The sequence below is a fragment of the Mycobacterium intracellulare ATCC 13950 genome, from assembly GCF_000277125.1.
Lineage (GTDB): Bacteria > Actinomycetota > Actinomycetes > Mycobacteriales > Mycobacteriaceae > Mycobacterium > Mycobacterium intracellulare.
Genome location: NC_016946.1, coordinates 4,225,775 through 4,339,403, shown reverse-complemented (window position 1 = coordinate 4,339,403; position 113,629 = coordinate 4,225,775). Strand labels below are relative to the sequence as shown.

Here is a 113,629-nt window from a genome sequence, read left to right as displayed (position 1 = left end):
GGTTTATCCGGTCGACTCGCGCAGCCTGCGCTTGATGCGCGCGAGCATCGCCGACAGGCCGCGCAATCGCAGCGGGCTGATCAGCGCGGCCAACCCGAGGTCGTCGTAGAAATCCTCGGGCACCGCCAGGATTTCGGCGGCCGGCTGCTCGTCCAGGCCGGTGGCCAGGATCGACGCGAAACCCCGGGTGGTCGGCGATTCGGCGGGCGCGCTGAAGTGCAACCGCACCCGGTTCGGGTCGCTGGCGTCGACGTGCAGAAACAGCGGCGTCTGGCACTCGGGCACCGGCTCCATGGCCCGCTCTTCGAGCTCGGGCGGCAGGTCCGGCAGCTCGTCGGCGAATTCCAGCAGCAGCTTCAGCTTGTCCTGGCCCTCGACCTCGGCGAAGTCGGAGACCACCTCGGCCAGCGGCGCGGGCATGCTCATGACGAACCCATCAAACGGAGACGGGCCCCGGTGCCGGTCCCGGTTCGGGGCCCGCGACGATCGGGGTGCGCACGGTGTTGCCCCACTCGGTCCACGACCCGTCGTAGTTGCGCACGCCGGGCTTGCCCAGCAGGTGCGTCAGGACGAACCACGTGTGGCTGGACCGTTCGCCGATGCGGCAGTACACGACGGTCTTGTCGTCGGGCTCGAGGAAGCCATAGAGCTCCTCGAGTTCCTCGCGGCTGCGGAAGCGGCCGCTCTCGTCGACCGCCTTGGCCCACGGGATCGACCGGGCGGTGGGGATGTGGCCGCCGCGCAGCACGCCCTCCTCGGGGTACTCGGGCATGTGCGTGCGTTTGCCGGTGTACTCGTCGGGCGAGCGCACGTCGATCAGCGGCTGGCTGCCGAGGATCCCCAGCACGTCGTCCTTGAAGGCGCGGATGGGCTCGTCGTTGCGCGTGACGACGGGGTAGCCGGTGGACGTCTTGGTGGGGACGTCCAGCGTGGTCTCCCGGCGTTCGGCCAGCCACAGGTCGCGGCCGCCGTTGAGTAGGCGCACGTCCGGGTGGCCGAACAACGTGAACACCCACAGCGCATAGGCGGCCCACCAGTTGCTCTTGTCGCCGTAGATCACCACGGTGTCGTCGCGGGCGATGCCCTTGCGGTCCATCAACTCCGCGAACTGCGCACCGTCGATGTAGTCGCGGACCCGCGGGTCGTTGAGATCGGTGTGCCAGTCGACTTTCACCGCACCGGGGATGTGGCCCACGTCATAGAGCAGCACGTCCTCGTCGGACTCGACGATCACCAGGCCGGGGGTGCCCAGGTGGGCCGACAGCCAGTCGGCCGTGACCAGTCGCTCGGGGTGGGCGTAGTTCGACAGTGTCGGGCTTGGATCGGGGGGTAATGCCACGCTGCCGAGCCTACTCATCCCGGGATTTCGTCACCAACGTCGACTAGTTGCCGCGGTTGGAGCGGGATTCGGCCCCACAATTCGGCGCTCGGGGTCAATTGCCGGCCCACAGCGCGGCCACCGACAGCCCGGCCCGCCCCAGCAGGCGCCGCAGCAGCGGCAGGCTCACGCCGATCACGTTCGACGGGTCGCCGTCGATGCCGTCGACGAACCAGCCGCCCAGCCCGTCGAGGGTGAAGCCGCCAGCCACGTGCCACGGTTCGCCGCCGGCCACGTAGGCGCGCAGATCGGTCTCCGTCGGTTCGGCGAAATAGACTGTGGTGCAAGCGGATTCGACCTCGCAATGGGTGATCGCGCCGTCGGACATCCGCAGCAGGCAGTGCCCGGTGTGCAGCCCGCCGGAGCGCCCGCCCATGCGGCGCCACTGGCTCGCCGCGGCGTCGGCCGACCCGGGCTTGCCGCACAGCCGGCCGTCGAGGGAAAGCATCGAATCACAGCCAAGGACAACGCAATCGGCCGCGACGGCGCCGTCCAGCCCGCCGGCGACCTGTTCGGCCTTGGCCCGGGCCAGGGCGCACACCACGTCGGGCGGCTCCGCGCCGGGTCCCAGCGCGGCCGCGACCGCGTCCTCGTCGACGCCGGACACCACGACCAGCGGGTCGACGCCGGCCTGACGCAACACCTTGAGCCGGCCGGCCGAGGCCGACGCCAGCACCAGGCGGGTCAATGCCTCATGTGGGTCATTTGCTGGAACGTGAGCCGCTGGTAGTTCGACATCGCGAACCGCAGCCGGTCGACCGGCAGACCCCAGCGGGTCTCCTCGGGCTGTTCGGGCTCGGGCGCACCGCCGACGCTGCCCAGCACCGCGACCAGCGCGGCCACCTCCTCGACGGTGGGTTCGCCCTTGAGGATCTGGATGTGCGGCTCGTGCGCCTCGGGCGCGGCTTCGGTTGCCGCAGAACCGTTTTCGTCACTCACAGCGGCCGAATTGTTCGTCTCGTTCCCGTCGCTCACTCGACTCACAGCGGAATGTTCCCGTGCTTCTTGGGGGGCAGGTGGGCGATCTTGCGTTCCAGCAGGCGCAGCGCCGTGCCAATGTAGCCGCGGGTGTGCGAGGGCGGGATCACCGCGTCGACGTATCCGCGCTCGGCGGCGACGTACGGGTTGACCAGGGTGTCCTCGTACTCCTGCTGCAGCTGCAGGCGCAGCGCGTCGACGTCCTTGCCCTCCTTGGCCGCCTCGGAAAGCTGCTTGCGGTAGACGAATCCGACGGCGCCGGAGGCCCCCATCACGGCGATCTGCGCCGACGGCCAGGCGATATTGACGTCGCAGCCCATGTCCTTGGAGCCCATGACGCAGTAGGCGCCGCCGTAGGCCTTGCGGGTGATGACGGTGATCTTGGGGACGGTGGCCTCGCCGTAGGCGTACAGCAGCTTGGCGCCGCGCCGGATGATGCCGTTGTACTCCTGGCCGGTGCCCGGCAAAAAGCCCGGCACGTCGACCAGCATGATGATCGGGATGTTGAAGCAGTCGCAGGTCCGCACGAAGCGGGCCGCCTTCTCCGAGGCGTTGATGTCCAGGCAGCCGGCGAACTGCGTCGGCTGGTTGGCCACGATCCCGACCGGGCGGCCGTCGATGCGGCCGAACCCGACGACGATGTTCTGCGCGTAACCCCCCTGGACTTCCAGGAATTCGTCGTCGTCGAGGATGCGGGTGATCACCTCGTGCATGTCGTAGGGCTGGTTGGGCGAGTCCGGGATCAGCGTGTCCAGCTCGAGGTCCTCCTCGGTGAGGTTGTCCTCGATGGCGCCGGGCGGGTGCGGCTCGGCGTAGCGGGGCGGGTCGGTCGCGTTGTTGGGCGGCAGGTAGCTCAGCAGGTCGCGGACCCAGTCGAAGGCGTCCTGCTCACCGGAGGCGACGTAGTGCAGGGTGCCCGACTTGGCCATGTGGGTGTGGGCGCCGCCCAGCTCCTCCATGGTGACGTCCTCGCCGGTCACGGTCTTGATGACGTCGGGCCCGGTGATGAACATCTGGCTGGTCTGGTCGACCATGACCACGAAGTCGGTCAGCGCGGGGGAGTAGACGTGCCCACCGGCGGCGGCCCCCATGATCAGCGAGATCTGCGGGATGACGCCGGAGGCCAGGATGTTGTTGCGGAAGATGCGGCTGTAGAGGCCGAGCGAGACGACGCCCTCCTGGATGCGCGCCCCCGCGCCGTCGTTGATGCCGATCAGCGGGCGCCCGGTCTTGATCGCCAGCTCCTGGACCTTGACGATCTTCTCGCCGTACACCTCGCCGAGGCTGCCGCCGAACACCGTGGCGTCCTGGCTGAAGATGCACACGTCGCGGCCGTCGATGGTGCCGTAGCCGGTGATCACGCCGTCGCCGAGCGGGCGGTTGTTCTCCAGGCCGAAGTTCTTGCTCCGGTGCCGGGCCAGCGCGTCGAGCTCGACGAACGAGTCCTCGTCGAGCAGGGCGAGGATGCGCTCGCGGGCGGTCAGCTTGCCCTTGGCGTGCACCTTCTCGACGGCCTCTTCACCCACCGGGTGCAGCGACTCCTCGCGGCGCTTGTGCAGTTCGGCCAGCTTGCCCGCGGTGGTGTGGATGTCGATGGTGTGTTCGGCAGCGGGTTCCGCGGTGTGGTCGGTAACGCTCGTCATGGGAGTCGAGCTTAGCGTGGCTGGTAGCCCGTCCGTTTCATGGGCTTTAAAGGGGTTTGAAGGGCTTTGACGGTAACCTCCGCTGATGAACGCCGATCCGGCGCGCATGTCGCAACTGGGTTCCGATTCCGCCTCTGTGCTGCGGATCATCTCCCACTTCGACCGGCTCCACGAGTCGGCGGCCGACGCCGACACCGTGGTGCGCTGCGCGGCGTTGCTGGCCGAGTGCCCGATCGGCGCGCGGTGGGCGTCGGGCACCGTGATTCGTTACGACGCGACGGGCGGCCTGGAACCGGGCGGGGATGTGCCGCCGCCGGCACCGGCGGACGAGCCGAGCGTGTGGCTGGAGCGCGACGGTCCCGGGCACGCCCTCGATCCGGTGCTGCTCGATCGGTTGGCCCACACGCTGCGCGCGGTGCCGGCGCGCGCCGGGGCGTCGGGCGAGTTGCACATCGGGGACCCGGCGCTGCTCGAAGTCGTGCTGTCCGGCAAGGAGCGCCGGGAGGATCGGGTGCGGGCGGTCCGCCTGCTCGGGCTGGACGAGAAGCGCAACATCTGCGTGCTGGCGGTGTCGGCGCACTCGCCGCCCGAGGCGCTGCGGATCATCGCCCGCCAGCTTCCGGGCTCGTCGGTGCGCTCGACCGCCATCGGGAACGCGACGGCCGTGCTGTGCCAGGGGCCCATCGACACCCGGGCGCTCTCCGACGGGCTGGAGGGCGCGATCACCACCGCGTTCCCGGGACGGCGCACCGAGGGGGCGAACCGGGGTCCCTGGGTCGGCATCGGTGCCAGCGTCGAAGCGCTGGCCGCGGCCACCTCCTGGCAGCAGGCGCTGGGCGCGCTGCGCTTCGCGTCGTCGACCGGTTACGGCAGGCGCGCCGTGGCCTACGAGCGGCTCAGCGCGCTGGAGCTGTTGGCCGACATCCCCCTGGAACGGGTGCGTCGGCAACGAGATGTGTTGCGGATCGACGAGATTGCCGCGACACCTACGGGTGCGCTCGACGTCGACACCGTGGAGGCCTTCCTCGTATTCGGGTCGCTGCGGCGCACGGCCGCCGAACTGCATCTGCATCACAGCACCGTCGCGGCGCGGCTCGCGCATGTGGGGTCGCAGATGGGGTGGGATCTCAACGATCCGATGGACCGGTTCATCGCCACGCTGGTGCTCATGATCCGGCGGATCGCGCTGTCCTCGACCGAACTCGACGAACCGGAACAGGCCTGACCGACGAGCGTCGGGCGGATCGGCGAATACGGGCGACGGCTGGCGGATGACCGCGGGCCGGCGGATTCGTGATGATGACCGCATGGCGATCATCGACCCCAACCGGACCTGGGAACCGCTGGAGAGGCGGTTGGCCGAAACCACCAACGAGCGGCACCGGGCGGTGCTGAGCGTGGTGATCGAACATATGAAGGCCGAGGCCGCACCGGATTTGGAGCGGTTGATGGCGACGCTGAGCCCCGATCCCGCCTACCACTTTTGGCACGGGGCCCAGGATGTGGGCGCGAAAACCACCGACGGGGTGCGCAGCTACTACGTCGACTTCCTGGCGACCCGCACCAACATTCTCGAGTTCGAGGTGCAGCGGCTCGTCGTCGACGACGACTGCCTGGTGACCGAGGGTCTGCTCAAGCAGCTCTACCCGGCGGCGGAGCTGACGCGCATCCTCGGGATGCCGGTCGACGACCCCGACGGGGATTACCTGGTGGTGTTCCGGCAGCTGCTGCTGTGGCCAATCGACAAGAGCGGCAAGATCATTGGTGAGGACTCCTACAACCCCGGTGTGGTCAGCGTGACCAAGCTGTCCCGCGACGAGCTGCCGCAGGAGTACCTGGACCTCGTGCACGCGTCGGCCTGAGATGGCCGCCGACATCGCGACGATGCTCCTCGATCGCCTCGGTGACGAACACGTCGGGCTGCGCACCCGCGACCGCGACTGGACGTGGGACGAGGTGGTCCGCGAATCCGCCGCGCGCGCCGCGCTGGCCCGATCGATGCGCAGTGACGGCCCGTTTCACATCGGGGTGCTGCTGGACAACCTGCCCGACTTCGTCTTCTGGCTCGGCGGCGCGGCGCTGGCGGGGGCGACCGTGGTGGGCATCAACCCGACCCGCGGCGCCGCCGAGCTGGCCGAAGAGATCCGGCACACCGATTGCCAGATGATCGTCACCGACGCCGCGGGCACGGAGCGACTGCGCGGGCTCGGCCTGGAACTGGCGGCGGACCGTTTTCTGCAGGTCGACGACCCCGGCTACCGCGAGCGCGTGGACGCCCACCGCGGCCAACCCGACGTCGCGGCCGGGGTCGGCCCGGAGTCGTTGTTCCTGCTGCTGTTCACCTCGGGGACGACGGGCGCGTCGAAGGCGGTCAAATGCAGCCAGGGGCGGCTGGCCTTAATCGCGCACACGGCCACCGAGAAGTTCGGGCATGTCCGCGACGACGTCGACTACTGCTGCATGCCGCTGTTCCACGGCAACGCGATCATGGCGCTGTGGGCGCCGGCGCTGGCCAACGGCGCCACGGTGTGCCTGACGCCGGTGTTCTCGGCGTCCCGGTTCCTGCCCGACGTGCGCTACTTCGGCGCGACGTTCTTCACCTACGTGGGCAAGGCGCTCGCCTATCTGATGGCCACACCCGAGCGGCCCGACGACGCCGACAACGCGCTGGTCCGCGGCTTCGGCACCGAGGCGTCACCGGACGACCAGGCGCAGTTCCGGCGCCGCTTCGGCGCGGAGCTGCTGGAGGGCTACGGCTCGAGCGAGGGTGGCGGCGCCGTCGCGCACGCCCCGGACGCACCGCCGGGGGCGCTGGGCCGGCCGGCCCACCCCGGTGTCGCGGTGGTCGATCCGCAGACGCTGACCGACTGCCCGCCCGCGCTCCTCGACGAGCACAGCCGGGTGCTCAACCCCGACGAGGCCGTGGGCGAAATCGTCGACAAGGCCGGCACCCGGACGTTCGAGGGCTACTACAAAAACGACGACGCCGACGCCGAGCGGATCCGCAACGGCTGGTATTGGACCGGCGACCTCGGGTACCGGGACGAGGCGGGGTTCCTTTACTTCGCCGGCCGCCGCGGCGACTGGATCCGGGTCGACGGCGAGAACACGTCCGCGCTGAGCATCGAGCGTGTGCTGCGCCGGCACCCGGACGTGGTGGCGGCCGGGGTCTACGCGGTGCCCGATCCGCGCTCGGGCGATCAGGTGATGGCGGCCCTCGAGGTGGCCGATCCCGAGAGTTTCGACGCCGCCGGGTTCGCCGCCTACCTGTCCGCCCAGCAAGATTTGGGCAGCAAGGGCGCTCCCCGGTTCCTGAGGCTGTCGACGAGCCTGCCCGTCACCGGCTCCAACAAGGTGCTCAAGCGCGTGCTGCAACGACAGCGCTGGCATACCGACGACCCGGTGTATCGGTGGGCCGGGCGGGGAGCGTCCGCGTACCACCGGATGAGCGCCGACGAAAAGCGCTCGCTCGACGCGGAATTCGCGTCGCACGGCCGGCAGCGCTACCTGTGAGCGCGGCGAGGTAGTCTCCGCTGATGGACGCCCGCCTCTTGGGACCCGCGGACTGGACGGCCGAATGCGACGTACTGGTCGCGGGATCGGGCGGCGGCGGCGTGACCGGCGCGTACACCGCGGCGCGCGAAGGCCTCGACGTGCTCCTGGTCGAGGCCACCGCGAAATTCGGTGGCACCACGGCGTATTCCGGCGGGGGCGGCGTGTGGTTCCCGTGCAATCCGGTGCTGCTGCGCGCCGGCACCGACGACACCATCGAGGACGCGCTCACCTACTACCGCGCCGTGGTCGGCGATCGCACCCCGCGCGAGCTGCAGGAAACCTACGTCCGCGGCGGCGCGCCGCTGATCGAGTACCTGGAGGCCGACCCGAACCTGAAGTTCGTGCCGCTGCCGTGGCCCGACTACTACGGCAAGGCGCCCAAGGCGCGCCTCGACGGCCAGCGCCACATCGCGGCCAAGCCGCTGGCGGTGGCCGCCGCCCCCGAGTTCCGCGACGCGATCCGCGGGCCGCTGGACACCGACCGGCTCGGCGCCGAACCGCCGTCGGACTACTACGTCGGGGGCCGCGCGCTGATCGCCCGCTTCCTCAAGGCCATCGGCGAGTACCCGGGCGCGTCGCTGCAGCGCGACACCGCGCTGGTCGACCTCGTGGTAGACGACGGCCGGGTCACCGGCGCGATCGTCGAGACCGGCGGGCAGCGCCGCGCCGTCCGCACCCGCCGGGGCGTGCTGCTGGCTGCCGGCGGCTTCGAGGGCAACGACGAGCTGCGGCGGAAGTACGGGGTGCCGGGCAGCGCGCGAGACACCATGGGGGGCCCGGGAAGTCGTGGTCTGGCGCTGCAGGCCGGCATCGCCGCGGGCGCGGACACCGACCTGCTGGACCAGGCCTGGTGGTCGCCGGGCATGACCCATCCCGACGGCCGGTCCGCCTTCGCGCTGTGGTTCACCGGCGGCATCTTTGTCAACCAGGACGGCGACCGATTCGTCAACGAGTCCCGGGCCTACGACCGGGCCGGCCGCGAGATCATCGCGCAACTGCAGGACGGCTCAATCACGTTGCCGTACTGGATGATCTACGACGACTCCGAGGGCGAGGTGCCGCCGGTCAAGGCGGCCAACGTCTCCATCGTCGAGACCGAGAAGTACGTCGCCGCCGGCCTGTGGCACTCCGCGGACACCCTCGAGGAGCTGGCCGCCAAGATCGGGGTGCCGGGCGAGCGGCTGGCGGCAACGGTGAAGCGGTTCAACGGTTTTGCCGCCTCCGGCGTCGACGAGGACTTCGGCCGCGGCGACGAGGCGTTCGATCGCGCGTTCTCGGCGGGCGCCTCGCCGCTGGTGCCCATCGACTCGCCGCCCTATCACGCCGCCGCGTTCGGCATCTCGGACCTGGGCACCAAAGGCGGCCTGCGCACCGACGCCGCGGCGCGGGTGCTCGACACGTCCGGCCACCCGATTCCGGGCCTGTACGCGGCGGGCAACACCATGGCCGCTCCCAGCGGCACCGCGTATCCCGGTGGGGGCAACCCGATCGGAACCAGCATGCTGTTCAGCCACCTGGCCGTCCTGGACATGCGCGACCGTCGGTCCTGAGTTCTAGGCTGGGTCCGGTGACAGACCGAGATCAACTTCGAGCACCACTGGACGCCGCCGCGCTGCGCGCCGAGTTGATCGGCACCGGGCTGGGCTGGCGTCAACTCGACGTCGTCGAGCAGACCGGATCCACCAACGCCGACCTGCTGGCGCGGGCGGCGTCGGGCGCCGACGTCGCCGGCGCCGTGCTGATCGCCGAGCACCAGACCGCCGGCCGCGGGCGGCACGGCCGCGGCTGGTCGGCCACCCCGCGCGCCCAGATCACGATGTCGGTGGGCGTCAGCGTCGTCGACGTCCCCAGCACGGGGTGGGGCTGGCTGCCGCTGGCCACCGGGGTGGCGGTCGTCGACACCGTCGCGCCGCTGCTGGAAGGGTCCGGGGTCCGGGTGGGGCTCAAGTGGCCCAACGACGTGCTGGCCGGGCCGGGCGATTCGCCGGGCAAGCTGGCCGGGATTCTCGCCGAGGTGGCCAAGCCGGTGGTGGTTATCGGCTTGGGGCTCAACGTGACTCAGTCCGCCGAGGAGATCGACGGCCCCGGCGCGACGTCGCTGCTCGATCTCGGCGTGGCCGAACCCGACCGCACGCGGTTGGTGTCGGACCTGCTGCGGGAGCTGGGGCGGCGGATCGTGGCCTGGCGCGCCGCGCGCGGCGCCGACTGGGCGCTGGCCGCCGACTACCGGGCGCGCAGCCTGACCCTCGGCAACCGGGTGCGCGCGCACCTGCCCGGCGGCAAGCAGATCGACGGCACCGCGACCGCCATCGACGATCAGGGCCGGTTGTGCCTGGACAGTGGCGGGCAGACCGCCGTCGTCGCGGCCGGCGATGTGGTGCATTTGCGCTAGTTAGTCGCGCCGCGCGGCTAAGGTCGGCGGGCATGGGCTATCCGGACAACGTGCTGGCCGCCGGCGAGCACGTCATCGTGCATCGGCACCCGCACTGGAAGCGGTTGATCTGGCCGGTGCTGGTTCTCATCGTGGTGACCGGGCTGGCGGCGTTCGGCTCGGGATACCTCAACTCGACGCACTGGGAGCAGCTCGCCAAGAACATCATCCACGGCGTCATCTGGGGGATCTGGCTGGTGATCGTCGGGTGGCTGACGTTGTGGCCCTTCGGAAGCTGGCTGACGACCCATTTCGTGGTGACGAACCGGCGGGTGATGTTCCGGCACGGGGTGTTGACGCGCACCGGGATCGACATCCCGCTGGCCCGGATCAACAGCGTGGAATTCCGCGACCGGATCACCGAGCGAATGTTTCGCACCGGGACGCTGATCATCGAATCGGCGTCACAGGATCCGTTGGAGTTCTACGACATTCCGCGGCTGCGCGAGGTGCACGCGCTGCTGTATCACGAAGTCTTCGACACCCTCGGTTCCGAGGAATCGCCGAGCTGACCCAGGCGGCTGGCCCGATTGCGCCAGGCGCGCAGCAGGGTGACGTTTCCGCCCTCGATCTCGTCTTCGAAGATCTCGGCAATACCGCCGGCGGTGAGGGCGGATTCCAGGGCCTTGTCGGGGGTGCGGGCAAACTGGTCCGGAAATACCCAACGGCGGAACGCCCAGAAGCGGAACGCCATCTGCAGCAGGTTTCCGATGATGTAGGCCGAGATGAAGTCGGCGAGGTTTTCCACCGCCAGCGACACCGTCGGCACGCGCAGTTGCAGCACGTAGCTGGAGAACCACAGCGGCGCCATGGACAGCAGCACCCCCACGCCGCTGAACGCGAAGAACAGCAGGGCCTCGTGGTGGCGCTCGCGGCCGCCGCGGTTGCGGAAGCTCCATTCCCGGTTCAGCACGTAGGAGGCGATGACCGCCACGATCCCGGCGATCACCTTCGCGGTGACCGGTTTGGGTTCAAGAATTGTCAGCTTGAGCGTGTAGAAAATCGCCGAGTCGATGACGAACGTGGTGCCGCCGACAATGGCGAATTTGATCAGTTCGTGGTGGCGTAGCAAATAGGGCTGCAAAACCCTTGGCAGACGCGCGATCGTGGCTTCGGCGAAGGACACAACACGTCAGTGTACGGACGGACACAAATTCGACGCAAAATCGTACATAACAATTCAGTGTCAGCGCCGGTCACACGCCTTGGCGGCGGTGTGCGCGGCCGTGACACGATGATGGCCGTGCCGAGTACACGCCCCCCGGGCGCAGCCCCCCTCGAAACGCGCCCCCCGGCCGCCCGAGCCGTTCCCCGGGTCATCCCCGTGGTCGCGATGGTCGGAGGCGGTCAGCTCGCCCGGATGACCCACCAGGCGGCGATCGCCCTTGGGCAGACGCTGCGGGTGCTGGCCACCGACGCCGACGAATCGGCCGCGCTGGTCGCCCCCGACGTGGTGATCGGTTCGCACACCGATCTCGAGGACCTGCGCCGGGTGGCCGAGGGTGCCGACGTGCTGACGTTCGACCACGAGCACGTGCCGACCGAACTGCTGGACAAGCTCGTCGCCGAGGGCATCAACGTGGCGCCACCGCCGCAGGCGCTGGTGCACGCGCAGGACAAGCTCGTGATGCGGCGGCGGTTGGAGGCCCTCGGCGTGCCGGTGCCCCGCTACGCCGAGATCCGCAGCGTCGACGAACTCGACGAGTTCGCGCGGGGGATCGCCGGGCCCGTGGTGGTCAAGGCGATCCGCGGCGGTTACGACGGGCGTGGGGTGCGGATGGCCCGCGACCCGGTGCACGCCCGCGAGATCGCGGCCGCCTTCCTGGCCGACGGCGTGCCGGTGATGGCCGAGGAGCAGGTGAACCTGCGCCGCGAGCTCTCCGCGCTGGTGGCCCGGTCGCCGTTCGGGCAGGGGGCGGCGTGGCCGGTCGTCGAGACCGTGCAGCGCGACGGGATCTGCGTGCAGGTGATCGCCCCCGCGCCGGACCTGCCCGGCGACGCCTCCGCCGAGGCGCAGCGGCTGGCGTTGCGGCTCGCCGGCGAACTCGGGGTGGTCGGCGTGCTCGCGGTCGAGCTGTTCGAGACCGGTGACGGGTCGCTGCTCGTCAACGAGCTGGCGATGCGGCCGCACAACTCGGGGCACTGGACCATGGACGGGTCGCGCACCAGCCAGTTCGAGCAGCATCTGCGCGCGGTGCTCGACTACCCGCTCGGCGACACCGACGCGCTGGCGCCGGTGACCGTGATGGCCAACGTGCTGGGCGCCGCGACGCCCCCGCAGATGAGCGTCGACGAGCGGCTGCACCACCTGTTCGCGCGGATGCCCGACGCGCGGGTGCACCTGTACGGCAAGCAGGAGCGCCCCGGCCGCAAGGTCGGCCACATCAACTTCGTCGGCCTGGACCCGGCCCGCGAAAGCGTGGCGAAGCTGCGGGAACGCGCCGACCTGGCGGCACACTGGTTGTCACACGGGCAGTGGACGGACGGATGGGATCCACACGCCGGCGACGATGCGGAGCGCAGTCGATGAGGAGGAGCGGCGCAAATGACCATGACCATGAGTGAGCAGCAGGCTCGCGTCGGCGTGATCATGGGCAGCGACAGCGACTGGTCGGTGATGCAGGACGCCGCGGCGGCGCTGGCCGAGTTCGACGTGCCGGCCGAGGTCCGGGTCGTCTCGGCGCACCGCACCCCGCAGGTGATGTTCGACTACGCCCGCGACGCGGCCGGGCGCGGCATCGAGGTGATCATCGCCGGCGCCGGCGGGGCGGCGCACCTGCCCGGCATGGTCGCGTCCGCGACGCCGCTGCCGGTGATCGGCGTGCCGGTGCCGCTCGCGCGGCTCGACGGCCTGGACTCGTTGCTGTCGATCGTGCAGATGCCCGCCGGTGTCCCGGTGGCCACGGTCTCCATCGGGGGCGCCCGCAACGCCGGCCTGCTCGCCGTGCGCATCCTCGCATCGTCGGACCCGGCGCTGCGTGCCCGGATCGTCGACTTCCAGCAGCAGCTGGCCGAGACCGTGCGGGCCAAGGATGAGGCGCTGCAGCAGCGCCGGGGTAAAGTTACCGACTAGTAGCTTGGCGACGAGGCGCGCCGCGCCCGCGCAGGAGTCGGGCGGTTCGGCAGGGCGCCACACGAGAGCGTAGGAGGCTCGAGATGGCTGGATGGGCCGGAAATCCCACCTTTGATCTGTTCCAGTTGCCCGAGGAACACACCGAATTGCGGGCGGCGATCCGCGCGCTGGCGGAAAAGGAAATCGCCCCGCACGCCGCCGACGTCGACGAGAACTCGCGCTTCCCGCAGGAGGCGCTGGAGGCCCTGAACGCGTCGGGCTTCAACGCCGTGCACGTGCCCGAGGAGTACGGCGGGCAGGGCGCCGACTCGGTGGCCGCGTGCATCGTCATCGAAGAGGTCGCCCGCGTCGACGCCTCGGCGTCGCTGATTCCCGCGGTCAACAAGCTCGGCACGATGGGGCTGATCCTGCGCGGCTCCGACGAGCTGAAAAAGCAGGTGCTGCCCTCGATCGCGGACGGCTCGGCGATGGCGTCCTACGCGCTGTCCGAGCGCGAGGCCGGCAGCGACGCCGGATCGATGCGGACCCGGGCCAAGGCCGACGGGGACGACTGGATCCTCAACGGCGCCAAATGCTGGATCACCAACGGCGGCAAGTCCAGCTGGTACACGGTGATGGCGGTGACCGATCCGGACAAGGGCGCCAATGGGATTTCGTCGTTCATGGTGCACAAGGACGACGAGGGATTCAGCGTCGGGCCCAAGGAAAAGAAGCTGGGTATCAAGGGTTCGCCGACCACCGAGCTGTACTTCGAGAACTGCCGGATCCCCGGCGACCGGATCATCGGCGAGCCGGGCACCGGGTTCAAGACGGCGCTGGCGACGCTGGACCACACCCGGCCCACCATCGGCGCGCAGGCGGTCGGCATCGCCCAGGGCGCGCTGGACGCGGCCATCGCCTACACCAAGGACCGCAAGCAGTTCGGCCGCCCGGTCAGCGACAACCAGGGCGTGCAGTTCATGCTCGCCGACATGGCGATGAAGGTGGAGTCCGCCCGGCTGATGGTGTACCACGCCGCCGCCCGCGCCGAGCGCGGCGAATCGCACCTGGGCTTCATCTCGGCGGCGTCGAAGTGCCTGGCGTCCGACGTCGCGATGGAGGTCACCACGGACGCGGTGCAGCTCTTCGGCGGCGCCGGCTACACCGTCGATTTCCCCGTCGAGCGGATGATGCGTGACGCCAAGATCACCCAGATCTACGAGGGCACCAATCAGATTCAGCGCGTGGTGATGTCGCGGGCGCTGCTGCGCTGATTCGTTCCGCGGGTCCGTTGGGAAAACCCCGCCCGCACCGCATAGGATCTCCACGGCGCGTGAAGTCCAAGCCGACGGTCGGTAAACAGGCACCGGCAATCCCGTCCGACCACCGCCAACGAGCAAGGGTCTTATCGCGGCCAGGGGGTCTGCAAGTGCAGAACGTGACTTCCCACACCCGTCCACAGATGGCCGGGAATTGATTCCGGCACGTGCTCCGGTCACGCCGACGGCGAGTTGGCAATCCTTGTCGTTGCTCTTGGTCGAGGACGACCGCGCCGACGCGGTGCTCGTGGAAGACCTGATCTCCGACGCGGCCGCCGACATCCGGGTGGTGTGGGCCAAGTCGATGGCGGACGCCGAACGCGAGCTGGAATCCGCCCGCCCCGATTGCGTGCTGCTGGATCTGCACCTGCCCGACGCCAGCGGGATCGACGCGTTGGACCGCGTGGCCAAGCTGGACGCCACCGTGCCGATCGTCGTGCTGACCGGGCTCAACGACGAGTATTTCGGGGCGTCGGCAGTCGCCGCCGGCGCCCAGGACTACCTGGTCAAGGGCCGCGTCGAGCCGGAAATGCTGCGCCGCGCGCTGCTGTACGCGATCGAGCGCAAGCGCGCCGAGCTGATCGCCGCCGACCTGCACGCGACCCAGCTGCGGGCCCGGGAGAACGCGCTGCTGGAACGCGGACTGCTGCCCTCCCCGCTGCTGCTGGACGACCCGGGCGTCGACATCGTCGCCCGCTACCGCCCCAGCCGCGAAGGCGCTTTGCTCTGTGGCGACTTCTACGACGTCGTCCAGACGCCCGACCGGATCGTGCACGTCCTGATCGGCGACGTCGCCGGGCACGGCCCGCACGAGGCGGCCCTGGGCGCGGCGCTGCGGATCGCGTTTCGCACGCTCACCTTCGCCGGCGTGCACGGCGTCGACCTGATGCGCCAGCTCGAGCGGGTGCTGTATTCGGAACGCACCGGCACCGGCATCTTCGCGACCGTGCTCAGCCTCGAGATCTGCCCGGAGCGCCCGGAGGTCAGCGTCATCCGCGCCGGGCATCCGGGGATGTTGCTGCAGGGCGGCGGCGCGGTCCAGTGGGTGGAGCCGCCGGGCGGCCCGGCGCTGGGCCTGCGCGCCGACGGCTGGCCGCGCCACGAGCTGGAGGTGCCCGCCGGCCACGGCCTGCTGTTGCTGACCGACGGTCTCTACGAAGGCTATTCGGGGCAGGGGACCGAGCGGCTCGGCGAGGACGGCCTGCTCGAGCTTGCCCGCTCGCACGCCAACCGACCCGGCCCGGCATTCGTCGACGCCCTCATCGACGGCGCCCAGGAACTCGCCGAGCCGCGCGGCGGCCTCACCGACGACATCGCCGTGCTCCGCATCGAGAGGACCACCACGTGACGGCACCGGCTCCGCTTCGGCTCGCGCAGCTCACCGTGCGGGGGTGGCTGGCCCTCGTCCTGTGGATCATGGGTGCGACGGTGCTCCTCGGCGCGGTCGTCGGCGGGGTGCTACTGGACCGCACCGACCAGGTGTCGCGCCAGGTGGGCGAGGACATCCAGCCGGCGCGCGTCGCCGCGACCCATTTGCAGGCGGCCCTGCGGGACCAGGAAACGGGCGTGCGCGGTTACCTGATCACCGCCGACCGGCAGTTCCTCGCGCCGTATTACGACGGGCAACGCGCCGAACGGGCCGCCGCCGACGAGATTCGCCGGCTGGTCGGCGGGCGCGCGGAGCTGATCGCCGACCTGGAGGCGGTCGAAACCGCCGCCGCGGACTGGCGCACCAGCTACGCCGAACCCGTCATCGCGGCCGTGACCCCCAAGGTTCCCAGCGTCGTCAGCACCTCGATGGCCGACCTCGGCAAAGCCAAATTCGACCGTCTGCGAGTGCTTTTCGACACGCAGAACACGCACCTGGCCGACGCGGCGGCCAGCGCCGTCGACGAGCTCAACGACATCAACGGCTGGCGCGACTGGGTGCTGGGCGCGATGGTGCTGATCGTTTTGGGCGCGGCCGCGCTGTTGGGGTTGCTGAGTCGCGCGGCGATCACCCGGCCGATCGCGAGCCTGGCCGCGGCCTGCCGCCGGATCACCCAGGGCAACTTCGACGAAGTGATCTCGGCGCCCAAGCGGCCCAAGGACATTCGCAACATGGCCATCGACGTCGAGAATATGCGCAAGCGCATGGTCGAAGAGCTCGACGTGTCCCGTTCGGCCCAAACCCTGCTCGATGAGCAGACCGCCGAATTGCGCCGGTCCAACACCGAACTCGAGCAGTTCGCCTATGTCGCCTCGCACGATCTGCAGGAGCCGCTGCGCAAGGTGGCCTCCTTCTGTCAGCTGCTCGAGAAACGGTACGCCGACAAGCTCGACGAACGCGGCATCGAATACATCGGGTTCGCGGTCGACGGCGCCAAACGCATGCAGGCGCTGATCAACGACCTGCTCACCTTCTCCCGGGTCGGCCGGCTGGGCACCACGGAGACCGAGGTGCAGCTCGACGCGACGCTCGACGCCGGCCTGGCCAACCTGGCCGTCGCGATCGAGGAGACCGAAGCCCAGATCGTGCGCCCGACGGAGCCGCTGCCGGAGATCGTGGGGGATCCGACGCTGCTGACGATGCTGTGGCAGAACCTGATCGGCAACGCGATCAAGTTCCGGCACAAGGATCGCCCGCCCCGCGTCGTCATCGAATGCGCACCCGGCGAGGGCACCCACGACGGCGAATGGTTGTTCAGCGTGTCGGACAACGGCATCGGCATTCCGGAGGAATTCTCCGACAAGGTCTTCGTCATCTTCCAGCGGCTGCACGGCCGGGAGGTGTACGCGGGAACCGGCGTGGGTCTCGCGTTGGTCAAGAAGATCGTCGAGCACCACGGCGGCACCGTGCGGATCGACACGTCCTACACCGAGGGGACGCGATTCGAATTCACGTTGCCCATGCCCGGGCCCGTCGAGGAAGAGGACTCAGTCGCTTTGGAAGGAGCGCATCAGTGACACCCGAAGGAAGAGCGATCGACATCCTGCTGGTCGAAGACGACCCGGGGGACGAGCTGATCACGCGAGAAGCGTTCGAGCACAACAAACTCAAGAACCGGCTGCACGTCGCGCACGACGGGGAGGAGGGACTCAACTACCTGTACCGGCGCGGCGAGTTCGCCGACGCGCCGCGGCCCGACCTGATCCTGCTGGATTTGAACCTGCCCAAATACGACGGCCGCCAGCTTTTGGAGAAGATCAAGTCCGACCCCGAGCTGGCCCAGATCCCGGTCGTCGTGCTGACCACCTCCTCGGCCGAGGAGGACATCCTCAAGAGCTACAAGCTGCACGCCAACGCCTACGTCACCAAACCCGTCGATCTGGACCAGTTCATGAAGGCGGTCCGGCAGATCGACGAGTTCTTCGTTCAGGTGGTGCGGCTGCCGACCGCCTGAACGAGGCTGTGGCGCAACCGAATCGGGCTACCCGGATTCCGAGTGCCGCCGCGCGAACCAGGTGATCAGCCGCCCGAGGATGATCAGCAGGAACACGAACACGATCAGCAGGAACGCGGCGTCGTAGGACAGGTCGCGGGCCGCCTTCGACGGCAGGTTGTAGAACGTCCAGATCGGGTAGGTCAGGTAGCCCACCGGTGAGTCGGTGAGCTTGCCGGTCGGGGCCGAGTTCGACCAGCCCGCCGTGTACAGCATCGGCGCCGTCTCGCCCACCGCCAGCGCGAGCGCCACCAGCAGCCCGGTGACGATGCCGGGGATCGCCGACTTGAGCACGATCTTGCGCAGGGTCCAGCCGAGCGGCAACCCGAGCGCTTCGGCCCCCTCCCGGTAGGCCGTGGGCACCTGCGCCAGCGCGGACTCGGTGGCCTTGGCGATGTACGGAATGCTCATCGCCGAGAGCGTCAGCACCCCGGCCGCCAGGGAGAAGCCCCAGTGGAATTTCACCACCAGGGCCAGGTAGCCGACGTAGCCGAGCACGATCGACGGGATGCCGGACAGGATCTCGTAGGCGCCGCGCAGGATGGAACGCGTTCTGCCGCCGGCGAATTCGGAGAGATAGATCCCGGTCAGCACGCTGACGGTGCCCCCGACCAGCATGACGCCGACGCCGATGACCACGGTGCCGATGATGGCGTTGCGCAGCCCGCCGCCGTTGCCGCGGGTGTTCTCGGTGAGCACGCTCCATTTGAAGACCGGCAGGGCGCGCCCGACGACCTCGACCAGCATCCACAGCGTCGGCACGACCACCACCGCCAGGCAGCACACGCAGCCGATCCAGAACAGCGCGTTGACGATCTTGCGTCGGGTACCGACCATGTCAGACACCCCGTCCCACCGGCAGCGCCGTGCCCGACACCCGGCGCACCATCGCGCGGGCCGCGACGTTCGTGAGCAACGTGATCACCATCAACACCAGGGACACCTCGGCGAGGGTCTTCACGGCGAAGTCGGTGAAGTCCGTCATCGCCGAATCCAGCTGCGACACAACGGTGGCCGCGATGGTGGTCATCGTCGCGTAGATGTTGGCGGGTATCGCGCCCAACACCGCACCCGACACCATGGCGACGGCCATCGTCTCTCCCAACGCGCGGCCGAGCCCGAGCACCACCGCTCCGACGATGCCGCTCGACACCCACGGCAGGGTGACCCGCCGCGCGCACTCCCAGTCGGTCATCCCCAGCGCGACCGCGCCCTCGCGGGGCAGCACCGGCACCTGGCGGATCAGGTCGCGGGTGGTGCTGGCGATGATGGGAATGACCATCACCGCGAGCACCAGCCCGGACACCAACAGGCCCTCCCCGTTGCCGGTGTTGCCGCGCAAGTAGCTGAGCACCGGCACGTCGGGCGCGTTGCGGGCGATCACCGGGGCCACGTAGTGGGCGATGAACGGCCCGAATGTCATTGCGCCCCAAAGGCCGACGATGACGCTGGGGATTCCGGCGAGCAATTCGAGCACCATCCCGATGGCCGACGCGAGACGCTTCGGCAACCGCTCCACGATCACCAGCGCCGCCCCGATCGACACCGGCACCGCGATGACCAGGGCGATCGCCGAGGTCGCCAGGGTGCCCACGATCAGCGGCAGCGCCCCGTAGTAGGCGCCGACGGGATGGCGGACGCCGCGGGTGACGACGGCGTCGCCGTAGGTGTTGCCGGGGTTCCACTCGGTGGCGGTGAAAAAGTGCAGCCCGTTGACCCTGATCGCGGGCAGCGCCTCGAGAAGCAGGGTCGCGAGGACGAACACGAGCGCGAGCAGCGGAACCACCGCGCCCGCCGCACCCAGGGAACGGATGGCCAGGCCCGGGCGGCGCGCGCCGCGGATCCGCGCCCGCGCGCCGCCCATCGCGATGTCGGTCACCAAACCCCTACTGGCCGCTGATCTTGGCGATCTGGGCGTCCGACAGCTTCGCCACGTCGGCCGGCAGCGGCTGGAAGTGCACCTTGTCCAGGAACGAGGCGTTGTTGCCGTCGCTGATCGCCCAGTGCAGGAAGGCCTGCAGGGTCTGGGCGGTGGCGGCGTCCTTCTGACCGCTGTTGACGATGGCGTACTCGTAGTTGACGATCGGATAGCCGTCCGGCGCCGGGCCGTTGATCAGCGAGATCGCTTGGTTCGCCGGGGTTTTCGAGGCGAATCCGGCGGCCGCGGCCTGAATGCTCTTGGCGTCGGGCAGCAGGTACTTGTCGGAGGCGTTGGCCAGCTGCGCCTCGCCGAGCCCCTTGCCCTGCGCTTGGTCGAGGAAGCTGATGCCGATGTAGGCCACGCAGCCCGGGGTGTCCGCGCAGCCGGTCACCATGCCGCCGTTGCCGTTCTCCCCGAGCGCGCCGGGCACCGTCGGGAAGGCGACGGTGGTGCCGAAGCCGGGCGATTTGCCCCAGCCGTCGGGGTCCTGCTTGGACAGGTACTGGGTGAACAGGAAGGTGTCACCGGAGCCGTCGGAGCGGTGCAGCGGAACCACCGGTGTGGCAGGCAGATTCACGCCGGGGTTCAGCCCGGCGATCTGCGGGTCGTTCCAGGTCTTGACGGAGCCGTTGTACATGCCGGCCAGCACCTTGCCGTTGAGCTTGATGTGTTCGGTGACACCGGGCAGGTTGTAGTTGACCTGCTGCGCGGAAATGGCCAGCGCGATGTTCATCAGTCCCTTGTGCGCGGCCATGTCGCCCTCGGACAGGTAGGCGTCGGAGGCGCCGATCGCGACCGCCCCGGCCGCGGCCTGGGAGATCCCGGTCCCGGAGCCGGTGCCCTGGGTGGTGATCGTGACGTTCGAGTACTTGTCGTGATAGGCGGGGCCCCACAGGTTGAACAGCGGGTACAGCAGCGTGCTGCCGGTCTCCGACAACGTCACCGGCGATGACGCCGGCGTCGTCGCGACCGGGCCGCCGCCGCCCTGACTCGGCGCACCGGTCTGCGAGTTCGAACCACACGCAGCCGCGGCGAAAACCAGGGGCGCGGTCGCGGCCATCGCCAGCAACCTACTCATACGAACTTTCACGGCCTTCTCCCTTTCTCTTTCCCTTTAGGTCCCTTGCGTCCCTTTGCTTTTCTGCGTTCATCCGCCGACCTTGGCGATCTGGGCGTCCGACAGCGTCACCACCTCGGCCGGCAGCGGCTGGAAGTGAACCTTGTCCAGAAACGACGGGCCGTTGCCCTCGGTGATCGCCCAGTGCAGGAACGCCTGCAGCGTTTGGGCGGTGGCGTCGTCGCGCTGGTCCGCGTTGACGATCGCGTACTCGTAGTTGACGATCGGGTACCCATCCGTGGCGGGGCCGTTGATCAGCGAGATCGCCTGGTTCGCCGGGGTTTTCGAGGCGACGCCGGCGGCCGCGGCCTGAATGCTCTTGGCGTTGGGCAGCAGATATTTGCCGGAGGCGTTGCCCAGCTTGGCCTCGCCGAGGCCGTGCTGGTCGGCCTCGTCGAGCGAGCCGATGCTGGTGTAGGCCACACACCCCGGGTTCGCGGCGCAGCCGGTCACCATGGCGCCGTCGCCGTTCTCGCCCAGCGCTTCGGGCACGGCCGGGAAGGAGACGGTGGTGCCGAACCCGGGCGAGCGGCCCCAGCCGTCGGGGTCCTGCTTGGACAGGTACTGGGTGAACTGAAACGTGCTGCCGGACCCGTCGGAGCGGTGCAGCGGCACCACCGGGGTCGCGGGGAGCTGCAGGCCGGGGTTGATGCCGGCGATCTGCGGGTCGTTCCAGGTTTTGATCGTGCCCCGGTACATGCCGGCCAGCACCTTGCCGTTGAGCTTGAGGTGCTGATGCACCCCGGGCAGGTTGTAGTTGACCTGCTGCGCCGAGATGGCCAGCGCGATATTCATCAGCCCCTTGTGCGCGGCCATGTCGCCCGCGGACAGGTAGGCGTCGGAGGCGCCGATGACGACCGCCCCGGCGGCGGCCTGGGAGATCCCGGCGCCCGAGCCGCTGCCCTGTGTGGTGATGGTGACGTTCGGGTGCTTGGCGCGGTAGGCGGCGCCCCACTCGCTGAACAGCGGGTAGAGCAGCGTGCTGCCGGTCTCGGAGAGCTCGATCGTGGACGTCGCCGGGGCGGTGGCGACGCTGCCGGCGGCCGGCCCGGTGCTCGGCGCCCCCCGCGTGGCGTGCGCACCGCAAGCCGCGATCCCGAGGACCGGCGGCGCGATGGCCACCAGACCCAGCAGCGTACCCAGACGACTCTTCACGTCCCCGCTTCCTCTTCCCGGCGAGACCCTTTCCCGCTATTGGCTTTCCGCGACCCCGGCCGTCTGCGAGGAGCCCCGATCCGAGCCCTGTGCCGGCCGGAACGGCGCGAAGTAGCGGACGGTCTCCTCGTGCTGCGGCGACAGGAACAACTGCTTGGTCGGCCCCTCCTCGACCAGCCTGCCCTCGAAAAAGAAGGCGGTCCGGTCGCCGGTGCGGGCGGCCTGCGCGAGATCGTGGGTGACCATGATCACGGTCAGCCGGTCGGCGAGGGAGCGGATGAGTCCCTCGATCTTCTCGGTGGTGGTCGGGTCCAGCGACGAGGTGGGCTCGTCGAGCAACAGCACGTCCGGGTTGACCGCGAGCGCGCGGGCCAGGCACAACAACTGCTGCTGGCCACCGGAGAGCCGGAACGGCGAATCCCCGAGGCGATCCTTGACCGCGTCCCAGAGGCCGACCTCGGTGAGCCGGGCCTCGGCGACAGTTTTGAATTGCTTGCGCGGCGCCATTTTGTGCGCGCGCACGCCGGCCACCACGTTGTCCATGATCGACATCGGGAACGGGTTGGGACGCTGGAACAGCATGCCCACGCTGCGGCGGAACTCCATCAGGTCGCGGTCGGCGAAGATGGTGCGCCCGCCCAACAGGACGTCACCGCTGTGCCGGAATCCGGAGACCTTGTCGTTCATCCGGTTCAGGGTGCGCAGGAAGGTGGTCTTGCCCGAGCCGGTCGGCCCCAGCAGGGTGGTGACGGAACGGGCGGGGAAGTCGAGGCTGACCTGCTCGAGGACCGTTTTGGGGCCGAACCCCAAAGTGAGGTCGACGGCCCGCATGAGCTGGCCACCATCGGCGACAGGAGCCGCAACTGCGGCCGGTAACTGTTGTTCGCGACGCATTGACAACCGATGCTACGTGTTTGCGCCCGGCACGCGGTCACCGGCCATTAACCTCTTATTCTTTGTCAAGGGTTTGTATATTCGCGATTGGTTAACTTTTGTTGACGATCGAAGGAGTTTCGTGAGGTTCGCTCGATCTGGCGTCGCCCTGAGCGTGGTGGCCGCCGTCGCCCTGGCGCTGGCGGGATGCGGCGACAACAACTCGTCGTCGGGATCGAGCGGCAAGCAGGCGTCGGTGGACTGCGGCGGTAAGAAGGTCCTCAAAGACAGCGGCTCGACCGCGCAGCAAAACGCCATCGAGCAGTTCGTCTACGCCTACGTTCGGGCCTGCCCGGGTTACACGCTCGATTACGACGCCAACGGCTCCGGCGCCGGCGTGACCGAATTCCTGAACAACCAAACGGATCTCGCCGGTTCCGATGTCCCGCTGGACCCGTCCACCGGTCAAAATGACCGGGCGGCGCAGCGGTGCGGTTCGCAGGCCTGGGATCTGCCCACGGTGTTCGGACCGATCGCGGTCACCTATCACCTGACCGGGGTGAGCGGGCTGAAACTGGACGGGCCCACCGTGGCGAAGATCTTCAACGGCACCATCACCAAGTGGGACGATCCGACGCTGAAGGCGATCAACTCGGGCCTCAACCTTCCGTCGACGCCCATCACGGTCATCTTCCGCAGCGACAAATCCGGCACCACCGCCAACTTCCAGAAGTACCTCGACGGCGCGTCGGACGGCGCCTGGGGCAAGGGCGACAGCGAGGTGTTCAACGGCGGCGTCGGGCAGGGCGCCAGCGGGAACAACGGCACATCGGCGCTGCTGCAGAACACCGAGGGGTCGATCACCTACAACGAGTGGTCGTTCGCGGTGGGCAAGCAGCTGAACATGGCGTCGATCATCACGTCGGCGGGCCCGGACGCGGTGCCGATCACCAAGGACAGCGTCGAGAAGACGATCGCCGGGGCGACCTTCAAGGGGCAGGGCAACGACCTGGTGCTGGACACCTCGTCGTTCTACAAGCCGACACAGTCCGGCGCGTACCCGATCGTGCTGGCGACCTATGAAATCGTCTGTTCGAAGTATCCGGACGCGGCGACGGGCAAGGCGGTGAAGGCGTTCATGCAGGCCGCGATCGGGCCGGGCCAGGAGGGGCTGGACCAGTACGGTTCCATCCCGCTGCCCAGCTCGTTCACGGCGAAGCTGTCGGGTGCGGTCAATGCGATTTCGTGACATGGAGACTCGACGGTGAGCGATAGCGGACCGGCCTCGCGGGCCGGGTCCTGGTTCGGGCCCTATCGGCTGGTGCGCCTGCTGCGCCAGGGCGGCATGGGCGAGGTGTACGAGGCCGAGGACACCCGCAAGCACCGCATGGTGGCCCTGAAACTGATCTCACAACAGTTCTCCGGCAACTCGGAGTTCCGTGCGCGCCTGCAGCGCGAGGCCGATATCGCCGGACGGCTGACCGAACCGCATGTGGTGCCGATCCACGACTACGGCGAGATCGACGGGCGTTTCTATGTGGACATGCGCCTCGTCGACGGCGTCGATCTGGGCACGCTGTTGCGCCGGGACGGGCCGCTGGCCGCGCCGCGGGCGATCGCGATCATCAGCCAGGTCGCGGCCGCCCTGGACGCGGCGCACGCCATCGGGGTGACGCACCGCGACGTCACACCGGGCAACATCCTGATCACCGGCAGCGACTTCGCGTACCTGGCGGATTTCGGAATCGCCCGGGCCGCAACCGATCCGGGGTTGACCCAGTTCGGGACCGCGATCGGCACGTATTACTACATGGCGCCGGAACGCTTCACCGACGACACCGTCACCCACAGCGCCGACATCTATTCGCTCGCATGCGTTTTGAGTGAGTGCCTGACCGGCTCGCCGCCGTATCGGGCCGACACGATCGAACGGCTGGTCGCCGCGCACCTGACGAAGGCACCCCCGTCGCCCAGCCAACTGCGCCCCGGGGCGTTTCCGCCCGCCCTGGATCAGGTGATCGCCAAGGGCATGGCCAAACGTCCCGAGGAGCGCTATCGCACCGCGGGCGAATTCGCCGCCGCCGCGCATGACGCGCTGACCACGTCCGAGCAGCGCAAGGCGACCACAATCCTGCGCGAAGGGGAGGACGCGGTCCAGCGTGCGGAGGCGTCGGCCCAGCGCCCGGAGCGCGAGCCGCAGTCCTGGCCCGCCGCCGAGACCATGGCCGGTCCGGTGGCCCCGAGGCCCGGCGGCACCGGCTGGTCCGAGCGCTCCGGCCATCACCCCTCGCTGATCCGTCCCGCCCCAACGACGTTCGGCCACACCTACGGGTCCGGGCCGGACTTCAGGAGTCCCGCCGTGCCGATCGACAGCAAGCGAAAGCAGTGGATCATCGTCGGCGCCATCGCGCTCGTCGCCCTCGTCGCGTTCATCGTGGCGGTCGCCGGTTACCTGTCCACGCGGTCCTCGGGGCCGGCACAGGAGGCGTCCGGTCAAAGTGTGTTGCCCTTCAACGGGATTGACTTCCGCCTGTCCCCGGGCGGGGTGGCGCTGGACAGCGCCGGCGACGTCTACGTCACCAGCGAGGGCATGTACGGGCGCGTGGTGAAGCTGACGGCCGGTTCGAACGCCACGACGGTGCTGCCGTTCCACGGGCTCTACCAGCCGCAGGGTCTGGCCGTCGACGGCGCCGGCACGGTGTACGTCGCCGATTTCAACAACCGGGTGGTCAGCCTGGCCGCGGGCTCCAACGACCAGAAGGTGCTGCCGTTTTCCGGTCTGAGCTACCCCGAGGGCGTCGCGGTCGACAGCCAGGGCGCGGTGTACGTCGCCGACCGCGGCAACAGCAGGGTGGTGAAGCTGGCGGCGGGATCCAAGACCCAGACCGAGTTGCCGTTCAACGGACTGAAGAATCCCGACGGTGTCGCCGTCGACGCCGCGGGCACCGTGTACGTCGCCGACACCGACAACAACAGGATCGTCAAGCTCGACGCCAATTCGAATACCCAGGCGGAGTTGCCATTTCAGAACGTCTCCGTGCCGTGGGGCATCGCGGTGGACAACAGCGGCACCGTCTACGTCACCGAACACGACAAGAGTGACGTGCTGAAGTTCCCGGCGGGCTCGAACACGCCGACCGTCCTGCCGTTCGACGGGCTCAACACGCCCTTGGCGGTGGCGGTCGACAAGGAACGAAGCGTCTATATCGCCGACCGCGGCAACGACCGGGTGGTCAAGCTGACGCCCTGAGGCTCACGACGCGGGTTGCGGTGCGCCCAGATACTCCTCGGTGTGCTGCCCGAGGGCCGGGGGAGGGTCGGTGGCGTCAGCGTCGAAGCTGGAATAGCGTGCCGGGGTGCGGATCACCGTGACCGCGTCCTCACCCTCACCGACCGGCAGGGCGAGCTCGTTCTCCGCGAACAGCGCGGTGCCGACCACCTGCTTCCAGGTGTAGGCGTGGCAGGCCATCAGGCCGCCGTCCTGCAGCAGCCGGACCCATTCGTCGGCGGTCTTGGCGGCTAGCGCCTTCTCGAGTTCCTCGGTGAGTTCCGGATAGTTGAGCGCCCGGGCGCGCTGGTCGATGAACCGCTCGTCGTCGCGCATGTCGGGGCGGCCGATGATCTCGCACAGCTTGTCCCAGTGCTTGGGCACGTACGCGCTGATCACCAGGTATCCGTCGGCCGCCTTGAAGGCGTCCGACGGCTGGGTGGCGAACCCGACACCCTTGCGCCGCTTGGGCTTTGGCGTTGAGTCGGACGGCTTGGGTTCCGCGTTGGGCTTGTTCAGGTGGATGGTCAGCTGGCTGGCCTGCAGGCTGACCGCGACGTCGTACATGGCGACCCGCACGACGTCGGCCACGCCGTGGCGCTCGCGGTTGAGCAGCGCGGCCAGCACCGCCTGCGCCAGCACGTGTCCGCTGGCGGCGTCGACGAGCTGGAACGGGATGATCTGGGGTTTGCCGCTGGGCGTGGGCATCCCGGTGGTCATGCCGGACTCGGCGGCGACCATCAGGTCCACGCCGGGCCGGCTGCCCTCCGGGCCGTTGCCGCCGTAGGCCGAGAGGCGCGCGTAGATGAGTTTGGGGTTGCGGGATTGCAGCTCGTCGGGTCCCAGTCCCATGCGTTCCATCACCCCGGGCCGAAACCCTTCCAGCACAACGTCTGCGGTGTCGACCAGCCGCATGATCTGCTGCTTGGCCTCGTCGTCGCGCAGGTCCGCCATCACCGACTTCTTGCCGCGGTTGTGGGGGAGGAACAGGGTGGCCAGCGGCGGGCGGCCGGGCAGCACCGCGGTGATGTGGCGGGCCGCCTCGCCGACGGGCGCCTCGACCTTGATGACCTCGGCCCCCAGGTCGGCCAGCACCTGGCCGGCCATCGGCCCGGCGATGTTCTGGGTGAAGTCGAGCACCCGGAATCCGTCAAGTGGCTTGGGTGGCTTGCTGTTTGGCACTGGTGCCTGCCTTCCTCAACGCGCCGCGCTGCGCACCGCGGTGCAGTAGTAGTTCTGGGCGAATGGCGCCTCGGGGTCGGTCGATTGCAGCGGGAGCCCGGTGTTGGCCAGCAGCTGATTCAGCGGCGTGCGCACCGGCTGCCAGCCCTTCTGCTGCAGGTAGGTCGCCACGTCGTTGCGCGGCCCGGGGAAGCCCAGGTCGCCCAGCGCGATGTCGAGGCCGCCCTGCCGCCACTTTTCGCTCGCCGCGTTCAGCGCGTCCCCGCTGGTGCCCGTGTTCGCGAACACCTCGGCAACCAACTGGCTGCCGTCGGCGGACAGCTCGGTGATGTTGTCCAGCAACCGATCCTGGGCCTCCGGCGGCAGGAAGCCGATCAGCCCCTCGGCGGCCCAGGCGGCGGGTCTCCCGGCGTCGAAGCCGGCCTGGCGCAGCGCCGACGGCCAGTCGTGGCGCAGGTCGACCGGGACGTTGCGCACCTCGGCGGTCGGCTCGGCGCCGAGGTCGGCGATGGTGGCGGCCTTGAACTCGAGCACCTGCGGCTGGTCGATCTCGAACACCGTGGTGCCCGCGGGCCAGGGCAACCGGTAGGCGCGCGCATCCAGGCCGGAGGCGAGGATGACCACCTGACCGATGCCGGCCGCCCCCGCCTCGGCGAAGAACGCGTCGATGTAGCGGGTGCGGGCGGCCATCATGTCGGTCATGCGCTGCATGCCCCACGCGGCGCCGGGCTCGTCGACGTCGGCGGAATCGAGTTCGCCGGCCGCCCACCGGGTCATGAAGTCGACGCCCACCGCGCGCACCAGCGGCTCGGCGAACCGGTCGTCGATCAGGCCGTCCCGGGTGGCCCGGGCCCGTCCCGCGGCCACCATGGTGGCGGTCGCGCCCACGCTGGTCGCCAGGTCCCAGGTGTCGTCGTCGGTGCGCGCCATCGCGGAAATCCCTTCGGGTCTACTGGTTAGCCACAATAACTACCAACGCCGGGCGGCGGCCCGCGGGCCGGGCCCCGCCGTGCCGGCGGCGCGACACAGATCGATCACGGCCGGGTGTTGCGACCCCGGCCCCGCCGCGCGCTCGCTAACCTGGCCCAATGACCACATCGGCCGCCCTGACGCGGGAATGCACCGCCGCGCACGACGCCGGCTGGCGGCGCGGCGCCGCGTGGGCGCGCCGGCTGGCGTGGATCAGCCTGGCCGTGGTGCTCGTCGAGGGCGCCGTCGGGCTGTGGCAGGGACTCTCGGTCGGCTCCATCGCCCTGACCGGCTGGGCCCTCGGCGGGGCGTCGGAGGCGCTGGCCAGCGCGATGGTGGTGTGGCGGTTCAGCGGCGCGCGCACCTTTTCCCCGAGCGCCGAGCGGCGCGCACAACGCGGCGTCGCGGTGTCGTTCTGGCTCACCGCCCCGTACATCGCCGCCGAATCCATCCGCGAGCTGGTCGGCGAGCACCGCGCCGAGACGTCGGTGATCGGGATCGCGCTGACCGCCCTGGCCCTGCTGCTCATGCCGGTGCTGGGCCGGGCCAACCACCGCCTGGGCGCGCGGTTGGGCTCGGGCGCCACCGAGGCGGAGGGGATCCAGAACTACCTGTGCGGCGCCCAGGCGGCCGGGGTGCTGATCGGCCTCGCGGCGACGGCGCTGTGGTCGAGCGCCTGGTGGATCGACCCCGCCGTGGGGCTCGCGATCGCCGGTGTCGCCGTGTGGCAGGGCGTGCGCGCCTGGCGCGGCGAGCAGTGCGGCTGCTGAGCCGGGTCAGTTGCCGCTGCCGTTGCGCGGCGCATCCAACCGGTATCTGATCAGCCGGGAGCTGTTGGCCACCACCGCCACCGACGACGCGTTGTGCAGGATCGCGGCCAGCACCGGGGACAGCGCGCCGCCCGCCCCGATGATCAGCCCGGCGGCGTTGACGGCGATGGACATGCCGTAGTTCTCGCGGATGACGTCGACGGCGCGGGCCCCGAGGTCCCGCACGTCGAGCAGGCGATGCAGGTCGTCGTTGGCCAGGGCCACGTCGGCGGTCTCCACGGCGACGTCGGTTCCGGCCAGCCCCATCGCGATGCCGATGTCGGCGGCCGCGAGCGCGGGCGCGTCGTTGATGCCGTCGCCGACCATCCCGACGATGAAGCCCTCGTCCTGCAGCTCGCGCACCGCCGCGAGCTTGTCCTCCGGCATCACCTCGGCGTGCCACTCGTCGATCCCGAGTTCGCGCGCCACCACCTCGGCGATGTCCGGGTGATCCCCGGTGAGCATGACCACCCGGCGAATACCGTTGGCGCGCAGCTTCTTCAGCACGTCGGCGGCCTCCGGCCGCACCTCGTCGCGCAGGCTGATCAACCCCACCAGCGTGCCGTCGACGGCCAGCAGCAGCGGCGTCTCGGCCTGGCGGCGCAGCCTGTCCACCCATTCCGACGCCTTCTTGGACACCCTGACCTTTTCGGAGCGCAGCAGCCCGGGGCTGCCCAGCAGCAGGGTCCGGCCGTCGGCCCAGGTCCGCATGCCCAGCCCGACCAGCACCTCGCACTCCTCGTGCGGCGGGATGGTGATGTGGCGTTCCTCGGTGGAGCGGATCACCGCCTCGGCCAGCGGGTGCCGCGAGTGGATCTCCGAGCTGGCCGCGTAGGCCAGCACCTGTTCGGGCTGCCAGTCCTTGTGCAGCGCAATGATGTTGGTGACCACCGGGCGTCCGACGGTGAGCGTGCCGGTCTTGTCGAACACGATCGCGTCCACCTGGCCGGCCTGCTCGAGGTGCGAACCGCCCTTGATCAGGATGCCGCGGCGCGCGCCGTTGCCGATCGCCGCGCTGATCGCCGTCGGGGTGGCCAAACCCACCGCGCACGGGCAGGCGATCAGCAGCATCGTCATCGCCCGGCGGACGTCACCGGTGATCGCCAGCGTGATGGCCGAGACGATGAACGAGGTGGGAACGAAACGGCGGGAGAAGTTTTCGCCGACGGTCTGGATCGGCGCCCGGTCGTGCTGCGCCTCTTCGACCCGGGCGATGATGCGCCCGATGGTGGTCTGATTGCCGACCGCGCTGGCCCGCACCACCAGGCGTCCGCGCACCACCACCGAACCGGCGTGCACGTGCGCGCCGGCCACGATGCTGACCGGCAGGTTCTCCCCGGTGATCGCGGACTGGTTGACGACGGCCTCGCCGTCGACCACCTCGCCGTCGACCGGGATCGCGACGTGGTCGTGCACCACGACCTCGTCGCCGATCTGCACGGTGTCGATCGGCACCTGGACCTCGCGCGGGGTGGGGCCGTCGTCGAGCCGCAGCCACGCCGTGTCCTGGTTGCCGCGCAGCAACTCCGAGATGGCCCGACGGGTCCGTCGCAGCGTCAGATCCTGCAGGTACTCGCCGATGTTGAGCAGCCATAGCACCGTCAGCGCGACCACGTTCTCCCGCAGCACCAGGCTCGCCACGGTCGCCGCGGAGACCAGCGCGTCGGTCCCGGCCTTGCCGGAGCGCAGCGAGCGCAGCGCGCCGCGCAGGAAGGGGTAGCCGGTGAAGACGGTGACACCGGTGGCGAACAGCCGGCCGCTGGGGCCGAGCAGCGGCGGCCGCGCGAACACGTAGCGGCGCATCCCGAGCAGCGCCAGCGCCGCGCCGCCGATCACCATGCGCAGCACGTCGGCGTTGCGGATCTCGGTGGAGTGCGGCGCGCGCGCCGGGATCAGTTCGGCGGCGACGTGCGCCGCGTCGCCGATGGCCGCCAGCACCGAGGAGCGGTCGCAGCGCCGCGGCGAATACCAGACGACCACCGACCCGGTGCGCGGGTAGGCGTGCACCACGCGCACGCCCTCGCACTTGGCGACGGCCTCCTCGACCGCCACGGCGCGCCGCGAATCGGCGCGCACCCAGGCGACCGCGACCCGCATGCGTCCGGCGGCGTCGGAAATCACCTGCAGCGCGGGGTCTTTCACCCGCACCTCGTCGTCAACGTCGGGGACTAGGGCGAGGTCCATAGCGGCGATCAGTGCTCGTGGTCGTGGGGTTCTGCGATCGACGGCGTGGGCGCCTCCTCGCCGATGCGCTCGCGGGCCTCGGCCATGACGTCGGCGAGGCGCAGGCGCGCCGACTCGGCGGCCTCCTCGGCCCTGCGGGTGCCGCGCAGACCGAGCTCGGCGCCCTTCACCGCGGTCTCGTGCAGCGGCGCCTTGGCCACGGCCTTGCGCACCACCTCGTAGGCCGTCACGCCGACCAGCCCGGTGACGACCGTCCCCGCCGCCTTCGCCAAGAGCCCGTACACCGCCATTGCCGCAACCTTCCTCGTCGTCCGCGTGTTCAGCCCGTGCTCGCTCGACGTTAACATCGAAATATTGCGATATCAATATGAATCGTGCCGGGGCGGGGGCCCCCGCCTCAGAGCACCCGGGTGACCTTTTCGGACTCGATGCGGCGCGACTGCGCGTCCGGATCGGCGTTGGCCACCAGCACCAGCGAGGCGCCGACCGCCATGATCGCCAGCAGGTTGTCCACCAGCTCGGCGGGTTCGGTCCACGGCTTGCCGGACAGCACGCGGTCGCTCGACGTCAAACCCCTTGCCGCCGCGGATGTTTGACAATCCGCCAGCACCTCGTCGACCGAGCGGCCGCCCAGCGCGGGCCCCGGGCGGGGTTCGGGAACGATCTGGTCGCCGTGCACCCGCACCGCGGTGGCGTAGTCGGTCACACCGATCGGCAGGTCGGGTGCCGGGCGGCCGAACGCGTCCAGCGACAGCACCGCGACCTCGCCCCCGGCCACCGCGTCGTCGGCTTCGCCGAGGCGCTCGGTGGTGCAGAGCGCCAGGTCGGCGGGTCCCGCCAGCACCGCCTCGGCGCCGATCCACCACACCCCGAACAGCACCGCGGCCGTCTGCCAGTGCGCGGGCAGCAGGATCGCGACGCGGCTGGACGGTCCGGCCCCCAGTTCGTCGCGCAACAGGTTGCCGGTCTTGGCGGCCCAGTTGGCCAGCGTCACCCCGGACAACTCGATGCGCTCGCCGGTGGCGTCGTCGTAGTAGGTGATCCGCGGGCCGACCGGGTCGGCCCGCAACATCGGATCGAGGATGGCCCCGCTCAGCGTGCTCGGTTGCTGCACGGGTCGTTAGTTTATGCACTCCGGTTTGTCGGAGCCGGCGGTCAGGATCGGCGACGGCGGGGGGACGTTGGGGTTGGTGGCCACCGCGCCGGCGGTGGACACCCGCGCGGGCATGATCGTCTCGGTGCCCGACAGGCCCGAGCCCGGGCCGCTGTAGTCGTTGGCCAGCACCACCCGCACCGCGCCCGGCGCCAGCGAGGCGTCGGCGATCACCGGCAGCCCACCCAATTCCTTGGAGACCTCCTTGGCCCCCATGTCGTCGCTCTTGGCGGCGCGGACCTGGCTGGCCTTGACGTGCCCGCCGTCGTTGTTGCCCACCGTGCCCGTGGCAAAACCCTTGGCGCTCAACACGTCTGACACGGCCGCGGCCAGGCCGTTGATGTCGGTGTCGTTGACGACGCTGGCGGTGGTCTTCGCGGGCGTGTAGGCGATCTCCTCGGTCTTGCCCTCCTCCTGCTCGTGCAGGAGCCCATTCACCCAGTCGGCCACCTGGTGCGGGTCCACCCGCACCACGCTCTGCATGCCGTCGTCGCTCCAGCCGGCGCCGTCGAGCACCGGGATGGTGGCGAATGCGACGTTGCCGCCGGCGAGCTTCTGCATCTGCTGCACGAAATCCATCACGTCCCACCCGGCCGAGATCACCACCGAACGCTGCACGGCGGCTTCCAGGCGCCGCACGGTGGTGGGGCTGGACAGCGTCTTGCCGGAGATGACCCGGTGGGCCAGCGAGGCCATCACCACCTGCTGGCGCACCACCCGGTCCAGGTCGCCGCGCGGCAGTTCGTGGCGCTGGCGCACGAAGCTGAGGGCTTCGGGGCCGCTGAGCCGTTGCGGGCCCGCCGGGAAGTCGGCACCCGAAAGGGGTTCGAACACCGGCTCTTTGAGGCAGACGTCGACGCCGCCGAGGGCCTCGGTGATCAGCGAGAAGCCCAGCAGGCCGATCTCGGCGTAGTGGTCGACGGTGACGCCGGTCAGGTCGGCGACGGTCTTGATCAGCGCCTCGCGGCCGGCCTCGGTGCCCTGGGCGGCCGCGTCCGCCGCGGCGTCGCCGGCGCGGACCAGGCTGGCGCGCTTGGCCTCCCGGGTCTGGCCGTAGACGCCGTTGATCTTCGTCTTGCCCAGGCCGGGGGCGGCGACGTAGGAGTCGCGCGGGATCGAGATCGCGGTCGCCGACTTCCCGTTGTTGGGGATGCGGATCAGGATGATCGTGTCGGTGTTGGTGGCTTCCTCGTCGCCGGCCCGCAGCGTGTCCAGTTCCTCTTGGGACAGCGGGTTGCCGTGCGCGTCGGTGCGGCTGTCGAGGCCGACCAACAGGATGTCGATCGCGCCGTCGTCGCCGCCTTTGCCCAGCGAGGGCGCCGACATGTGAAAGATGCCGTCTTCGAAGGACCGGACATTGCTCCACGCGATCCCGGTGCCGACGACGACCGCGAGCGTCAGCACGGTGGCAATCACACGAACCACACGTCGCACAGGCATCCCACTACATTACTTGCGACACACGAGCTTCTCGGGTAGCCGATCGCGGCGTGGCCCGCGCTACCCCGCGATTTCTTGGGCCCCGCGCTTTTCTGGGCTTCGCCGGGCCATGCCAAACTCGAACCATGTCAGGCAGGATCGTGATCGCCGGCGCCGGTGGGCAGCTGGGCGGCTATTTGAGCTCGCTGGCGGCGGATCAGGGCCGGGAGGTCCTGGCGCATTCGTCGTCGCAGTGGGACATCACCGACCCCGCGGCCGCCGAACGGATCGTGCAGCGCGGTGACGTGGTGATCAACTGCGCGGCCTACACAGACGTCGATGGCGCCGAGACCGACGAGGCGGGCGCCTTCGCGGTCAACGAGGCCGGTCCCGGGCACATCGCGCGGGCCTGCGCGCGGGCCGGCGCCCAGTTGATCCACGTCTCCACCGACTACGTCTTCAACGGCGATTTCGGCGGCGCCGCACCGCGGCCGTACGAGCCCAGCGATCAGACCGCGCCGCAGGGCGTGTACGCCCGCAGCAAGGCCGCGGGGGAGCAGGCCGTCCTGGCCGCGCTGCCCGAGGCGGTCGTCGTCCGCACCGCCTGGGTCTACACCGGCGGCGCCGGCAAGGACTTCGTCGCCGTCATGCGCCGGCTGGCCGCCGGGGACGGCCCGGTGGACGTGGTCGACGACCAGATCGGCTCGCCGACCTACGTCGGCGACCTGGCCGCCGCGCTGCTGCAGATCGTCGACGACCGCGTGCCCGGCCCGATCCTGCACGCCGCCAACGAGGGCGCGGTCTCGCGGTTCGAGCAGGCCCGCGCCGTCTTCGAGGAGTGCGGCGCCGACCCGGCGCGGGTGCGTCCGGTCGGCACCGACCGCTTTCCCCGGCCGGCGCCGCGACCGGCCTACTCCGCGCTGTCGGGTGGCCAGTCCGCGGCGGCCGGGCTGCGGCCGCTGCGGCCCTGGCGCCCCGCGCTTGTCGCGGCCCTGGCCGCGGCCGATCGACCGTTACCCTCTACGCGTGACTGACGTGCTGCCGGTCGTGACGGTGACCTACTCGCCGGGCCCGCATCTGGAGCGCTTCCTGGCCTCGCTGTCGCTGGCCACGGAGCGGGAGGTGTGCGTGCTGCTGGCCGACAACGGCTCCACCGACGGCACCCCGCAGGCGGCGGTCGATCGCTATCCCAACGTGCGGCTGTTTCACACCGGAGCCAACCTCGGCTACGGCACCGCGGTGAATCGCGCCGTCGCGCAGCTGGACCGCGACGACGAGTGGGTGATCGTGGCCAACCCGGACGTGCAGTGGGGACCGGGCAGCATCGACGCCCTGCTGGACGCCGCTTCGCGCTGGCCGCGCGCCGGTGCGCTGGGCCCGCTGGTCCGCGATCCCGACGGCTCGGTGTATCCGTCGGCGCGGCACCTGCCCAGCCTGATCCGCGGCGGCATGCACGCGGTCGTCGGGCCGTTCTGGAAAACCAACCCGTGGTCGGCGGCGTACCGCCAGGAGCGGCTGGAGCCCAGCGAGCGCCCGGTGGGCTGGCTGTCGGGGTCGTGCCTGCTGGTGCGGCGGTCGGCGTTCGGCCAGATCGGCGGGTTCGACGAGCGCTACTTCATGTATATGGAGGACGTCGACCTCGGCGACCGGCTCGGCAAGGCGGGCTGGCTGTCCGTCTACGTGCCGTCGGCGGAAGTCCTGCACCACAAGGGCCACTCCACGGGCGGGGACCCGGCCAGCCACCTCGCCGCCCATCACAAGAGCACGTATATGTTTCTGGCCGACCGGCATGCCGGTTGGTTGCGCGCGCCGCTGCGCTGGGCGCTGCGCGCCTCGTTGGCGGTACGTTCCCGCCTGATGGTGCGCAGCGCGGTGCGCGCGTCGGGCCGGGCGAAACTGGTAGAAGGGCGACACTGAGGTGGGAACTCCGCAAGTCGACGTCGTGATCCTGGTCGGCGGCAAGGGCACCCGGCTGCGGCCGCTGACGCTGTCGGCGCCCAAGCCCATGCTGCCTACCGCCGGACTGCCGTTCCTCACCCATCTGCTGTCGCGGGTCGCCGCGGCGGGCATCGAGCACGTCATCTTGAGCACGTCGTATCGGGCCGGCGTCTTCGAGGCGGAGTTCGGTGACGGCTCGAAGCTGGGCCTGCAGATCGAATACGTCACCGAGGAGAGCCCGCTGGGCACCGGCGGCGGCATCGCCAACGTCGCCGGCCACCTGCGGCACGACACCGCCATGGTGTTCAACGGCGACGTGCTCTCCGGCGCCGATTTGGGCCAGATGCTCGACTTCCACCGGGCCCAGGAATCCGACGTCACCCTGCACCTGGTGCGGGTGGGCGACCCGCGGGCCTTCGGCTGCGTGAGCACCGAGGACGGCCGGGTCACCGCCTTCCTGGAGAAGACGCAGGATCCGCCGACCGACCAGATCAACGCCGGCTGCTACGTGTTCTCGCGCCGCGTGATCGACCGGATCCCGCGCGGCCGTGAGGTTTCGGTGGAGCGCGAGGTGTTCCCCGCGCTGCTTTCCGATCCCGGCGTCAAGGTCTGCGGCTACGTCGACGCCAGCTACTGGCGCGACATGGGCACCCCGGAAGACTTCGTCCGGGGATCGGCGGATCTGGTGCGCGGCATCGCGCCGTCTCCCGCCCTGCACGGCCACCGCGGCGAGCAGCTGGTGCACGACGGCGCGGCGGTGTCGCCGGGCGCGGTGCTGATCGGCGGGACCGTGGTGGGGCGCGGCGCCGAGATCGGGCCCGGCGTCCGGCTGGACGGCGCGGTGGTCTTCGACGGGGCCAAGGTCGAGGCGGGCAGCGTCATCGAGCGCTCGATCATCGGGTTCGGCGCGCGCATCGGCCCGCGGGCGCTGATCCGCGACGGGGTGATCGGCGACGGCGCCGACATCGGCGCGCGGTGCGAACTGCTGCGCGGCGCCCGGGTGTGGCCCGGTGTCTCGATTCCCGACGGCGGGATCCGCTACTCGTCCGACGTCTGAAGGCCGTTCCCGACGAGTGCCCGGCTAGCCGGGCACTCGGCTGCGAATGTGCGGCTAGCCGGGCGCTCGACGGAGCGCCCGCGACACCAGGTACGCCAGCGCGTGATCGGTGCCCTCCGGCAACTCGTCGGCGGGCCACCAGCGCAGGTCCTCCGACTCGTCGCTGATCGCGATCCGCGCGCCGGCCGGCGCGTGCGCCACGAACTGCAAATCCAGATGCCGGGTCGGCACGCCCAGCGAGCACACCACCGGGTGCACGTGCACGGCCGCCAATTCGGGCTCGATCCGCAGCCCGTCGACCCCGGACTCCTCGGTGGCCTCGCGCAACGCCGCGGCGACGATGTCGGCGTCGTCGTCGTCGCAATGGCCGCCCAGCTGCACCCACCGGCCCAGGCGGCGGTGCAACGTCAGCAGCACCCGGTCGCCGGCGTCATCGAGCACCAGCGCCGACGCGGTGACATGCCCCGGCACACACTCGCGGCGGCACGCGTCGTCGCGGGCCGCGACGAACGCCAAGACGGCGTGCCGCAACGAATCCTGGCCCGCGTCGGGGGGTTCCCAGCCGGACAGGGTCGCGATCACCGACTCCCGCAGGCTCACCGGGTGCGCCGCCGTTTCCTGCGATCGGCCAGCGATGCCCACGCCCGGCGGCAGTCCGCCACCGCCTCGGCCGGCAGTCCCAGCCCGTCGATCAGCACGCGACGGTCGACGAGGTCGAGCGCCTTGTCGATCTCGCCCGCCTTCAACAGCAGGTCCACATCGACGGCGAGGTCGGGATCGGCGTGTGCCGGCGCGGGGATGGGCAGGTGCTCGGCCTCGCGGGGTTCGAGCTCTAGCACGCCCCCGCCGTAGCTGCGGCCCATGATCTCGGCGAAGGCGAACGTCACGCTGTTGTGGAACACCGCGGCCAGCGCCGCCGGGTCGACGGGGTCCTCACCGGGCAGGCGCACCCGATGCACGGTGTCGGTGCTCACCGCGCCCACGCCGTTGACGGTCAGCCGCGGCGCCCGGTGAATCTGGCGCAGCAGGAACAGATCCGGCGCCCACAGCGACGGCGTCCGCCACCAGGGTGTGCGGATCGAGCACTTGTAGCCGCGGTGCACGCCGGCGGCTTCCCCGGCGCGGATGTGGGCGATCAACGCGGGATCGGCCGGCTCGCGTGGCGCGTTGAGCAGCCAGCCGCGGTGCCCGGCCGCGAGATCGCTTGCCCGGCAATCGGTGTCGTAGACCAGCCCGGACAGCTGGGCGCTGCGCGAGACCAGCGGGACGCAGTGCGGCCGCAAACCCAGCTCCGCCGCCTGGGCGTCGGTCAGGGTGAAGAACGCGTTGCGCCCGGTCACGATGCCGACGTCGACCTCGGCGACGGACCCGAGCGGGAGCAGGGCGCCGGAGCCCTTGAGCGCGCGCAGCAGCCGGATCGCGGCGGGGTCCAGAAAGTACTTGGTCCACTTCTCGTTTTCGTGCAGCAGCGCGGGCGCCCATCCGGCCTCGAGGTCCGCCCGCGCCAGCGCGTCGGCGTCCCGTAGGTGCACGGTCCGGATGCGGGCGGGGCCGGACCCGCCCGTGTCCCTTACGCCGCAGAACAGCACGACCTCTTGCAGGATGCCGTCGAACACCAGGCGCTGGAAGGTCAGCAGCGTGATGTCGCGGAATCGGCTCACCAGAAAGTCGCGCAGCGGCGCGGCGTAGGAGACCTGCAGCAGCTCGGCCGGCAGCACCAGGCCCACCCGCCCGCCGTCGCGCACCAGCAGTGTGGCGGCCACGACGAACGGCACCCACGCGTTGGTCAGCCTGGTCGGGCGCAGCCCCTCGCGGCGCATCAGCTCCAGGGCCGGGTCGCGGTGCTGCGACGCCCAGTTGCCGAACCGGATGTAGGGCGGATTGCCGGCGACCCCGTCCCAGCCGCCGGCGCCGGCTTCGGCGGCGCGCGCCATCCAGGTGAACAGGCTGTCGGTGTCGACGGGCGCGAACCGGCGGGCCTTGGCCGCCTCGCGCGCGATCAGCTCGACGCCGTGGGCCCGGTCGCTGAGCGCGGCCAGCTCGCGCAGGATCGCGCCGTCACCGCAGGAGGGTTCGACGATGTTGGGGCCGGCCTCGCGAACCCAGCGGGCCAAAAAGCGCGCCACCGGCGCCGGGGTGTAGTAGCCGCCGCGGACCTTGTCGGCCGAGGCCGCCGCCTTGCCCGCGAAGTTCATGGGCTTAGTATCTCGGAAAAACGACGGCTCACTTGCGGATCAGCAGGTCCCCGGGATCCGCGGCGTCGCGCGGGCCGGCGGGCTCGGCGGCGTAGCCGATGGCGATGGCGCCCAACGGCTCCCAGTCGGCGGGCAGGTCGAGTTCGGCGCGCACCAGGTCGGCGGCGAAGATCGTCGACCCGATCCAGCAGCTGCCCAGCCCGCGCACCGCCAGCGCGACCAGCAGGGCCTGCACGGCCGCCCCGACGGCCACGGTGAACATGGTGTGCTCGGCGTCGGTGCGGGCGGCGTCCGGATAGGAGTGGGCGCCGTCGGGAACCAGGATCGGGATGACGACTTCGGGCGCGTCGTAGAGGATCTGGCCGCGCGCCACCCGGCGCTCGATGGCGTCGGCGGGCCTGCCGTCGCCGGCGAGGTCGCTGCGCCACTTGTCCTTCATGCGGTCCAGCAGCCGGGCGCGGGTGCCCGGGTGCTGCAGCCAGACGAACCGCACCGGGCGGGTGTGGTGGGGGGCCGGCGCGGTGAGGGCCTCGGCGACGGCCGCCTCCACCAGATCGGCCGGGACCGGCTCGGCGCTGAACCGCCGCACCGATCGGCGCAGCAGCTGCGCCTCGCGGCGGCCCATGTCGATCGCCTCGGCCGTGCCGAGCCAGAACAGGTCTTCGGTGCCGGGCCGCAACAAGTCCCGCGCCGTCGAGCCGTCGTCGGTCACGGACAGGCCGCGCACCACCGCCACCGGCATCGCGGTCAGTTTGCCCTTGACCAGGTCGGCGGCCGCGGCGATCTCGTCGGCGATCGCGACCTCGGTGACCAGCAACTCGTTGCCGTGCTGGTCGAGCGCCCCCGAATAGCCGTGCAGCACAGCCAGTCCCGCGGCGCCCACCGCCGCGTCGGTCTGGCCGTTGCGCCAGGCGCGGCCCATGGTGTCGGTGATGACGACGGCGACCTCGACGCCGAGCCGCTCGCGCAGCGCGGCGCGCAGCGTGGCGGCGCTGGCGTCCGGGTCGACGGGCAGCAGGGCCAGCTCGTCGCGCCCGACGTTGGAGCCGTCCACGCCCGCGGCGGCCTGCACCAGCCCGATCCGGCTCTCGGTGATCAAGGTCTTGCCCTTGCGGGCCAGCACCCGAACGGCCTCGTCGTCGACCAGCTTGCGCCGCAGCCGATCGCGCTCCTCCGGGTCGCGGGGCGCCGGCACCAGCCGGCCCTCGCATTTGGACACCGCCTTGCTGGTGACCACCACGACGTCGCCGTCGCGCAGCCACGGCGCGGCCGCGGCGACGGCCGCGCCCAGATCGTCGCCCGGCCGGAATTCGGGCAGCCCGGCGACGGGCAGGATCTCGATCGCGGCGGCGGTGCCGTGCTCGCCGGGGGAGGGGGTCACGGCGCCACCCCCGCCAGCTCCAGCCCGGCGCGGACCATCGCGGCGGTCGCCTCGGGGTCGGTCATCACCAGCGGCACCGAGCGCACCGCGACGCCCTCGATGTCGGCGCCGTCGCCTTCACTCACCAGCCAGCCATCCAGGATGCCGGTGCCCCGACGCGCGCCGTAGTGGCGGCCGACGGCCTCGGCGGTGGACTCGACGCCGATCACCGACAGGCAGGCATCGGCCATGCCGCGCAACGGCTTTCCACCGATGATCGGCGAGTAGCCGACGACCGGGGCCTTGGACGCCCGCAGCGCGCCGCGAACGCCGGGGACCGCCAGGATGGCGCCGACGCTCACCACCGGATTCGACGGGGCCAGCAGGATGACGTCGGCCTCGGCGATGGCCGCTGTGGCTTCGGTTGTGGCGGCTGCTTTTTCGGCGCCGACGAACGCGAAGCTGTGGGTGGGCACCTGGGCGCGGTAGCGCACCCACCATTCCTGGAAGTGGATGGCCCGCCGGCCGCCGTCGTCGGGATCGGTTATCACCACGTGCGTCTCGCAGCGGTCGTCGGTGACGGGCAGCAGCCGCGCGCCCGGTTGCCAGCGGTCGCACAGCGCCGTGGTGATCTGTGACAGCGGGTAGCCGGCGTTGAGCATCTGGGTGCGCACCAGGTGGGTGCCCAGGTCGCGGTCGCCGAGTCCGAACCAGTCCGGCTGCACCCCGTAGCGCGCCAATTCCTCTTTGGCGTGCCAGGTTTCGTCGCGGTGCCCCCACCCTCGCTCCGGGTCGACACCTCCACCTAAGGTGTACATGCAGGTGTCCAAATCGGGGCAGACTCGCAGTCCGTGGATCCAGGCGTCATCGCCAACGTTGACGATCGCCGTCAGCTCGTGACTGCCGGCTTTCGTGTCTGGGCGCCCTTGCGTGTGAAACTGACCCAGCCCGAACAACTGTTGAATCCCCAGCAGGAAGCGGGCGCCGCCAACCCCACCGACCAGGACGGTGACCTTCACTTGAGCCTCACACAGCACGACAGTACTGCCCGACGAGCGTGCGGTGGTGGGCCCGTCGGGCCTGCCTCAAAGTCGGGGCTCCCCACGACTTGTGGGGAAGTTGTGAGCTATGTGATCAACACGCCGACGGCCCAAAGCAACAGAAACGCCGAAATTCGATCACGAGATGGTATGGAAATGCGCCGAAGTGCTTGACCCGGCAGATCAACCCGTGTCTAATCACATCAGTGTCATTTCCCGGTTGGCCGGCCGACTCCGGTGTCGCAGACCGAGATTCGATCACTTGTTCGAATTGTCTGTACATCAGAACAGTGGGAAATCAATCACTCTTTCTCAATCAAGCTGAGGAGGCGGACGACCGTATGTCTTACGAAACTTTTCGAGGCGCAATGGCGAGCACGCCGCACACCCCGATCGACTCGGCGCCGGCCCGACCCGCCCGGCCGCATTTGACCGTGGTTCCTGATGCGCCAGGCGCATTCGAGCCCGAGCCGTTGCCGGCGCCCGTCGCCGACCAGTGGCAGGACCGGGCGCTGTGCGCCCAGACCGACCCCGAGGCCTTCTTCCCGGAAAAGGGTGGTTCCACCCGCGAGGCCAAGAAGATCTGCCTGGGTTGCGAGGTGCGCCACGAGTGCCTCGAGTACGCCCTTGAGCATGACGAGCGCTTCGGGATCTGGGGCGGTCTCTCCGAACGCGAGCGCCGCCGCCTCAAGCGCGGCATCATCTAAAAGCCGCGCACCGTCGTTATTCGTCGTCGATCGTCGGATCGATGACCGATGGCTCAACGTCGAGATAGATGGCGACCTGGGCCACCAGGATTTCGTGCAGCAAGTCGCCGAGTTCGATGGTGTCCTTCGCCCGTCGCTCAATTGGCTTGCGGAACAGGACAATTCGCGCCCGCGTGGAGTTGCCGCGGATGTCGACACCGGCCGGGATCAACCGGGCCAGGGGGATCGGCCCGTCGGCGATCACCTCGGCCGGCCACTGCACGCTGTCGGGATCCTTGGCCGCGATCCGCGGAATCTCATCGACCGCCACGTCGAGGTCGGCCAGCCGGTCGTGCCAGCTCCGCTCGATGGGCTCGTAGGCCTCCAGCACCGCCATGTCGAACCGCTCGGCGCGGCTGCGCCACCCCGGCACGCTGGGGGGCAGCAGCGCCCCGCGCATCTCGCGACCCCGGCGGAACCGTCGATGGCCGGCGGGCCGGCGCGGAGCCGATCCGTCCGAAAACCGATCTCTTTGCGGGGAGCTGCGCGAATCGCCGCGGGATTCACTCATTGGGCCGATGGTAACGGTTGGACATCGGCGGCCGTCCGGTTGCGCGTGTCCGGCGCTTCGGCGGCGTTTGCGCACGATAGCCTTTCGAGCGTGAACGTTCCCCGTCGCTGTTGCCGGCCCGGGTGCCCGCACTACGCCGTGGCGACCCTAACGTTCGTCTATTCGGACTCGACGGCAGTCGTCGGCCCGCTGGCGACCGCTCGGGAACCGCACTCCTGGGATCTGTGCGTCAACCACGCCGGCCGCATCACCGCCCCCCGCGGATGGGAGCTGGTGCGCCATGCCGGCCCCCTGCCCACCCACCCCGACGAGGACGACCTGGTCGCCCTGGCCGACGCCGTCCGCGAAGGAGGTTCGGGGGATCGCGGCGCGCCGTACGGCGGCGCCCCAACGCCCGTGAACGGCTTCGCCGACCCGCACCTCCATCACGGCGGCACCCAGGCCACCGCGCCCAGCAGCAGCGTGCTCGCCCCGCCGGAGCATCGGTCCGGAAGGCGCCGCGGGCACCTGCGTGTGTTGCCCGATCCCAGCGACTAGGCGAATCCGCCCGCACCGCGGCTCGTGTTCTCTTCGGCCCGATAGGCTGACGGCCAAGAGTTCACGTCGTCAGGAGTCCCGCATGTCTCGGCCCGCCGCGACTGTCCACCGTGTCGTCAAGGCGTACGACGTGCGTGGTCTAGTCGGCGAAGAGCTCGACCAGCCGCTGGTCACCGATTTGGGCGCAGCCTTCGCCAGACTGATGCGCGCCGAGGGCGCCCGCCAAGTCGTGATCGGCCACGACATGCGCGACAGTTCGCCCACCCTGGCCGCGGCCTTCGCCGCCGGCGTCACCGGCCAGGGCCTCGACGTGGTGCGCGTCGGTCTGGCCTCCACCGATCAGCTCTACTTCGCCTCCGGGTTGCTGGACTGCCCCGGCGCGATGTTCACCGCGAGCCATAACCCCGCCGCCTACAACGGAATCAAGCTCTGCCGGGCGGGGGCCAAACCGGTCGGCGCCGAGAGCGGATTGCGCGTCATCGCCGACGACGTCATCGCCGGCGTGCAGGGTTACGACGGCCCACCCGGCACCGTCTCCGACCGCGACGTGCTGGCCGACTACGGGCAGTACCTGCGGTCCCTGGTGGACACCTCGGGGCTGCGCCCGCTGCGCGTGGCCGTCGACGCCGGCAACGGCATGGCCGGCCTGACCACCCCCGCGGTGCTCGGCCCGATCGCCTCGATCACGTTGTTGCCGTTGTACTTCGAGCTCGACGGCTCCTTCCCCAATCACGAGGCCAACCCGCTCGAGCCCGCCAACCTGGTGGACCTGCAGACGTTCGTGCGCGAGACCGGCGCCGACATCGGGCTGGCCTTCGACGGGGACGCCGACCGCTGCTTCGTGGTCGACGAACGCGGCAACCCCGTGTCGCCGTCGACGGTGACCAGCCTGGTGGCCGCGCGCGAGCTGGGCCGCGAGATCGGCGCGACGATCATCCACAACGTGATCACCTCGCGCGCGGTGCCCGAACTGGTCAGCGAGCGCGGCGGCACACCGCTGCGCTCGCGGGTGGGCCACTCCTATATCAAGGCGCTGATGGCCGACACCGGCGCGATCTTCGGCGGCGAACATTCGGCCCACTACTACTTCCGCGACTTCTGGGGCGCCGACTCCGGGATGCTGGCCGCGCTGTACGTGCTGGCGGCGCTCGGGGAGCAGGACCGCCCGCTGTCCGAGCTGACCGCGGACTACCAGCGCTACGAATCGTCCGGCGAGATCAACTTCACCGTGGCCGACGCCGCGCAGTGCACCGAGGCGGTGCTGAGATCGTTCGGCACCCGCATCCACTCCCTCGATCACGTGGACGGCGTGACGGTCGACCTGGGCGACGGCAACTGGTTCAACCTGCGCAGCTCGAACACCGAGCCGCTGCTGCGGCTCAACGTGGAGGGCCGCACCGCCGAGGACGTCGGCGCCGTGGTCGCCCAGATCAGCGCCGAAATCGCCGCGCAGACCCCGCGCGCGGAGGCCGCCCCGTGAACGCCACCCAGGCAATCGATCTCGAAGACACCGACGGCCTGCTGACCGCCGACCGCGACGGCCTGCTGCGGGCGGCGTCGTCGGCCGGCGCGCAGGTGCGTGCGATCGCCACCGCGGTCGAGGAGGGCGCGCTGGACCCGCTGAGCGCCGAGGACCGTCCGCGCAGCGTGATCTGGGTGTCGGGCCGCGGCACCGCGGAGACCGCCGGGGCGATCCTGGCCGCGACGTTGAATTCGGTGGCGTCCCAGCCGTTCACGCTGGCCGGCGAGGCGCCCCCGTGGGTGGGGCCGCTCGACGTGCTGATCGTCGCGGGCGACGACCCCGGCGACCCCGCGCTGGTCGCCGCCGCCGCGACCGGGGTGCGCCGTGGCGCGCGGGTCGTGGTGGCCGCGCCCTACGAGGGTCCGTTGCGCGACGCCACGGCCGGGCACGCGGCGGTGCTGGCGCCCCGGCTGGGGGTTCCCGACGAATTCGGGCTGTGCCGGTATCTGGCCGCCGGGCTCGCGGTGGTGCACGCCGTCGACCCACGGCCCAGCGTGGACCTGGCGTTGCTCGCCGACGAGCTCGACGCCGAGGCGCTGCGCAACAGCGCCGCCCGCGAGCTGTTCACCAATCCGGCGAAGCTGCTGGCCGCGCGCATCGCCGACCGCCAGATCGCGCTGGCCGGCGACGGCGCCGCGACGCTGGCCCTGGCCCGGCACGGCAGCTCGGTGCTGCTGCGGATCGCGAACCAGGTCACCCCGGCCACCGGGCTGGCGGACGCGGTGGTCGCCCTGCGCGCCGCGGCCTCGTCCGGTTTCGGGGGCGCCATCGCCGATCCGGACGCCGCCCTGTTCCACGACGAGGAGATCGACGGGCCGCTGCCGCCGCGGCTGCGGGTGCTGGCGATCATCCTGGCGGCCGAGCAGACCGTGGTGGCCGCCCGGACGGCCGGGCTCGACGACGTGTACCTGCTCGCCGCCGAGGATGTGCCCGACGGTCCCGGCGGCTCGGCCGGCTCCGGTGTTTCGCCTGCGCTGGGGGGTCCCGGTCGCGTCGAGCAGCAGCTGGCAGTATTAGCCGTCCGGCTGGAGATGGCCGCGGTTTACATGCGACTGGTGCGGGGATAAATAGAACAGTGGAACTGCTTCGCGGGGCCTTGAGAACGTACGCGTGGGGTTCGCGTACCGCGATCGCCGAGTTCACCGAACGTCCGGTGCCGGCGGCGCATCCGGAGGCCGAGCTCTGGTTCGGCGCCCACCCGGGCGACCCGGCCTGGCTGGAAACCGACAACGGTGAGATCACGTTGCTCGAGGCGCTCGACGCCGACCCCGAGGGCCAGCTCGGCCCCGGGTCGCGGGCCCGCTTCGGGGACGTGCTGCCGTTCCTCGTCAAGGTGCTGGCCGCCGACGAGCCGCTGTCGCTGCAGGCGCACCCGAGCGCCGCGCAGGCGGCCGAGGGCTACCTGCGCGAGGAGCGGGTCGGCATCCCGCTGACCTCGCCGGTGCGCAACTATCGGGACACCTCGCACAAGCCGGAGCTGCTGGTGGCGCTGCACCCGTTCGAGGCGCTCGCGGGCTTCCGCCAGGTGTCGCGCACCGTCGAGCTGCTGCGGGCCCTGGCGGTCTCCGACCTCGACCCCTTCATCGATCTGCTGAACGACCAGTCCGACGCCGACGGCCTGCGCGCGCTGTTCACCACGTGGATCACCGCCCCGCAGCCCGACATCGACGTGCTGGTGCCCGCCGTGCTGGACGGCGCGATCGCGTACCTCAGTTCGGGGGCAACCGAATTCGCGGCCGAGGCCAAGACGGTGCTCGAGCTCGGCGAGCGCTATCCCGGCGACGCCGGCGTGCTGGCGGCGTTGCTGCTCAACCGCGTCAGCCTGGGCCCGGGTGAGGCCATCTTCGTGTCGGCCGGCAACCTGCACACCTACCTGCGGGGTTTCGCGGTGGAGGTGATGGCCAACTCCGACAACGTGTTACGGGGTGGGCTGACCCCCAAGCACGTCGACGTGCCCGAGCTGCTGCGGGTCCTGGACTTCGCGCCCACCACCGAGGAGCAGTTGCGGCCGCACATCCGCCGCGAGGGCTTCGGGCTGATCTATGAGACGCCGACCGACGAGTTCGCCGTCGCGCTGCTGGACCTCGAAGACGAGTACGTCGGCCACGAGGTGGATGCGACGTGCAGCCACGACGGCCCGCAGATCCTGTTGTGCATCCAGGGTTCCACGACGGTGCACGGCAAGTCCGGCTCGCTGACGCTCAAGCGGGGGATGGCCGCGTGGGTGGCGGCCGACGACGCCCCGATCCGGCTGGTCGCGCACGAGCCGAGCAAGCTGTTCAGGGCGACGGTAGGGCTGTAGCGGCTAGGACTGATGGTGGCGACCCGCAGCGCCCGGCTGGTGCCGAGCGCGGCGACCCGCTTCGCCCGGCTCCGCCGCGCTTGCGGTCGCCACGCGCCGCTGCCTGACCGCCTGACGACGCTCGCCTAACCACAGGCGCGCGTTGTGCGCGATGGCGCGGCCGATGATCCGCGGCGGCGGCACCATGTAGAGGCTGTCCAGCAGGGAGAACCGGCGCAAAAACCATTCCGCCAGAACGGGTTCGGTTTCGGCGGCGCCGAGGAATTGGTCGAACAGCGCGCCGGAGGGCCGCCACCACCAGGGAATCGGCCCCTTCGTGCCGGCGTGGTGGAAGGTGATGTCGCCGATGGCGTTCATCATCCACACTGGGAAGGTGCTCCTGGCGGTGGCGCGGTGCAGCGTCGCGGCGAGTTGATCGTCGGGGCCTTGCAGCGCGCGGCGCAGATGGCCGGCCTGCAGGGAGGTCATCGTCATGCCCTGGCCGAAGGTGGGATTGAAGCTGGCCACCGCGTCGCCGAAGGCGATGATGCCGCCGGGGAAGCGCTCCAGTTTGTCGTAGCGGCGCCACCGGCTGGCCGGGAACGCGTGGAAGGCCGGATCGCCTAGCGGCTCGGCCTGTGCCAGCGCCACGCTGAAGCGGCCCGGAAGCAGCTGCCCGGCCAGACCCAGCATTTCGGGAAACGTTCTCGGCGGTTTGACGTCGGCCACGCCGAACGTGGTCAGGACCCAGGTGCCGTCCTCGTAGCACAGCATGCCCAGCCCCAGGGACCGGTCGTGGGAGGCGCCGGCGACGACGACCTTCTCCGCGATCAGCCCGTCGGGAATGCGGAACTGCTGGGTGGCGTAGTTGATGCCGATGTCGACGGCCTGTTCGACGGGGCGCGCAAAACCCCACTGCGCCAACCACACCGGCAGCCGGGTGCCCCGCCCCGCCGCGTCGACGACGAGGTCCGCGCCGACGAATTCCGGCTCCCCGCCGTCGGGATCGGCCGGATCCACCAGCGCACCGGTCACCCGTTGTCGCGCGGGGTCGAACCGCGGTTCGGCCACCGAGCGCCGCACGATGGTGACGTTGTCGAGGTCGTGAACCCGTTTGCGCAACTGCCATTCCAGGTGCGGCCGGCTCGGCACGTAGGCGGTGAATTCGTCGCGCAGGGTTTGCCCCGTGCCCAGGACGTGGCCCGCGGCTCCGAGGTGGATGCAGTCGGGCCGGTTCTTCAGCTTGGGCACGCCCGCGGCCACCATGTCGTCGAGCAGGCCGGGAAAGAGGTTCTCGAATTCGATCGCGCCGCGCGCCATCAACATGTGCAGGTGCCGGTCCTGGGGGACCGTCGCCCGGTTCGCCGGGAAGGCCGGCAACTCGTCGCGCTCGTAGACGGTGACCCGCGAATACGCGTCCGACAGCACCCGCGCGGCGCACAGCCCGGCGATGCTCCCCCCGATGACCAGCGCGTGGTCCCGCGCGTCTGCTTTGCTGTCCGGCATCTGGGGGGAGTACCCAGTACTGTGTCGGACCAATGGCTCCCAGCGTTGGGAAAGGGCGGTTGCATGGCCAATCGGTGGCGCACGAAGTCGGTGGAACAGTCGATCGCCGACACCGACGAGCCGGACACCAAGTTGCGCAAGGACCTGACCATGTGGGACCTGGTCGTCTTCGGCGTCGCGGTGGTGATCGGCGCCGGCATCTTCACGGTCACCGCGTCGACGACCGGCGACATCACCGGGCCGTCCATCTGGCTGTCGTTCGTGATCGCGGCGGGCACCTGCGCGCTCGCGGCGCTGTGTTACGCCGAGTTCGCCTCGACGCTGCCGGTGGCCGGTAGCGCCTACACCTTCTCGTATGCGACCTTCGGGGAGTTCTTGGCCTGGATCATCGGCTGGAACCTGCTGCTGGAATTGGCGATCGGCGCCGCCGTGGTGGCCAAGGGCTGGTCGAGCTACCTGGGCACCGTGTTCGGGTTCGCCGGTGGCACAGCCGAATTCGGATCGGCCCAGGTCGACTGGGGCGCGCTGGTGATCGTCGCGGGGGTGGCGACGCTGATCGCGTTGGGCACCAAGCTGTCGTCGAGGTTCTCCGCGGTGGTCACCGGCATCAAGGTGTCGGTCGTGCTGTTCGTCGTGGTGGTCGGGGTCTTCTACATCAAGCGCGCCAACTATTCGCCGTTCGTTCCCAAACCGGAGGCCAGCAGCGAGGCCAAGGGCATCGACCAATCGGTTCTGTCGTTGTTGACGGGGGCGCACAGCAGCCACTACGGCTGGTACGGCGTGTTGGCGGGGGCGTCCATCGTCTTCTTCGCGTTCATCGGATTCGACATCGTGGCCACCATGGCCGAGGAGACCAAGCATCCGCAGCGCGACGTTCCCCGCGGGATCCTGGCGTCGCTGGGCATCGTGACCCTGCTCTACGTCGCGGTCGCGGTCGTGCTGTCGGGCATGGTGTCCTACACGCAGCTCAAGACGGTCCCGGGCCGCGGGCAGGCCAACCTGGCGACCGCCTTCACCGCGAACGGCATTCACTGGGCCAGCAAGATCATCTCGATCGGCGCGCTCGCGGGACTGACCACCGTGGTGATGGTGCTGATGCTCGGCCAGTGCCGGGTGCTGTTCGCGATGGCGCGCGACGGGCTGTTGCCGCGCTCGCTGGCCAAGACCGGTTCGCGGGGCACCCCGGTGCGGATCACCGTGCTGGTCGCCCTGGTGGTGGCCGTGACCGCGTCGGTGTTCCCCATTACCAAGCTCGAGGAGATGGTCAACGTGGGCACGCTGTTCGCGTTCGTCCTGGTCTCCGCCGGCGTGATCGTGCTGCGCCGGACCCGGCCGGACTTAGAGCGCGGCTTCAAGGCGCCGTGGGTGCCGCTGCTTCCGATCGCCTCGATCGCGGCCTGCGTGTGGCTGATGCTCAACCTCACCGCGCTCACCTGGGTCCGGTTCGGGGTCTGGCTGGTGGTCGGCACGGCGATCTACGTCGGCTACGGATACCGGCATTCGGTGCAGGGCGAGCGGGAGGCGGTGGCACCCGAGCCCAGCGACTCGCTCGAGGCGGACCCGAACAGCCCGGTGCCGTAGCGGCTGCTGGTTTACAAAATCATGGTGTTTGTCTAGACAGGAGACGCAAACGCCGGTATTGTCCAATCTCAACGTGGTGTGACTCACAAGGAGGTTGGGCAGATGACCACACTCGAACCGCAGGTAGAACAGCCAGCCGGCGCGCCCGCGTGGCGGGACAAGAAGCGCCGACTCTGGCTGATGGGGCTGATCGCGCCGACGGCGTTGTTCGTGATGCTGCCGCTCGTCTGGGCGCTGAACCGGGTCGGCTGGCACGCCGCCGCGCAGGCGCCGCTGTGGATCGGGCCCATCCTGCTCTACGTCCTGCTGCCGATCCTGGACCTGCGTTTCGGGCCCGACGGGCAGAACCCGCCCGACGAGGTGATGGAGCGCCTCGAGAACGACAGGTACTACCGCTACTGCACCTACGCGTTTCTGCCGTTCCAGTACCTCAGCGTGGTCTTCGGCGCCTACCTGTTCACCGCGTCGAACCTGAGCTGGCTCGGCTTCGACGGGCCGCTGGGCTGGGCGGGCAAGCTCGGCGTGGCGCTGTCGGTCGGGGTGCTGGGCGGCGTCGGCATCAACACCGCCCACGAGATGGGCCACAAGAAGGATTCGCTGGAGCGCTGGCTGTCCAAGATCACGCTGGCGCAGACCTGCTACGGCCACTTCTACATCGAGCACAACCGCGGCCACCACGTGCGGGTCGCCACCCCGGAGGATCCCGCGTCGTCGCGCTTCGGGGAAACCTTCTGGGAGTTCTTGCCGCGCAGCGTCTTCGGGAGCCTGCGCTCGTCGCTGCGGCTGGAGGCCCAGCGGATTCGCCGGCTGGGCAAGAATCCCTGGAACCCGCTGACGTACCCGTCCAACGACGTGCTCAACGCCTGGGCCATGGCGGTGGTGCTGTGGGGGATCCTGATCGCGGTCTTCGGGCCGGCGCTGATCCCGTTCGTGATCGTCCAGGCGGTCTTCGGCTTCAGCCTGCTCGAGGCGGTCAACTACCTCGAGCACTACGGCCTTCTGCGGCAACAGAATTCGAGCGGCCGCTACGAGCGGTGCACCCCCGCGCACAGCTGGAACTCCGACCACGTGGTGACCAACCTGTTCCTGTATCACCTGCAGCGACACAGCGATCACCACGCCAACCCGACGCGGCGCTACCAGACGCTGCGCAGCCTGGACGGCTCGCCCAACCTGCCCAGCGGGTACGCGTCGATGATCTCGCTCACGTACTTCCCGCCGCTGTGGCGCAAGGTCATGGACCACCGGGTGCTGGCGCACTACGACGGTGACATCACCCGGGTCAACATCCAGCCGCGGCTCCGCGAGAAGCTGCTCGCGCGCTACGGGGCCCAGGAGGCCCGCGCATGACCGCCTACCGCTGCCCCGGCTGCGACTACATCTACGACGAGGCGAAAGGCGCTCCGCGGGAAGGCTTTCCGCCGGGCACGCCCTTCAGCGACATTCCCGACGACTGGTGCTGCCCCGATTGCGCGGTGCGCGAGAAGGTCGATTTCGAAACTAGCCCGATAGGAGTGAACCGATGAGCGAGGACTACAAGCTTTTCGTCTGCGTCCAATGCGGATTCGAGTACGACGAGGCCAAGGGGTGGCCGGAGGACGGCATCGCGCCCGGAACCCGGTGGGTCGACATCCCGGAGGACTGGAGCTGCCCGGATTGCGGCGCGGCCAAAACCGACTTCGAGATGGTGGAGATCGCCCGTTCGTGATTCCTTCGGCCGCCACCGCCAGTAGCGAAAGAGCCGATTTCGGCTCGCGAGCCACTATTGTCGCGCCTGTGAAGCGGATGCCGTACGCCGAGGCGTCGCGCGCCCTGCTGCGTGATTCGGTGCTCGACGCGATGCGCGAGGAGCTGCTGACCCGGGACTGGTCGGCCATCACCCTGTCCGACGTGGCCCGCGCCGCGGGCATCAGCCGGCAGACCATCTACAACGAGTTCGGCTCGCGGCAGGGGCTGGCGCAGGGGTACGGCCTGCGCCTGGCCGATCGCCTGGTCGACGCCGTCAACGCCGCGCTGGGTGCCCACGTCGGCGACATCTATGCGGCGTTCCTGCAGGGCTTCCGCGACCTGTTCACCGAGCTGTCGGCCGATCCGCTGGTGATCTCGCTGCTGACCGGCGTCGCCAAGCCGGACCTGCTGCAGATCATCACCACCGGCAGCGCGCCCATCATCACGCGGGCCTCCGAGCGGCTGACCACCGCGCTCACGCACAGCTGGGTGGCCACCAGCGACGAGGATGCCGGTGTGCTGGCGCGCGCCATCGTGCGGCTGGCGCTGAGCTATGTGTCGATGCCGCCCGAGGCCGACCACGACGTGGCCGCCGACCTGGCGCGGCTGATGACCCCGTTCGCCGAGCGGCACGGCGTCGTCAAGGTTCCCTGAACGTTCCCTGGCCCGTGCGGCGCGCGGGCGCACGACTACAGTGGCGCAAGAACATACCTAAGCTAATTACCGCTTGGATCCGAGCGAGCCCCGAGACGGCAGGAAAAAGGAAGAGAAGCCATGACGACGACCGAAAACGCACTCACCCCCGACGTTCGAAACGGCATCGACTTCAAGGTCGCCGATTTGTCGTTGGCGGATTACGGTCGCCGGGACATCGAGCTCTCCGAGCAGGAGATGCCCGGTCTGATGTCGCTGCGCCGCGAGTACCACGACGTGCAGCCGCTCAAGGGCGCGCGCATCTCGGGTTCGCTGCACATGACCGTGCAGACCGCGGTGCTGATCGAGACCCTCGTCGCGCTGGGCGCCGAGGTGCGGTGGGCGTCCTGCAACATCTTCTCCACCCAGGACCACGCCGCCGCGGCCGTCGTCGTCGGCCCGCACGGCACCCCCGAAGAACCCAAGGGTGTGCCGGTGTACGCGTGGAAGGGCGAGACGCTCGAGGAGTACTGGTGGGCGGCCGAGCAGGTGCTGACCTGGCCCGACGAGCCGGCCAACATGATCCTGGACGACGGCGGTGACGCCACCATGCTGGTGCTGCGCGGCGCGCAGTACGAGAAGGCCGGCGTGGTGCCGCCCGACGACGAGGACGACTCGACCGAGCACCGGGTGTTCCTCAACCTGCTGCGCAAGCGCTTCGAGACCGACAAGGACAAGTGGACCAAGATCGCCGCGTCGATCAAGGGCGTCTCGGAGGAGACCACCACCGGCGTGCTGCGGCTCTACCAGTTCGCCGCCGCCGGCGACCTGGCGTTCCCGGCGATCAACGTCAACGACTCGGTCACCAAATCCAAGTTCGACAACAAGTACGGCTGCCGGCACTCGCTGATCGACGGCATCAACCGCGGCACCGACGTGCTGATCGGCGGCAAGAAGGTGCTGATCTGCGGCTACGGCGACGTCGGTAAGGGTTCGGCCGAGTCGGTGGCCGGCCAGGGCGCCCGGGTGACGGTCACCGAGATCGACCCGATCAACGCCCTGCAGGCGCTGATGGAGGGCTTCGACGTCAAGCGGGTGGAGGACGTGATCGGCGAGGCCGACATCATCATCACGACCACCGGCAACAAGGACATCATCACCCTCGAGCACATGAAGGCGATGAAGGACAAGGCCATCCTGGGCAACATCGGCCACTTCGACAACGAGATCCAGATCGCGCGGCTGGAGAAGTCCGGCGCCACCAAGACCAACATCCGCCCGCAGGTCGACCTGTGGACCTTCCCGGACACCGGCAAGTCGATCATCGTGCTCTCCGAGGGCCGGCTGCTGAACCTGGGCAACGCCACCGGCCACCCGTCGTTCGTGATGAGCAACAGCTTCTCCAACCAGGTCATCGCGCAGATCGAGCTGTGGACCAAGAACGACGAGTACGACAACGAGGTCTACCGGCTGCCCAAGCACCTCGACGAGAAGGTGGCCCGCATCCACGTCGAGGCGCTCGGTGGCAAGCTGACCAAGCTGACCAAGGAGCAGGCCGAGTACATCGGCGTCGACGTCGACGGCCCCTACAAGGCCGACCACTACCGCTACTGAGCCGGCTTGTGCCGAACGCCCGGCCAAGCGGGCGTTCGGCACCGAGTGCCCGGCCAGCCGGGCACTCGCCGAGGGACTAGGCTCGCGCCGTGCTGATCGCGATCGAAGGCGTCGACGGAGCCGGCAAGCGGACGTTAACCGAAGGGTTGCTGTCCGCTTTCGAAGCGGCCGGGCGGTCGGTGGCCACGCTGGCCTTCCCGCGATACGGGCAATCGGTGACCGCCGACATCGCGGCCGAGGCGCTGCACGGCGAGCACGGGGACCTGGCGTCCTCGGTCTACGCGATGGCGACCCTCTTCGCGCTCGACCGCGCCGCCGCGGTCCAGCAGCTCGAGCGGCTGCGCCGCGACCACGACGTGGTGATCATGGACCGTTACGTCGCCTCCAACGCGGCCTACACCGCCGCCCGCCTGCATCAGGACGCGTGCGGACCCGGGGTGGCGTGGGTGCACGGCCTCGAATACCAGCGCCTGGGTCTGCCCGCGCCCGACTGGCAGGTGCTGCTGGCGGTGCCGGCCGAACTGGCCGGGCAGCGTGCGCGCAGCCGCGCCGCATCCGATCCGGGCCGGGCGCGCGACAGCTACGAACGCGACGACGGGCTCCAGCAACGCACCGGCGACGTGTACGCGGGGCTGGCGGCCGCGGGCTGGGGCGGCCCGTGGCGGGTCGTCGACAAAGACGTCGATCCGGGCGGTTTGGCCGCCAGTTTGATGGCCAGATAGCACAGATTTGTCACGATTCGGCCGTATCGGAGAAGAAACGCCCGTGTGGCGCCCGAGTTTTGTCCCGATCTGGTGACACCATGGACTCCATGAGGCAAAGGATTTTGGTCGTCGATGACGACGCTTCGCTAGCCGAGATGCTCACCATCGTGCTTCGTGGGGAGGGTTTCGACACTGCGGTCATCGGTGACGGCACCCAGGCCCTGACTGCGGTGCGCGAACTGCGCCCCGATCTGGTGTTGTTGGACCTGATGCTGCCCGGCATGAACGGCATCGACGTGTGTCGGGTGTTGCGCGCCGATTCCGGCGTGCCGATCGTGATGCTGACCGCCAAGACCGACACCGTCGACGTGGTCCTTGGCCTCGAGTCGGGTGCCGACGACTACATCATGAAGCCGTTCAAGCCCAAGGAGCTGGTGGCCCGGGTGCGGGCGCGGCTGCGGCGCAACGACGACGAGCCCGCCGAGATGCTCTCCATCGCCGATGTCGAGATCGACGTGCCCGCGCACAAGGTCACGCGCAACGGCGAGCAGATCTCGCTGACCCCGCTGGAGTTCGACTTGCTGGTGGCGTTGGCGCGCAAACCGCGGCAGGTGTTTACTCGTGATGTGCTGCTCGAACAGGTGTGGGGCTATCGTCACCCGGCGGATACCCGCCTGGTGAACGTGCACGTCCAGCGTCTGCGGGCCAAGGTCGAGAAAGACCCTGAGAACCCGACCGTGGTGTTGACCGTTCGAGGAGTTGGGTACAAGGCCGGACCTCCGTGACCGGTAGGAACACGTGATCTGGGGCTCCCGGCGACGCACACGGAGCCGCTGGGGGCGCTCCGGCCCCATGACTCGCGGGATGGGCGCAGTGAGTCGGGCCGTCGCCATCGCCTGGCGCCGCTCGCTGCAGTTGCGGTCGTCGCGCTGACGCTTGGGCTGTCGCTGGCGGTCATCCTGGCGCTCGGCTTCGTATTGACGTCTCAGGTCACCAATCGCGTGCTCGACGTCAAGGTCAAGGCCGCCATCGAACAGATCGAGCGGGCGCGGACCAAGGTCGGTGGGATCGTGAACGGCGAGGAGGCGCGCTCGCTGGACAGCAGCCTGCAGCTGGCCCGCAACACACTGACGTCCAAGACCGACCAGGCCTCCGGCGCGGGCATGGCCGGCGCCTTCGACGCGGTGCTGATGGTGCCGGGCGACGGACCGCGCGCCGCCACCACGGCCGGGCCCGTCGACCAGGTGCCCAATTCCTTGCGCGGCTTCGTCAAGGCCGGGCAGGCCTCATACCAGTACGCGACAGTGCACACCGACGGGTTCTCGGGCCCGGCGCTGATCGTCGGCACCCCGGCGTCCTCGCAGGTGGCCAACCTGGAGCTGTACCTGATCTTCCCGCTGAAGAACGAGCAGGCCACCATCCAGCTGGTGCGCGGCACCATGATCACCGGCGGCGCCGTGCTGCTGGTGCTGCTGGCCGGGATCGCGTTGCTGGTGTCGCGCCAGGTCGTCGTGCCGGTGCGGTCGGCGTCGCGCATCGCCGAACGGTTCGCCGAGGGGCACCTGTCGGAACGGATGCCGGTGCGCGGCGAGGACGACATGGCGCGGCTGGCGATGTCGTTCAACGACATGGCGGAAAGCCTGTCGCGACAGATCACCCAGTTGGAGGAGTTCGGTAACCTGCAGCGCCGCTTCACTTCTGACGTGAGCCACGAGCTGCGCACCCCGCTGACCACGGTGCGCATGGCCGCCGACCTGATCTATGACCACAGCGCGGATCTCGACCCGACGCTGGCGCGCTCCACCGAGCTGATGGTCAGCGAGCTGGACCGGTTCGAGTCGCTGCTCAACGACCTGCTGGAGATCTCCCGGCACGACGCCGGTGTCGCCGAGCTGTCCGTCGAGGCGGTCGACCTGCGCACCACCGTGCGCAGCGCGCTGAGCAACGTGGGGCATCTGGCCGAGGACGCCGGCATCGAACTGCAGGTGGATTTGCCCACGCACGAGGTGATCGCCGAGGTCGACACCCGCCGGGTGGAGCGGATCCTGCGCAACCTGATCGCCAACGCCATCGACCACGCCGAGCACAAGCCGGTCAAGATCCGGATGGGCGCCGACGAGGACACGGTCGCGGTCACCGTCCGCGACTACGGGGTCGGGCTCCGCCCGGGCGAGGAGAAGCTGGTCTTCAGCAGGTTCTGGCGTGCGGACCCCTCGCGGGTGCGCCGGTCCGGCGGCACCGGGCTCGGCCTGGCGATCAGCATCGAGGACGCGCGGCTGCACCAGGGCCGGCTGGAGGCGTGGGGCGAACCGGGCGACGGCTCGTGCTTCCGGCTGACGCTCCCGCTGGTTCGCGGGCACAAGGTCACCACCAGCCCGTTGCCCATGAAACCGATCCCGCAGCCTTCCCAGCCGGGTGGTCAATCCGCCCCGCAGTCCGGGTCCGAGCGCAAGGAACGTCCGCAGCGCCAGCGTGAGCACGCCGAGAGGACCCTGTGATGCGGCGCCTGCTGGGCCTGCTGATGCTGGCCGTCCTGCTGGCGGGCTGCGCCGGGGTGCCCAGTTCGTCGGCGCCGCAGGCGATCGGCACCGTCGAGCGGCCGGCGCCGTCGAACCTGCCCAAGCCGACCCCGGGCATGGACCCCGACGTGCTGCTGCGCGAATTCCTCAAGGCCACAGCCGATCCGGCGAACCGGCACCTGGCCGCCCGCCAGTTCCTCACTCAGTCGGCGTCCAACTCGTGGGACGACGCCGGTAGCGCGCTGCTGATCGACCACGTCGTGTTCGTCGAAACCCGTGCGGCCGAACGTGTTTCGGCAACCATGCGGGCGGACATCCTGGGCTCGCTGTCCGACATGGGGGTGTTCGAAACCGCCGAGGGCGTGCTGCCCGATCCCGGGCCGATCGAGTTGGTCAAGACCTCCGGCGGCTGGCGCATCGACCGCCTGCCGAACGGGGTTTTCCTGGACTGGCAACAGTTCCAGGCGACCTACAAACGCAATACTCTTTACTTCGCCGACCCGACCGGCAAGACCGTGGTCCCCGATCCGCGCTATGTCGCGGTGCCCGACCACGACCAGCTGGCGACCGAGCTGGTGTCCAAGGTGATCGCCGGGCCGCGGCCGGAGATGGCGCACACGGTCCGCAACCTGCTCGCCCCGCCGCTGCGGCTGCGCGGGCCGGTGACCCGGGCCGACGGCGGCAAGAACGGGATCGGGCGCGGGTATGGCGGGGCGCGCGTCGATCTGGAGAAGCTGTCCACCACCGACCCGCACAGCAGGCAATTGGTTGCGGCGCAGATCATTTGGACGCTGGCCCGCGCCGATATCCGGGGACCGTACGTGATCAACGCCGACGGCGCGCCGCTGGACGACCGATTCCGCGACGGGTGGACCACCTCCGATGTCGCGGCCACCGATCCCGGCGTGGCCGACGGCGCGGGCGCCGGGCTGCACGCCCTGCTGAACGGGTCACTGGTGTCGCTGGACGGGCAGCACACCTCGATGGTGCCGGGCGCGTTCGGTCGCATGGGGGATCAGACCGGTGCCGCGTTGTCGCGCAGCGGCCGGGAGGTGGCGTCCGTGGTGACGCTGCACCGCGGCGCCCCGGACATGGCGGCCTCCTTGTGGATCGGTGATCTGGGTCAGGAGGCGGTGCAGTCCGCCGACGGGCACAGCCTGTCGCGACCCACTTGGTCGCTGGACGACGTGGTCTGGGTGGTGGTCGACGGCAACAACGTGCTCCGGGCGATCCAGGAGCCGGCGTCGGGGCAACCCGCGCGCATTCCGGTGGATTCGGTGGCGGTGGCCACCCGGTTCCCGGGGCCGATCACCGACCTGCAGCTGTCCCGCGACAGCACGCGGGCCGCGATGGTGATCGGCGGGCAGGTGATCCTCGCCAGCGTCGAGCAGACCCAGGCCGGCCAGTACGCGCTCACGTATCCACGCCGGCTGGGCTTCGGGTTGGGCAATTCGGTGGTGTCGCTGTCGTGGCGCACCGGCGACGACATCGTGGTGACCCGCACCGACGCCAACCATCCTGTCTCGTACGTGAACATCGACGGGGTGAACTCCGACGCGCCGGCCCGCGGCCTGCAGATGCCGGTGACCACCGTGGTGGCCAACCCGTCCACGGCCTACGTCGCGGGACCCGAAGGGGTGCTGCAGTATTCGCCGTCCGCCGACGGTCAGCAGGGCTGGTCGGATGTGCCCGGGCTGACGATTCCCGGCGCGGCGCCGGTGCTGCCGGGCTAGTGGCGATCGCAAGCGCGGCGAAGCCGGGCGCGGCGGGTCGCCACCATGGAGGCTGACTGGTCGGCCGGCGATGTCGGCCCCGCCCGCCACACTGGCGGCGTGCTCGATCTCATCCTGCCGGCCGAATGCGGCGGCTGCGGCGCGCCGTCGTCCCGGTGGTGCGAAGCCTGCGCCACGGAGCTGGCCGTCAGGCCGGACGAGCCGCACGTGGTGAACCCGCGCATCGACGCGGGCGTCCCGGTGTTCGCGCTCGGCCGCTACGCCAACGCCCGCCGGCAGGCGATCCTGGCGCTCAAGGAACACGGCCGGGCCGATCTCGTCGCGCCGCTGGCGCGCGCACTGGCTCTCGGGGTGCACCGGCTGCTGTCGTGGGGGATCCTCGACACCCCGCTCACGATCGTGCCGGCACCGACCCGGCGTTCGGCCGCGCGCCGGCGCGGCGGTGACCCCGTTCTCCGGTTGGCCCGCGCCGCGGTGGTGCAGCACCCGGAGATCGGCGTGGCCCAGGCACTGCGGATCAAGGCCTTGACCCGCGACTCGGTGGGGCTGGGCACCGCCGCGCGGGAACGCAACATCACCGGCCGGGTCGTGCTGTGCGGCCGGCCGCCTGCCGCCGACGTCATGGTCGTCGACGACATCGTCACCACCGGGGCGACGGCGCGCGAGTCGGTGCGCGTCCTTCAGGCCGCGGGGGTCCGGGTCGTCGCGGTGCTGACGATCGCCGCCGCGTGAGGGTGTGAACCGGCCAAGAGGTTGTGAAGAACTCGCAACAGCTCTGCGAAATTAGTGGCATGGGTAGGCGAACACGAGCTAACGTCGGAATCAACATTCATTGACTCACTTGGTCGGGATATTCCCAGGTTGAGCCCCACTTGCGGGAAGGGGTGAGTAATCGACACCTTGCACCGGCGGGCAGCCTGCGGCGGTAGCCAGTCTCGAACCGCTCTCACCTCGTCGGCGCATCAAGCCAGCCGGGCACGCAACGCGCGTGCGACGTGTAAAGAGAAATGAGTTGTCACGTATGTCAAGGCTATCCGTGGATTCCGGTCAGATTCTGGACCAACCTCCCTCCGCCCCCGATGGGCAAGCCCAGCCGACAACCACCGCCGACGTTGTGTTCAAAGGCCGCAACGTAGAAATCCCCGATCATTACCGCCTGTACGTCTCCCAAAAACTCGCCCGCCTCGAGCGGTTCGATCGCTCCATCTACCTCTTCGATGTCGAGCTCAAACACGCTCCCAACCGGCGGCAGCGCAAATCCTGTCAACGCGTGGAGATCACCGCCCGTGGCCGGGGCCCGGTGAGCCGAGCGGAGGCCTGCGCCAACAGCTTCTACGCCGCGTTCGAGTCCGCGGTGGACAAGCTGGAGAGCCGGCTGCGCCGCGTCAAGGACCGCCGCAAGGTCCACTACGGCGACAAGACGCCGGTCTCGCTGGCCGCCGCCACCGCGGTGCCGCCGCCCGAACCGGCGCGCGGTGCGCCCGAGGCGCCCGTCGACCACGGCGCATCGATTGACGGCGTGGACCAGGACCACGAACCCGGACGGATCGTGCGGACCAAGGAGCACCCGGCCACGCCGATGACGGTCGACGACGCGCTCTACGAGATGGAGCTCGTCGGGCACGACTTCTTCTTGTTCCACGACAAGCACACCGAGCGGCCGTGCGTGGTCTACCGGCGCCACGCCTACGACTACGGCCTGATCCGACTGGGCTGATCCCGTCACCCCGCCGAACGTCGACTTATTGCGAGATTTCAAGCAAATTGGCGCAAGAAGTCGACGTTCGGCGCCCAAAGAGCGACGTCACCTAGGATGGGTGTCGCCAAAGACTCCGATCCGGCCCGGTGACGATGCAGAGCGCGTAGCGCGATGAGGAGGAGCCGGGCGATCAAACCGTAGAGGACATAGCTGTGCTGTCGAAGTTGCTGCGCCTTGGCGAAGGTCGCATGCTCAAGCGTCTCAGGCGGGTGGCTGACTACGTCAACACCTTGTCCGACGAGATCGAGAAGCTCACCGACGCCGAGTTGCGGGCCAAGACCGACGAGTTCAAGAAGCGGCACGCCGACGGCGAGAGCCTCGACGACCTGCTGCCCGAGGCCTTCGCCGTCGCCCGCGAGGCGGCCTGGCGGGTGCTCGACCAGCGCCCCTTCGACGTGCAGGTGATGGGCGCGGCCGCGCTGCACTTCGGCAACGTCGCCGAGATGAAGACCGGTGAGGGCAAGACCCTGACCTCCGTGCTGCCGGCCTACCTCAACGGCATCGGCGGCAAGGGCGTGCACGTCGTCACCGTCAACGACTACCTGGCCAAACGTGACAGCGAGTGGATGGGCCGCGTGCACCGCTTCCTCGGGCTGGACGTCGGCGTGATCCTCGCCCAGATGACGCCCGACGAGCGGCGGGTGGCCTACAACGCCGACATCACCTACGGCACCAACAACGAATTCGGGTTCGACTACCTGCGCGACAACATGGCGCATTCGCTCGACGACCTGGTCCAGCGCGGACACAACTTCGCCATCGTCGACGAGGTCGACTCCATCCTGATCGACGAGGCGCGCACCCCGCTGATCATCTCCGGCCCCGCCGACGGCGCCTCCAACTGGTACCTCGAGTTCGCCCGGCTCGCTCCGCTGATGGAAAAGGACACCCACTACGAGGTGGACCTGCGCAAGCGCACCGTCGGCGTGCACGAGCTCGGCGTGGAGTTCGTCGAGGACCAGCTCGGCATCGACAACCTCTACGAGGCCGCGAACTCGCCGCTGGTCAGCTACCTCAACAACGCGTTGAAGGCCAAGGAGCTGTTCAACCGCGACAAGGACTACATCGTGCGCGACGGCGAGGTGCTCATCGTCGACGAGTTCACCGGCCGCGTGCTCTACGGCCGCCGCTACAACGAGGGCATGCACCAGGCCATCGAGGCCAAGGAGCACGTCGAGATCAAAGCCGAGAACCAGACGCTGGCCACCATCACCCTGCAGAACTACTTCCGGCTCTACGACAAGCTCGCCGGCATGACCGGTACCGCCCAGACCGAGGCGGCCGAGCTGCACGAGATCTACAAGCTCGGCGTGGTGCCCATCCCCACCAACAAGCCGATGATCCGCGCCGACCAGTCCGACCTGATCTACAAGACCGAGGAGGCCAAGTACATCGCGGTCGTCGACGACGTCGTCGAGCGCTTCGAAAAGGGCCAGCCGGTGCTGATCGGTACCACCAGCGTCGAGCGTTCCGAGTACCTGTCGCGGCAGTTCCAGAAGCGCCGCGTTCCGCACAACGTGCTCAACGCGAAGTTCCACGAGCAGGAGGCGACCATCATCGCGGTCGCCGGCCGCCGCGGCGGCGTCACCGTGGCCACCAACATGGCCGGCCGAGGCACCGACATCGTGCTGGGCGGCAACGTCGACTTCCTCACCGACCAGCGGCTGCGTGAGCGCGGCCTCGACCCGGTGGAGACGCCGGACGAGTACGAAGCGGCGTGGCACGAGGAATTGCCGAAGGTCAAGGAGGAGGCCTCCAAGGAGGCCGAAGAGGTGATCGAGGCCGGCGGCCTGTACGTGCTGGGCACCGAACGGCACGAGTCGCGGCGCATCGACAACCAGCTGCGCGGCCGCTCCGGCCGGCAGGGTGACCCGGGCGAGTCGCGCTTCTACCTGTCCCTGGGCGACGAGCTCATGCGCCGCTTCAACGGCGCCGCGCTCGAGGCGATGCTCAACCGGCTGAACCTGCCCGACGACGTGCCCATCGAGGCCAAGATGGTCACCCGCGCGATCAAGAGCGCCCAGACCCAGGTGGAGCAGCAGAACTTCGAGGTCCGCAAAAACGTCCTCAAGTACGACGAGGTGATGAACCAGCAGCGCAAGGTGATCTACGCCGAGCGCCGCCGCATCCTGGAGGGCGAGAACCTCAAGGAGCAGGCGCTGGACATGGTCCGCGACGTGGTCACCGCCTACGTCAACGGCGCGACGGCCGACGGCTACGCGGAGGATTGGGACCTGGAATCCCTGTGGACGGCCCTGAAGACGCTGTATCCGGTGGGCATCGACCATGCGCCGCTGACCCACCACGACGCTGACTCCGAGCGCGACGACCTCACCCGCGAGGAGCTGCTCGAGGCGTTGCTGAAGGACGCCGAAAACGCCTATGCCGCAAGGGAAGCCGAGCTCGAGGAGATCGCGGGCGAGGGCGCGATGCGTCAGCTGGAGCGCAACGTGCTGCTCAACGTCATCGACCGCAAGTGGCGCGAGCACCTCTACGAGATGGACTACCTCAAGGAGGGCATCGGGCTGCGCGCGATGGCCCAGCGCGACCCGCTGGTCGAATACCAGCGCGAGGGCTACGACATGTTCATGGCCATGCTCGAGGGCATGAAAGAGGAGTCGGTCGGCTTCCTGTTCAACGTGACCGTCGAGGCGGTGCCCACCCCGCAGGTCGCCCCGGTCCAGGCGCCCGAAGGGCTCGAGGAATTCGCCACCGCCGCGGCCGCCCAGCAGGGCGGTACCACGACCGCCGTGCGCGAAGAGGCCCCAAGTACGCTGCGCGCCAAGGGGATTGACAACCAGGCGCCGGCGCTCACCTATTCCGGCCCCTCGGAGGACGGCTCGGCGCAGGTGCAGCGCAACGGCGGTGACGCCAAGACACCGGCGGGGGTTCCCGCCGGGGCCAGCCGCCGCGAGCGGCGAGCGGCGGCGCGCCAACAGGGCCGCGGCGCCAAGCCACCCAAATCGGTGAAGCGGCGCTAGCGGGGCGCATTCGCCTTTTCGCTTTCCGCCCGCCGCCCGACTGTCCGGGCGCTCGCGGCCCAACGCCCGACTGTCCGGGCGCTCGCGGCCCAACGCCCGACTGGCCGGGCGCTCGGGGACCGGGGCCTCGGCGCCGAATTTGAGGCATCCGCCCCATGCGCCGGGGCGGTGGCCGCGCGGACCATCCAGGGATGACCACAGCACGCACCCCCCTCGACGCCGCCACCGCCGTCCTGCACCACCCCGTCCTGCCCGCCGGAGATGACGAACGATTCGTCGGATTCGGCGTGCTGGGGCTCCCCTTCGCCAGCGGGCACTACCTGGCGCTGCGGCAGTTCCCGGCGACGTCGTTCTCGCCCGGCTATCGCTCGGTGTGGCACCGCGACCCCCACGGCGCCTGGACCTTCTACGCGACCACGCCGGGCCCGCAGAGCTGCGCCCGCTTCTTCAGCGCGGCGACCAGCCGCGACGCGGTCCAGTGCGACATCGACGTCGCGTGGGTCACCCCGTGGTCGTTGTTCGTCGCCATCCCGGGGCTGCTGGCCTGGCAGATCGACCTGCACGCCACGTGGTCGACGCGACTGATGAGCGCGGTGGGCGCGCGACTGCCCGCCTGGGCGTGGACCAACCGGGCGGTCCTGGCCGTCCTCGGCCGCATCGCCGGGCCGACGCTGCGGGCCGGCCGGATCCGGCTCGCCGGAACCGCGCCCAACGGCCAGCGATTCATGATCGCGCCCGCACAGGTGTGGGCGGTGGGACACTCGCGCGCGGTCTTGCGCGAGGTGGACCTCGGGCCGGTGGGGCCGCTGCGCCCGCAGGCGCGGCTGGCCGGCTTCCGGCCGCCGCAACGCGGCGTGTTCGCGGTGGGCTCCGGGCATTTCGACAGCTTCGACGCCGCCCGGCACGAGGCCGTGCGGCGCACCGCCGCAATCGGGTGACCCCGCGGCCGCCGGCTGGGCACAATGAGGCTCATGCCAGAGTCCGAACTACCGACGCGGGCGGAGCTGCTCGCGGCGTTGTCGGTGGCGATCGATCTCGGCCTCGGCCAACCCGCCGAGCACATGCTGCGCGCGGCGCTCATCGCGACCCGGCTCGCCGACCGGCTCGGGCTGTGTGCCGACGAGCGCGACTGCGCCTACTACACCACGCTGATCATGTGGGTCGGCTGCCACGCGGACTCCCACGAATACGCGCGCTGGTTCGGCGACGACATCGCCGTCCGCCACGATTCTTATCTGGTCGACTGGTCCGGGATCCCGTACCTGCGCTTCCTGGCGAGCAACGTCGGCCGCGGCCAGCCCCTCGCGCATCGAATGGCCGTGCTGGCAACGCTTTTCGCCAACGCGCGCGGTCACATCTCCCGGCTGATCCACTCGCACTGCGCGTCGGCGGCGCTGCTGGCCGACCGGATCGGGTTGAGTCCCGACGTGCAGGCCGCGCTCGCGTTCGCCTTCGAGCGCTACGACGGCGGCGGGCTGCCCGCGGGAGCGCGGGGGGAGACCATCCCCATCCAGATGCGCATCGCGCAGCTCGCCGACATGGTCGAGGTTCATCACCGCACGTACGGCGTCGCCCCCGGCGCCGTGGCCATGGTGAGCAGCCGGCGCGGCGGGCAGTTCGATCCCCGGGTCGCCGACGCGTTCCTGCGCGACGCCGACGCGATCCTGGCCGGACCGCCCGCAGGCGATGCGTGGGCGGCGGCGCTGGGTGAGGCGCCCGATCGCCATCAGCGGCTTGACGATGCGTCGCTGGACGCGTTGCTCGTCGCGCTGGGCGACTTCGTCGACCTGAAATGCCCGTTCACTCTTGGGCATTCGCGCGCGGTGGCCCGGCTCGCGGGCGACGCCGCGCTGGCCGCCGGAATGGACACGGACGCGGTGGCGCTGACCCGGCGCGCGGGCCACGTCCATGACCTCGGCCGCATCGGGGTGTCGAATCACATCTGGTCGCGGCAAGGCCCGTTGAGCGCATCGGAATTCGAGCGGGTACGGCTGCACCCGTATCTGACGGTGCGCGTCCTCAACCAGGTCCCCGGCCTGGGCCGGCTGGCCGAGGTCGCCGGCAATCACCACGAATGCCTCGACGGCTCGGGATATCCGCGTGGGCTGGCCGGGCCCGCGCTGCACATGCCGGATCGCATCCTGGCCGTCGCCGTCTGTTACCAGTCCGCCCGCGAGCCGAGGCCGTACCGGGAGCCGATGTCGGCCGGCGCGGCGGCCCGCCGGCTGCGCGGGCGTGCGCAGGCCGGGGAACTCGACGCGGTCGCGGTCGAAGCGGTGTTGCACGCGGCCGGACAACCCGCGCAACGACCGAACCTGCGGCCGGACCGGCTGACCCCCAGGGAGGTCGAGGTGCTGTGCCTGGTCGCCCGCGGCGCGTCCAACAAGGAGATCGCGGCGTCGCTGGTGATCAGCGAGAAAACGGCCCGCAATCACGTCGAGCGGACGTACGCCAAGATCGGCGTTTCGAACCGCATCGGCGCCAGCATGTACGCGCTGCGGCACGGCCTGGTGAACCCGGTGCCCAGCTAACCCGACGGGCGTCTGGAAACGTGCCGTACGCGGCCGAAAATGAGGCATCCGCCCCATGTTCAAACGCGCCGGCGAGGCGCACAATCAGCGAATGAAGCGATTCTTGATTGTCGGTTACGGCGCCGCCGCTTACCTGCTCTTTCTTGCCGCATTTCTGTACCTCGTGGCGTTCTTGGGAAACTTCTGGGTGCCGCGAACCGTCGATCACGGCCTGCCGGCGCCGATCGGTGAGGCGGTGCTGATCAACATCGGGCTGCTTGCCGTGTTCGCCATCCAGCACAGCGTCATGGCGCGGCCGTCGTTCAAGGCGTGGTGGACGCGGATCGTGCCATCGCCGATCGAGCGCAGCACCTACGTGGTGCTGTCCAGCGCCGTGCTGGTGCTGCTCTACTGGCAATGGCGGACGATGCCGGCCGTCGTCTGGGACGTGCGGCCACCGGCCGGGCGCCTGGCGCTGTGGACGTTGTTCTGGCTCGGCTGGGCCATCGCGCTGGCCGCGACGTTCATGGTCAGCCACTTCGACCTGTTCGGCCTGCGCCAGGTGTATCTGGCGTGGCGCGGAAAACCCTACACGCACATAGGTTTTCACGCCCGGATGCTGTACCGGTTGGTGCGCCACCCGCTCATGCTCGGCTTCGTGATCGTCTTCTGGGCGGTGCCCACGATGACGGCCGGACACCTGCTGTTCTCGGTCGCCATGACGGGCTACATCCTGGTCGCCACCCACCTGGAGGAGCACGACCTGGTGGAGGCGCTGGGTGAGCAGTATCGCGACTACCGTCGCCGGGTGCCGATGTTGCTGCCGCTGGGACACCGCCCGCGGCGCGACCCGGCCCAACCGGCGGAGCTGCATTAGCTTTCGGGCGAGCGGTTCACCGCGGACGGCCGCTCGCTGCGAGGTGACCGGTGCGGTCACCCGATGTGTAGGGCCACGACCATCCACCGGGCGCCGCTCGCCGCGCCCACCTGCTCCACCCGGCAGGCGATGGCGTGGACTCGGTTCCCGCGGCTGTAGGAGCCGAAGACCTCGGCGGCCGCGTCCGGGTCCCGGTGGCCCGCCGGCTGCAGTCGCATGCGCCGCAACACGGCGGCACCCGCGTGGCCGGGCGCCCGCCCGGCCACCGAACGCCCCACCGCGACAACCGAATCCACCAGGCTGGGCGACAGCAACGGATGCAGCTGGGCGGCCGGGCGGCGCCGGTCGATGACCTCCAGCACGCGCCGCAGCGCCGCGTCGGCGAAGGTCGCCGCCTGGCGCATCCGCGCGGACATGACCGGCGCCGGCGCTCTGCTGAGTTGCCCGGTGTAGGACCGGGGCGTGGCGTGGCCGCCGCGGCGGCGTAGCGGTGTGCGCGAGGACGGCCGGCACGACGGGACGGTGCGCGGCACATCCCGGGTTTCCGGTTCGTAGTCGACGACCGGCATGACGGTGAAAGCGCCGGATGGATTCGCAACGGGGCTAGTGTTCAACGCGCACTCTCCAACTTCTCGGCCGGACCGGAAGCCTGCTGGAGAGGGGCAGACAGTCGTCATCATGGCATAAGTCGCCATCGCGCGTCCCCATGCCGACGTGCGCCGCGGGCCGGACGATTACCGTTGGCCAGACATCGTTTGAGGCGACAGGGCGATGAATCGACGAGGAGGACTGCGCCGTATGGTGACCCGGTTGTCCCCGCCGGACGCGTCGTTCTATCGGCTGGAAAACACCGCCACCCCCATGTACGTCGGATCGCTGGCCATCCTGCGCCGTCCGCGGGCCGGGCTGAGTTATGAGACGCTGCTGGCCACCGTCGAGCAGCGGCTGCCCCAGATCCCGCGCTACCGGCAGAAGGTCCGCGAGGTGCCGGTCGGCACGGCCCGGCCGGTGTGGATCGACGACGCCGACTTCGACATCACTTATCACGTGCGGCGCTCGGCGCTGCCCTCGCCGGGCAGCGACGGTCAACTGCACGAACTGATCGCGCGGCTGGCCGCGCGGCCGCTGGACAAGTCGCGGCCGCTCTGGGAGATGTACCTGGTCGAGGGCCTGTCCAAGAACCGGCTCGCCCTCTACACCAAATCGCATCAAGCCCTGATCAACGGGATGGCGGCGCTGGAGATCAACCACGTCATCAGCGACCGGACGAGACGCCCGCCCCCGGCCCCCGAAGACATCTGGATCCCGGAACGCGACCCGGGCAACACCCGGCTGGTGCTGGGTGCGATCGGTGAGTGGCTGACCGGTCCGAGCGCGCAGCTGCAGGCCGTCGGGTCCGCGATCGGCGGCCTGGTGACCAACTACGGCGAGCTCGTCGGCGCCGGGCGCCGGGCGTTCGATTTCGTGCGCAACCTGGCCCGGGGCGACGCGCCCAGCAGCCCGCTCAACGCCACCGTTTCGCGTCATCGCCGGTTCACCGTCGCCACCGGCAGCCTCGAGGACTACCGCGCCGTGCGCGCCCGCTATGACTGCGACGTCAACGACGTGGTGCTCGCGGTGATCGCCGGCGCGCTGGGCAACTGGCTGATGTCGCGTGGGGTGGCGGTGTCGCCGACGGCGACGGTGCGGGCGATGGCGCCGCTGTCGGTGTACGACGACGGCGACCTCGACGCGAGCGGCCCCGGCCAGGCGATCAGCCAGGTCATGCCGTTCCTCGTCGACCTGCCGGTGGGGGAGCCCAACGCCGTGGTGCGGCTCTCGCAGATCGCGCACGCCACCGAGTCCAACCCGACGGCCGCCCAGCTGGTGGACGCCAGGACCATCGTCACGCTGTCGGGGTTCGCCCCGCCCACGCTGCACGCCATGGGAATCCGCGTCGCGACCAGTTTCCCGAGCTTCTCCAAGCGCACGTTCAACCTCCTGATCACCAACGCGCCGGGGGCCCAGTCGCAGATGTACGTCGCCGGCACCAAGTTGCTGGAGACCTACACGGTGCCGCCGCTGCTGCAGAACCAGGCGCTGGCGATCGGGGTGACGTCGTACAACGGCATGCTCTATTACGGCATCAATGCCGACCGCGAGGCCATGAGCGACGTCGACCTGCTGCCGGGACTGCTGAGCCAGGCGCTCGAGGAGCTGCTGGAGGCTTCCCGGTCCTAGCCGGCGGTGAAAACCCCTGCGTGCGGCTATCCTTCGTTGCTGTGAAACCAGCCGCGCCCAAGATCTCCGACGCCTCCACGCCGATCTAGCCAACATGACCGTCGTCTACATCCCCGCCACGCTGGCCATGCTGCAGCAGCTCGTCGCCGACGGCTCGCTGCGTCCGGTCAGCGGCACGGCGTTCGCCCTGACGCCAAAGTTGCGCGAGGCCTACGCCGCGGGCGACGACGACGAGCTCGCCGACGTGGCGCTGCGTGAGGCGGCGCTGGCCTCTCTGCGCCTGCTGGCGGGCGAAGCGCCCTCGGATTCCCGGCCGCCGCGCCGCGCGGTGCTGGCCGCCGACGTCGACTTCGACGCATCCGGGGTCACCTACCGTCCCGACCTCGACGACGCCGTCGTCAGGCTGCCCGGCGCGGTCCCGATCGAGGACGTGATCGCCGCGTACGTCGACAACGCGGGTGCCGAGGAGGCGGTGGCCAGGGCCATCGAGGCCGTCGACGCCGCGGACCTGGGCGACGAGGACGCCGAGCTGATCGTCGGCGACGCGCAAGACCACGACTTGGCCTGGTACGCCAACCAGGAGCTGCCGTTTTTGCTGGAGCTGATGTGACGCTGTGAGGCATTCCCGCCCCGGGCGCTAGCTACGACACCGTAGGTTACGGTACCGTAGGTTTCGTGAAGCACACAGAATCGATCACAATGTGAGCGTAAGTAAAGCGCCACGTCGTGAGCAGGAGCTTCCTCTGGGCAAACGGAACCCATCGATCGCGGGCAACGTCGTCGACACCAAGCGGCCCGTGGTCGCCGGTGCCGACCGGCATCCCGGCTGGCACGCCCTGCGCAAGCTCGCCGCGCGCATCACGACGCCGCTGCTGCCCGACGACTATCTGCACCTGGCCAATCCGCTCTGGTCGGCGCGCGAACTGCGAGGACGCGTCGTGCAGGTGCGTCGCGAGACGGAGGACTCCGCGACCCTGGTCATCAAGCCGGGTTGGGGCTTCAACTTCGACTACCAGCCGGGCCAGTACATCGGCATCGGACTGCTGATGGACGGGCGCTGGCGCTGGCGGTCGTATTCACTGACCTCGACCCCGGCGGCGACGCCCGCGCGCTCCGGTTCGGCGCGCACCGTGACCATCACCGTCAAGGCGATGCCGGAGGGTTTCCTCTCGTCGCACCTGGTGGCCGGCGTGGAACCGGGCACCGTCGTCCGGCTGGCCGCGCCGCAGGGCAACTTCGTCCTGCCCGACCCCGCGCCCGCCTCGATCCTGTTCCTCACCGCCGGCTCCGGGATCACGCCCGTGATGTCGATGTTGCGAACTCTGGTGCGCCGCAACCAAATCGGTGACATCGCCCACCTGCATTCGGCCCCCACGGAATCGCACGTGATGTTTCGCGGCGAGCTGGCCGCGCTGCAGGCCGACCACCCGGGCTATCGGTTGCAGCTGCGCGAGACGCGCACCCAGGGCCGGCTCGACCTGTCCGCGCTGGACGCCGACGTGCCGGACTGGCGCGAGCGCCAAACCTGGGCCTGCGGACCGGAGGGCCTGCTCACCGCGGCCGAGCGCGTGTGGTCGGCCGCGGGCATCGCCGAGCGGTTGCATCTCGAGCGCTTCGCGGTGTCCAAGGCGGCGCCCGCCGGTGCGGGCGGGACGGTCACCTTCGCGCAAAGCGGACGCACCGTCGCCGCCGACGCCGCGACGTCGTTGATGGATGCGGGGGAGAGCGTCGGCGTGCAGATGCCGTTCGGGTGCCGCATGGGTATCTGCCAGTCCTGCGTGGTCGGCCTGGTGGAGGGCCACGTCCGCGACCTGCGGACCGGCCAGGAGCACGACCCGGGGACCCGGGTGCAGACCTGCGTGTCGGCCGCGTCCGGCGATTGCGTGCTCGACATTTAAAGGCTACTCACAGGTAACCTACGGATTCGTAGGTTACGATAGCGTAGGTCTAGTACCGAACAAACGACCGCAGGGAGATGACGACGATGGCGATCAGTGACGTCGACGTATTCGCCCATCTGACGGACGCCGATATCGAAAACCTGGCCGTTGAGCTCGATGCCATCCGCCAGGACGTGGAAGACTCGCGCGGCGAGCGGGACGCTCGCTACATCCGCCGCACCATCGCGGCCCAGCGCGCGCTCGAGGTAACCGGCCGGCTGCTGCTGGCCGCCAGCTCGCGGCGCTCGGCCTGGTGGGCGGGGACGGTGACGCTGGGCGTGGCCAAGATCGTCGAGAACATGGAGATCGGCCACAACGTCATGCACGGGCAGTGGGACTGGATGAACGATCCGGAGATTCACTCCTCGACGTGGGAGTGGGACATGAGCGGGTCGTCCAAGCACTGGCGCTACACCCACAACTTCGTGCACCACAAGTACACCAACATCCTCGGGATGGACGACGACGTCGGCTACGGCCTGCTGCGCGTCACCCGCGACCAGCGCTGGAAGCGCTTCAACATCTTCAACCTGGTGTACAACACGCTGCTGGCCCTCCTCTTCGAGTGGGGCGTCGGCCTGCAGCACGTGGAGCTCGGCAAGATCGCCAAGCGACGCATGGACAACGACGAAGCCCGGGAGCGGGTCGACGAGTTCCTGGCCAAGGCCGGGCGGCAGGTGTTCAAGGACTACGTGGCGTTCCCCGCGCTGACCTCGTTGTCACCCGGAGCCACCTACATGTCCACGCTGAAGGCCAACGCACTTGCCAACGTGATTCGAAACGTGTGGGCCAACGCGGTGATCTTCTGCGGCCATTTCCCCGACGGCGCAGAGAAATTCACCAAGACCGACATGATCGGCGAGACCAAGGGGCAGTGGTACCTGCGCCAGATGCTGGGCAGCGCCAACTTCGAGGCGGGCCCCGCCCTGCGCTTCATGAGCGGCAACCTGTGCCACCAGATCGAGCACCACCTGTACCCGGACCTGCCGAGCAACCGGCTGCACGAGATCTCGGTGCGGGTGCGCCAGGTCTGCGACAAGTACGACTTGCCTTACACCACAGGGTCTTTCCTGTTCCAGTACGCGAAGACGTGGCGCACGCTGGCCAAGCTGTCGCTGCCGAACAAGTACTTGCGCGACGACGCCGACAACGCCCCGGAGACCCGCAGCGAGCGGATGTTCGACGAACTCGAGCCGGGTTTCTTGGGTACCGACCCGGCCACCGGCCGCCGCCGCGGTTTGAAGTCCGCGATCGCCGCCGTGCGCGGTTGGCGGCGCGGGAAGCGCGCGGCCGTCGCGCGCAGTGTCGACGACGGCCTCGCCGCCTAGGGCGCTTGCTACCTAGAGGTTCTCGCCGAACGTGTTCTGGCGGCGAATATTTCGCTGGCTTTTCGCCCTGAGTGCACGCTCGCCGCGGGCGTCGTCAGGGGTGCGCGACGAGGTAGGTCTCGTTGCCCAGGTCGGCGGTGAGTTCGTCGACGTCGAAGGGCCGGTCGAGCCGCGCGGCCAACGCCTCCTTGTCGACGAGCAGGCCGATCTCCGCGGTCTGGCGCGCGAAAAGCCGACCGATGAACGGGTAGATGCGGCGCATGATCGCCCGCTCGGCCGACGTGCAGCGTGACGCGCAGTAGCCGACGTGGCCGATTTCGTCGGTGAGGATCTCGCTGTAGAGCAATTCGATTCGCTGGGCGACGTCCGGTTCGTCGGCGAAGAGCCTTCCGCCCACCCGGCGCAGTTCGTCAAACATGATGCAGCCGGCCATCTCTGCGGCCCCGACGAACAGGAAGCCGAGCCGTTCGGGCAGGAATACGCTCGTCTTGACGAACTGGCGCATCACGAAAGGCGGGGGCACAACCTGGAAGGTGAGATCGAAGACGTCCAGCGCGTAGGCGAGCAGCCGCGTGTGGTAGTGCTCCTCGAGTTCGAGGTAGACGTTCTCGGGCGGCAGGCTCTCGTCGCTGTTACGCCCATAGGTTTCGCCGAGTCCCACGCCGAACCGCTCGGCCTGATTCAGCTTGGCGGTCGCCAGCAGGAACAGCATTTTCGGGTCCAGGCCGGGTTCGGGTCGCCGGCGGCGCAGGTTGCGCAGGAACGTCTGTCGGTCGGCGGGATGGGCCGACCGGACGGGGTTGGCTTCGAGTTCGCCGAAGAACCGCTCTCGGTTCGCCAGCCGCCTGTTGAGCAGGTCGGCCTCGCCGTCGCGGCGGGCCAGGAAGTCCCGGTAGCCCTCGATGCCCGTGCGATTCATCGTTTCTCCATCCCCTTGACAATCGTTGCCACGTAACGGCTCAACAGCGCTTCGTCGTGCGCTCCGGTGGACAGCAGCGCGAAAAGCCCGGTGAGGAAGAACGTTCCGAGTTCCGCCGCGTCGGCGTCGGCGGGCACCTGTCCCTCGTCTTGGGCCCGGCCGATCACGCCCACCAGGAACTGGGCGAGGGGATGCTGCGTCAGTTCGTCTTCGACCGGACGGGTCGAGGAGAAATGCAACCCGAGCATGTCGCGGAAAACGGCGTCGCCCAGCCGGCGTTCGGCACGCAGAACGTGCTGTACAACTTGTGACAGCACGGAGGCCAGATCGCCCTTGGCATCGCCGAGTTCGCTGATGATCCGGGTCTCCTCGTTGCGCTCCACCTCGATAAGGACGTGCTCCTTGGTGGGGAAGTGGAAGTAGAACGTCCCCCTCACCACGCCCGCCGCGGCGGCGATGGCGCTGACGTCGGCGGCGGCGAACCCGCGTTGCGAGATCTCGGACAACGCCGCGTCGAACAGGCGCGCCCGCGTCTCGAGCCGCCGGGCCTCCCGGACGCTCGCGGCTGCAGAGTTGGCCGGGGATGCTGCGCGTGCCGACGCCATGCAGGCACGGTACGCCAATCGCTGACGCCCGTCAATGACGGGCGTCAGCGAATTTGGTCGTCAGGAGCCGCCGGTCACCTTTTCGGCCAGTGCCGCCAGCTTGGCGTCGAGTTGCTCGGCGGCGCTGAGCAACTCGGGATTGGGCTCGACGACCATCAGTGACGACGGCTTGACATAGGTCACGCTGCTGCCATCGTCGCCCTCGTCGGCGACCAGCAGCTCGACCGGGGCGAACAATCCGGCCTTGACGTCGTGGCGCAGCATGGTGATGGCGATCAGCGGGTTGCCGAGGATGACCCGCAACGCCTTGCGGTCGATGCCGGCCCTGGTGATCCAGGCGCCGTGGTCGACCGTGCCGAATAACATGAATCCACTTGGCCCGGCGTAATTTTGGATCCGACCCTCGTATTCCTGCCAGTCGCCGGTCGTCGTCGTAATGTCGTCGACCGGCACCGGGCTTTCTCCGATGTCGGCGAGCAGCGCGGCGACCAGCGCGTCATAGCTCTTGGCGCTGTCGTAGCGCACCCGAATGCCCTCGAACTTGGTTTCAGACGCAGACACTTTCGACCTCCTCTGGTCCGATGCTCTCGTGTACCTGGGTACGTGGGGTGCGATCGATGAGCAGGCTGAGCGTTTCGGGCCGGCTGTAGTGGCCGCCGGCATCCATCAGCGCCTTCCGCGTGTTGATCAACGACAAGTCGAGGTCAGCGATGACGTCGCCCTCGCCCGTGCGCAGCGGCTCACCCACGTATTCGCCCTGGGGCGTGATGATCGCGGTGAAGTGGCCGCCCGAGATAGGTCCGATCGGACAGTCGGTGTCGGCCATGATCTGCGCCTGCTGATCCGCTTCGAGCCACGCGGTCGCGTTGACGACGAAGGCGCCCGACTCGAGCGCGTGATTGCGCACGCTGATCTCCATCTGACGCGCGAACAGGTCGCCGCCGAACGATCCGGGGAACATGCTCGAGTGGATCTGCTCGCCGTCGGCGATCAAGGCGTAGCGGGCCAACGCATTGAAGTGCTCGTAGCACGCCAACTGTCCGACGCGCCCGACTGCGCTGTCGACCGCGCGCAGCCCACTACCGTCGCCCTGGCCCCAGACCATCCGTTCGTGGTAGGTCGGCATGATCTTGCGGCGGCGTTGCAGCAGGGTGCCGTCGGCGTCGAACAACAACTGCGTGTTGTACAGCGAAGCACCGTCGCGCTCGTTGACACCGATCGATACGACCATGCCTGCCGCACGGGCGGCCTCGGCGATCGCGTCGACCGCCGGCGACGGGATCGCCACGGCCTGGTCGAGGAGCCGCAGGTGCTCCGGTCGCATCTCGAAGGGGCGCTGGACGAACGAGAAGTACGGGTAGTAGGGGATCACCGTTTCCGGGAACGTCGCGAACTGCACGTCGCGGCGTGCCAGCTGCGCGATCTTGCCGACCACCTTTTCCACGGTGCCCTCGCGACTGTAAAGGACGGGGCTGAGCTGCACTGCGGCGGCGCGGATTACGTCCATCGCCCCGTCTCCTAGCCGAGTCGCTCGATGATGGTGGCGTTGGCCATGCCGCCGCCCTCGCACATCGTCTGCAGCCCGTACCGGCCACCGCGCTGCTCCAAAGCGTTCACCAGCGTCGTCATGATGCGAGCGCCGCTGGCGCCCAACGGATGACCAATCGCGATCGCTCCGCCGTTGACGTTGGTCTTGGCCAGATCGGCTCCGGTGTCGTGCGCCCAGGCCAGCACCACGGGCGCGAACGCCTCGTTCACCTCGAACAGGTCGATGTCGGCCAGCGTGAGCCCTGCTTTCGACAACACCTTCTCGGTGGCGGGAATGACGCCGGTCAGCATGTAGAGCGGGTCGGAGCCCACCACGGTGGTGGTGTGGATCCGTGCCAGCGGGCGCAGGCCCAGTTTCTGGGCGACCTCGCTGCTGGTGATCATGACCGCGGCGCTGCCGTCGGACAGCGGCGACGAGTTGCCCGGGGTGATCTCCCAATTGATCTGCGGGAAACGGGCTTTGGCCGCCTCGCTGTAGAACGCCGGCTGCAATCCGGATAGGGTCTGCACCGTCGTACCGGGGCGGATGATCTCGTCGGTGGCGAGCCCGGCAATCGGGATGAGCTCGTTGTCGAACAGGCCGTCCTTGGTGGCGCGGGCCGCCTTCTCGTGGCTGCCCGCGGAGAACTCGTCGAGTTCGGTGCGCGAAAAGCCCCACTTCGCGGCGATCAGTTCGGCGCTGATGCCTTGGGGCACCAGACCGTCGGGATAGCGCGCGTCCATCCCCTCGCCGAACGGGTTGCTGCCCGGTGACACCTGGCTGCCCATCGGGACGCGTCCCATCGATTCCACGCCGGCGGCGATCACCAGGTCGTAGGCGCCGGCGATCACACCCTGTGCCGCGAAGCTGATCGCCTGCTGGCTGCTGCCGCACTGGCGGTCGATGGTGACACCGGGCACCGTCTCCGGGAATCCCGCGCCCAGCAGGGCATTGCGGGCGATGTTGACGGCCTGGTCGCCGACCTGGGTGACGGCGCCGGCGATGACATCGTCGACCTGTGCCGGATCGACGCCGGTGCGCGTCACCAGCTCGCGCAGGCTGTGCGCGAGCAGGTCGGCGGGCAGCACATCGTGCAGCGCGCCACTGGCCTTGCCCTTGCCGATGGGCGTGCGCACTGCTCCGACGATGACGGCGTCGCGACCCTGGTTCATGGCTCCTCCTCGAGTCCATCTGGGTATATCAAGCTATACTCAGATAAACACCTCGGTATGCTGAAAGCAACCCAGCTGGGGAGGTGATTTAGATGACACTGCTGCAGGGGCCGCTGGCCGACCGCGACGCCTGGTCGGCGGTGGGCGAGTGCGCGATCGAAAAGACGATGGGGGTCGTCGGTACCAAATCCGCGATGCTGATCATGCGCGAGGCGTACTACGGCACCACTCGTTTCGACGACTTCGCCCGCCGGGTGGGCATCACCAAGGCCGCCACCTCGGCGCGGCTGGCCGAGCTCGTCGAGCTCGGACTGCTACGGCGCCAGCCCTATCGGGAGCCCGGCCAGCGCAGCCGCGACGAGTATGTGCTCACCCAGGCGGGCATCGATTTCATGCCGGTGGTGTGGGCGATGTTCGAGTGGGGGAGGCATCATCTGCCGGGGCGTCACCGGCTGCGGCTGACACACGTGGGCTGCGGTGCCGAGGTCAGCGTCGAAATCCGGTGCGCCGAGGGACATTTGGTGCCGCCGGATGAGCTCGGCATGCGGCTGGCTAAGAAGCCTGGTTGAGTGCGGCCAGCAGTCGGCGGGTGGCCGCGACGCGGCGGGCGGCGGGCCCGGTCAACGTGTCCAGCGCGCACTCGGGGTCGGCCGGCGGGCCCATGTGCCCGCAGCCGCGCGGACAATCCTCGATGGCGTCCGCCAAATCCGAGAACGCCATCATGACGTCGTCAGGCTGGATATGGGCCAGCCCGAAGGAGCGGATGCCCGGCGTGTCGATCACCCAGCCCGACGTCGCCAGTGGGAGCGCCACCGATTGCGTGGAGGTGTGCCGCCCCCGGCCGATGTCGGTCACGTCGCCGACGGCGCGGTCCGCGTCGGGCACCAGCCGGTTCACCAACGTCGACTTGCCGACGCCGGAATGCCCGAGCAGCACGGTGATCTTGCCGGCGAGCAAATCCGCCACGGCGAGCAGGGGATCGTCGCGGCCCGCGACGACCACCGTCAGATCCAGGTCGACGAACTGCTCCGCGAACGGCTCCGGCGGGGCGAGGTCGGTCTTGGTCAGGCACAGGATCGGGGTGAGTCCGCCGGCATAGGCGGCGATCAGCGTCCGGTCCACCAGCCCGGTGCGGGGAGGCGGGTCGGCGAGCGCCACCACGATCAGTAGCTGGTCGGCGTTGGCGACGACCACCCGTTCGGTCGGATCGGTGTCATCGGCGGTGCGCCGCAACACAGTTCGGCGCTCACCACGGCGCACGATGCGGGCCAGCGTGTCCGTCCGCCCGGACAGATCGCCGACCACATCGACCTCGTCGCCGACGACGATCGGCGTGCGGCCCAGTTCCCGGGCCCGCATGGCGGTGACCCGACGGTCGACGTCGCCGCCCAGCACGCACCCCCACCGGCCCCGGTCGACACTGACCACCATGGCGGCCTGGGCGTCGGCGTGCTCGGGACGCGTCTTCGTCCGCGGCCGCGAACCCCGGCCGGAGCGGATCTTGACGTCGGACTCGTCGTAGTCGCCGGGCTTCACATGCCGCGGTCTTCCTGGGCGGTCAGCATGTCGGCCCACAGCCGCGGAAAGTCGGGCAGCGTCTTGGTGGTGGCGCCGATGTCGTCGACCTCGACGCCGGCTACCCGAAGCCCGACGATTGCGCCCGCCATCGCCATCCGGTGGTCGGCGTACGCGCGCCAGACGCCCGGCCGCAGCGGTGTCGCGGTGATCACCAGGCCGTCGGGCGTTTCGGTGCAATCGCCGCCCAGGCGGTTGATTTCGGCGCTCAGCGCGGCGAGACGATCGGTCTCGTGGCCGCGCAGGTGGGCGATGCCGGACAGGCGCGACACCGAGCCCGGGGCCGCCAGCGCCGCCAGGGCGGCCACCGACGGTGTCAGCTCGCCGACCGCGCGCAGGTCGACGTCAAAACCGCCGTAGTTCCCGGAGCCGCGCGCCTCCAGATACGAATCATGTTGGGTGACAACAGCATTCAACTTGCCCAACACGGCCAAGATGTGCTCGGCGGGTTGCACGCTGTTCGCCGGCCATCCCGTGATGCGCACCGCGCCGCCAGTGACGACGGCCGCCGCCAGGAACGGGACGGCGTTCGTCAGGTCCGGCTCGACCACCCAGTGCCGGGCCGCGACCGGCCCGGGTCGCACCCGCCAGCGGTTGGGGACGGAGTCGTCGACGTCGACGCCGGCCTGGCGCAGCATCGTCACCGTCATCGCGATGTGCGGCGCCGACGGCAACGCCGAACCGGTGTGCCGCACCCTCAGCCCCTCGGCGAAAGAGGCCGCGCACAACAGCAACCCGGAGACGAACTGTGACGAGGCCGAGGCGTCGATCTCGACGGTGCCCCCGGGGACCGCGCCGGTGCCCAGGACCCGAAACGGCAGACCCGAGCCATCGATCCGCACGCCCAACCCGCGCAGCGCGTCGAGTAGCGGCGCGATGGGCCGCGCCCTGGCCTGCTCGTCGCCGTCGAACTCGACGATCGATTCGGCGAGCGCCGCCAGCGGCGGGACGAACCGCAGCACCGTGCCCGCCAGGCCGCAATCGACCTGTGCCATCGGTTCCGGCACCACGCGGCCGCTGACCGTCAACTCCGTCCCGTCGCCGTCGACGCGCAGGCCCAGCGTGCGCAGCGCGCCGATCATCAAGTCGGTGTCCCGGCTGCGCAGTGCCCCGCTGATGGTCGGGGTGCCCTGGCCCTGCGCCGCCGCCAGCGCCGCCAGCACCAGGGTCCGGTTGGTCTGCGATTTCGAACCGGGAACGGTCACGGTCGCGTGCACCGGTTGCGGTGCCCGGGGGGCCGTCCACGTAGTCACCGGTCCATCATCGCCTGTCACCGGTTGTTGCCACCAATAGGAGTTCGCGACTTCTGCCACCCACAGGAGTTCGGTGGCTTCTGCCACCCATAGGAGTTCGGTGGCTTCTGCCACCCATAGGAGTCCCGTGGCTTCTGCCACCATGGAGGTATGTGCGGACGGTTTGCGGTCACGACCGACCCGGCCCTGTTGGCCCAGAAGATCAAGGCGATCGACGAGACCACCGGCGCCGACGCCGATTCGAGCGCGCCCAACTACAACGTGGCTCCGACCTCGACCATCGCGACCGTCGTCAGCCGGCATTCCGAACCCGAGGACGAGCCGACGCGGCGGGTGCGGCTGATGCGCTGGGGCTTGGTGCCGCCGTGGGCCAAGGCGGGCGCCGACGGCGCGCCCGAAACCAAGGGTCCGATGCTGATCAACGCCCGCGCCGACAAGGTCACCAGCTCGCCGGCCTTCCGGACCAGCGCCAAGTCCAAGCGTTGCCTGATCCCGATGGACGGCTACTACGAATGGCGGGTCAATTCCGACGCCGCGGCCGGCAAGAAGTCTCGCAAGACACCGTTTTTCATGTACCGGGAGGACGGCGAGCCGCTGTTCATGGCGGGCCTGTGGTCGGTATGGAAGCCGGCCAAGGACGCGTCGCCCCTGCTGAGCTGCACAATCATCACCACCGACGCGCCCGGGGAGCTCGCGCAGATCCACGATCGGATGCCGTTGGTGATGCCCGAACGCGATTGGGACCGATGGCTCGACCCCGACGCCCCGATCGACGAAAAACTGCTGGCCCGCACGCCCGACGTGCGCGCCATCCGCACGCGTGAGGTGTCGACGCTGGTCAACAACGTGCGCAACAACGGCCCGCAGCTACTCGAGCCGGCCGAGCCGGAGCCCGAGCAGATGAAAATCCTGTAGCGCTCGGCTGGCCGCTATTACTGCGCTCGGGACCGCGTGGACGTCTGAATAACCGATTTGCCTAAGGGCAAGCGCGATTTCGCGTCGTCTTTTGCGCTTCCGTAGTTCTTCGCCGGCCGCCAGCAGCGCGACGGCCGGGTTGTCGGATCACGCACAGCTTCTTCGTCGTATGGATAGGCAGCCGAAACGCCCGGGACCACGACGAATCAGGAGAACGCAATGAACATCACGAAACTCAACGACAGCGCACGCCAACTCATCGGTTCCGACCCGGCCACGCTTGTCACGATCAATCGCGACGGAAGCCCGCAAGTCAGCCTGGTCTGGGTGACGGTGCAGAGTACAGCCGACGGCGGTGACGAGCTCGTCACCGCTCATCTGCAGGAGCATCAGAAGATCCGCAACATCCGGCGTGATCCCCGTGTGGCGGTGACCATCGCGTCCACCGACCGCAGCGGGCCGCAGACGCCCTACCTGTCGATCAGGGGCACGGCGCGCGTCGAGGAGGGCGGTGCTCCCGAACTGCTCGACAAGATCGCAACGACTATCTTTGGCCCCGGCACGGGGTTCCCCCCGCCTGACGCACCCCCCGGATACCTGACTCACATCACGATCGAGAAAGTCGGCGGCGTGGGCCCATGGGCGGCATGAACGTCAAGTTCCCATAGGTTCGTCTCCCCTCAATTGGGACGTGTTGAGCTATACCGCCTCATCGTCGCCTCCGTCGCGCAGCAGCTTTTCCGGGTGGTGGAAGGTGTAGGTGCAGGCTTGACGACGAAACGCTCCTGCGAGTCGTTGTTCGCGTTCGGAGCGTCGCCGAATGACACGTGCACCCGAGGGGCGCAACGCCTGACGGCCGGATCAGTTGCTGAGCACCAACTTCCAGTTGCCGTTGACGTTACGGTCCGGAACGCACCAGAAGTTGTTCCAGCTTCCCGGCGCCGTGGCCTTCACGCCTGGGCCGGCGTTCTGGCACGCCTCGCGCGTCGGGTAATTGCCCTCCGTCTGAATCGTGTCGGCGTCTCTGACGCCCACGCCAATCGTCAACGGCCCAGCCATGGCCAGCAGACCCGCCGCGACGCCTAACCCCGCTGCGCCGCGAGCGCCACGGCGGTGGCCACCGCCTCCAGCAGGCGGGTGAGTTGCTCGGCGTCGCCGACGGTGCGGTCGCCGGCGGCCAGCCGGGTGAAGATGCCGGCGATGAAGGTCGTGACGGCGGTGGTCTGCGCGGCCAGCAGTTCGGGGTCGCGGGTGTCCGGCTGCAGGTGGGCGATGGCGTCGCGGGCCATCGCGTTGATCCGGGCGACGAACACCTGTGACGTCTCGGCCAGATCGGGATCGCGCGCGGCGCCCAGCAGCAACTCGTGGCGCGCCCGGTTCAGCATCAGCCCGGTCCCGTCGGCCTGCATCATGGTCAGCCGGGCCAGGTGCGCGAACGGCGAGACCGGGTCGACCGGCTCATCGATCACCGACTGCAAATTGGCGACGTCGATCTCGGCCACCCGCTTGCCGACGCCGCGCAGCAGGGCCGCGCGGGTGCGGTAGTAGTACGACGTGGTGCCCTCGGGGACGCCGGCGCAGCGGTCGACCTGCCCATGGGTGAGTCCACGCGATCCGTGCTCGGCCAGCACCCGGATCGCCGCGTCGCACAGGTCGCGGCGGCGTTCATCGCCGTCGCGCTTGCGGGATCTCGTACTGGCGGCCATGGGTCACCGAAGGACGGTGCCGCCGTCGATGTTGACGACCTGACCGTTGATCCACTCGCCCTCCCTGGACAGCAGGAAGGCGACCAGCGCGGCGATGTCGCCGGGCTCGCCGACGCGCGGTCCGCGAATGCGCTTGAGCGCGCCGGCCTCCAGGTCCGGCCACTGCGGCACCGAGCGGATGGTCTCGGTCGCGGTGAAGCCGGGCGCGACCGCGTTGCACCGGATGTTGTCCTTCCCCCACCGCGACGCGACGTGGCGAGTGAGCGCGCCGATGCCTGCCTTCGCGGTGGCATAGGCCGGGCGCGCGGGCTCTCCTTGGAACGCCGCCGCCGACGACATGTTGACGATGGCCCCGCCGCCGCGGTCCAGCATTCTCGGGATGGCGTATTTCATCGCGGCCACATACCCGCGCAGGTTCACCGCCATCACCCGATCCCAGACGTCGAAATCGATGTCCACCACGTCGGTGTCGGCCAGGATGATGCTCATGTCGGCGCCCACGTTGAACAGCAGGTCCACGCCGCCGAAAGTCGTTGCGGCGGTGTCGATCAGCGCCGCGACCGACGCGGGATCCGCCAGGTCGAAGGCCACGTGCGTCGCCGTGCCGCCGGTCGCGGCGATGCGTTCGGCCGTCCGCCGCGCGCCGTCGTCGGCGACGTCGCCGACGATTACCCGGCAGCCTTCGCCGGCGAGACGGGCGGCCGTCGCCGCGCCGATGCCGGTGGCGCCGCCGACCACGACCGCCACCTTGTCGATCAGACCCTGCAATCCCATGGATATTGACTTTACCTCTAGAACTGTAGAGGATCGCCAGTCATGGCTGGGATTCATCGGGAGCGGCCCGGGGCCGGCGACCTGTCGGCGGCGACGGACACGCCCGCGCTGGCCCTCGGCGACGGCGTCTGGATGTCGCCGGGCGTCTCCAATGCCTACGCGGTGGCCACCGACGAGGGGCGGGTCATCGTCAACAGCGGGCTGGTCTTCGAGGGGCCGCTGCACCGCAAGGCTTTTGCCGAGGTGCCGGGCCCGACACGGGCCATCATCGTCACCCAGGGGCACGCCGACCATTGGGGCGGGGTGAAGGCGCTGCGCGACGAGGGCACCAACGTCGTGATGCACCGCAACTACCGGTACTGGCGCGACGACAACACACTGCTCATGGGCTACCGGGTGCCCAAGACGTCGTTCGCCTTCCAGAAGTTCTCCGACGCCGTGCTCGAGCACTTCAAGACCCTCGACCCCGCGACCATCGACTTCTCGTTCCCCGAGCCGACGACGACCTTCGACCAGCGCCACAACATCACCGTCGGAGGGCGTACCTTCGAGCTGGCGTGGACGCCGGGCGGCGAGACCACCGACGCACTGGTGGTGTGGCTGCCGCAGGAGCGAATCCTGTTCACCGGCAACCTGTTCGGCCCGCTATTCGGGCATGTCCCGAATCTGATGACCATCCGCGGCGACCGCTATCGCGATCCCATTCTCTACATCGAGTCGTTGAACACCGTGCTCGACTACGGACCGCAGCGGCTGATCACCGGCCACTTCGACCCGATCGAGGGCGCCGACCGCATCGCGGAGGAAGTCAGCGCGATGCGTGACGCCATGCAGGCCGTGCACGACCGCACCGCCGAACTGATGAATTCCGGCGCCGACGTCCATACCGCGATGCGCGAGGTCACCGTGCCCGAGCACCTCGACATCGGTGAAGGGTACGGCAAGACCTCGTGGAACGTGCGCGCCATCTGGGAGATGTACACCGGGTGGTTCCGGCATCGCTCCACCACCGAACTGTATGGGATCGCACCGGATTCCGTTGCGGCCGATGTGGTGAGCGCCGCCGGGGCCGACGCGCTCGTGGACGCGGCCCGCGCGCACCTGGCGGTCGGGCGGCCGGTGCAGGCCATCCACCTCACCGACCTGATCCTGGCCGCCCAGCCGTTGCACGCGGCGGCACGTGCCGTCGCCGCCGAAGCCCACGAGGCACTGTTGGCCGACGCCGACAACTTCTGGGAAAAAGCGTGGCTCACCAAATCCATCAACGAACTGAGGTCACCCGAATGAACACCGTCAACTTCGATTTCACCGGCGCCACCGTGCTGGTGACCGGCGGCACCAGCGGCATCGGCAACGCCATCGCCGCCGCATTCGCCGGGGCGGGCGCGGCCGTCACCGTCACCGGCACCCGCGGGTCCGCCACGGACTATTCCGAGACGGATCTGAGCGCCTACACCTACCGCCAATGCCAGATACAGGACCCGAAATCGGTTGACGCCCTGGCGGATTCGCTGGGTGAACTGGACATCTTAATCAACAACGCCGGCGGCCCCTACCCGGCGGGTGACGAATACGACCCGGACGGATACGTCGCGTCGGTGACGCAGAACATGTTCGGCCCGATGCGGCTGACCATGCGCTGCCATGACCTGCTCAAGTCCAGCCAGGCTCCCGGCGGGGCGAGCGTCGTCAGCGTCGTGTCGATGTCCGCGTTCCGCTCCGCCGTGTTCGTCCCCGGCTACGCCTCGTCGAAGATGGGCCTGCTCGCCCTCACGATGAACCTGTCGCGGCGGTGGGCCAACGACGGGATCCGGGTCAACGCCATCGCACCCGGCCTCATCGACACCCGAATGACCCACCCGGCCATGGGCATTCCCGAGGTGATGGACGTCGAGATCGGCTTCCACACGCCCCTGGGCAGGCCCGGCACGCCCCAGGACTGCGCCGGCGCGACGCTGTTCCTGTGTACCGACGCCGCCTCGTACATCACCGGCACCACCATCGCCGTCGACGGCGGATACCTGACGGTCTGAAACGATGAGCGACAACAACTTCGACAACGTCTCGACCACCGACGACGTCTTCAAGCTGGCCGCACAGCGCACCGGCCTCACCGAAATCGATTCCGATTCTTGGCGAGACGGCCTGGCCATCATGCTCGACGAGCTCAACAGTTCGGCCGCGTTCACCCCCTCCGGCCGCGAACGGGTCCTCACCGACGCCACCGACGCGCTCGGGCGGCGCATGCAGGTCCACGCCTACATCCAGGAGCACCCCGAAGTCCTCGACGCGCCCGTCGAGCGACCGCTGATCGTGCTGGGCATGCCCCGCACTGGAACCACGGTCATCAGTTACCTGCTCGACCAGGATCCGGCCCGGCGCTCGCTGCTGCACTGGCAGTGCGTGCACCCGATCCCGCCGGCCACCACCGAGGCGCTGCGCACCGACGCGCGCTGCCTGGCCCTGCTGGAGGAACAGCGCAAGATTTTGGACATGGTCACGCAGGCCAAAGTGCCGCTGCCGCACTGGGAAGACGCCGATGGGCCCACCGAGGACATGTTCATCCACAATCAGGATTTCAAGGGGCTGTCCTGGGACTCGTTCCTGTCGACCTCGCGCTACGCCGAATGGCTGTTCCACGAGGCCGACATGACCAGCACGTACGAATATCAGAAGCGTTACCTGCAGGTGTTGCAGTCCACCGCGCCCGGCAACTGGAGCCTCAAGATGCCGTCGCATTCGGTGCACATCGAGGCGCTGCTCAAGGTGTTCCCCGACGCCCGGCTGATCTGGGCGCACCGGGACCCCTACAGGGCGACGGGGTCGCTGTGCAACCTGTGGAAGCTGCCCAAGGGGATGGTGCTGCATCCCGATGCCATCGACCTGAATGCCATGGGGCGCAACGCCATGGCGCAGATGCGCTACCACGTCCAGCGGCCGCTGCGCGCCCGCGATCGCATCGGCGACGAGCGCTTCTTCCATATGTACTACCACGAGATGATGCGTGACCCGATGGACGTCATGCGGCGCATCTACGAATGGGCCGACGAGCCGCTGACCGCAGAAACCGAAGCGCGGATGCGCAATTGGCTCGCCGGGCACCCCCAGGACCGGTTCGCGCTCAATGCCTACACCCTCGACCAGTATGGCCTGACCGTCGAAGCGCTCGAACCGATCTTCGCCGAATATCTCGATACGTTCGACATCGAACTGGAAGGCACAGCATGAACCCGGCGGACTGCTATCACACCGGGCTGGTGGTTGACGATATGGCCGCCGCCGCCGAACGGCTCACCAGGGTGATGGGGTACCGGTGGACCAAACCGGTCGATGCCGCGTTGAGCGTGGCCACCGCGGACGGCGACATCGAGGTGCCGTTCCGCTTTGTGTACTCGGTGGACGCACCGCACCTGGAAGTGATTCAGGCGGTGCCCGGCACGATCTGGACCCCGCCGCCCAGGGGCGGCGCCCACCACCTCGGCTACTGGGTCGACGACATGGCCGGTGCCGCAGCGCAACTCGAACGCAGCGGGTACCGGCTGGAGGCGCGACCCAGCGGCGAGACGCTGTCGATGTTCGCCTACTACGTCGACCCGGCTGGAGTCCGCATCGAGATCGTGGACCGGGCACTGTTTCCCGACTGGCCGGGGTTTCTGCAATCCATGGCGGCTTGACCGTAAGACCGAGGAGTCACCGATGAAGATGTCAATGGTCACCGGCCCGGGCAAGGCCGAGGTGCTCGACGCCGAGCGTCCCACGGTGGGCCCCAACGACGTACTGGTCCGGATGCGCGCCTGCGGCATCTGCGGCTCGGACGCCTTCTACATCACCATCGGCGGGCTGCCCCCGCGCCAGGGACACACGCCGCTCGGACACGAGCCCGCCGGGGAGATCGCCGAGGTCGGCGCGAAGGTGAGCGGCCTGGCCGTCGGCGACCACGTCGTCATCAACCCGATGGCCGCCCCGAGCGGCATCATCGGCAACGGCGGGCCCAGCGGCGCGCTCGCCGACTACCTGCTCATCGAAAACGTCGTACGCGGAACGAGTCTCGAGGTCATCCCCGACCACGTCCCGTGGGAGGTCGCGGCGCTCAACGAGCCGATGGCCGTCGCGCGCCACGGCGCCAACCGGTGCCGACCCAAGCCGACGGACAAGGTCGCCGTGTTCGGCGCCGGACCGATCGGCCTGGGCGCCACGCTGGCCTTCAAATCCCTTGGCGTGAGCCACGTCGTCGTCGTGGACCTGCTCCCCGGCCGGCTGGACAAGGCGCTGCAGATCGGCGCCGACGCCGTCATCAACTCCGCCGACGAGGACGTGGTGGCGCGGCTGATCGAACTGCACGGCGCGGGCGATTCCATGTACCCCGGAAAGGCCGGCACGAACATCTATCTCGACGCGGCCGGTGTGCCCGCCGTCGTCAACACCGCGCTCGCCGCGGCGCAAAAGGGCGCCACCGTCGGCATCGTCGGCGTCCACAAGGAGCCGGTGCCCGTCGACCTCATCAACCTGATGAGCAACGAGATCACCCTGCTCGGGAGCATGGGCTACCCCGACGAAATCTTCGAGGTGACCAAGGATCTCGTCGCGAACTGGGAGAAGTACGCGCTGATCGTCAGCCACACCATCCCGTTCGGCAGCGTCGGTGATGCGCTCGAGCTCGCCCAGACTCCGGGCGCCGCGGACAAGGTCGTCGTCACGTTCGGCTGATGTCGGCGGTGATCGCGCCGGTGAGGCGGATCAGGTCCCGGGGCGCGACCGCGACGTCGTAATGCCGCTTGCCGGCGCTGCACAGGATCCGATCCCAGCGCAGCGCGGAGCCGTCCAGGACCGTGCGGAGCCGCTTGCGCTGACCGAACGGCGAAATGCCGCCCACCACATAGCCGGTGGCCCGCTCGGCGGCGGCCGGCTCGGCCATGACGGCCTTGGGCACACCCAGCGCCGCGGCGACCGCCTTCAGCGACAACCGCCACGGCACCGGCACGATCGCGACGGCCAGCTCACCCGGCAGGGCGACGATCAGGGTCTTGAAGACCTGTTCGGGCGCGACGTCGGACGACTCGGACAGGTCGGTGACCGCGTCGAAGTGCAGAACCTGGTGCGGCACACCGGCTTTCATCAACGCGACGATGCCCGGAGTGGCCGCGCCGCCCACCGGCTACCTCCGCTGGTCGTGACCCGCGGCGCCCGGCTGCGCCGCGCTTGCGATCACGACGAACTCCGACGGTCGTGACCCGCGGCGCCCGGCTGCGCCGCGCTTGCGATCACGACTAAGGCCCCGAGTACCCCGGCGGGTTGACGCCGTCGACCCAGAAGTCCACGCCCAGCTTCGAACCGGGCACACAGTCGTATGTCGAGAGGTCCTTGACGCCGGATTCCACCAGCACGTCCTCGCACAGCAGCATGTTGCCGGTGTACTCCCTGGACGGCTTGTTGAGGACGACGTAGGCGGCGTCCGAGTACACCTCGGGCTTGCGGGCCCGGCCCATCGCCTCGTCGCCGCCGAGCAGGTTCTGCACCGCGGCCGTCGCCACCAGCGTGCGCGGCCACAGCGTGTTCGACGCGATGCCCTCGTCCCGCATTTCTTCGGCGATGCCCAGCGCGCACAGCGTCATCCCGAACTTGGCCATCATGTACGCCGTCGGCTTCAACCACTCGCGGCCCAGCAGCACCGGCGGCGACAGCGTCAGGATGTGCGGGTTCTCGCGGCCCTTCAGATGCGGGATGCATGCCTGCGACACCGCGTACGTGCCCCGCACCTGGATGCCGTTCATCAGGTCGAACCGCTTCATGGGCACCTCGGTGACCGAACCCAGGTTGATCGCCGACGCGTTGTTGACGCAGATGTCGATGCCGCCGAACTGCTCGACGGTCTTGGCCACGGCCGCCTCGACCGAATCGGGATCGCGGACGTCCCCGACGATCGGCAGGGCCTGCCCGCCCGCCTCTTCGAGCTCCTTCGCCGCGGTGAACACCGTTCCCGGCAGCTTCGGGTGCGGCTCGGCGGTCTTGGCGATCAGGGCGATGTTGGCACCGTCCTGCGCGGCGCGCTTGGCGATCGCCAGGCCGATGCCGCGGCTGGCGCCGGAGATGAACATGGTCTTGCCATTCAGGGACATGGCGTCACACTAACGCCACGCCCGAATCGGTCCGATCGGGGTCTACGCCGGGGAGCGGGCACCGATATCGCGGGCCGAATTCCGCCCGGAAATAGTCGGATCGCGCGCGCGGTTGATCCAATTGGTTTTCGATGCGGTGGGTCACACCCGGGCAAAAGCTGTCGGGGTGAGCCTTTAGATTGGGAGGAGCAGCGTGGTGTCAACGGCGACGAGCCTGTTAGGCGAGGAGCAGTTGGCTGGCGTCCTTGCGAGTCCGGTGGCACTTTCGGTGCTTTCCGGTAACACCGCAGCAGAAGGGACCGGGTTAATCGATATGGCCGATTCTCTAGATGGCCGCGATAGCGCGGCGGGGCCGTCCATCACCGAACCCGCGGCGCCCGAAGAGACGGACGCGGAACTGACGGCGCGGTTCGAGCGCGACGCGATTCCCCTGCTGGACCAGCTTTATGGCGGTGCACTGCGCATGACGCGGAATCCCGCCGACGCCGAGGATTTGCTGCAAGAGACGATGGTGAAGGCCTACGCGGGCTTCCGCTCGTTTCGCGCCGGGACCAATCTCAAGGCGTGGCTGTACCGGATCCTGACCAACACCTACATCAACAGCTACCGCAAGAAGCAGCGCCAGCCCGCGGAGTACCCGACCGAGGAAATCACCGACTGGCAGCTGGCCGCCAATGCCGAGCATTCCTCCACCGGGCTGCGTTCGGCCGAGGTGGAGGCGCTGGAGTCGCTGCCGGACTCCGAGATCAAAGACGCGCTGCAGGCCTTGCCGGAGGAATTCCGGATGGCGGTCTATTACGCCGACGTCGAGGGATTTCCGTATAAGGAAATCGCGGAAATCATGGACACGCCCATCGGAACGGTAATGTCACGGCTGCACCGCGGTCGACGGCAACTGCGCGGCCTGTTGGCCGACGTTGCCAAGGAGCGGGGCTTCAACCGCGGTCAGCAGGCGCACGAGGAGGTGTCGTCATGAGCGAGTTCGCCGGCCAGGGCGGTGCTTCGGCGGATGCCTGCCCCAACGACGAGTCCCACGGCAGCGTCGGCTGCGCGGAGGTCATCCGCCAGGTATGGCTGCTGCTCGACGGTGAATGCGGCCCGGATACCCGCGAACAACTGCGCAGGCATCTCGAGGCGTGCCCCGGCTGCTTCAAGCACTACGGGCTCGAAGAGCGGATCAAGGCGTTGATCGCCACCAAGTGCAAAGGTGAGAGGGCCCCGGAGGGCCTGCGCGAGCGGCTACGGCTCGAGATTCGGCGCACCACCATCATCCGGGGTACGCAGTAGCGTCCTCAGGAATTGGGCCGCTTGCCGTGGTTGGCCTTGCTGTGCTTGCGGTCGCGCTTCTTACGGCCTCGTTTGGCCATGGGTCGAACCTCCGTTGATTGCTGTCAAACCAGGCGCCTGGCGCCGGTTGGCTTGTCGTCCAGTCTCTCATGAGACGCGCCGCGCACTGTCTTCGCCCTGGTGCGGCCCGCGGGAGGGGCCGGGCGCCGTCGTCGCGGTGGGGCCTGTGGTTCGATGTAGGCGACCTGATAGAACGTTGATGGACCAACCAGCGATGGACCAACAACCAGCGATGACCAGCGGCCAGCCTGCGCAGAGGCCGAAACGAGTGGGGTGAAGATGGCCGAGGATGTGCGCGCCGAGATCGTGGCCAGCGTGCTCGAAGTCGTTGTCAACGAGGGTGATCAGATCGGCAAAGGCGACATCGTGGTGCTGCTGGAGTCGATGAAGATGGAGATTCCCGTCCTTGCGGAGGTCGGCGGCACCGTCAGCAAGGTGAGCGTGTCGGTGGGCGACGTCATTCAGGCGGGCGACCTCATCGCGGTGATCAGCTAGCCGGTCGGGCCCTTCGACCAGCCGCCGGGGAACGACCCGGGGAGTAAGCGATGTCAACTCTCGGTGATCTGCTCGCCGAACACACCATGCTGCCGGGCAACGCGGTCGACCATCTGCACGCGGTGGTAGGGGAGTGGCAGCTGCTGGCCGACCTGTCGTTCGCCGACTACCTGATGTGGGTGCGTCGCGACGACGGCGTGCTGGTGTGCGTGGCGCAATGCCGCCCCAATACCGCGCCCACGGTCCTACAGACCGATGCGGTGGGCACCGCCATCGCCTCCGAGCGGCTGGCCCTCGTCGCCGACACCTTCGCGTCGGGCACCGCCAAGAGGGATGACGTTGCGGGTCAAGAGAATTCGTGGTTGCCGGGCACGCACGTCGAGGCGTCCCCGGTGCGCTACGGCGGCCAGGTGGTCGCCGTGCTCACGCATCATCAGACCGCGGTGGCCGCCGACCGCGCGTCCGGGCAGCTGGAGATCGCCTACCGGCAGTGCGCCGGCGACCTCGTCCACATGCTCGCCGAGGGCACCTTTCCCGACGCGGGGGACGTGGTGATGTCGCGCTCGACCCCCCGGGTCGGCGACGGCTTCATCCGCCTCGATGTCAAGGGCGTCGTCGACTATGCCAGCCCCAACGCGCTGTCGGCCTATCACCGCATGGGCCTGACCGCCGACCTGGAGGGACACAACCTCATCGAGGTCACGCGCCCGCTGATCTCGGATCCGTTCGAGGCGCAGGAAGTGGCCGAGCATGTGCGGGATCTGGTCGCCGGCGGGCGCAGCATGCGCATGGAGGTCGACGCCGGGGGAGCCACCGTGCTGCTGCGCACGCTGCCGCTGGTGGTCGACGGCGCCAGCGCCGGCGCGGCGGTGCTGATCCGCGACGTCACCGAGGTCAAGCGCCGCGACCGGGCCCTGATCTCCAAGGACGCCACCATTCGCGAAATCCACCACCGGGTGAAGAACAACCTGCAGACCGTCGCGGCGCTGCTGCGCCTGCAGGCCCGCCGCACGGCCAACGCGGAGGGGCGGGAGGCGCTCATCGAGTCGGTGCGCCGGGTGTCGTCGATCGCGTTGGTGCACGACGCGCTGTCGATGTCGGTGGACGAGCAGGTCAACCTCGACGAGGTCATCGACCGGATCCTGCCGATCATGAACGACGTGGCCTCGGTGGACCGGCCGATCCGCATCAACCGGGTCGGCGATCTGGGCGTGCTGGACTCGGACCGCGCGACGGCGCTGATCATGGTGATCACCGAGCTGGTGCAAAACGCGATCGAGCACGCCTTCGACCCGGCGGTCGAGGAAGGGTCGGTGACGATTCGGGCCGAGCGCTCCGCGCGCTGGCTGGATGTGGTCGTGCATGACGACGGCCGGGGGCTGCCTGACGGCTTCAGCCTCGAGACCTCCGACAGCCTCGGGCTGCAGATCGTGCGGACGCTGGTGTCGGCGGAACTCGACGGCACCCTGGGGATGACCCAGGCCCCGGCCCGCGGCACCGACGTGGTGCTGCGCGTCCCGATCGGTCGCCGGACCCGAATGCTGCTGTAGGCACACGCAAGAGTGCGGCCCCGACAATCGTCGAGGCCGCACCGTTTTGCGTTATCTGGGTTAAACCCCGCTGCGGGCTTTCGTCCGGGCGTTGCGACGCTTCAGCGCACGCCGCTCGTCTTCGCTCATGCCGCCCCAGACGCCCGAGTCCTGGCCCGTGTTCAGGGCCCAGCCGAGGCACTCTGTGGTCACCGGGCACCGATTACAGACCAGTTTCGCGTCAGCGATCTGCGCGAGCGCCGGACCACTGTTCCCCACCGGGAAGAACAGCTCCGGGTCTTCGTCGCGACAGACCGCCTTGTGGCGCCAATCCATACGTCTTTACTCCTTACTGAGTGCGCAGCAAGGCGCACGGCTATTTTCTTCGGCTGTTAAACGCGTGCAGAAGAAAAGGGGCCGCACCCCTACGTAATTTCTGCATGCAACCTTTTGATCGTTTCACAGGCTCAACAGATGTCAATAGTGTGAGTTCGCTCGTGGGCTATCTCACTTTGATCATCTCGTAGTCAAGCCCTTACTCCGTTGTACTACACTGACGGGCCTCTCCCCGTCCGTGTTTGTGTCGCGTGCGCCACAGGCCACGCGTTGCCGCAGGTCAGCGTCGTTTTTGCTGAGGAGGGGCGGCCACCGCAAGCGCGTCGGGCACCGACTTGAACGTCATGGTTTCGCGCACGCCGAGGTAATCCCCGTCGAACTGGCAGGCGACGGGGCCCCCGGTCGAGGTAACTCGCACGCACGGCAGGTCGTCCTCGGTGACGAGGTGCTTGAAGTTGAACGTGGGCCGTTTTGCGAACATCTGCCGGACGATCCGCAGCGTCGGGATCGTCTTCAGGTTGGTCGGCGCGAACACCCCGAGTCCCGACTCGAAGCTGCAGCCGGGGTTGGTCCACACCGGCCGCTCGTTGGCGAACGTCCACGGGCTGGAGTTGGAAACGAACGCGAAGCTCACCCCGGTGATGGGTTCGCGGCCGGGAAGTTCGAGCGTCAGCATCGGCTCGCGGCGGGTGTAGGCCCACACGGCCGGCACCGATGCGCGGATGTAGCGCCACGCGGTCACCTTGCCGCCTTTGCTGCGTTCGGCCTCGACCGCGGCCACCACCTCGGCGTCGACACCCATGCCGGTGTTGAACACGGCCCACCGCTCGCCGCAGTCGATCAGGCCGATCCGGCGCCACGTGCCGCGCCGCTGGTAGTCGTCGAGCAACTGGATGAGCTGGTTGGTGGCCGCGACCGGATCCGCAGAGATGCCCAGCGATCGCGCCAGCACGTTCGCCGAACCGCCGGGCACCACGGCCACCGCGGGCACCGGGCCGCTCGGAAGCGTGCCGGGACGGCCGAGCAGACCGTTGACCACCCCGCTCACCGTGCCATCGCCGCCGTGCACGACCACGAGGTCGACGCCGTCGGCGACGGCCTTCTGCGCGAGCTCGGTGCCGTGCCCGCGGTGGTTGGTGTGTTCGACGCTGAGCTGTAGCCGGCTCTTGAGGGCGTGGGCCAGCAGATCGCGACCGGCCGGTGTGGTGGAAGTGGCTGTGGGGTTGACGATCAGCACGGCCCGCATGAAGCACGAGCTTAGGCGGTGCGACGATGCGCGCCGCAGCGCGGCGTGAGGAGGAGCGCCGCAATCGGGTTAGGCGGTGCGACGATGCGCGCCGCAGCGCGGCGTGAGGAGGAGCGCCGCCGCCCTGACTACGCTGGCGCTGTGACGCCGCCATCCGCCCCGACCGCCGTCCGCCGCGCCGGCGTCGTCGTCGCCGTGCAGGGGATGGCCGCGCTGATCGTGGCCGTGGTCCTGGTGGTGCGCGGGATCGCCGGGGCCGACCAGCACGTGGCCAACGGTCTGGCCACCGCCGGCTGGTTCGTCCTCGTCGGCGCCGGGGTGATCGCCGCGGGCCGCGCGCTGATGCTGGGCAAGCGCTGGGGCCGCGGCCTGGCCGTGATCACCCAGCTGCTCCTGCTGCCGGTGGCCTGGTACCTCGCGGTCGGATCACACCAGCCCGGCTACGGGATCCCGGCGGGGCTTGTCGCGCTGGTCGTGTTGGGGTTGCTGTTCAGCCCGGCCGCGGTGCGCTGGGCCGCCGGCGGTCAGGGCGACTCCGCCAGCCCCGCCAACCGCGACCCCGACAGCCGGTAGGTGGTCCATTCGTTCTGCGGTTCCCCGCCGATCCCGTCGTAGAGCGTGATGGCGTCGGTGTTCCAGTTCAGCACCGCCCAGGACAACCGGGTGTAGCCCCGCTGCACGCATTCGTTGGCCAGCGCCGCCAGCAGCGCCCGGGCCAGCCCGCGGCGGCGAAATCCCGGGCGCACGAACAGATCTTCCAGATAGATGCCCGCCACGCCGTCCCAGGTGGAGAAGTTGACGAACCACAGCGCCATCGCCGCGACCTCGCCGTCCACCTCCGCCACGTGTCCGTACACCGTCGGGCGGTCGCCGAAAAGCGCTGCGGATATTTGTGTTTCGGTGACCGTGCACTGATCGGCGGCGTGCTCGAATTCGGCCAGCGCGTGGATCATTTCGGTGATGGCGGCGACGTCGTGGGGCGCGGCGCGACGGATGTCTGTGGTCATCGTTGGACTTCTAGTGCGTTGAGTATCGTGGCGAATTTGGTTGTGGTCTCGGCGACTTCGTCGTCGGGATCGGACTCGGCGACGATACCACCGCCGGCGCGAGCGAGCGCGCTGCGCCGGTCCGCCGACAGCTGCGCGCAGCGCAGCGACACCACCCAGCGGCCGTCGCCGGCGGCGTCGCACCAGCCGACCGCCCCCGCATAAAACCCGCGGTCGCCCTCCAGCTCGGCGATCAGCTGGACCGCCGCTTCGGTCGGGACGCCTCCGACAGCCGGGGTGGGGTGTAGCGCTAGCGCCAAATCGATTGCGCTCGTTGAGGTATCGCGAAGCCGTCCGCTGATCGGTGTGCACAGGTGCCAGAGCGCGGCGGTGCGGCTCAGTTGCGGCTCGGCGGCGATCGACAGGTCGTCGCACAACGGCTGCAGGGCCGCCCGGATGGTCTCGATCACCAGCTGATGCTCGTGCCGGTTCTTGGCCGAGGCGGCCAGCGCGGCGCCGTTGGCGGCGTCGGCATCCGGGTCGGCGGCCCGCGGGGCCGACCCCGCGAACGGCCGGCACTCGACGCGGTCGCCACTGCGCGCCACCAGGAGTTCGGGGCTGGCGCCCACCAAGGCCACGCCCGCGTAGCCGTCGCCGGCGGCGCTCAGATCGACGAGGTAGCCGTAAGCCGCCGGGTCCGCGGCCACGAGCCGGCGCAGGACGGCCCGCGCATCCATGGGGGCGTCGGCCACCAGCTCCAAGGCGCGCGCCAAGACCACCTTGTGCAGCGGGTTGTCGGCTGCGGCGAGCTGATCGCGGGCGCGGCGGACCCGGTCGCGGTAGTCACCCGGCGGCGGAAGCGCCGCGGCCACCCGCACCGGCGGCAGCGGGCCCGTCGGCCAGTCCGGGAGCCCGTGGGTGACGTCGACGGCGCGCGGCGTCAGCAACGCGGCCGGGCTGCTGAGGTCAAAAGGCAACGCGCCCAACACAATCGGCGCCTGATTCGACCGCAGCGCCGCCTGCGCCGCGCCCACGTCGCAGTAGCGCCGCGACACGCCGTCGGCGATCAGGGTTCGGGTCGGCCCGCACAGCGCGAACGGTGGTTCGCGGTTCACTGGCCGGTCAACCCGAGCGCCCGCAGCTGTCGCACCCCGTGCTCGAACCCGCAGACCGCGACCGACGCGGTGATCATGCCGAAGCGACTGCCCTCGACCAGCGGCAGTTCGACCCAGCGGGTGATCACCGCGCGCGAGAAGTGGCCGTGGCTGACGAAGACCACGTCGCGCGACTCCATGTGCCGCAGCGCCGTCGTGACCGCCGCGTCGGCGCGCTCGCTGACCTGCGCGACGCTCTCGCCGCCCGGACATCCGTGCGTCCACACCAGCCAGTCGGGCACCGACTCCCGGATCTGTTCGGTGGTCAGGCCCTCATAAGAGCCGTAGTCCCACTCGGCGAGCTGTTCGGTCGCGTCGTCGACGGACAACCCGGCCAGCTCGGCGGTGACCAGCGAGCGTCGCCGTGGGCTGCTGATCACCAGTGGGTCAACAAGTTTGAGCTCGCCCAGCACCCCGGCGGCCAGCTGGGCCTGTTCACGGCCGGCGTCGGTCAGCTCGACCTCGGTGCGGCCGGTGTGCTGGCCAGACTTCGACCACTCGGTCTCGCCGTGGCGCAGCAGCACCAAACGGTGATCATGCAAGCCCATAGAGAATGATTCTGCCGGACGACATGCGGTGGCTGCCGGGCCCGAGCGCATGGTGGACGAACATGCCAGGATGGCACTGTGAGCGCGCGGCGATGCGGAGGGGCGGGCGGCCAGTGAGTAGGACCCGGGTATTGGCGGTGGCCAACCAGAAGGGTGGCGTCGCCAAGACGACCACCGTTGCCTCGCTGGGGGCGGCGATGGTGGAGGAGAAGAAGCGGGTCCTGCTGGTCGACCTCGACCCGCAGGGCTGCCTGACCTTCTCGCTGGGCCAAGACCCGGACAAACTCCCGGTCTCCGTGCACGAGGTATTGCTCGGTGAGGTCGAGCCCAACGCCGCGCTGGTTGAGACGGCCGAGGGAATGACGCTGCTACCGGCCAACATTGACCTGGCGGGCGCCGAGGCGATGCTGCTGATGCGGGCGGGGCGCGAATACGCGCTCAAGCGAGCGCTGGCCAAACTCGCAGACCGGTTCGACGTGGTGATCATCGACTGTCCGCCGTCGCTGGGTGTGCTGACCCTCAACGGGCTGACGGCCGCCGACGAGGTCATCGTGCCGCTGCAGTGCGAGACGCTCGCGCATCGCGGTGTGGGCCAATTCCTGCGGACGGTCGCCGATGTCCAGCAGATCACCAATCCGGAGCTGCGCCTGCTCGGCGCGTTGCCGACGCTGTACGACTCGCGCACCACCCACACCCGCGACGTGCTGCTCGATGTCGCCGACCGCTATAGCCTGCCGGTGCTGGCCCCGCCGATTCCGCGCACGGTGCGTTTCGCTGAGGCCAGCGCCTCGGGTTCGTCGGTGATGGCGGGCCGCAAGAACAAGGGCGCGTCGGCGTACGGCGAGTTGGCGACGGCGCTGCTCAGGCATTGGAAGAACGGCAAGCCGCTGCCGACGTTCGCGGTCGAGGTCTAGCGGCGATCGCCCGCCCGGCGCTCAGCGCCGAGCCGCAATCTTGAGTGTGAACTGACGGCTTTGAGTGTGAACTGGCGGCGCGCCCGATCGGCGTGTCGCCGCCGCAGATTCACACCGAAAGCCAACGATTCACACTCGACGGGCCCTAGGCTGCCCGACGGGCTAACTCGGGCGACGGCCGTCGCGGCCCGATGGGCTAAGACGCCCGGGCGGCCGTCGCCGCCCCGAACGCTCAGCCCAGGGCGACCACGGTGTCGCCGCGCTGCTCTAACACCCGCGACCCCGACACGGCCGGGACCACCGCCCTCCCGGGTGGCGGGGGATTGGCCGCACGGTCGACCGGAATGTAGCGTTCGCCGGTCCCGCTGACCGGGTCGTAGACGCCGATCGCGCCGGTGACGGGCACCAGCAGCCGGCCCGCCATCATTACCCCCGGCCCCAGCGGCGCCGTCTTGTCACCCGCGGCGATGGTGTAGCGCAGCGCCAGGGTGTTCACGTCGAAAACCATCAGCGAATCGCCGGTCCACCAGGTCATCAGGCTGCCGGCGTGCGAGACCGCCGCCGAGCGCGACGGCGGCTTGGGCAGCAGGGTGCTCGCCACGGTGGCGCCGGTTTCGTCGATCACGTCCACCCGGGGCTGGGGCGCCGGCAGGTACACCGCGGTGGTGGTGTCCCGGACTGCCAGCACCCGGGCACCCGAATCGGGCGCGATCCCCGGCTCGGCCACGACGTGTTGCTGGGGTTCGTCGTCGTCCTTGCCCGGCCGGAGCAGCACCAGGCGCAGGTCGGCCTGATTCGCGCAGCTCTCCAGCACCGAGACCGCGGACGAGCTGGCCGCGGCCGAGATCAGCCTGCAGCCGGAGTGCAGCCCTCGCGACGACGGCTTCACCCGGGCGTCGGTCTCGCCGTAGGCCACCATCCGGACCATGTCCGAGCGCCACAGCTCCAGGCGGGTGTCACCGACCGACAAGACGGTCATGCCGTCGGAGGAGAGCCGCACCCGCGGGTCGGCGTAGCCACTGCGGGCGGGGCCGCGGTGACCGGTGGAGCCGTCCAGGGTGCTCACCTGCCCGCAGCCGCGGTCGTCGCGGTAGACCCCGACGGCGTAGCGGTACAGCCACGAGACTCCGCAGAGGCTGGTGTCGCGGGCGTAGCTCCAGCGGGACTGGCCCGTGCCGGCGTCGCGCCCGTCGATCCGCACGCCCGCACCGGTGACGACCACCCCGCCCACCACCACCGGCTCGGTGGTGGCCGGACTGGAGGCGGTCCACAGTTGTTTCAGGCCGGCGGGAACCTGCCGGGCCGGGCTCGGGTTGGGCGCCGGGACGGCGGCCGGGCGGCTGCTGGTCGCCCGCGCGTCGCTGGTCCACCAGATGAGGGCCGCCGTCACCGCGACGACGACCGCGATGGTCGCGGCGGCCAGGATGTCGCGCTTGGTCCGGCGCTCGGGTCTGACCATGCGTGGGCGCGGAAAATTAGTTGTTTTGCGCGGTGGGGGCCGCCGCGGCGGCTTCCGCCGGCTTGCGGCGCCGACGGCGGCGACGGCTGGAGCCGGCGTTTCCCGGCGGGGAGCCGGCCGGCGTTTCCGCGGCGGCATCACCGTTGCTGCTCGCGGCGCCGTTGCCCGACGGGTGCGCGCTGACCGGCTGGCCGCCGCGGGTGCGCCGCCGCGTCCCGGACCGCCGCGCGGTCTTCTCCGATTTCTGTCCCGGCTTCTGGGTGGCGCGCTCACCGGTGCGGCGCGCGCCCTGCGCCTTGCGGGCCGCACCGACGGTGCCTCCGGCATCGGCGGGGATGCTCAGCTCGTCGTACAGGTGCGGCGAGCTGGAGTAGGTCTCGGCGGGTTCGGGGTTGTCCAGCCCCAACGCCTTATCGATCAGCGCCCAGCGGGTGAGCTCGTCCCAGTCCACCAGGGTGACGGCGACGCCGGTCTTGCCGGCGCGGCCGGTGCGCCCGATGCGGTGCACGTACGCCTGCTCGTCCTCGGGGATCTGGTAGTTGATGACGTGGGTGACGTCATCGATATCGATGCCGCGCGCGGCCACGTCGGTGGCCACCAGCACGTCGATGTCGCCGGTCCGGAAAGCCTTGAGCGCCTTCTCGCGTGCCACCTGTCCGAGGTCGCCGTGGACGGCGCCCACCGCGAAACCGCGCTCGGCCAACTCGTCGGCGACCTTCTGGGCGGTGCGCTTGGTGCGGGTGAAGATCATCGTGGCGCCGCGGCCCTCGGCCTGCAGGATCCGGCTGACCAGCTCCACCTTGTCCAGGGCGTGCGCCCGGTAGGCGTACTGGACGGTGGTGTCGTGGGTGGCCGCCGAGTGCGGCGCTTCGGCCCGGATGTGGGTGGGCTGGTTCATGAAGGTGCGGGCCAGCGTGATGATCGGGTCCGGCATGGTCGCCGAGAACAGCATCGACTGCCGGTCGACGGGGATCTGCCGCAGGATGCGCTCGATGTCGGGCAAAAAGCCGAGGTCGAGCATCTCGTCGGCCTCGTCGAGCACCAGCACCGAGAGCCCACCGAGCTGCAGGTGGCCCTGCTGGCTCAGGTCGAGCAGCCGGCCCGGGGTGCCCACCACGACGTCGGCGCCGGCGCGCAGCGCCTCGATCTGCGCCTCGTAGGGGCGGCCGCCGTAAATGGGGACGACGGAGAGCCGGCGGCCTTCGTCGGCGGTCAAATGCTTGGCCGCCAGCGCCAGGTCATCGGTTACCTGCAGGCAGAGCTCGCGGGTGGGCACCACGATCAGCGCGCGGGGTGTTCCGTTGAGCGGCCGCGCGGCGGTGCCTGAGGTGATGCGCTGCAGCAGCGGCACCCCGAAGGCGAAGGTCTTCCCCATGCCGGTGCGGGCCTGCCCGATCAGGTCGTCGCCGGCGAGCGCGAGCGGCAGGGTTAGTTCCTGGATGGCGAAAGGGCTTTCGATCCCCTTTTCGGCGAGTGCGCGCACGATTTCGTCGCGGACACCGAGTTGAGCAAAGGTCAGTTCAGTTGTGCTGGTCAGTGTGGTCATGCGTGGGTAGGTAGCCTCTCGAAGACGTATCGGATTGTGTCGGGTGTTTCTCTGTCGCGGTCACGCGCGCACGAGTTCCGACTCCGAATACGTCGCCGAGTCGCGGGCTCCGGCTCAGTCTGGGGGTCCCAGCCCGGGCGGGCCTGCTGTGCACGCACATTTCGCCGATAGCGGCGTGGGAAGAACATTTGGCACAAATAACACCGCCATCTACCTACATGATAGCTGGTCGAGCTCCGGCACCCGTTTCGCGCCAACTCCGCCGACTACAGTGTTGCCATGACCCGGCCCTCTTACCAGCCCTCTTCCACCGACCAAGTGGAGGAGTCGGCTGCCCCGCGATTGTCGGCCGATCACCCCGGGGTCAACGAGTTGTTCGCGGTCTTGGCCTACGGCGAGATTGCCGCGTTCTACCGGCTCACCGACGAGGCGCGGATGGCCCCTGACCTGCGCGGACGGATCTCGATGGCGAGCATGGCCGCCGCGGAGATGCAGCACTACGAGCAGCTGCGCGACGCGCTGGAAAGCCGCGGCGTCGACGTCGTGTCGGCAATGTCGAAGTACGTGTCGGCGCTGGAGAACTACCACCGCCTGACGATGCCCAGCACGTGGCTGGAAGCTTTGGTGAAGACGTATGTCGGTGACGCCCTGGCCGCCGATTTGTACCTGGAGATCGCCGACGGGCTGCCCGACGAGGTTGCCGACGTGGTGCGGGGGGCGCTGGCCGAGACCGGGCACTCGCAGTTCGTCGTCGCCGAGGTGCGCGCCGCCGTCACGTCCAGCGGCAAGCAACGCAGCCGGCTCGCGCTGTGGTCGCGCCGGTTGTTCGGCGAGGCGATCACCCAGGCCCAGTACCTGCTGGCCGACCACGACGAGCTCGTCGACCTGGTGATGTCGGGCGCCGGTGGGCTGGGCCAGCTCAACGCGTTCTTCGATCGGTTGCAGCAGACGCACGACCGCCGCATGCACGAGTTGGGCCTGAGCTGACGACCGTCAAACTCAGCGCGAGCAGGTCGCCATGTTCGACGGGCTGCCCGACGCCATGATCCGCTGACCGGCGGCGTTGAAGACCGAGCAGCTGAGCTGGCCGTAGAAGCTGGTCGCGACCACGGATTCGGTCTGCACGCCGGGATTGAGGACCACCACCTTCGACCACGGCAGCGACACGTTGAACTCGCTCTGCGGGACGCCCCGCGCGTCGGTGTAGACCACGTTCACCAGGTCCAGTAGCTGCTTGGTCCCGCTCACGCTGTAGACGACGGTGCGCGGGTTCAGCGCGGCCGTCGGCGGCGCGGGCGCGAGAGGCGGTGCGGCCGTGGGAGTTTGGACCGCCGGGGTGCTGGGCGCGGCGCTCGGGGTGGTGACGGTCGTCACGGTCTCCGGCGGCAGCTGGGCCACGCGCGAGGGGCTCGGTGGCGCGGACGCCTTGGTGGTCGCGGGTGCCGAGGTCACCGGGTGGGGGGCAGGCGCTCCCACCGTGGCCTTGGTTGACGCGCTGTCGCCGCTGTTGATGATGACGGCGGTGGCGATGGCGCCGACGGCCACCACCGCGCCGAGGATCGCCGTCGCGGGTCGCCAGCGTGAATCGGCCGGCCAGCCCGTCCAGTTGTAGTCGGCGTTCAGGTAGGGGTCGGTGTCGCAGTCGTCAGCGTCGTCGTCCGGGTAGCTCCGGATCCGGTCGTCGAGGTGCGGCAATGTGGTACCCATGGGGCCGAAGTTAGCCATGCGAAAGCGCGGATCGGGTATCGCGCGGGTGTGTGAGACAACCTGCAAGCGAATCGTTATCGGCGCGCGACCGAAGTTTCGCTGACCGCGAAGTGTGGGGACGCGACGAGGTGGGGGTCGGCCGCGTCAACTAGCCTGCTGCTGACGGGGCTGGGACTTCGCCGCCCGCGCACGACTTCAATGCCTACGGAAGGGGTGACCGTGGAGGTCAAGATCGGGATCACGGATAGTCCGCGCGAGTTGGTCCTTGCCAGCGACCAGACACCCGCCGAAGTCGAAGACCTGGTCAGCGCCGCGCTCGGCGAGGGGTCGGGGCTGCTGCGACTGAGCGACGAGCGGGGCCGTCGCTTCCTGATCCACACCAGCAAGATCGCCTACGTCGAGATCGGCGTCGCCGACGCGCGGCGGGTCGGCTTCGGGATCGGTGCCGAAATCGAAGCCGGCAAACATGCCGGCAAGGGACGCTAGGAGCGGGTCAGCGGCACGTGTGACAGTCCGCCCCAGGCGAACTGGACGGTGCCCTCGACGGCGTCCGCTTTCGAGATCGGGCGGTCGGAGTCGAGCCAGTACCTGGCGCAGTCGACGCTGATGCCGACCAGCCCGACGGCGATCATCCGCGCGCGGTGCGGGTCCAGCCCGGAATCCTCGCTGATCAACGCGAACACCGCGTCGATGCAGGATTCGGTGGCCACGCGCACCTGGGCGGCCACCTCGGGCTCGGTGACGTAGTCGTTTTCGAAGATCAGCCGGTAGCCCTGGCTGTCGTGCTCGATGAAATCGAAGAACGCCTGCACCGCGGCGTGCAACCGCCGGCGGTTGTCCTTGGTGGTGCTCAACGCCTGCTGGACGCCGGAGACCAGGTTTTCCACGTGCCGCGCCAGCACGGCGAGGTACAGCTCGAGCTTGCTCGTAAAGTGTTGGTACAGAACGGGTTTGCTAACCCCGGCGCGATCGGCGATCTCGTCCATGCCGGCCGCGTGATAGCCGCGGTCGACGAAGACGTCGCTGGCGACGATGAGCAACTGGCCGCGGCGCTCATCGCGGGGCAGCCGGTTGCCCCGCCGGTTGGGGGCCGCGGCGCCGTCCGCCGGCCGGCCGCGGTCAGCCGATCTGACGGCACGCCGTGCCGGCATCTTGGCGAGTTCGCTCATCGAGTCCTCATCTGATTGTCGACGGCCGGCCGTCGGTCCACCGGGGCCAGCCGCTCGCAGCTCGTTGAAAAGACCTTACTACCCGTGGGGTTGGAGCTCCCGCCGTCGGCGTCGTCGTACCTGGCAGAAGCGGTGTCGGGCGCCGGATTCGGGCGCGCCACGGTCGGCGTGGGTGGTCCGCTGTGTAATCCTGGGAAAATGACGTCGCAGCGACCCCCGCGCAGCAGCGGTCGCGTGCCGGTGTTGTGCGACGAGTGGCGCGAGCCGCTGCGGGCGCTGCGTGACCCCCTGGCCGCCCCGGAAGCCGGGCGGGCGCGGGCCGACCGTGAGCGGCAGCGGCAGTGGCGCAAACAAACGTGGCTCGGGCGGTTCGTCTCCACCTACGGCTGGCGCGCGTACGCGCTGCCGGTCCTGGCGGTGCTGACGGCCGTGGTCATGTACCAGACGGTGACCGGCGCCGGCGCGTCGAAGCCCACGAACAGCCAGCCCATCGAGAGTCCGCCCGCGATCGGCGCGGTGGGCACCACGATCATCGACGCGCCGCCGCGTGGGCTCGCCGCGTTCGACGCCAACCTGCCGGCCGGGACGTTGCCCGACGGCGGCCCCTTCACCGAAGCCGGTGACAAGACGTGGCACGCGGTGCCGGGCGCGACGCCCCAGTTCGGCCAGGGCACCGCCAAGGTGTTCCGGTACACCGTCGAGGTGGAGAACGCCATCGACCCGACGATGTTCGGCGACGACGAAGCGTTCGCGCAGATGGTCGACCAGACGTTGGCCAATCCGAAGGGCTGGACGCACAACCCGCAGTTCGCTTTCATCCGGATCGACGGCGCCAGTGGGGCAAAGCCCGACTTTCGGATCTCGCTGGTGTCGCCGGTGACGGTGCGGGAGGGGTGCGGCTACGAATTCCGGCTGGAGACGTCCTGCTACAACCCGGTTTTCGGCGCCAACCGCGAGGCGCGGGTTTTCATCAACGAGGCGCGTTGGGTGCGCGGCGCCGTGCCGTTCGAAGGGGACATCGGTTCGTACCGGCAATACGTGATCAACCACGAGGTCGGCCACGCCATCGGATACCTGCACCACGAGGCCTGCGAACAGCAGGGCGCCCTGGCGCCGGTGATGATGCAGCAGACGTTCTCCACGTCCAACAACGACGCCGCGCAGTTCGACCCCGACACCGTCAAGGCCGACGGGAAGACCTGCCGCTTCAACCCCTGGCCGTACCCGATCGCCTAGCGGCCGACTGCCTTCGTTGCCGTCGCCCCGGCGGGCTGCTGTGATGGATTCATAAGCAGAACCACGAAGCTGACCGAGGAGATGTTGTCCGTGTCGTCGTTGCCGCCGCTGGTGGCACCCGCAGACCACCTGACCGGCGACGAGGTGGCCCGCTACAGCCGTCACCTGATCATTCCCGGCCTGGGGGTCGACGGGCAGAAGCGACTCAAGAACGCCCGGGTGCTGGTGATCGGCGCCGGTGGCCTGGGGGCGCCGACCTTGCTGTACCTTGCCGCGGCCGGCGTGGGCACGATCGGCATCGTTGAATTCGACGTCGTCGAGGAATCGAACCTGCACCGCCAGATCATTCACGGCGTGGCCGACGTCGGGCGTCCCAAGGCCGTGTCGGCGCGGGAGTCGATGCTCGCGATCAACCCGCTGGTGGACGTGCGCCTGCACGAGGTGCGCCTGGACTCCACCAACGCCGTCGAGTTGTTCAGTTGCTACGACCTGATCGTGGACGGCACCGACAACTTCGCGACCCGGTACCTGATCAACGACGCGGCGGTGCTGGCGAAAAAGCCGTACGTGTGGGGCTCGATCTACCAATTCGAGGGCCAGATCTCGGTGTGCTGGGAGGACGCGCCGGACGGACGCGGCCTTAACTATCGCGACCTGTACCCGGAGCCGCCGCCGCCCGGCACCGTTCCGTCGTGCGCCGAAGGCGGCGTGCTGGGCATCGTCTGCGCGTCCATCGCCTCGGTGATGAGCACCGAAGTGATCAAACTCATCACCGGCATCGGCGATTCGTTGCTGGGCCGGTTGATGATCTACGACGCGCTGCAGATGACCTACCGCACGATCGCGATTCGCCGGGACCCGTCCGACGCGTCGAGGCCGAAGATCACCGAGCTCGTCGACTATGAGCAGCTGTGCGGCGCGACCGCCGACACCCCGGCCGGCGACGCGACGGCCATCACCCCGCGGGAGCTGCGCGAGCTGCTGGATTCCGGCAAGGAGCTGGCCCTGATCGACGTCCGCGAGCCCGTGGAGTTCGACATCGTGCACATCGAGGGCGCGCAGCTGGTCCCGCAGTCGTCGATCAACTCGGGTGAGGGTCTGGCAAAGCTGCCGCGGGACCGCATGCCGGTGCTGTATTGCAAAACGGGCGTGCGCTCGGCGCAGGCGCTGGCGGTGCTGAAGCAGGCGGGGTTCGCCGATGCGGTGCACCTGGAGGGCGGAATTGTGGCCTGGGCGCAGCAGATGCAACCCGACATGATCCTGTACTGAGCTTCGCCGCTGTTGGACTCGTTTAGAGTACCGGTGTGACAGTCGAGCCACCGCCGGACCATGTGCTGTCGGCGTTCGGTTTGGCCGGCGTCAAACCCGTCTATCTGGGCGCCAGCTGGGAGGGCGGCTGGCGGTGCGGCGAGGTCGTCCTGTCGCTGGTGGCCGACAACGCCCGCGCGGCGTGGTCCGCCCGGGTCCGCGAGACGTTGTTCGTCGACGGCGTCCGGCTGGCCCGCCCGGTCCGGTCCACCGACGGGCGCTACGTCGTTTCTGGGTGGCGGGCGGACACCTTCGTCGCGGGGACGCCGGAGCCTCGCCACGACGAGGTCGTCTCGGCGGCGGTGCGCCTGCACGAGGCGACGGGCAAACTGGAACGCCCCCGCTTTTTGACCCAGGGCCCCGCGGCGCCCTGGGGGGACGTCGACATTTTCATCGCCGCCGACCGCGCGGCGTGGGAGGAACGGCCCCTGGCCTCGGTGCCGCCCGGCGCGCGGGTGGCCCCGGCCACCGCGGACGCCGAGCGCTCGGTGGAGTTGCTCAACCAGCTCGCCACGTTGCGCAAGCCGACCAAGAGTCCGAACCAGCTGGTCCACGGGGACCTTTACGGCACAGTGCTTTTCGTGGGCACCGCGGCGCCGGGCATCACCGACATCACCCCGTACTGGCGGCCCGCGTCGTGGGCGGCGGGCGTGGCCGTCATCGACGCGTTGTCCTGGGGTGAGGCCGACGACGGACTCATCGAGCGCTGGAACGCCCTACCGGAATGGCCGCAGATGTTGTTGCGGGCGTTGATGTTTCGCCTGGCGGTCCATGCGCTGCACCCGCGGTCCACCGCCGAGGCGTTCCCCGGTCTGGCCCGCACCGCGGCGCTGGTCCGGTTGGTGCTCTAGGTTAGTTGCGTGGCGACCCGCTGCGCCCGGCTGCACCGCGCTTGCGATCGCCACGGCCGCGCTGGCGATCGCCACTAGGCCCCGTCCGGGAATTCGTAGCGAACCTCGCCCAGCGCGATCCGGCCGTCGCGGGCAAGCACGCCTTCGGCGCGCAGCAGCTCCAGCTGCCGGGTGGTCAGGTGGCGCGCCGGGCGCCCGGAGGCGGTGATGACGCGGTGCCACGGCAGGTCCGAGGAGTCGGTCCGCATGATCCAGCCGACGATCCGTGGGCTGGAAAGCCCTGCGACCGAGGCGATGTCGCCGTAGGTGGCCACCCTGCCGGACGGGATGGCGGCGACCAGCGCCCGCACCCGCTCGACCTGATCGTCGGTCACCGGCGCCACGGTCAGCGGGCTTCCAGTAGCTCGCGGGCCAGCGCGGCGACGTCGTCGGGCTTGGCGTAGGGCACCATGTGGTTGCAGTCGAAATCCAGCAGCCGGAAACGCGATCCCAGCCGCTGCGCCGCAAGGCCCGCGATGAGTTCGTCGGTGACATACGGCGGCGATGTTCGCTTGGCGCGCACCAGGATCGTCGGCGTTTGCGCCGGCGGCAGCACCGCGTCGCGGGCGAGCTCGCTCCAGTACGCCATCATCGCCGGCAGGCTGATGCGCCAGCCGTAGCGGCCGTTGGGGAGGGCGACCAGATGCTCGTCGAGCTCGGCCTCGAGCAGCGCGGGCTCGACATCCGACCACGAGCCGTGCACCTTTTCCAGGCGCGCTTCCTCGGCGTCGGGATAGTCGGGCGAGGACAACATGGCCTCGGCGATTTCGCGCATCCACGCGCCGTCCAACCCGATCGCCGGATCGAGCAGCAGCAGCCCCGAAACCTGGTTCGGCCGGGCTGCGGCCAGGTGCATGGCGAGCCCTGCGCCGAACGAGTGGCCGACCACCACCACCGGCGTGCCGGGCTGCGCGTCGAGCAGCGCGGCCAGAGCCGAGACGTTGGCGTCGATGGTCCACGGCGCCGCCCACGAGGACCGGCCGTGGCCGAGCAGATCCGGTGCGGCCAGGCCGATCTCGGGCAGCAGGCCGGACAGGTGTTGCCACCGCTGCCCGTGCCCGGTCAGCCCGTGCAGCGCGAGGATCCGCGCCGGACCGGACGGACCGTAGCGGTGGACGTACAACTTCGCGGTCACCCGTCGATGGTGCCAGCCGCCGTCACCGGGCGTCGCGGGCGGTCCTCAGCGATCGTCGTCCCGATCGTCGTCCGCGGACACGACGTAGGCCTGCTCGATCACGTCGGCTTCGTTGGCCTCGCGGTCCCGGGCGCTCACGTAATCGGTGTCCAGGCCGGCGTCGTCCTCGGAATCGGCGGGCCGCAGTTGCTCCACCGCGTCGCCCTCGGGCGCCTCGTCGATGGGAAAGCCGTGCTCGTCCGTCATGGTCGTCAACCCCTCCTTTTGCAGCCTTGAGACCATTCTTCGCGCTGCTGCGACTTCCAGGGTAAGAGCTCGCGTCGGCGCTGGCCGGGTCCACTTGTCACACCCTGGTGATTGCATGCAGCCATGGCACACACCTGGGAGGCCGACGCGAGCGCTGTGCTGGCGCCCGGCGCGCGCGGGATCGTTCGCGTGCTCGGCGGGCCCGGAACCGGAAAGAGCAGCCTGCTGATCGACGCCGCGGTCACCCGGATCGACGCCGGGATCGACCCGGAATCGGTTCTGCTGCTGACCGGTTCGGGCCGGCTCGGGATGGCCGAGCGCAGCGCGTTGACGACGGCGTTGCTGCGCTCCCGACCGGGCCGGGTCGTCGTCAGCGAACCGCTGGTGCGGACCGTGCACGGGTATGCCTACGCGGTCTTGCGGCGCGCCGCCGAACGGGCCGGCGATGCGCCCCCGCGGCTGGTCACCAGCGCCGAGCAGGACGCCATCATCCGGGAGCTGCTGGCCGGAGACCTCGACGACGGCCCCCGCGCGACGTCCGCGTGGCCGGCGCAGCTGCGGGCGGCGCTGAGCACTGCGGGGTTCGCCACGGAACTGCGAAACCTGTTGGCCCGCTGCGCCGAACGCGGTATCGACCCAGGGGAACTGGAGCGGCTTGGCCGTCGTTGCCGCCGGCCGGAATGGATCGCCGCGGGGCAATTCGCACGCCAGTACGAGCAGGTGATGTTGCTGCGCGCGGCGGTCGGCACGGCCGCGCCGGAGGCGACGACACCCGCGCTGGGCGCCGCCGAATTGGTGGGCGCGGCGCTGGAGGCGTTCGCCGTCGACCCCGAGCTGCTGGCGGCCGAACGCGGCCGGATCCGGGTCCTGCTGGTCGACGACGTCCAACAGCTCGACTCTCAGGCGGCCCGCCTGGTGCGGGTGCTCGCGGCGGGCGCCGAGCTGGCGCTGATCGCCGGGGACCCCAATCAGGCGGTGTTCGGCTTCCGGGGCGGCGAACCGGCCGGGCTGCTCGACGGCGACGGCCCGGCGGTGACGTTGACGACGTCGCATCGCTGCGCGCCCGCCGTGGCCCGCGCCGTCAGCGGCATCGCCGCCCGGTTGCCCGGCGGCGGCGCCGGCCGCCGGATCGACGGCGCCGGGGCGGGGGAGGGATCGGTCACGGTGCGCCTCGCCGCCTCGGCGCACGCCGAGGCGGCGGCGATCGCCGACGCGCTGCGGCGGGCGCACCTGGTCGACGGCGTGCCCTGGTCGCAGATGGCGGTCATCGTCCGGTCGGTACCGCGGGCCGGCGCGCGGTTGCCGCGCGCGCTCGCCGCCGCCGGGGTGCCGGTGGCCGCGGCCGCCGCCACCGGGCCGCTGGCCGAGGAGCCGGCGGTGCGCGCGCTGCTGACCGTGCTGCTGGCCGCCGCCGACGGGCTGGACGGGCAGCAGGCACTGGCGTTGCTGACCGGCCCCATCGGCCGCGTCGACCCGGTTTCGCTGCGGCAACTGCGCCGAACCCTGCAGCGCGCCAACCCCGATCGCCCGCCGGGCGACTTCGCCGAGCTGTTGGCCGAGACGCTGTCGGGCGCCGTGCCGCCGGGTCCACAGTTCCGTTCGTTGCGCAAGGTCCGCGCGGTGCTGGATGCGGCCGCTCGGTGCCACGAAGCCGGTGAGGACCCGCGCTACACCCTGTGGGCCGCCTGGCACCGGTCCGGGCTGCAGCGCCGCTGGCTGTCGGTCAGCGAGCGCGGCGGCCCCGCCACGGCCCAGGCCACCCGGGATCTCGAGTCGGTCACCGCGTTGTTCGACATCACCGACGACTACGTGTCGCGCACTTCCGGCGCGTCGTTGCGCGGCCTGGTCGAGCACGTCGCCGCGCTGCACCTGCCGAACGCCAACCCCGAGCCGGCCGCCACGGCGGGGCAGGTCAGGGTGCTCAGCGCGCACGCCGCGCTGGGACACGAATGGGATTTCGTGGTCATCGCCGGATTGCAGGATGGTTTGTGGCCCAACACCGTTCCGCGGGGCGGTGTGCTGGGCACCCAGCGGCTGCTCGACGAGCTGGACGGGGTCACCGCGGACGCCTCGATGCGCGCACCCCTGGTGGCCGAGGAGCGCCGGTTGCTGGTGGCGGCGATGGGCCGTGCCCGCCGGCGGCTGTTGGTGACGGCGGTCGACAGCGACACCGGTGGGGCGGACCACGCGGCCGCGCTGCCGTCGCCGTTCTTCTTCGACATCGCGCAATGGGCCGACGAAGACGTGGAAACGACTGCGCTGCAACCTGTTGCGGCGCCCCGGGTGCTGTCGGCGGCTGCGCTGGTGGGACGGCTGCGGGGCGTGGTCTGCGCCCCCGACGGGGCGGTGGACGAGCTCGCCCGGGACTGCGCGGCAACGCAATTGGCCCGCCTGGCCAAAGCCGGGGTGCCCGGCGCCGACCCGGCCGGCTGGCACGGCTTGACCCCTGTCAGCACCGGTGAGCCGCTGCGGGGTGGCGGCGACGTCGTGACGCTGACCCCGTCGACCCTGCAGACACTGACCGACTGCCCGCTGCGCTGGCTCGCCGAACGCCACGGCGGGACCAATCCGCGCGACCTGCGCTCCACCATCGGTTCGGTGGTGCACGCGCTGATCGCCGAACCGCATCGAAGCGAATCCGGACTGCTGGCCGAGCTGGAGCGCGCCTGGCAGCACCTACCCTTTGCGGCGCAATGGCATTCGGACAACGAGCTGGCCCGTCACCGCGCGATGCTCGAGGCGTTCGTCGAGTGGCGAAGCCAGAGCCGCGGCGCGCTCACCGAGGTCGGCGTCGAGGTCGAGATCGACGGAACCCTTCAAACCGGTGACGGGGAACAGGTTCGGCTGCGCGGCCGCGTCGACCGGCTGGAGCGCGACGCCGCCGGCCGGCTGGTGATCGTCGACGTCAAGACCGGCAAGTCCCCGGTCAGCAAGGACGACGCCCAACAACACGCCCAACTGGCGATGTATCAGCTGGCGGTATCCGAAGGCCTGGTGGCCCCCGGAGGCGACACCGTGGAACCCGGTGGGGCGCGGCTGGTTTACGTCGGCAAGGCCGGGGCGGCCGGGGCCGTCGAACGCGAACAGGACCCGCTCACCGCGGACGCCGGCGACGAATGGCGACAGGTCATCCGGCGTGCCGCCGCCGCCACGGCCGGCCCGCAGTTCGTGGCGCGGCGCAACGACGGTTGCACGCACTGCCCCATCCGGCCGTGCTGCCCGGCGCACACCGACGGGGCGGCCCGATGAACGCCCGCTACAATCCGAGCGAATTGGCTTGCGCGCTCGGCCTTTTCCCGCCGACCGAGGAGCAGTCCGCGGTCATCGCCGCGCCGCCGGGCCCGCTGGTCGTCATCGCGGGGGCCGGAGCCGGTAAGACCGAGACCATGGCCGCACGGGTGGTGTGGCTGATCGCCAACGGCTACGCCGAACCCGCCCAGGTGCTGGGACTGACGTTCACCCGCAAGGCCGCCGGCCAGCTGCTGCGCCGCGTCCGGTCCCGGCTGGCCCGGTTGGCCGGCGTCGGCCTGGGCCCGGTCGGCGATGCCGCCGCCGAGCCCGAGGGCGCCCCGGTGATCAGCACCTACCACGCGTTCGCGGGTTCGTTGCTGCGCGACTACGGGCTGCTGCTGCCCGTCGAGCCCGACACCCGGTTGCTCAGCGAAACCGAGCTGTGGCAGCTGGCTTTCGACGTGGTCAACGGGTACCGCGGCGAGCTGCACACCGACAAGACCCCGGCCGCCGTCACCTCGATGGTGTTGCGCCTGTGGGGACAGTTGGCCGAACACCTCGTCGACACCGGACAGCTGCGCGATACCCACGTTGAGCTAGAGCGGCTCGTCCATGGCCTGCCCGCCGGGCCCTATCAGCGGGAGCGCGGTCCCAGCCAATGGTTACTGCGCCTGCTGGGCACCCAGACCGAGCGCGCGGAGTTGGTGCCGCTGCTGGACGCGCTCGACGAGCGCATGCGCGCCGAGAAGGTGATGGATTTCGGCATGCAGATGGCCTCGGCTGCGCGGTTGGCCGCGGGCTTCCCCCAGGTCGGTGAGGACCTGCGCGCCCGCTACCGGGTGGTGCTGCTCGACGAGTATCAGGACACCGGCCACGCCCAGCGCATCGCGTTGTCGGCCCTGTTCGGCGGTGGGGTCGACGACGGGCTGGCGCTGACGGCCGTGGGCGACCCCATCCAGTCCATCTACGGCTGGCGCGGGGCCTCGGCGACCAACCTGCCCCGGTTCACCACCGACTTTCCCCGCTCCGACGGCACACCCGCGCCCGTCCTGGAATTGCGGACCAGCTGGCGCAATCCGCCGCGAACCCTGCGGGTCGCCAACGCCGTGTCCGCCGAGGCGCGGCGGCGATCGGTGGCCGTGCACGCGCTGCGCCCTCGCCCGGACGCCCCGCCCGGCACGGTCCGCTGCGCCCTGCTGCCCGACGTGGTGGCCGAGCGCGAGTGGATCGCCGATCACCTCGACGCCCACTACCGGCGGGCCCGGGTGGAGGGTGTCAGCCCCCCGACGGCCGCGGTCCTGGTGCGCCGCAACGCCGACGCCGCGCCCATCGCCGACGCGCTGCGGGCGCGCGGCATCCCCGTCGAGGTGGTCGGGCTGGCAGGGCTCCTATCGGTGCCCGAGGTCGCCGAGGTGGTGGCCATGCTGCGGCTGGTCGCCGACCCGACGGCCGGCGCGGCGGCGATGCGGGTGCTCACCGGCGCGCGCTGGCGCCTCGGCGCCCGCGACATCGCCGCGCTGTGGCAGCGTGCGCGCGCGCTCGGCGGGACCGCGGGGGACCCCGCGCCGCCCTCGCCCGAGGCGATTGCGCGCGCCGCCGACCCCTCGCACGTCGACGCCGACACCGTCTGCCTGGCCGACGCGATCGCCGACCCGGGTCCGGCCGGCTCGTATTCGGCGGCGGGGTATCAGCGGATCACCGCCTTGGGCGCCGAGCTGAGCGCCCTGCGCGCCCACCTCGGCCATCCCCTTGCCGACCTGGTGGCCGAGGTGCGCCGCGTGCTGGGCGTCGACTGCGAGGTCCGGGCCGCGGCGGGGGTGGCGGCGGGTTGGGCCGGCACCGAGCACCTGGACGCGTTCGCCGACGTCGTCGCCGGTTACGCCGAGCGCGCCGACGGCGCCGCCACGCGGTTGGATGCGTCTGCAACCGCCTCGGT

At 69.7% G+C, this 113,629-nt stretch carries 112 protein-coding genes and 1 pseudogene (1 of these 113 only partly in view); 64 read left to right on the top strand and 49 right to left on the bottom strand.

Features of this window, described 5'->3' with window-relative positions:
- Window positions 1-3: 3 nt before the first annotated feature.
- The 5 genes from OCU_RS44955 to OCU_RS44935 form a co-directional block, all read right to left on the bottom strand.
- Window positions 4-426, bottom strand: a complete 423-nt coding sequence (locus tag OCU_RS44955) for a SufE family protein (RefSeq protein ID WP_009953247.1) — start codon at window positions 424-426, stop codon at window positions 4-6.
- Between the two features lie 10 nt (window positions 427-436).
- Window positions 437-1,339, bottom strand: coding sequence for a sulfurtransferase (locus tag OCU_RS44950; protein ID WP_014380993.1), 903 nt, complete (start codon window positions 1,337-1,339; stop codon window positions 437-439).
- 94 nt (window positions 1,340-1,433) lie between these two features.
- Window positions 1,434-2,066 (bottom strand): Maf family protein, encoded by a 633-nt coding sequence (locus OCU_RS44945; RefSeq protein ID WP_014380992.1) that lies wholly within the window; start codon window positions 2,064-2,066, stop codon window positions 1,434-1,436.
- Window positions 2,063-2,353, bottom strand: coding sequence for an acyl-CoA carboxylase subunit epsilon (locus OCU_RS44940; RefSeq protein WP_014380991.1), 291 nt, complete (start codon window positions 2,351-2,353; stop codon window positions 2,063-2,065). The genes OCU_RS44945 and OCU_RS44940 overlap by 4 nt, the downstream gene beginning before the upstream one ends.
- Window positions 2,354-2,358: 5 nt before the next feature.
- A complete protein-coding gene (locus tag OCU_RS44935; protein WP_008259921.1) occupies window positions 2,359-3,999 on the bottom strand; it encodes an acyl-CoA carboxylase subunit beta in 1,641 nt (546 codons plus the stop codon).
- An 85-nt stretch (window positions 4,000-4,084) separates the two neighbouring features.
- Here OCU_RS44935 and OCU_RS44930 point away from each other — a divergent pair, with 85 nt between their 5' ends.
- From OCU_RS44930 to OCU_RS44905, 6 genes are all read left to right on the top strand, one after another.
- Window positions 4,085-5,224 (top strand): PucR family transcriptional regulator, encoded by a 1,140-nt coding sequence (locus tag OCU_RS44930; protein WP_014380990.1) that lies wholly within the window; start codon window positions 4,085-4,087, stop codon window positions 5,222-5,224.
- An 82-nt stretch (window positions 5,225-5,306) separates the two neighbouring features.
- Window positions 5,307-5,861, top strand: coding sequence for a nuclear transport factor 2 family protein (locus OCU_RS44925; protein ID WP_456152493.1), 555 nt, complete (start codon window positions 5,307-5,309; stop codon window positions 5,859-5,861).
- Between the two features lies 1 nt (window position 5,862).
- Window positions 5,863-7,512 (top strand): AMP-binding protein, encoded by a 1,650-nt coding sequence (locus OCU_RS44920; protein WP_014380988.1) that lies wholly within the window; start codon window positions 5,863-5,865, stop codon window positions 7,510-7,512.
- 23 nt (window positions 7,513-7,535) lie between these two features.
- On the top strand, window positions 7,536-9,104 hold the full coding sequence (locus OCU_RS44915) for an FAD-binding protein (RefSeq protein ID WP_014380987.1): 1,569 nt from the start codon (window positions 7,536-7,538) through the stop codon (window positions 9,102-9,104).
- 17 nt (window positions 9,105-9,121) lie between these two features.
- Window positions 9,122-9,946, top strand: a complete 825-nt coding sequence (locus tag OCU_RS44910) for a biotin--[acetyl-CoA-carboxylase] ligase (RefSeq protein ID WP_014380986.1) — start codon at window positions 9,122-9,124, stop codon at window positions 9,944-9,946.
- 32 nt (window positions 9,947-9,978) lie between these two features.
- Window positions 9,979-10,497 carry a PH domain-containing protein gene (locus tag OCU_RS44905; protein WP_008259908.1) on the top strand — a complete coding sequence of 173 codons (519 nt, stop codon included), beginning with the start codon at window positions 9,979-9,981 and terminating at the stop codon, window positions 10,495-10,497.
- Here OCU_RS44905 and OCU_RS44900 read toward each other — a convergent pair.
- Window positions 10,452-11,111 (bottom strand): GtrA family protein, encoded by a 660-nt coding sequence (locus OCU_RS44900; RefSeq protein WP_014380985.1) that lies wholly within the window; start codon window positions 11,109-11,111, stop codon window positions 10,452-10,454. The genes OCU_RS44905 and OCU_RS44900 overlap by 46 nt on opposite strands.
- 108 nt (window positions 11,112-11,219) lie before the next feature.
- Here OCU_RS44900 and OCU_RS44895 point away from each other — a divergent pair, with 108 nt between their 5' ends.
- The 6 genes from OCU_RS44895 (at window position 11,220) to OCU_RS44870 (ending at window position 17,739) form a co-directional block, all read left to right on the top strand.
- The gene (locus OCU_RS44895; RefSeq protein WP_372478497.1) at window positions 11,220-12,515 is read left to right on the top strand and encodes a 5-(carboxyamino)imidazole ribonucleotide synthase; all 1,296 of its coding nucleotides are present in this window, start codon (window positions 11,220-11,222) and stop codon (window positions 12,513-12,515) included.
- 27 nt (window positions 12,516-12,542) lie between these two features.
- Window positions 12,543-13,058, top strand: a complete 516-nt coding sequence (gene purE, locus OCU_RS44890) for a 5-(carboxyamino)imidazole ribonucleotide mutase (RefSeq protein WP_041787219.1) — start codon at window positions 12,543-12,545, stop codon at window positions 13,056-13,058.
- A gap of 83 nt (window positions 13,059-13,141) precedes the next feature.
- On the top strand, window positions 13,142-14,311 hold the full coding sequence (locus OCU_RS44885) for an acyl-CoA dehydrogenase (RefSeq protein ID WP_009953234.1): 1,170 nt from the start codon (window positions 13,142-13,144) through the stop codon (window positions 14,309-14,311).
- Window positions 14,312-14,558: 247 nt separating this feature from the next.
- Window positions 14,559-15,704, top strand: a complete 1,146-nt coding sequence (locus OCU_RS44880; RefSeq protein ID WP_014380982.1) for a PP2C family protein-serine/threonine phosphatase — start codon at window positions 14,559-14,561, stop codon at window positions 15,702-15,704.
- A complete protein-coding gene (locus OCU_RS44875; RefSeq protein WP_009953232.1) occupies window positions 15,701-17,302 on the top strand; it encodes a sensor histidine kinase in 1,602 nt (533 codons plus the stop codon). The genes OCU_RS44880 and OCU_RS44875 overlap by 4 nt, the downstream gene beginning before the upstream one ends.
- Entirely contained in the window at window positions 17,299-17,739 is a 441-nt protein-coding gene (locus OCU_RS44870; protein ID WP_009953231.1) for a response regulator, read from the top strand. Before OCU_RS44875 ends, OCU_RS44870 begins: the two co-directional genes overlap by 4 nt.
- A gap of 27 nt (window positions 17,740-17,766) precedes the next feature.
- Here OCU_RS44870 and pstA read toward each other — a convergent pair whose 3' ends face one another.
- The 5 genes from pstA to OCU_RS44845 all read right to left on the bottom strand — a co-directional run bounded on the left by pstA (window position 17,767) and on the right by OCU_RS44845 (window position 22,802).
- On the bottom strand, window positions 17,767-18,615 hold the full coding sequence (gene pstA / locus OCU_RS44865; protein WP_008259864.1) for a phosphate ABC transporter permease PstA: 849 nt from the start codon (window positions 18,613-18,615) through the stop codon (window positions 17,767-17,769).
- Window position 18,616: 1 nt separating this feature from the next.
- Window positions 18,617-19,642, bottom strand: a complete 1,026-nt coding sequence (gene pstC, locus OCU_RS44860) for a phosphate ABC transporter permease subunit PstC (protein ID WP_043955837.1) — start codon at window positions 19,640-19,642, stop codon at window positions 18,617-18,619.
- A 22-nt stretch (window positions 19,643-19,664) separates the two neighbouring features.
- Window positions 19,665-20,777, bottom strand: coding sequence for a phosphate ABC transporter substrate-binding protein PstS (gene pstS, locus OCU_RS44855; protein WP_263646580.1), 1,113 nt, complete (start codon window positions 20,775-20,777; stop codon window positions 19,665-19,667).
- Between the two features lie 69 nt (window positions 20,778-20,846).
- Complete coding sequence (gene pstS, locus OCU_RS44850) at window positions 20,847-21,971, bottom strand: phosphate ABC transporter substrate-binding protein PstS (RefSeq protein WP_014380979.1); 1,125 nt, start codon at window positions 21,969-21,971, stop codon at window positions 20,847-20,849.
- A 36-nt stretch (window positions 21,972-22,007) separates the two neighbouring features.
- The gene (locus OCU_RS44845; protein WP_009953225.1) at window positions 22,008-22,802 is read right to left on the bottom strand and encodes an ATP-binding cassette domain-containing protein; all 795 of its coding nucleotides are present in this window, start codon (window positions 22,800-22,802) and stop codon (window positions 22,008-22,010) included.
- Between the two features lie 184 nt (window positions 22,803-22,986).
- On the opposite strand from OCU_RS44845, the gene pstS (OCU_RS44840) reads away from it, so the two are divergent.
- Both pstS (OCU_RS44840) and OCU_RS44835 read left to right on the top strand, forming a co-directional pair.
- Window positions 22,987-24,093 carry a phosphate ABC transporter substrate-binding protein PstS gene (pstS, locus tag OCU_RS44840; protein WP_041787103.1) on the top strand — a complete coding sequence of 369 codons (1,107 nt, stop codon included), beginning with the start codon at window positions 22,987-22,989 and terminating at the stop codon, window positions 24,091-24,093.
- 15 nt (window positions 24,094-24,108) lie between these two features.
- Window positions 24,109-26,094, top strand: coding sequence for a serine/threonine-protein kinase PknD (locus OCU_RS44835; RefSeq protein WP_009953223.1), 1,986 nt, complete (start codon window positions 24,109-24,111; stop codon window positions 26,092-26,094).
- Window positions 26,095-26,097: 3 nt separating this feature from the next.
- Here the strand turns inward: OCU_RS44835 and OCU_RS44830 are convergent, their stop codons facing one another.
- On the bottom strand, window positions 26,098-27,294 hold the full coding sequence (locus tag OCU_RS44830; protein ID WP_009953222.1) for a CaiB/BaiF CoA transferase family protein: 1,197 nt from the start codon (window positions 27,292-27,294) through the stop codon (window positions 26,098-26,100).
- A gap of 15 nt (window positions 27,295-27,309) precedes the next feature.
- A complete protein-coding gene (locus tag OCU_RS44825) occupies window positions 27,310-28,224 on the bottom strand; it encodes a class I SAM-dependent methyltransferase (RefSeq protein WP_009953221.1) in 915 nt (304 codons plus the stop codon).
- 158 nt (window positions 28,225-28,382) lie between these two features.
- Here OCU_RS44825 and OCU_RS44820 point away from each other — a divergent pair, with 158 nt between their 5' ends.
- On the top strand, window positions 28,383-29,033 hold the full coding sequence (locus tag OCU_RS44820) for a cation transporter (protein ID WP_014380976.1): 651 nt from the start codon (window positions 28,383-28,385) through the stop codon (window positions 29,031-29,033).
- A gap of 6 nt (window positions 29,034-29,039) precedes the next feature.
- Here the strand turns inward: OCU_RS44820 and ctpC are convergent, their stop codons facing one another.
- The 4 genes from ctpC to OCU_RS44800 all read right to left on the bottom strand — a co-directional run bounded on the left by ctpC (window position 29,040) and on the right by OCU_RS44800 (window position 33,849).
- Window positions 29,040-31,256, bottom strand: coding sequence for a manganese-exporting P-type ATPase CtpC (gene ctpC / locus OCU_RS44815; protein ID WP_014380975.1), 2,217 nt, complete (start codon window positions 31,254-31,256; stop codon window positions 29,040-29,042).
- A gap of 8 nt (window positions 31,257-31,264) precedes the next feature.
- Window positions 31,265-31,546, bottom strand: a complete 282-nt coding sequence (locus OCU_RS44810; protein WP_008259830.1) for a DUF1490 family protein — start codon at window positions 31,544-31,546, stop codon at window positions 31,265-31,267.
- Window positions 31,547-31,653: 107 nt separating this feature from the next.
- Entirely contained in the window at window positions 31,654-32,370 is a 717-nt protein-coding gene (locus OCU_RS44805; protein ID WP_014380974.1) for a TIGR03089 family protein, read from the bottom strand.
- 6 nt (window positions 32,371-32,376) lie between these two features.
- A complete protein-coding gene (locus tag OCU_RS44800) occupies window positions 32,377-33,849 on the bottom strand; it encodes an LCP family protein (RefSeq protein ID WP_041787102.1) in 1,473 nt (490 codons plus the stop codon).
- Between the two features lie 125 nt (window positions 33,850-33,974).
- Between OCU_RS44800 and rfbD the strand changes: the two genes are divergently transcribed.
- Genes rfbD through manB form a run of 3 tightly spaced genes read left to right on the top strand, consistent with a single transcriptional unit; the run spans window position 33,975 to window position 36,823 of the window.
- Window positions 33,975-34,862: a dTDP-4-dehydrorhamnose reductase gene (gene rfbD, locus OCU_RS44795; protein ID WP_014385682.1), complete on the top strand. Its 888-nt coding sequence runs from the start codon at window positions 33,975-33,977 to the stop codon at window positions 34,860-34,862.
- Window positions 34,855-35,745, top strand: a complete 891-nt coding sequence (locus OCU_RS44790; protein ID WP_008259824.1) for a glycosyltransferase family 2 protein — start codon at window positions 34,855-34,857, stop codon at window positions 35,743-35,745. Before rfbD ends, OCU_RS44790 begins: the two co-directional genes overlap by 8 nt.
- Window position 35,746: 1 nt before the next feature.
- Window positions 35,747-36,823, top strand: a complete 1,077-nt coding sequence (manB, locus tag OCU_RS44785) for a mannose-1-phosphate guanylyltransferase (protein ID WP_008259820.1) — start codon at window positions 35,747-35,749, stop codon at window positions 36,821-36,823.
- A gap of 54 nt (window positions 36,824-36,877) precedes the next feature.
- On the opposite strand, the gene OCU_RS44780 is transcribed toward manB, so the two are convergent.
- From OCU_RS44780 to cofD, 4 genes are read right to left on the bottom strand one after another with little or no spacing between them, the layout of a single operon-like run.
- Window positions 36,878-37,423, bottom strand: coding sequence for an NUDIX hydrolase (locus OCU_RS44780; protein ID WP_041787101.1), 546 nt, complete (start codon window positions 37,421-37,423; stop codon window positions 36,878-36,880).
- Window positions 37,420-39,018 carry an Eco57I restriction-modification methylase domain-containing protein gene (locus OCU_RS44775; RefSeq protein ID WP_014380969.1) on the bottom strand — a complete coding sequence of 533 codons (1,599 nt, stop codon included), beginning with the start codon at window positions 39,016-39,018 and terminating at the stop codon, window positions 37,420-37,422. Before OCU_RS44775 ends, OCU_RS44780 begins: the two co-directional genes overlap by 4 nt.
- Before the next feature lie 28 nt (window positions 39,019-39,046).
- Window positions 39,047-40,399: a coenzyme F420-0:L-glutamate ligase gene (locus OCU_RS44770; RefSeq protein WP_014380968.1), complete on the bottom strand. Its 1,353-nt coding sequence runs from the start codon at window positions 40,397-40,399 to the stop codon at window positions 39,047-39,049.
- A complete protein-coding gene (cofD, locus tag OCU_RS44765; RefSeq protein WP_014380967.1) occupies window positions 40,396-41,397 on the bottom strand; it encodes a 2-phospho-L-lactate transferase in 1,002 nt (333 codons plus the stop codon). Before cofD ends, OCU_RS44770 begins: the two co-directional genes overlap by 4 nt.
- Before the next feature lie 389 nt (window positions 41,398-41,786).
- Between cofD and OCU_RS44760 the strand changes: the two genes are divergently transcribed.
- Window positions 41,787-42,125 (top strand): WhiB family transcriptional regulator, encoded by a 339-nt coding sequence (locus OCU_RS44760; protein WP_014380966.1) that lies wholly within the window; start codon window positions 41,787-41,789, stop codon window positions 42,123-42,125.
- Between the two features lie 16 nt (window positions 42,126-42,141).
- On the opposite strand, the gene OCU_RS44755 is transcribed toward OCU_RS44760, so the two are convergent.
- Complete coding sequence (locus OCU_RS44755; RefSeq protein ID WP_009955382.1) at window positions 42,142-42,564, bottom strand: metallopeptidase family protein; 423 nt, start codon at window positions 42,562-42,564, stop codon at window positions 42,142-42,144.
- Window positions 42,565-42,765: 201 nt separating this feature from the next.
- Here OCU_RS44755 and OCU_RS44750 point away from each other — a divergent pair, with 201 nt between their 5' ends.
- The 4 genes from OCU_RS44750 to manA all read left to right on the top strand — a co-directional run bounded on the left by OCU_RS44750 (window position 42,766) and on the right by manA (window position 47,036).
- A complete protein-coding gene (locus OCU_RS44750; protein ID WP_193375011.1) occupies window positions 42,766-43,212 on the top strand; it encodes a DUF3499 domain-containing protein in 447 nt (148 codons plus the stop codon).
- Window positions 43,213-43,294: 82 nt separating this feature from the next.
- Window positions 43,295-44,692: a phosphomannomutase/phosphoglucomutase gene (locus OCU_RS44745; protein ID WP_041787100.1), complete on the top strand. Its 1,398-nt coding sequence runs from the start codon at window positions 43,295-43,297 to the stop codon at window positions 44,690-44,692.
- Window positions 44,689-45,801, top strand: coding sequence for a hypothetical protein (locus OCU_RS44740; protein ID WP_014380964.1), 1,113 nt, complete (start codon window positions 44,689-44,691; stop codon window positions 45,799-45,801). Before OCU_RS44745 ends, OCU_RS44740 begins: the two co-directional genes overlap by 4 nt.
- Before the next feature lie 8 nt (window positions 45,802-45,809).
- Entirely contained in the window at window positions 45,810-47,036 is a 1,227-nt protein-coding gene (gene manA / locus OCU_RS44735; RefSeq protein WP_008259799.1) for a mannose-6-phosphate isomerase, class I, read from the top strand.
- A gap of 3 nt (window positions 47,037-47,039) precedes the next feature.
- Here the strand turns inward: manA and OCU_RS44730 are convergent, their stop codons facing one another.
- A complete protein-coding gene (locus OCU_RS44730) occupies window positions 47,040-48,485 on the bottom strand; it encodes an FAD-dependent oxidoreductase (protein WP_233425204.1) in 1,446 nt (481 codons plus the stop codon).
- A gap of 99 nt (window positions 48,486-48,584) precedes the next feature.
- On the opposite strand from OCU_RS44730, the gene OCU_RS44725 reads away from it, so the two are divergent.
- The 16 genes and pseudogenes from OCU_RS44725 (at window position 48,585) to mddA (ending at window position 67,160) form a co-directional block, all read left to right on the top strand.
- The gene (locus tag OCU_RS44725) at window positions 48,585-50,102 is read left to right on the top strand and encodes an APC family permease (protein WP_008259797.1); all 1,518 of its coding nucleotides are present in this window, start codon (window positions 48,585-48,587) and stop codon (window positions 50,100-50,102) included.
- A gap of 102 nt (window positions 50,103-50,204) precedes the next feature.
- A complete protein-coding gene (locus tag OCU_RS44720; protein ID WP_014380962.1) occupies window positions 50,205-51,452 on the top strand; it encodes an alkane 1-monooxygenase in 1,248 nt (415 codons plus the stop codon).
- The gene (locus OCU_RS50675) at window positions 51,449-51,628 is read left to right on the top strand and encodes a rubredoxin (RefSeq protein ID WP_008259795.1); all 180 of its coding nucleotides are present in this window, start codon (window positions 51,449-51,451) and stop codon (window positions 51,626-51,628) included. The genes OCU_RS44720 and OCU_RS50675 overlap by 4 nt, the downstream gene beginning before the upstream one ends.
- Window positions 51,625-51,810 carry a rubredoxin gene (locus tag OCU_RS44715; protein ID WP_014380961.1) on the top strand — a complete coding sequence of 62 codons (186 nt, stop codon included), beginning with the start codon at window positions 51,625-51,627 and terminating at the stop codon, window positions 51,808-51,810. The genes OCU_RS50675 and OCU_RS44715 overlap by 4 nt, the downstream gene beginning before the upstream one ends.
- Window positions 51,811-51,887: 77 nt before the next feature.
- Complete coding sequence (alkX, locus tag OCU_RS44710) at window positions 51,888-52,484, top strand: TetR family transcriptional regulator AlkX (protein ID WP_009957362.1); 597 nt, start codon at window positions 51,888-51,890, stop codon at window positions 52,482-52,484.
- 120 nt (window positions 52,485-52,604) lie between these two features.
- Window positions 52,605-54,077, top strand: coding sequence for an adenosylhomocysteinase (gene ahcY / locus OCU_RS44705; RefSeq protein ID WP_008259773.1), 1,473 nt, complete (start codon window positions 52,605-52,607; stop codon window positions 54,075-54,077).
- 89 nt (window positions 54,078-54,166) lie between these two features.
- Window positions 54,167-54,799: a dTMP kinase gene (locus tag OCU_RS44700; RefSeq protein WP_014380959.1), complete on the top strand. Its 633-nt coding sequence runs from the start codon at window positions 54,167-54,169 to the stop codon at window positions 54,797-54,799.
- An 80-nt stretch (window positions 54,800-54,879) separates the two neighbouring features.
- Entirely contained in the window at window positions 54,880-55,566 is a 687-nt protein-coding gene (mtrA, locus tag OCU_RS44695) for a two-component system response regulator MtrA (RefSeq protein WP_007168097.1), read from the top strand.
- Between the two features lie 13 nt (window positions 55,567-55,579).
- Window positions 55,580-57,279 (top strand): annotated as a pseudogene (mtrB, locus tag OCU_RS44690) (MtrAB system histidine kinase MtrB).
- A complete protein-coding gene (gene lpqB / locus OCU_RS44685; RefSeq protein ID WP_009957359.1) occupies window positions 57,279-59,033 on the top strand; it encodes an MtrAB system accessory lipoprotein LpqB in 1,755 nt (584 codons plus the stop codon). The pseudogene mtrB and the gene lpqB overlap by 1 nt, the downstream one beginning before the upstream one ends.
- A gap of 99 nt (window positions 59,034-59,132) precedes the next feature.
- On the top strand, window positions 59,133-59,765 hold the full coding sequence (locus OCU_RS44680) for a ComF family protein (RefSeq protein WP_014380957.1): 633 nt from the start codon (window positions 59,133-59,135) through the stop codon (window positions 59,763-59,765).
- A 304-nt stretch (window positions 59,766-60,069) separates the two neighbouring features.
- Window positions 60,070-60,750, top strand: coding sequence for a ribosome hibernation-promoting factor, HPF/YfiA family (gene hpf, locus OCU_RS44675; RefSeq protein ID WP_014380956.1), 681 nt, complete (start codon window positions 60,070-60,072; stop codon window positions 60,748-60,750).
- A 194-nt stretch (window positions 60,751-60,944) separates the two neighbouring features.
- The gene (secA, locus tag OCU_RS44670) at window positions 60,945-63,773 is read left to right on the top strand and encodes a preprotein translocase subunit SecA (RefSeq protein ID WP_009957356.1); all 2,829 of its coding nucleotides are present in this window, start codon (window positions 60,945-60,947) and stop codon (window positions 63,771-63,773) included.
- Between the two features lie 191 nt (window positions 63,774-63,964).
- Window positions 63,965-64,711 carry a hypothetical protein gene (locus OCU_RS44665; RefSeq protein ID WP_014380954.1) on the top strand — a complete coding sequence of 249 codons (747 nt, stop codon included), beginning with the start codon at window positions 63,965-63,967 and terminating at the stop codon, window positions 64,709-64,711.
- Window positions 64,712-64,744: 33 nt separating this feature from the next.
- Window positions 64,745-66,304, top strand: a complete 1,560-nt coding sequence (locus OCU_RS44660; RefSeq protein WP_014380953.1) for an HD domain-containing phosphohydrolase — start codon at window positions 64,745-64,747, stop codon at window positions 66,302-66,304.
- A 91-nt stretch (window positions 66,305-66,395) separates the two neighbouring features.
- Window positions 66,396-67,160, top strand: a complete 765-nt coding sequence (gene mddA, locus OCU_RS44655; RefSeq protein ID WP_179300163.1) for a methanethiol S-methyltransferase — start codon at window positions 66,396-66,398, stop codon at window positions 67,158-67,160.
- A gap of 56 nt (window positions 67,161-67,216) precedes the next feature.
- On the opposite strand, the gene OCU_RS44650 is transcribed toward mddA, so the two are convergent.
- Window positions 67,217-67,729 (bottom strand): Rv3235 family protein, encoded by a 513-nt coding sequence (locus OCU_RS44650; RefSeq protein WP_014380951.1) that lies wholly within the window; start codon window positions 67,727-67,729, stop codon window positions 67,217-67,219.
- A gap of 229 nt (window positions 67,730-67,958) precedes the next feature.
- On the opposite strand from OCU_RS44650, the gene OCU_RS44645 reads away from it, so the two are divergent.
- The 4 genes from OCU_RS44645 (at window position 67,959) to OCU_RS44630 (ending at window position 72,648) form a co-directional block, all read left to right on the top strand.
- Window positions 67,959-69,380, top strand: coding sequence for a WS/DGAT/MGAT family O-acyltransferase (locus OCU_RS44645; protein WP_008259749.1), 1,422 nt, complete (start codon window positions 67,959-67,961; stop codon window positions 69,378-69,380).
- A gap of 94 nt (window positions 69,381-69,474) precedes the next feature.
- Window positions 69,475-69,990, top strand: a complete 516-nt coding sequence (locus OCU_RS44640; RefSeq protein WP_009957351.1) for a DUF6912 family protein — start codon at window positions 69,475-69,477, stop codon at window positions 69,988-69,990.
- A gap of 133 nt (window positions 69,991-70,123) precedes the next feature.
- Complete coding sequence (locus tag OCU_RS44635; RefSeq protein WP_026071229.1) at window positions 70,124-71,278, top strand: ferredoxin reductase; 1,155 nt, start codon at window positions 70,124-70,126, stop codon at window positions 71,276-71,278.
- Window positions 71,279-71,364: 86 nt separating this feature from the next.
- Complete coding sequence (locus OCU_RS44630; RefSeq protein ID WP_009952833.1) at window positions 71,365-72,648, top strand: fatty acid desaturase family protein; 1,284 nt, start codon at window positions 71,365-71,367, stop codon at window positions 72,646-72,648.
- A gap of 94 nt (window positions 72,649-72,742) precedes the next feature.
- Here the strand turns inward: OCU_RS44630 and OCU_RS44625 are convergent, their stop codons facing one another.
- From OCU_RS44625 to OCU_RS44605, 5 genes are read right to left on the bottom strand one after another with little or no spacing between them, the layout of a single operon-like run.
- Entirely contained in the window at window positions 72,743-73,567 is an 825-nt protein-coding gene (locus tag OCU_RS44625) for a hypothetical protein (RefSeq protein WP_014380948.1), read from the bottom strand.
- A complete protein-coding gene (locus OCU_RS44620) occupies window positions 73,564-74,172 on the bottom strand; it encodes a TetR/AcrR family transcriptional regulator (protein WP_014380947.1) in 609 nt (202 codons plus the stop codon). Before OCU_RS44620 ends, OCU_RS44625 begins: the two co-directional genes overlap by 4 nt.
- A gap of 60 nt (window positions 74,173-74,232) precedes the next feature.
- Complete coding sequence (locus tag OCU_RS44615; RefSeq protein WP_014380946.1) at window positions 74,233-74,733, bottom strand: DUF302 domain-containing protein; 501 nt, start codon at window positions 74,731-74,733, stop codon at window positions 74,233-74,235.
- Window positions 74,720-75,679, bottom strand: coding sequence for a carbon-nitrogen hydrolase family protein (locus OCU_RS44610; RefSeq protein ID WP_041787099.1), 960 nt, complete (start codon window positions 75,677-75,679; stop codon window positions 74,720-74,722). Before OCU_RS44610 ends, OCU_RS44615 begins: the two co-directional genes overlap by 14 nt.
- Before the next feature lie 11 nt (window positions 75,680-75,690).
- Window positions 75,691-76,872, bottom strand: coding sequence for a thiolase family protein (locus OCU_RS44605; protein WP_014380944.1), 1,182 nt, complete (start codon window positions 76,870-76,872; stop codon window positions 75,691-75,693).
- A 92-nt stretch (window positions 76,873-76,964) separates the two neighbouring features.
- Here OCU_RS44605 and OCU_RS44600 point away from each other — a divergent pair, with 92 nt between their 5' ends.
- Complete coding sequence (locus OCU_RS44600) at window positions 76,965-77,441, top strand: winged helix-turn-helix transcriptional regulator (protein ID WP_009952825.1); 477 nt, start codon at window positions 76,965-76,967, stop codon at window positions 77,439-77,441.
- Here OCU_RS44600 and rsgA read toward each other — a convergent pair.
- Window positions 77,425-78,408, bottom strand: a complete 984-nt coding sequence (gene rsgA / locus OCU_RS44595) for a ribosome small subunit-dependent GTPase A (RefSeq protein ID WP_014380943.1) — start codon at window positions 78,406-78,408, stop codon at window positions 77,425-77,427. The genes OCU_RS44600 and rsgA overlap by 17 nt on opposite strands.
- The gene (aroA, locus tag OCU_RS44590) at window positions 78,405-79,700 is read right to left on the bottom strand and encodes a 3-phosphoshikimate 1-carboxyvinyltransferase (RefSeq protein WP_026071230.1); all 1,296 of its coding nucleotides are present in this window, start codon (window positions 79,698-79,700) and stop codon (window positions 78,405-78,407) included. The genes rsgA and aroA overlap by 4 nt, the downstream gene beginning before the upstream one ends.
- A gap of 150 nt (window positions 79,701-79,850) precedes the next feature.
- On the opposite strand from aroA, the gene OCU_RS44585 reads away from it, so the two are divergent.
- On the top strand, window positions 79,851-80,615 hold the full coding sequence (locus OCU_RS44585) for an SOS response-associated peptidase (RefSeq protein WP_009952821.1): 765 nt from the start codon (window positions 79,851-79,853) through the stop codon (window positions 80,613-80,615).
- A 219-nt stretch (window positions 80,616-80,834) separates the two neighbouring features.
- A complete protein-coding gene (locus OCU_RS44580; RefSeq protein ID WP_014380941.1) occupies window positions 80,835-81,266 on the top strand; it encodes a PPOX class F420-dependent oxidoreductase in 432 nt (143 codons plus the stop codon).
- A 210-nt stretch (window positions 81,267-81,476) separates the two neighbouring features.
- Here the strand turns inward: OCU_RS44580 and OCU_RS44575 are convergent, their stop codons facing one another.
- Genes OCU_RS44575 through OCU_RS44565 form a run of 3 tightly spaced genes read right to left on the bottom strand, consistent with a single transcriptional unit; the run spans window position 81,477 to window position 83,095 of the window.
- The gene (locus OCU_RS44575) at window positions 81,477-81,674 is read right to left on the bottom strand and encodes a hypothetical protein (RefSeq protein WP_085981091.1); all 198 of its coding nucleotides are present in this window, start codon (window positions 81,672-81,674) and stop codon (window positions 81,477-81,479) included.
- A 23-nt stretch (window positions 81,675-81,697) separates the two neighbouring features.
- Window positions 81,698-82,321, bottom strand: a complete 624-nt coding sequence (locus OCU_RS44570; RefSeq protein ID WP_014380938.1) for a TetR/AcrR family transcriptional regulator — start codon at window positions 82,319-82,321, stop codon at window positions 81,698-81,700.
- A gap of 3 nt (window positions 82,322-82,324) precedes the next feature.
- The gene (locus tag OCU_RS44565; RefSeq protein ID WP_014380937.1) at window positions 82,325-83,095 is read right to left on the bottom strand and encodes an SDR family NAD(P)-dependent oxidoreductase; all 771 of its coding nucleotides are present in this window, start codon (window positions 83,093-83,095) and stop codon (window positions 82,325-82,327) included.
- A gap of 42 nt (window positions 83,096-83,137) precedes the next feature.
- Between OCU_RS44565 and OCU_RS44560 the strand changes: the two genes are divergently transcribed.
- From OCU_RS44560 to OCU_RS44540, 5 genes are read left to right on the top strand one after another with little or no spacing between them, the layout of a single operon-like run.
- Window positions 83,138-84,382 carry an alkyl sulfatase dimerization domain-containing protein gene (locus OCU_RS44560; protein WP_014380936.1) on the top strand — a complete coding sequence of 415 codons (1,245 nt, stop codon included), beginning with the start codon at window positions 83,138-83,140 and terminating at the stop codon, window positions 84,380-84,382.
- On the top strand, window positions 84,379-85,128 hold the full coding sequence (locus OCU_RS44555) for an SDR family NAD(P)-dependent oxidoreductase (protein WP_014380935.1): 750 nt from the start codon (window positions 84,379-84,381) through the stop codon (window positions 85,126-85,128). Before OCU_RS44560 ends, OCU_RS44555 begins: the two co-directional genes overlap by 4 nt.
- A 4-nt stretch (window positions 85,129-85,132) precedes the next feature.
- Entirely contained in the window at window positions 85,133-86,323 is a 1,191-nt protein-coding gene (locus OCU_RS44550; protein ID WP_014380934.1) for a sulfotransferase family protein, read from the top strand.
- Window positions 86,320-86,769, top strand: coding sequence for a VOC family protein (locus OCU_RS44545; RefSeq protein ID WP_014380933.1), 450 nt, complete (start codon window positions 86,320-86,322; stop codon window positions 86,767-86,769). The genes OCU_RS44550 and OCU_RS44545 overlap by 4 nt, the downstream gene beginning before the upstream one ends.
- A 22-nt stretch (window positions 86,770-86,791) precedes the next feature.
- The gene (locus OCU_RS44540; protein ID WP_014380932.1) at window positions 86,792-87,802 is read left to right on the top strand and encodes a zinc-dependent alcohol dehydrogenase; all 1,011 of its coding nucleotides are present in this window, start codon (window positions 86,792-86,794) and stop codon (window positions 87,800-87,802) included.
- Here the strand turns inward: OCU_RS44540 and OCU_RS44535 are convergent.
- Window positions 87,789-88,247, bottom strand: coding sequence for an aminoacyl-tRNA deacylase (locus OCU_RS44535; protein WP_009952808.1), 459 nt, complete (start codon window positions 88,245-88,247; stop codon window positions 87,789-87,791). The two genes, OCU_RS44540 and OCU_RS44535, sit on opposite strands and share 14 nt — an antisense overlap.
- A 115-nt stretch (window positions 88,248-88,362) precedes the next feature.
- Entirely contained in the window at window positions 88,363-89,211 is an 849-nt protein-coding gene (locus tag OCU_RS44530) for an SDR family oxidoreductase (RefSeq protein WP_008259702.1), read from the bottom strand.
- Between the two features lie 313 nt (window positions 89,212-89,524).
- On the opposite strand from OCU_RS44530, the gene OCU_RS44525 reads away from it, so the two are divergent.
- Window positions 89,525-90,187: a sigma-70 family RNA polymerase sigma factor gene (locus tag OCU_RS44525; RefSeq protein WP_008259701.1), complete on the top strand. Its 663-nt coding sequence runs from the start codon at window positions 89,525-89,527 to the stop codon at window positions 90,185-90,187.
- Entirely contained in the window at window positions 90,184-90,498 is a 315-nt protein-coding gene (rsrA, locus tag OCU_RS44520) for a mycothiol system anti-sigma-R factor (protein ID WP_008259700.1), read from the top strand. The genes OCU_RS44525 and rsrA overlap by 4 nt, the downstream gene beginning before the upstream one ends.
- A gap of 5 nt (window positions 90,499-90,503) precedes the next feature.
- On the opposite strand, the gene OCU_RS51915 is transcribed toward rsrA, so the two are convergent.
- The gene (locus tag OCU_RS51915) at window positions 90,504-90,578 is read right to left on the bottom strand and encodes a 50S ribosomal protein bL37 (RefSeq protein ID WP_085976515.1); all 75 of its coding nucleotides are present in this window, start codon (window positions 90,576-90,578) and stop codon (window positions 90,504-90,506) included.
- 259 nt (window positions 90,579-90,837) lie between these two features.
- Here OCU_RS51915 and OCU_RS44515 point away from each other — a divergent pair, with 259 nt between their 5' ends.
- Both OCU_RS44515 and OCU_RS44510 read left to right on the top strand, forming a co-directional pair.
- Window positions 90,838-91,053: a biotin/lipoyl-binding carrier protein gene (locus OCU_RS44515; RefSeq protein ID WP_007773063.1), complete on the top strand. Its 216-nt coding sequence runs from the start codon at window positions 90,838-90,840 to the stop codon at window positions 91,051-91,053.
- A gap of 50 nt (window positions 91,054-91,103) precedes the next feature.
- A complete protein-coding gene (locus OCU_RS44510; RefSeq protein ID WP_009952806.1) occupies window positions 91,104-92,603 on the top strand; it encodes a sensor histidine kinase in 1,500 nt (499 codons plus the stop codon).
- Window positions 92,604-92,663: 60 nt separating this feature from the next.
- Here the strand turns inward: OCU_RS44510 and whiB1 are convergent, their stop codons facing one another.
- On the bottom strand, window positions 92,664-92,918 hold the full coding sequence (gene whiB1 / locus OCU_RS44505; RefSeq protein ID WP_003874607.1) for a transcriptional regulator WhiB1: 255 nt from the start codon (window positions 92,916-92,918) through the stop codon (window positions 92,664-92,666).
- A gap of 280 nt (window positions 92,919-93,198) precedes the next feature.
- Window positions 93,199-94,164 (bottom strand): diacylglycerol/lipid kinase family protein, encoded by a 966-nt coding sequence (locus OCU_RS44500; protein WP_014380928.1) that lies wholly within the window; start codon window positions 94,162-94,164, stop codon window positions 93,199-93,201.
- Between the two features lie 141 nt (window positions 94,165-94,305).
- Here OCU_RS44500 and OCU_RS44495 point away from each other — a divergent pair, with 141 nt between their 5' ends.
- Window positions 94,306-94,737 carry a hypothetical protein gene (locus OCU_RS44495; RefSeq protein WP_014380927.1) on the top strand — a complete coding sequence of 144 codons (432 nt, stop codon included), beginning with the start codon at window positions 94,306-94,308 and terminating at the stop codon, window positions 94,735-94,737.
- On the opposite strand, the gene OCU_RS44490 is transcribed toward OCU_RS44495, so the two are convergent.
- Genes OCU_RS44490 through OCU_RS44480 form a run of 3 tightly spaced genes read right to left on the bottom strand, consistent with a single transcriptional unit; the run spans window position 94,689 to window position 96,852 of the window.
- Entirely contained in the window at window positions 94,689-95,171 is a 483-nt protein-coding gene (locus OCU_RS44490) for a GNAT family N-acetyltransferase (RefSeq protein ID WP_009952801.1), read from the bottom strand. The genes OCU_RS44495 and OCU_RS44490 overlap by 49 nt on opposite strands.
- Window positions 95,168-96,265, bottom strand: a complete 1,098-nt coding sequence (locus tag OCU_RS44485) for an isochorismate synthase (RefSeq protein ID WP_014380926.1) — start codon at window positions 96,263-96,265, stop codon at window positions 95,168-95,170. The genes OCU_RS44490 and OCU_RS44485 overlap by 4 nt, the downstream gene beginning before the upstream one ends.
- Complete coding sequence (locus OCU_RS44480; RefSeq protein WP_009956178.1) at window positions 96,262-96,852, bottom strand: acid phosphatase; 591 nt, start codon at window positions 96,850-96,852, stop codon at window positions 96,262-96,264. The genes OCU_RS44485 and OCU_RS44480 overlap by 4 nt, the downstream gene beginning before the upstream one ends.
- 113 nt (window positions 96,853-96,965) lie before the next feature.
- Between OCU_RS44480 and OCU_RS44475 the strand changes: the two genes are divergently transcribed.
- Window positions 96,966-97,766: a ParA family protein gene (locus OCU_RS44475; protein ID WP_009956179.1), complete on the top strand. Its 801-nt coding sequence runs from the start codon at window positions 96,966-96,968 to the stop codon at window positions 97,764-97,766.
- 232 nt (window positions 97,767-97,998) lie between these two features.
- Here OCU_RS44475 and OCU_RS44470 read toward each other — a convergent pair whose 3' ends face one another.
- Together OCU_RS44470 and OCU_RS44465 are read right to left on the bottom strand one after the other, a co-directional pair.
- On the bottom strand, window positions 97,999-99,225 hold the full coding sequence (locus OCU_RS44470; RefSeq protein ID WP_014380923.1) for an Rv3212 family protein: 1,227 nt from the start codon (window positions 99,223-99,225) through the stop codon (window positions 97,999-98,001).
- 16 nt (window positions 99,226-99,241) lie between these two features.
- A complete protein-coding gene (locus OCU_RS44465; protein ID WP_014380922.1) occupies window positions 99,242-100,771 on the bottom strand; it encodes a DEAD/DEAH box helicase in 1,530 nt (509 codons plus the stop codon).
- A 279-nt stretch (window positions 100,772-101,050) separates the two neighbouring features.
- Between OCU_RS44465 and OCU_RS44460 the strand changes: the two genes are divergently transcribed.
- Entirely contained in the window at window positions 101,051-101,758 is a 708-nt protein-coding gene (locus OCU_RS44460; protein WP_026071232.1) for a ferritin-like fold-containing protein, read from the top strand.
- Between the two features lie 12 nt (window positions 101,759-101,770).
- Here OCU_RS44460 and OCU_RS44455 read toward each other — a convergent pair whose 3' ends face one another.
- Complete coding sequence (locus OCU_RS44455; protein WP_014380920.1) at window positions 101,771-102,478, bottom strand: MmpS family transport accessory protein; 708 nt, start codon at window positions 102,476-102,478, stop codon at window positions 101,771-101,773.
- 219 nt (window positions 102,479-102,697) lie between these two features.
- Between OCU_RS44455 and OCU_RS44450 the strand changes: the two genes are divergently transcribed.
- Complete coding sequence (locus tag OCU_RS44450) at window positions 102,698-102,964, top strand: DUF3107 domain-containing protein (RefSeq protein WP_036389938.1); 267 nt, start codon at window positions 102,698-102,700, stop codon at window positions 102,962-102,964.
- Here OCU_RS44450 and OCU_RS44445 read toward each other — a convergent pair.
- On the bottom strand, window positions 102,961-103,647 hold the full coding sequence (locus OCU_RS44445) for a TetR/AcrR family transcriptional regulator (RefSeq protein ID WP_008259670.1): 687 nt from the start codon (window positions 103,645-103,647) through the stop codon (window positions 102,961-102,963). The genes OCU_RS44450 and OCU_RS44445 overlap by 4 nt on opposite strands.
- Before the next feature lie 198 nt (window positions 103,648-103,845).
- Between OCU_RS44445 and OCU_RS44440 the strand changes: the two genes are divergently transcribed.
- The 3 genes from OCU_RS44440 to OCU_RS44430 all read left to right on the top strand — a co-directional run bounded on the left by OCU_RS44440 (window position 103,846) and on the right by OCU_RS44430 (window position 107,042).
- Entirely contained in the window at window positions 103,846-104,883 is a 1,038-nt protein-coding gene (locus OCU_RS44440; protein ID WP_233425192.1) for a DUF3152 domain-containing protein, read from the top strand.
- An 81-nt stretch (window positions 104,884-104,964) separates the two neighbouring features.
- Window positions 104,965-106,152: an adenylyltransferase/sulfurtransferase MoeZ gene (gene moeZ, locus OCU_RS44435; RefSeq protein WP_014380918.1), complete on the top strand. Its 1,188-nt coding sequence runs from the start codon at window positions 104,965-104,967 to the stop codon at window positions 106,150-106,152.
- A 35-nt stretch (window positions 106,153-106,187) separates the two neighbouring features.
- Entirely contained in the window at window positions 106,188-107,042 is an 855-nt protein-coding gene (locus tag OCU_RS44430) for a TIGR02569 family protein (RefSeq protein WP_008259667.1), read from the top strand.
- A 74-nt stretch (window positions 107,043-107,116) separates the two neighbouring features.
- Here OCU_RS44430 and OCU_RS44425 read toward each other — a convergent pair whose 3' ends face one another.
- The 3 genes from OCU_RS44425 to OCU_RS44415 are packed head-to-tail and all read right to left on the bottom strand — an operon-like array spanning window position 107,117 to window position 108,462.
- Entirely contained in the window at window positions 107,117-107,425 is a 309-nt protein-coding gene (locus tag OCU_RS44425; RefSeq protein ID WP_009955653.1) for an MGMT family protein, read from the bottom strand.
- A 2-nt stretch (window positions 107,426-107,427) separates the two neighbouring features.
- Window positions 107,428-108,216 (bottom strand): alpha/beta fold hydrolase, encoded by a 789-nt coding sequence (locus OCU_RS44420; protein ID WP_009955654.1) that lies wholly within the window; start codon window positions 108,214-108,216, stop codon window positions 107,428-107,430.
- A 45-nt stretch (window positions 108,217-108,261) separates the two neighbouring features.
- Window positions 108,262-108,462 carry a hypothetical protein gene (locus OCU_RS44415; RefSeq protein ID WP_009955655.1) on the bottom strand — a complete coding sequence of 67 codons (201 nt, stop codon included), beginning with the start codon at window positions 108,460-108,462 and terminating at the stop codon, window positions 108,262-108,264.
- A gap of 123 nt (window positions 108,463-108,585) precedes the next feature.
- On the opposite strand from OCU_RS44415, the gene OCU_RS44410 reads away from it, so the two are divergent.
- Both OCU_RS44410 and OCU_RS44405 read left to right on the top strand, forming a co-directional pair.
- The gene (locus OCU_RS44410; RefSeq protein ID WP_014380916.1) at window positions 108,586-111,711 is read left to right on the top strand and encodes an ATP-dependent DNA helicase; all 3,126 of its coding nucleotides are present in this window, start codon (window positions 108,586-108,588) and stop codon (window positions 111,709-111,711) included.
- A protein-coding gene (locus OCU_RS44405) for an ATP-dependent helicase (protein WP_014380915.1) crosses the window boundary here: on the top strand, window positions 111,708-113,629 show its 5' portion. 1,426 nt of this gene lie beyond the right edge of the window; 1,922 of the gene's 3,348 nt are visible here — the first part of the coding sequence; it begins with the start codon at window positions 111,708-111,710; the stop codon falls past the right edge of the window. Before OCU_RS44410 ends, OCU_RS44405 begins: the two co-directional genes overlap by 4 nt.

Coding starts and splice junctions, on each gene's coding strand:
- OCU_RS44955 (WP_009953247.1), bottom strand. CDS start 426: ATGAGCATGCCCGCGCCGCTGGCCGAGGTGGTCTCCGACTTCGCCGAG.
- OCU_RS44935 (WP_008259921.1), bottom strand. CDS start 3,999: ATGACGAGCGTTACCGACCACACCGCGGAACCCGCTGCCGAACACACC.
- OCU_RS44930 (WP_014380990.1), top strand. CDS start 4,085: ATGAACGCCGATCCGGCGCGCATGTCGCAACTGGGTTCCGATTCCGCC.
- OCU_RS44925 (WP_456152493.1), top strand. CDS start 5,307: ATGGCGATCATCGACCCCAACCGGACCTGGGAACCGCTGGAGAGGCGG.
- OCU_RS44920 (WP_014380988.1), top strand. CDS start 5,863: ATGGCCGCCGACATCGCGACGATGCTCCTCGATCGCCTCGGTGACGAA.
- OCU_RS44915 (WP_014380987.1), top strand. CDS start 7,536: ATGGACGCCCGCCTCTTGGGACCCGCGGACTGGACGGCCGAATGCGAC.
- OCU_RS44905 (WP_008259908.1), top strand. CDS start 9,979: ATGGGCTATCCGGACAACGTGCTGGCCGCCGGCGAGCACGTCATCGTG.
- OCU_RS44895 (WP_372478497.1), top strand. CDS start 11,220: ATGATGGCCGTGCCGAGTACACGCCCCCCGGGCGCAGCCCCCCTCGAA.
- purE (WP_041787219.1), top strand. CDS start 12,543: ATGAGTGAGCAGCAGGCTCGCGTCGGCGTGATCATGGGCAGCGACAGC.
- OCU_RS44885 (WP_009953234.1), top strand. CDS start 13,142: ATGGCTGGATGGGCCGGAAATCCCACCTTTGATCTGTTCCAGTTGCCC.
- pstA (WP_008259864.1), bottom strand. CDS start 18,615: ATGGTCGGTACCCGACGCAAGATCGTCAACGCGCTGTTCTGGATCGGC.
- pstC (WP_043955837.1), bottom strand. CDS start 19,642: ATGGGCGGCGCGCGGGCGCGGATCCGCGGCGCGCGCCGCCCGGGCCTG.
- pstS (WP_263646580.1), bottom strand. CDS start 20,777: ATGAGTAGGTTGCTGGCGATGGCCGCGACCGCGCCCCTGGTTTTCGCC.
- OCU_RS44845 (WP_009953225.1), bottom strand. CDS start 22,802: ATGCGGGCCGTCGACCTCACTTTGGGGTTCGGCCCCAAAACGGTCCTC.
- OCU_RS44825 (WP_009953221.1), bottom strand. CDS start 28,224: ATGGCGCGCACCGACGACGACACCTGGGACCTGGCGACCAGCGTGGGC.
- OCU_RS44820 (WP_014380976.1), top strand. CDS start 28,383: ATGACCACATCGGCCGCCCTGACGCGGGAATGCACCGCCGCGCACGAC.
- ctpC (WP_014380975.1), bottom strand. CDS start 31,256: ATGGACCTCGCCCTAGTCCCCGACGTTGACGACGAGGTGCGGGTGAAA.
- OCU_RS44810 (WP_008259830.1), bottom strand. CDS start 31,546: ATGGCGGTGTACGGGCTCTTGGCGAAGGCGGCGGGGACGGTCGTCACC.
- OCU_RS44800 (WP_041787102.1), bottom strand. CDS start 33,849: ATGCCTGTGCGACGTGTGGTTCGTGTGATTGCCACCGTGCTGACGCTC.
- rfbD (WP_014385682.1), top strand. CDS start 33,975: ATGTCAGGCAGGATCGTGATCGCCGGCGCCGGTGGGCAGCTGGGCGGC.
- OCU_RS44775 (WP_014380969.1), bottom strand. CDS start 39,018: ATGAACTTCGCGGGCAAGGCGGCGGCCTCGGCCGACAAGGTCCGCGGC.
- OCU_RS44760 (WP_014380966.1), top strand. CDS start 41,787: ATGGCGAGCACGCCGCACACCCCGATCGACTCGGCGCCGGCCCGACCC.
- OCU_RS44755 (WP_009955382.1), bottom strand. CDS start 42,564: ATGCGCGGGGCGCTGCTGCCCCCCAGCGTGCCGGGGTGGCGCAGCCGC.
- OCU_RS44745 (WP_041787100.1), top strand. CDS start 43,295: ATGTCTCGGCCCGCCGCGACTGTCCACCGTGTCGTCAAGGCGTACGAC.
- OCU_RS44725 (WP_008259797.1), top strand. CDS start 48,585: ATGGCCAATCGGTGGCGCACGAAGTCGGTGGAACAGTCGATCGCCGAC.
- OCU_RS44720 (WP_014380962.1), top strand. CDS start 50,205: ATGACCACACTCGAACCGCAGGTAGAACAGCCAGCCGGCGCGCCCGCG.
- OCU_RS50675 (WP_008259795.1), top strand. CDS start 51,449: ATGACCGCCTACCGCTGCCCCGGCTGCGACTACATCTACGACGAGGCG.
- OCU_RS44715 (WP_014380961.1), top strand. CDS start 51,625: ATGAGCGAGGACTACAAGCTTTTCGTCTGCGTCCAATGCGGATTCGAG.
- alkX (WP_009957362.1), top strand. CDS start 51,888: ATGCCGTACGCCGAGGCGTCGCGCGCCCTGCTGCGTGATTCGGTGCTC.
- ahcY (WP_008259773.1), top strand. CDS start 52,605: ATGACGACGACCGAAAACGCACTCACCCCCGACGTTCGAAACGGCATC.
- mtrA (WP_007168097.1), top strand. CDS start 54,880: ATGGACTCCATGAGGCAAAGGATTTTGGTCGTCGATGACGACGCTTCG.
- lpqB (WP_009957359.1), top strand. CDS start 57,279: ATGCGGCGCCTGCTGGGCCTGCTGATGCTGGCCGTCCTGCTGGCGGGC.
- OCU_RS44665 (WP_014380954.1), top strand. CDS start 63,965: ATGACCACAGCACGCACCCCCCTCGACGCCGCCACCGCCGTCCTGCAC.
- OCU_RS44660 (WP_014380953.1), top strand. CDS start 64,745: ATGCCAGAGTCCGAACTACCGACGCGGGCGGAGCTGCTCGCGGCGTTG.
- mddA (WP_179300163.1), top strand. CDS start 66,396: ATGAAGCGATTCTTGATTGTCGGTTACGGCGCCGCCGCTTACCTGCTC.
- OCU_RS44650 (WP_014380951.1), bottom strand. CDS start 67,729: ATGCCGGTCGTCGACTACGAACCGGAAACCCGGGATGTGCCGCGCACC.
- OCU_RS44645 (WP_008259749.1), top strand. CDS start 67,959: ATGGTGACCCGGTTGTCCCCGCCGGACGCGTCGTTCTATCGGCTGGAA.
- OCU_RS44640 (WP_009957351.1), top strand. CDS start 69,475: ATGACCGTCGTCTACATCCCCGCCACGCTGGCCATGCTGCAGCAGCTC.
- OCU_RS44630 (WP_009952833.1), top strand. CDS start 71,365: ATGGCGATCAGTGACGTCGACGTATTCGCCCATCTGACGGACGCCGAT.
- OCU_RS44625 (WP_014380948.1), bottom strand. CDS start 73,567: ATGAATCGCACGGGCATCGAGGGCTACCGGGACTTCCTGGCCCGCCGC.
- OCU_RS44620 (WP_014380947.1), bottom strand. CDS start 74,172: ATGGCGTCGGCACGCGCAGCATCCCCGGCCAACTCTGCAGCCGCGAGC.
- OCU_RS44610 (WP_041787099.1), bottom strand. CDS start 75,679: ATGGACGTAATCCGCGCCGCCGCAGTGCAGCTCAGCCCCGTCCTTTAC.
- OCU_RS44605 (WP_014380944.1), bottom strand. CDS start 76,872: ATGAACCAGGGTCGCGACGCCGTCATCGTCGGAGCAGTGCGCACGCCC.
- OCU_RS44600 (WP_009952825.1), top strand. CDS start 76,965: ATGACACTGCTGCAGGGGCCGCTGGCCGACCGCGACGCCTGGTCGGCG.
- OCU_RS44585 (WP_009952821.1), top strand. CDS start 79,851: ATGTGCGGACGGTTTGCGGTCACGACCGACCCGGCCCTGTTGGCCCAG.
- OCU_RS44580 (WP_014380941.1), top strand. CDS start 80,835: ATGAACATCACGAAACTCAACGACAGCGCACGCCAACTCATCGGTTCC.
- OCU_RS44575 (WP_085981091.1), bottom strand. CDS start 81,674: ATGGCTGGGCCGTTGACGATTGGCGTGGGCGTCAGAGACGCCGACACG.
- OCU_RS44570 (WP_014380938.1), bottom strand. CDS start 82,321: ATGGCCGCCAGTACGAGATCCCGCAAGCGCGACGGCGATGAACGCCGC.
- OCU_RS44565 (WP_014380937.1), bottom strand. CDS start 83,095: ATGGGATTGCAGGGTCTGATCGACAAGGTGGCGGTCGTGGTCGGCGGC.
- OCU_RS44560 (WP_014380936.1), top strand. CDS start 83,138: ATGGCTGGGATTCATCGGGAGCGGCCCGGGGCCGGCGACCTGTCGGCG.
- OCU_RS44555 (WP_014380935.1), top strand. CDS start 84,379: ATGAACACCGTCAACTTCGATTTCACCGGCGCCACCGTGCTGGTGACC.
- OCU_RS44550 (WP_014380934.1), top strand. CDS start 85,133: ATGAGCGACAACAACTTCGACAACGTCTCGACCACCGACGACGTCTTC.
- OCU_RS44545 (WP_014380933.1), top strand. CDS start 86,320: ATGAACCCGGCGGACTGCTATCACACCGGGCTGGTGGTTGACGATATG.
- OCU_RS44540 (WP_014380932.1), top strand. CDS start 86,792: ATGAAGATGTCAATGGTCACCGGCCCGGGCAAGGCCGAGGTGCTCGAC.
- OCU_RS44530 (WP_008259702.1), bottom strand. CDS start 89,211: ATGTCCCTGAATGGCAAGACCATGTTCATCTCCGGCGCCAGCCGCGGC.
- OCU_RS44525 (WP_008259701.1), top strand. CDS start 89,525: ATGGCCGATTCTCTAGATGGCCGCGATAGCGCGGCGGGGCCGTCCATC.
- rsrA (WP_008259700.1), top strand. CDS start 90,184: ATGAGCGAGTTCGCCGGCCAGGGCGGTGCTTCGGCGGATGCCTGCCCC.
- OCU_RS44515 (WP_007773063.1), top strand. CDS start 90,838: ATGGCCGAGGATGTGCGCGCCGAGATCGTGGCCAGCGTGCTCGAAGTC.
- OCU_RS44510 (WP_009952806.1), top strand. CDS start 91,104: ATGTCAACTCTCGGTGATCTGCTCGCCGAACACACCATGCTGCCGGGC.
- whiB1 (WP_003874607.1), bottom strand. CDS start 92,918: ATGGATTGGCGCCACAAGGCGGTCTGTCGCGACGAAGACCCGGAGCTG.
- OCU_RS44500 (WP_014380928.1), bottom strand. CDS start 94,164: ATGCGGGCCGTGCTGATCGTCAACCCCACAGCCACTTCCACCACACCG.
- OCU_RS44490 (WP_009952801.1), bottom strand. CDS start 95,171: ATGACCACAGACATCCGTCGCGCCGCGCCCCACGACGTCGCCGCCATC.
- OCU_RS44480 (WP_009956178.1), bottom strand. CDS start 96,852: ATGGGCTTGCATGATCACCGTTTGGTGCTGCTGCGCCACGGCGAGACC.
- OCU_RS44470 (WP_014380923.1), bottom strand. CDS start 99,225: ATGGTCAGACCCGAGCGCCGGACCAAGCGCGACATCCTGGCCGCCGCG.
- OCU_RS44465 (WP_014380922.1), bottom strand. CDS start 100,771: ATGACCACACTGACCAGCACAACTGAACTGACCTTTGCTCAACTCGGT.
- OCU_RS44460 (WP_026071232.1), top strand. CDS start 101,051: ATGACCCGGCCCTCTTACCAGCCCTCTTCCACCGACCAAGTGGAGGAG.
- OCU_RS44455 (WP_014380920.1), bottom strand. CDS start 102,478: ATGGGTACCACATTGCCGCACCTCGACGACCGGATCCGGAGCTACCCG.
- OCU_RS44445 (WP_008259670.1), bottom strand. CDS start 103,647: ATGAGCGAACTCGCCAAGATGCCGGCACGGCGTGCCGTCAGATCGGCT.
- OCU_RS44440 (WP_233425192.1), top strand. CDS start 103,846: ATGACGTCGCAGCGACCCCCGCGCAGCAGCGGTCGCGTGCCGGTGTTG.
- moeZ (WP_014380918.1), top strand. CDS start 104,965: ATGTTGTCCGTGTCGTCGTTGCCGCCGCTGGTGGCACCCGCAGACCAC.
- OCU_RS44415 (WP_009955655.1), bottom strand. CDS start 108,462: ATGACGGACGAGCACGGCTTTCCCATCGACGAGGCGCCCGAGGGCGAC.
- OCU_RS44410 (WP_014380916.1), top strand. CDS start 108,586: ATGGCACACACCTGGGAGGCCGACGCGAGCGCTGTGCTGGCGCCCGGC.